This window comes from Streptomyces sp. NPDC058371 (assembly GCF_042723265.1).
Classification (GTDB): Bacteria; Actinomycetota; Actinomycetes; order Streptomycetales; family Streptomycetaceae; genus Streptomyces.
This window is the reverse complement of record NZ_JBHXJC010000009.1, coordinates 228,020-327,518: the sequence shown is the minus strand read 5'-3', so window position 1 is coordinate 327,518 and position 99,499 is coordinate 228,020. Positions and strand designations below refer to the sequence as shown.

The window sequence follows — 99,499 nt, the reverse complement described above, 5'->3', positions numbered from 1 at the left end:
GCCGTGGGCCCCTCTCAGGTCGCAGCTCCTCGCGCTCCCCCTCTCCCCCCCCCACCCGAGGGTCGTCCCCCCGCCTCCGGACCCCCACAACGACCGTTGCCGACCTGGACTTTGAGGAGAGGGCATGTCCCCGCGTACGAACGAGAGCGCGCCGGAGAGCGAACGCGGCGACGGCCCGACGGCCGAGCCCACGCCCCGCGCCGCGGAGGCCGTGCCCGAACAGGCCGGGACGACGGAAACGGCAGAAGTGTCGTCCGAGGACGACAAGAGGGACGACGAGAAGCACGACGAGAAGCACGACGAGGAGGCAGAGGCGGTCGCGGCGGCCGAGGCTCCGGCCCCGGAGGCCCTCGACGAACGCGTGGCGGCCGTGCGTCGCGTGGGCGCGGCGGGTCGGCGTCGGCGGGCGGCGCAGCTCGCGGGGTGTGCCGTAGCACTGGCCGTCGCCCTGACCGCCGGCGCCGTCGTGCTCGGCGCGCACGACGGCGGGCCCACCACCGTCGCGGCGGCGCCCGCCGGCCTCTCCCCCGAGGTGCTCGGCGGCGACATCGACGCGAGCATCAGGTCTCTGCAGTCCCATCTCCGCGCCCAGCCGAAGGACTTCGGGTCCTGGGCGACGCTGGGCCTGGCCTATGTCGAGCAGGCCCGCACGAAGGGCGACCCCTCGCGCTACCCGCAGGCCGAGCGCGCGCTGGACCGCTCGCTCGAGCTGCGTCCCGACAACGACCCGGCGCTGGCCGGCCGCGCCGCCCTCGCCGCGGCCCGGCATCAGTTCCCCGAGGCGCTGAAGTTCGCCGAGAGGGCGCTTGCCCAGAACCCGTACAGCGAACGCGCGTTGTGCTCGCGGATCGACGCCCTGGTCGAACTCGGCCGCTACGACGAGGCGTCGAAGGCCGCCGACCTGGCGGACTCCCGGCGCCCGGGCGTCCCGGTCTTCACCCGGTACGCGTACGTGCGCGAGCTGCGCGGCGATGTGAAGACGGCCCGCCGCGTCCTGGAACAGGCCCTGTCCACCGCGACCACGCGCGGCGACGTGGCCTACGTGGCGACGGCACTCGGTCAACTCGCCTGGAACCAGGGCGAGTACGGCAAGGCCCTGCCGTACTACGCCCGGGCCCTGGCGGCCGACGACGCCTACCTCCCCGCCCTGGAGGGACGGGCCCGGGCCGAGGCCGCGCGGGGCGACCGAGCCGCCGCGATCCGCGACATGGAGGCGCTCGTGGACCGCTACCCACTGCCCCAGCCACTCGTGGAACTGGGTGAGTTGTACGAGGCACGCGACAAGGAGGGTGACCGGCAGAAGGCCCGTGACCAGTACGCCCTCGTCAACGCCTGGACCTCACTGGCCCGCGCCAACGGCGTCAACGCCGACCTCGACACGGCGCTCGCCGCGGCCGACCACGGCGACCACAAGGCCGCGCTCACGGCTGCCCGCGCCGAATGGGACCGCCGCCGCACCGTGCACACCGCGGACGCCCTCGCCTGGGCCCTGCACGTCAACGGCCGCGACGACGAAGCCCTTCCGTACGCCCGCCGGGCCACCGCCACCGGCTACCACAACGCGGCCTTCCTCTATCACCGCGGGATGATCGAGCGCGCGACGGGCCACGCCGAGGACGCCCGCGACTCCCTGACCGCGGCCCTCGATCTCAACGCGGGCTTCTCCCCCCTGGGCGCCCGCGCGGCCCGTACGGCGCTCAAGGAGGCGAAGTGAGCCTCCGCACGACGCTCCGACGCGCCGTCTCCTCCGGCGCGGCCGTTCTCGTCGGGACCTGTGCGCTCGTGCTGCTCCCCTCCGGGACGGCGAGCGCTCACCCGCTCGGGAACTTCACCGTCAACCGGTACGACGGTCTCGTGGCCGCCGCGGACCGGCTGCGGGTCGACCATGTGGAGGACCTCGCGGAGATCCCCGCCACGCAGGCCGGACCCGACATCAAGCGGCTGGGGATGGAGCGTTGGGCCCGGCAGCGCTGTGCGACGGCGGCCCGGGACAGCAGGGTCACCGTCGCCGGACACGACGTCGCGCTCACGGTGGGCACGAGCCTCGCGCGGGTGCGACCGGGGCAGGCGGGCCTCGACACACTCCGGGTGGAGTGCCGGCTGACGGCACCGCTCTCCGACGGCGCGGAAGCCGTGCGCTTTCACGCCGCCGTCGACTCGGGCCCCGGCTGGCGCGAGATCACCGCGCGTGGCGACCGGATGACGCTCACCGCCTCGGACGTACCCAGGACCTCCGTGTCCCGGCGGCTGACCAGCTACCCGAAGGAGCTGCTGTCGTCGCCGTCCGACACGGCGGCGGCGTCCCTGCGGATCCGCCCGGGCGGAGCGGCCCTCGACGAGGAGGACCGCGACGCACCCGCCGCCTCCGTGCTCCCGCGCGGCGCCGACCGCTGGACCCGGGCACTCGACGATCTGGTGGCCCGCCATGACCTCACCCTCGGCTTCGCCGCGCTCGCCCTGGTCATCGCCGTCGGCCTGGGCGCGCTGCACGCGCTCGCGCCGGGCCACGGCAAGACGCTGATGGCCGCGACCGCCGCCGCGCGCGGACGGGCGACGCTCCGTGACGTCCTGCCGCTCGCCGCCTCGGTGACGGTCACCCACACACTCGGCGTGGTCGCGCTCGGCCTCCTCGTCACCGCCGGCTCGGCGGCCGCGCCCTCCGTGATCGCCTGGCTGGGTCTCGCGAGCGGCATCCTCGTCACGCTGGCGGGAGCCTCCCTCGTACGACGGGCCTGGCGACACCGCGCCCACCCGCACGGACACTCCCACGGGCCGGGTCACTCCCACTCCCACGGATCGGAGGACGCGCACAGTCACGCCGACGCGCACGACCACTCGCACGGGCATGACCACGATCACGCACCCGACCACGGTCACGCCCACGCGCACCACGAAGACCGCGCCCCCGAGCCCGCCGGAGCGCACTCGCACGGTGGCTTCACCCACACCCACCCCACCTCCCCCACCCTGCGCGGCACGCTCCTGCTCGGCTTCGCGGGCGGACTGGTGCCCAGCCCGTCCGCCGTCGTCGTCCTGGTGGGGGCCGCCGCCCTGGGACAGGCGTGGTTCGGTCTCCTGCTCGTCCTGGCGTACGGCGTCGGACTGGCCCTGACGCTCACGGCGGCGGGGTTCGCCGTCGTCCGGCTCGGCGGCGGCATGGCCCGGCTGCTGGCCGGGCGCCCGCGGTGGACGGGCGGCCCGATGGCGGCCCTGATGCGCAGGGCCGCGCCCCTGGGATCCGCGGTCGTGGTCGTAGCTCTTGGGGCTGGATTGGTGTTCAGGGGGGCCGCATCCGCACTCGGCTGAGCTACTTTTGTGGAGAAATCACGCGGATGCGAAATGGGGGACGCCCGTGTCCGAAGTACCGGGCAGTGAACGTGTGATCGCGGGCCGCTACCGGCTGCTGTCCCCCTTGGGTGAGGGGGGCATGGGCACCGTCTGGCGGGCCCGCGACGAAGTGCTGCACCGCGAGGTCGCGGTCAAGGAGGTGCGCGCCCCCGCGGGGATCCCGTCGAGCGATGTCGAGCGGATGTACGCCCGGCTGGAGCGGGAGGCCTGGGCCGCGGCCCGGGTCGCCAACCGCAATGTCGTGACCGTCTACGACGTGGCGACGGAGGACGGCCGGCCCTGGATCGTCATGGAGCTGATCCGCGGTCTCTCCCTCTCCGACCTGCTGGACGCCGAGGGTCCGCTCTCCCCGCAGCGCACCGCGCACATCGGGGCCGAGGTGCTCTCGGCCCTGCGCTCCGCCCACGCGGCCGGAGTCCTGCACCGTGACGTGAAACCGGCGAACGTGCTGCTGTCGAACGACGGCCGGGTCGTCCTCACCGACTTCGGCATCGCCATGGTCGAGGGCAGTTCCGCGCTGACCATGACCGGCGAGGTCATCGGCTCGCCGGAGTTCCTCGCCCCCGAGCGGGCGCTGGGCCGCACACCGGGGCCGGAGTCCGACCTGTGGTCCCTGGGCGTGCTGCTGTACGCGGCGGTGGAGGGCAACTCGCCCTTCCGGCACGACACTCCGCTGAGCACCCTGCGGGCCGTCGTCGACGAGGAGCTGCCGCCGCCGCACCGCGCGGGCCCGCTGGGCCCGGTCATCGAAGGGCTGCTGCGCAAGGACCCGGCGGACCGCACACCGGCCGAGCAGGCCGAGCACGACCTGCGCCTGGTCGGCGCCGGCGGCACCCCCCGTACGGGCTCGTCGCCGGTCGCCGCGCCGTACGCACCGACGGTCGCCGGACTGCCGCAGGAGCCGCCGACCCCACCCCGGCCGGGTCCCGCCGTCACACCCGCGCGCCCGTACTCGACGGCGACCACGACCAACACCGCCCCGCCCGAACGCAACCGCCGCGCCGGCCTCGTCGTGATCGCGGGCCTCCTCGCCCTCGCGCTCGCCCTGGCCGGACTGACGTACGCCCTGATGAACCGCGACGGCGGCGGGGACGACCCGGGGGCGGCCAACAGCGGAGGCCCCAACAGTGCCTCCGGCGGCGGAAGTTCGGAGAGTTCCGGCGCCGAGAGCGGCAGCAGCAACGGCGCGGTCGGCGGCAACTCCCCCAGCAGCGAGCCGAGTGACGACCCCACGACCACCCCGCCGAAGCAGTCCGTGAAGGTGACGGTCGCGGGTGCGCACACCGACTACTCCGGGAGCTGCCCGCCGGCCGAGGCGCAGGCGCCCACGTTCACGGCGACGTTCACGGTGGGTGTCGTGCCGGTGGAGGTCGACTACCGCTGGGTCACGAAGAAGGGCGAGGTGTCCGACCCGGGGTGGAAGACCCTGTCGTTCCCCGCGAGCGGCGGCAAGACCAAGCAGAAGACGGTCGTGGTGACGACGTACGACGCGGGCGGGATCTACGACAACGAGATCGCCGTGGAGGTCCGCAGTCCGCTGGACACGAAGTCCAACTGGGTGCCGTTCTCGGTGACATGCGAGACGGAGACCCCGACAGGCGGGGCCTCCTCCTCCGCTTCTCCCTGAGAGTGGTCAGACCCCGCTGGTGAAGGCCGGCAGATAGCCGCCGGACTGGCCCGACGCGGTCGGGTGGTACGACTCACCGATGTTCAGCCAGTTGACGCTGTTCAGCCACGATGCGGCGGAGCAGATCTCGTGCCCGGTGAAGGTGCCCCTGACATCGCCGAACGTGAAGCCGTGGTTGGCGGCACGCTTGGCGATCGCGCTGTCCAGGTAGTCGGCCGCGCCGTTGATCGCGGACCGCTCGGTCTCCGAGAGCCCCGCCACGCAGTTGCCGTTGAGCTGGTAGAAGCGGGGATAGCCCAGGACGACCACATGGGCCGACGAGGCCTTCGCGCTGATCGCCGAGTAGACGGTGTCGAGCTTGCCGGGGAGCGTGGAGTCGACGTACGCCTTGGCCGTGGCGATGCGGGCCAGGCAGTTGCTCTCCGACTGGAGCACACACGTCGTCATGACGTCGGAGAAGCCCGCGTCGTTGCCGCCGACGCTGAGGGAGACGAGGCCGGTGGAGGAACTGAGCGGACCCAGCTGGTTGGCCACAACATCACCCGTACGAGCGCCGGAACAAGCCGTGAAGCCGAACGACGAGGGTGAATGGGCGGCCGCCCAGAGGTAGGGGTACGCCTTCGTGCTGCGCTTGCAGTCGCCGCTGGAGCTGATGTAGCTGCCGGAGCCGACACCGGACGAGTAGGAGTCGCCGAGGGCCACATACCCAGTGGCCGCAGCGGTCTGGGACGCCTGCGCCGTCGCTGCCCCGGTGAGGGCGAAGCCGGCGGCGAGGAGAAGTGAGGTCACGTATGCCGTAATTCGGGAACGTCTCATGGAACCTCCCTTTAGCAGGATCTCTGCCATAACTTTCGTACCAGCTACGCGTGTTGACAGGAAGTGTCCATGCCAAGACTTTTCGGCACTTACGGGGTCCCGCTCTGTGTGTTCACCATGCGTTTGATTGCGTGCCCATGACAGGGTCGTGACAAGGGCCCAACTCCCTTGAGCACCCAGCGCAGATGACCGACTCTTTACTCGGTCCTGGGTGGAACGCGACGCTCCGGACCGTGCGCACGATCACCCGCGCACCCCCACACAGCGCGCGCCCCACCCCGGCGCGCGCCGCCTTGAGGAGGACCCCCTCGTAATGGCACAGCTCCGTAGCAAGAAGATCAGGATCGCCGCGATAACCACCGTCGCGACCGCCGCCCTCATGGGCGGGATCACCGCACTTCCCGCCCAGGCCGCGGCCCCGGCCGAGGGCAAGGTGCTCGCCGCCGGCTCCCCCACGGCCGTCAAGGGCAGCTACATCGTCACGCTCAAGAAGGCCGCCGGCTTCGAGGCCGCGTCGAGCCGGGGCAAGGGCCTGATCAACGAGTACGGCGGCTCGGTGAAGAAGACGTTCAGCACCGCGCTGAACGGCTACACGGCCAGCCTCTCGGCCACCGAGGCCAGGAGACTCGCCGCCGACCCGGCGGTGGCCTCCGTCGAGCAGAACCAGACGGTGCACCTGACCGACACCACGCAGTCCAGCGCCCCCTGGGGCCTGGACCGCATCGACCAGAGCGCGCTTCCGCTGTCCGGCACGTACACCTACCCGGACTCCGCGGGCAGCGGCGTGACGGCGTACGTCATCGACACCGGCGTCCGCATCACGCACACCCAGATCAGCGGCCGGGCCACGTACGGCTACGACGCCGTCGACGGCGACACCACCGCCGCGGACGGCAACGGCCACGGCACCCATGTGGCCACCACCATCGCGGGCTCGACCTACGGGGTCGCCAAGAAGGCGAAGATCGTGGCGGTCCGCGTGCTCGACAACAACGGCTCCGGCACCACCGCGGGCGTCATCGCGGGCATCGACTGGGTGACCAACAACCACTCGGGTCCGTCGGTCGCCAACCTGTCGCTCGGCGGCGGCGCCTCCACGACGCTGGACACGGCCGTCTCGAACTCCATCGCGAGCGGCGTGACCTATGCGATCGCGGCGGGCAACAGCAACGCCAACGCCTCCTCGTACTCACCCGCCCGAGTGGCCACGGCGATCACGGTCGGCGCCACCACCAACACGGACGCCCGGGCCAGCTACTCCAACTACGGCTCGGTCCTGGACATCTTCGCCCCCGGCTCCTCGATCCTCGCCGGGTACAACACCAGCGACACCGCCACGGCCACGCTCTCCGGTACGTCGATGGCCACTCCGCACGTCGCGGGCGCGGCCGCCGTCTATCTCGCGAGCCACACCTCCGCCACCCCGGCGCAGGTCTCCACGGCCCTGGTGAACGGCGCCACCTCCAACGTCGTCTCCGGCCCGGGCACCGGCTCGCCGAACAAGCTCCTGAAGATCGTCCCGTAACGCGACCGCGCCCCAGGCGCCCGCGTCTCGAACACGTTTGATCCGAAGGACAGTTCCCCGGAGGCAGCCGACGCCTCCGGGGAACACCTGTTTGAAGGAACAACCGAACTTGCGCGGCGGCCCTCCGCACCTTGACGGCCCCCCGCCCGCTGCGCGACATTGAAGCCCGGCATCCGGCGCTTCGGGGGGCAAAGTCGCCAATGCAGACCTTACGCATCAAGACACCTTCAACAGACGGTGCGGAACAACCGCGAACCCGTCCGGAGAGGGACCTGTTGCCGCTGCTCGCGGGCGCCGCGACAGCGATCGGGGGCGTCGGCGCGGTCCTCGCACTGGCCGACGTGGACTCACCCCTGCGCGGCCCGTTCACGCTGTTCTTCCTGCTCGCGGCGCCGTCGGTGGCCATCGCGGCCGCGCTGCGCGGGCTGGCACCGTTCGGCCGCGTGCTGGTCTCGGTGGCCGGGGCGATCACCGTCAACATGCTGGTGGCCCAGGGGATGCTGGCCGTGCACCGCTGGTCGATGCACGGCGGGATCGCGGCGGTGACCGCGCTCAGCTCCGTCGTTCTCCTGCTGGTGGCCGTACGGCGGCTGCGCCGTCGCGCGGCACGGGAACGGGCCTCCTGACGTGGACATCAGCGTGTACCGCCCCGGCGAGCTGAGCGCCGCCGACCGGACGGCCTGGACGGCCTTGCAGTCGAAGGCCCACCTGAACGGCGCGCCCGAACTGGCGAACCCGTTCCTGTCCCCCGAGTTCACGCTCGCGATGGGCCGGTGCAGACGCGGTGTGCGGATCGCGGTCGTCCGCGAGGGCGGCGAGCCCACCGCGTTCTTCCCGTTCCAGAGAACCCCCACGGGGGTCGGCCGGGCCGTCGGTCTGGGCCTCTCGGACTGCCAGGGGCTGGTGCACGGCCCCGGCTTCGACTGGGACGCCCAGGAGCTGCTGCGGGCCTGCGGGCTCGCCGTGTGGGAGTTCGACCACCTGGTGGAGGGCCAGACGCCGTTCGAGGCGGGAGCCTCCGGCACCTTCCCGTCCCCGGTCATGGACGTCGACCAGGGCTACGAGACCTATCTGAGCGGACTGCGCGACAGGTCCCCGAAGTTCACCCGGACCACGCTCGCCAAGGAGCGCAAGCTCGCCCGGGACTCGGACGAGGTGCGTTACGTGCACGACGAACGCGACCCCGCGGCCCTGCGCGCGCTGATGGAGTGGAAGTCCGCCCAGTACCGCAGGACCGGGCGCAGCGACCGCTTCGCGCGCGCCTGGATCAGCCGGCTGCTGCAGCAGCTCTTCCACACCCGCTCCGAGCCGTTCGCCGGGATCCTGTCCGTGCTGTACGCGGACGGCAGGCCGGTCGCCGCACACTTCGGGCTGCGCAGCGAGCGCGTCCTGGCGTGCTGGTTCCCGGCGTACGACCCCGCGTTCGCCAAATACTCCCCCGGACTGATCCTGCATCTGCGGATGGCCGAGGCGGCCGCCGCCGACGGCATCGCCTATCTGGATCTCGGCCGGGGACAGAAGGAATACAAGGACTCCCTGAAGACACGCGAACTCGCCGTGTCCGAAGGGTGGGTGACACGGCGTCATCCGATTGCCGTCGGACACCGGGCGCGTCGCGCCCCGGTCCGGGCACTGCGCAATGCGGTGCTGTCCCGGCCGGATTTCTTCGATCCGGCCGACAGAGTTCTCAAACGGATGGGGAAGATCCGCTCGAAGATTTAGGTAACGGCCAAAACAACAAAAACGTGAGGCCACGTTCCAGGTCTTGCCATACATACACAATCATCAATACCGTCGTACATCTCACCCGCATCGGTCCATCATCAAGCGGCTCCAGGGGAGGGCTCAGGGACCGCGATGGTTCCGGCGCGGGCGCGGTAGGGGGGTGCCGTGCTCGGTGTCCACACTTGTGCCGAGTCGTGCCGCGAGACCGTCCTCGATGTCGTACTCCGATGTCGGGACGGCCAGATTTGCCAACTCACCCGGGCATGCACGGAGATCAATTTCGGCATGCCTTAAGTGAGAACCCTCCTTTCGAACCGGACACATGCCGGACTGCCCGTGGGGCGGGCGGTCCACCGGACGAGAGGGACCAGACTCATGAGCTCAGTCCTGCGCCCAGCCTTTTCGGGCCAAGATCCGTCAACAACCAGCAAGTACCGGCCGATCTCCTCTCACCTGGCCATTGCGCCGCCGGTGAGTGTGGTGATTCCCGCCATGAATGAGGCGGAGAATCTTCCGTACGTCTTCAAGACACTTCCCGGATGGATTCACGAAGTGGTTCTCGTCGACGGCAATTCCACCGACAACACGGTCGAAGTGGCCCGCGAGCTGTGGCCCGACGTCAAGGTCGTCGAGCAGCGCGGGAAGGGCAAGGGCGACGCCCTGATCACCGGATTCGAGGCGTGCACCGGCGACATCATCGTGATGGTCGACGCGGACGGCTCGGCCGACGGCCACGAGATCGTCTCCTATGTCTCCGCACTCGTCTCCGGCGCGGACTTCGCCAAGGGCTCCCGGTTCGCCAACGGGGGCGGCACGGACGACATGACACCGATCCGCAAGTTCGGCAACTGGGCCCTGTGCACAGTGGTCAACAAGAAGTTCGGCGCCCGCTACACCGACCTGTGCTACGGATACAACGCGTTCTGGCGGCACTGCCTGGACCAGATCGACCTCGACTGCACCGGCTTCGAGGTCGAGACCCTGATGAACATCCGGGTGGTCAAGGCCGGCCTCAAGGTCCAGGAGATACCGAGCCACGAGTATCTGCGGATCCACGGCACCAGCAATCTGCGTGCCGTGCGGGACGGGTTCCGGGTCCTCAACGTGATCCTCAAGGAGCGCAACAACCGGCGCGCGCTGCGCAGATCGCACGCGGCGGCGCTCAACACCGCCCGGGGTGAGGTGTCTTGAGCACGCCGGGCATCTCCGTGGTGGTCTGCGTGTACACCGAGGACCGCTGGGAGGACATCCTCGCGGCGGTCGCCTCGGTGCGCGCGCAGTCGCGGCCTGCCCTGGAGACGCTCCTGGTCGTGGACCACAACACCACGCTCCTGGAGCGGCTGGCCGCGGAGTACAAGGAGACGGACGGGGTGCGGGTGCTCGCCAACGCGGGCCCCCGCGGCCTGTCCGCGGGCCGCAACACCGGCATCGCGGCCTCCCGGGGCGAGATCATCGCGTTCCTCGACGACGACGCCGTGGCCGAGCGGGACTGGCTGCGGCACTTCGCCGCGGGATACGCGGATCCGCGGGTCATGGCCGTCGGCGGCCGTACGATGCCGATCTGGGCGTCGGGCCGCCGGCCCGCCTGGTTTCCCGAGGAGTTCGACTGGGTGGTGGGCTGCACGTACAAGGGTCTGCCGCCCGGCCGGGTGCGGGTGCGCAACGTGCTGGGCGGGAACGCCTCGTTCCGGCGCACGGCGTTCGACGCGGCGGGCGGCTTCGCGACCGGCATCGGCCGCGACGGCGACAAACGCCCGCTGGGCTGCGAGGAGACGGAGCTGTGCATCCGGCTCTCGACCGCCCGGCCGGACGCGATCCTGCTGATCGACGACCGGGCGGTCATCCACCACCGGGTACCCGAAGCGCGCGAGCGGTTCGGGTACTTCCGCACCCGCGCGTACGCCGAGGGACTGTCCAAGGCACTCGTCGCGCGCAGTGTGGGCGCGGGCAAGGGGCTCGAGTCGGAGCGGCGCTACGCGACGCGGATCCTGCCCGCCGGAGTGGCCCGCGGGGTGCGCGACGCCCTGCTCGCCCGTCACGGCGGCGCGGGCCGCGCGGGCGCGATCGTCGCCGGGGTTCTCACCGCGGCGGGCGGGTACGTGCTCGGCAGCGTCCGGGCCCGCAGGGGTGGCGCGGTGTTCTCGGTGGTCTCCGTCGGGGAGAGCGAGGGGTATCCGGGCGACAAGGGGGCCCTGGGATGAACGACATCCGGCTGCCGGTCCGGGCCGGGGGCGGTGCCGTATGACGCCGCCCGTCCCGATCCTCATGTACCACTCCGTCGCGAGCGCGCCGAACGCGGCGACCCGGGGTCTTTCGGTGGCCCCCGAGGCGTTCGCGGATCAGATGGCGCTGATCGGGGACCTCGGCCTCACGCCGGTCAGCACGGCCCACCTGGCCGCGTCCTGGCGCACTCCGAGCCTCCCGCCGCTGCCGTCGCGCCCTGTCCTCATCACCTTCGACGACGGCTATGAGGGGGTGCACCGCCACGCGCTGCCCGTGCTCGCCAAGCACGGTTTCGCGTCGACGCTGTTCGTCTCCACAGGCTGGCTGCGCGGCCCCCACGACACCGGGGGCGGCCTCGACACCATGCTCGACTGGGACCAGGTGCGCCAACTCGCCGCCGAGCAGGTCGAGATCGGCGGACACAGCCATACGCACCCGCAGCTCGACCAGATCCCGGACGACGTGCTCCGCACCGAGCTGCTGCGCTGCACGGAGATCATCGCCGACGAACTGGGTGCGCGGCCGGCCTCGTTCGCCTACCCGTACGGTTACTCCAGCCGCCATGTGCGGCACGCGGTGCGCGAGGCGGGCTTCGCCCAGTCGCTCGCCGTCGGCAACGCGCTGGCCCGCCGCCGCCAGGGGCCGTACGCCCTGCAACGGGTCACCGTGCGCCGAACCACCGGAATCGAGGAGTTCGAGCGGCTGGTCGAGGGCCGCGCGATCGCCCGCACCTTCGCCGGGGAACGCGCCCTCACCAAGGGATACGCCCTGGTCCGCAGAGCACGACAGGTCCGCCGGAAGGCCATCAGTTCCCGTGTCTGACACGACCACAGCCAAGGCCGCGACGCCCACCGCCGAGGCACCCGAACAGCAGTCGAGGCGTCGTCTCCGGCTGCCCCTGCCCGGTCTGGGCAAGGGCGCGGGGGGCGGCGGCCAGCTCTTCCGCAATGCCTACGCCCTGATGCTCAACACCGGGATCTCCGCGGTGCTCGGCCTCGGGTACTGGCTGGTGGCGGCCCGCTACTACTCCGAGTCCGCCGTCGGCCAGGGTTCCGCCGCGATCGCCGCGATGAAGCTCCTCGCGGGGATCACCGCGGTGACGCTGACGGGCGCTCTGGCCCGCTTCATCCCCGTCGCGGGACGCGCCACCGGACGGCTGATCTTCCGCACCTACGCGGGCAGTTCGGCGGTCGTCGCGCTGGCCGCGGTCGTCTTCCTCCTCACCCTGAACGTGTGGGGGCCGTCGTACCGCTTCCTGCACGGGCCGCTCAACGGGCTCGGGTTCATCCTCGCGGTGATCGCCTGGTCGGTGCTGACGCTCCAGGACGGTGTACTGACCGGGCTGCGCAACGCCTTGTGGGTGCCGGTGGGCAACACCGTGTTCTCCGCGGTGAAGCTGGTGCTGCTCATCGGCCTCGCCGCCGCCATCCCCACGAGCGGCGTCTTCGTCTCGTGGGTCCTGGCGATCGCCATGTCCGTGGTCCCGCTGGGCTGGCTGGTCTTCCGGCGCCTGGCGCCCCGGCATGCGAAGGCGACGGCGGACCGTACGACTCCGCCGACGCTCAAGGAGATCGGGCGCTTCCTCGCGGGCGACTACACCGGCTCCCTGTTCTCGCTGGCCGTGGTCTATCTCGTGCCGGTGATCGTCGCCTCGCAGGTCAGCTCCACCGACAATGCGTACTTCTACATCACCACGACCATCGGCGGCACGGTCAACCTGCTCGCCATCAACATGGGCGCCTCGCTGACCGTCGAGGGTTCGCACGACCCGGCACGGCTCGCCGCGAACACCCGGGCCGCGCTGCGCCGGATGGCGCGGATCATGATTCCGGTGTGCGGGCTGCTCTTCCTCGGAGCGCCGTTCATCCTGCATGTCTTCGGCCAGGGCTACGCGGACGCGGCCACCCCGCTGTTGCGCTGGTTCGCCGTCGGCGCGGTGCTGCGGGTCGTCATGGAGACGTACTTCGCCGTCCTGCGCGCCCAGAGCCGCACCGCAGGACTCGCCTATCTCCAGGGCCTGCTGTGCGCCCTGGTGCTCGGGCTGACGGTGATCCTGCTGCCCCGTATGGGCCTGACCGGCGCGGGTGTCGCGGAGATCTGCAGCCTCACGTTGATCGTGGCGATCGCGGCACCCAAGCTGTACAAGATCGTGCGGGCCGCGCCGGCCACGGCTCCGCCCGAGGACGCGGCACCGGACGGCGACCTCGCCGACCTGGGCGCACGCGAGTCGTCCACGACGGCGTCCCGGCCGAGGCGCGGCCCCGCCTGGGCGCTGGACTCGGACACCCTCGCGCTCGGCGTCCACGTCGACATCGACCACCTGGAACGCAGGCCGGACGTACGGCCGGGTCCCGGCACACCGCCCACCGGAACGCCCCGGGTGCGCGCCGACCACCGGCCGACCTGGGCCGTCAAGTCCCCCGGGGCGGACGGGGTACTGCCCCGGGAGCAGGTGGGGCTGCCGGTGGAGGCCAGGGAGCCCGGTTCGGAGGCCTCGCTGGGGCCGGCGGAAGTGATCGAGGCGGACGCGGAGTCTCGCGAGCCGTCGGGGCCCCCGGAGCCTCCGGAGTCCCTGAAGCCTCAGGAGCACCAGGAGTTCGCTGAGCCCCAGGAGCCGGCTCCGCCACCTCACTTGTCGACCTCGCCGCCGTCGCCGCCGTCGCTGCGGGAGCGGCTGGCGCATCCCACCCGGCCCGGTCTCGCCCTCGGTGGTCTGCTGACCGTCGCGCTGCTGCTCTACTGGGTGCCGGTGCTGCGGCTCGGCGAGGCCGACCTCGACCGGATGGGCGGGCTCGGGCTCATCTCCGTACTGCCCCTGACCACCCTGGTCGGCGCCGCCCTGCTCATCGTGGTGTTCGCCTCGCTGCTGTGGCTGAAGGGCGAGCACAAGGCCCTGTTGCTGGTCGTACTGCTGGCGACCGTGGTGTCGCTGCACGCGCTGCCCGCCGTGATCGAGACCGAGCCGCGGTTCGCGACAGCCTGGCAGCACCTGGGCTTCCTGGACTACATCGACCGGACCGGCTCGGCCGTGCCCGACCTCGACGCGCGCTGGAGCTGGCCGGGCTTCTTCGCGGTGGCCGCGTTCATCGTGAAGGCCTGCGGTGTCACCGACCTCACCGAGGTGATCCGCTGGTGGCCGCTGGCCATTCAACTCCTTTATCTGGCACCGATGTTCCTGCTGGTGCGCTCGATGCGGGCGGGCTGGCGCGCCAAGTGGACCGGGATCTGGATCTTCGTACTCAGCGGCTGGGTCGGCCAGGACTACTTCTCACCGCAGGGCTTCACCTATCTGCTCTATCTGGCCTTCGTGGCCATCCTGTTGGTGTGGTTCCGGGCGCCCCGCGTGCTGTGGACGAAGGCGCGTCCCGGCGAGGCCGAGGTCGAGCCGACCGACCGCCGGCAGCGGGCCGTCCTGCTGATGGTCCTGATCGGGCTGTTCGCGGCGACCGTCCCGGCCCACCAGCTCACCCCGTTCGTGATGCTGGGCGTGCTCGCGGTCCTCGTCCTGGTCGGCCGCTCCGAACTGCGCGGTCTGCCCATCCTGTTCGCGGTCGTCGTCGCCGTCTGGATCGGCTTCATGGCGGAGCCGTACTGGTCCGGGCACTTCGACGACCTCTTCGGCGGGGTCGGCGGGGTCGGCAGCAATGTGTCGACCTCCGTCTCCGGACGTATCCAGGGCGGCAGTTCGACCCACAAACTCGTCCTCTACGCGCGTGTGCTGCTCGCGGGCGGCGTGATGGCCTTCGCCTGCTGGGGCTGGTGGCGCCGCCGGGACCACAAGTACCGCGAGCGGTCCCTGCTCGTCCTGACCTTCGTCCCCTTCCTGGGCTTCGGCATGCAGTCGTACGGCGGCGAAATGGCCCTGCGCGTCTTCATGTTCGCGCTGCCCGGCGCGGCCCTGCTCGCCGGACTCGCCCTCTTCCCGCGCACCGGCGTCAACGCGAAGGAGCGGGAGAAGGACCGGGTGAGCCTCGCGCCACTGGCCGCGCTCATGGCGGGGCTGGTCCTCATGGGCGGCTTCCTGGTGGCCCGTTGGGGCAACGAGCCCTTCGAGCGGATCAGGCCGGGCGAGGTCACGGCCATGGACTACGTGTACGCCCACGACGATCCGACCGTACGGCTGCTGTGGCTGAGCAACGACACCCTGGACAACGTCACGCCGGCGATGCCGTGGGGCGCGCGGGACATGGAAAAGGTGGAGTACGTGCCGACGCTCGCGCCCGCCGACCCGGTCCTGGTGTCCGGGCTCGTCAAGGCGCTCAAGGACGCCGGCCCGAACTCGTATCTGATGGTCAACCGCAGCCAGGTGGTCTATCTCCAGATGGACGTGGGCTACTCGGCGGCCTGGGACTCACGGCTGATCCACAACCTCGACGGCCGCCAGGAGCTGAAGAAGGTCCTCGTCAACGACGACGTCACCATGTACACACTGCGCAAGCAGCCCGCGGGCAAGGTCCCGAAGGCGGAGCCGGGAGCGATCGGACCGCAGGTGACGTGGACGCCGTGGTCGGTCGTCGGAGGGTTCGCGGCGATCGCGCTCGTCCTCATGCTGACAGCGCGGGAGATCGTACGGGTCGCGGTGCGGCCGGGCGTCCGGCAGCTGCAGTGGCTGCAGAGCAGCTTCTGGTTCTCGCTGCCCCTGCTCGCCGTGCTGCTCGCCTCGCTGGTCCAGCGGTTCATGACGATGAAGTAGCCGCCGCACGAGGGTACGGCGCCCGAGCAGGAAGCCGGTTCGGGAGCCGGACGGCCTGTGACTGGGTGAAGTGGCTTACCGGCTGAGCCACTTCACCTCGTAGGCGGCCATCTCGAAGCGCTTGCCGTCGATCTTCGCGCTGATGGACCGGTCCAGCGTGTTGACCACGAGAACGGTCTTGTCGTCGGCGAGAACCCGGACGTTGGGCCGGTCGTCCGCGGCGACGGAGACCGTCTCGTAGGGGGTGCCGGGCGGGAATTCCCGGCCGAAGCGGGAGATGAGGCCGAGCATGGGCAGTTCGCCGCCCCCGGCCGCCCGGTCGGTCGGGGTCCACAGACAGCCGGCGCAGCCTGAACCCTGCTCCTTCTCCGGATTCCAGTAGAAGCCGGAGGAGGCGCCACCGCGGGTCATCGCGATCATGCCGGAGGCCTGCACGGCGACGCGGTGGGTCTCGGACCAGCCCTGGCGTTCGTCGTTGCCGTCGGCCGGCTCGACGTAGTACTCCGCCCACCACAGCGGCAGGTCGTGGGTCTGCTCGCGCACCCACTTCCCGACGGCCGTGAGCTTCGCGGTGGCCCCGAACTCGTCGGGCAGCAGATCGTCGTCCTTGGTGTAGCTGGAGCCGTCGACGACGACGAAGTCGGCGCCCGCCTTGTGCTTGTTCCAGTAGGCGAAGGCGTCCAGGACCCGCTGGTCCATGGTGCCCCAGGCGCCCTTCACGGTCGGCGAGGCGTTGTCGGTCTGCCGCGGGTCGAGGCTGTCCATGACGAGATAGGGCCCGCCGACCATGATGTCCTTGTCGACCTTCTTGAGCGCCTTGTAGACCAGGTTGTAGAGCTCCGTGTAGCCCTCGTAGTCCCAGCGGGCCTCGGAGTCGTTCCAGAAACCCTTGAACTCGTTCCAGACGATGAAATGGCGCACATCCGGGTAGCGCTTGGCGACGGTCGCGGCGAGCGCGGCGAAGTCCTTGTAGTGGGCGCGGTCCGGGGCGGTCTCCAGCGCGGTCTGGCTCCAGTCGGTGTTGCCCGCGCCGGACTTGCCCCCCTTCATCCAGTCCGGGGAGCAGCACAGGGTGACGACGGGCGGTCCGCCGGACTTGCGGATGAAGTCGATCCGGCGGTCCATCTCCTCGAAGTCGTAGCGTCCCTTGACCGGCTCGGGGTTGCCCGCGCCCCAGCCCATGATGTGCTGGATCTGGGGCAGCGGCTGCTGGGCGAGCAAGCCCTGGACGCGCTCGGTGGCGGCGCCGGGGCCGTGGTCGGCGCTGTACTGGGTGTGCGTGAAACCCCAGCCCACCTCGGGAGCCGCCGCGCCGGACGGGACGGCGGGTGTGCCGTGCACCTTGTCCCCGTCCCGGGACGTGCCCGCGGTGTTGTCGCCGTCCGAGGGCAGCGTGTTGAGCAGCGTCACCAGCAGGGCCAGCGCGGCCACTCCCACGCCGAGCAGTGCGGTGAACCGCCACCGCCGTGCCCCCGAATTCCACTCATGACGTCCCATCATGGGCAACAGTAACGGCGCGGATCGAGCAGCGAACAGGACTCGTAAGACCACAGCCCTGTAACAGGGCGGAGGGGACGCACCGGATGCTCCGGACACGGACGACACTCGCGACGCACTGCGGAAACCGGGTGCACGGAGACCCTGCGTGACGGATCATGGCGGCATGTCTGCGAACCCACACGACGCTCTGCCGATCCGGCTCAACGTCGACGACAGCGACTCCCCGTCCGATGTCGTCGACGCGCTGTTCCTCGGCCGCTTCGCGACGGGCGAGCAACCTCACTCGCACGCGGCCAACATCGACCGCGTCCGGTCCGGGGCCACGCTGCTCCCGCCCGGCGCCCGTGTGCTGCGCTCCGCCCGCGACGACGACCGCAGCGCGACCCTCGCCGAGGGCGACGGCTGGACACTCCTCGTGTCCCGCTGGAACCGCGGCGCCGACGTCACGGTCACCGCCACCAGCGCCGAGCTGGCGGAGAAGGTCCTCGACCAGGCCACCCACGGTGCGGCCGACGAACCCGAGCCGCAGCCGGACAATGTGACGATGGGCTTCTGGTACGTCTCCCCGCGCCGCGGCCCGCACCGCACCACCCGCCAGATCTCGGCGGGTACGTGGGAGGAGGTCCGCCCCAACTACACGGCACCGGTGGCGGACGCGATGGACGGCCTGATGAAGACGACGCCGGAGGACATCGCCGGCCGGCTGCTCCTGCTGCACGGGCCGCCGGGCACGGGCAAGACGTCGGCCCTGCGGACGCTGGCCAGGTCCTGGCGCGACTGGTGCCAGGTGGACTGCGTCCTCGACCCGGAGCGGCTCTTCTCCGACGTCGGCTATCTGATGGACATCGCGATCGGCGAGGAGGACGGCACGGGGAAGGGCCGCTGGCGGCTGCTCCTCCTCGAGGACTGCGACGAGCTGATCCGCGGCGAGGCGAAGCACACCGCCGGACAGGCCCTGTCGCGGCTGCTCAATCTGACCGACGGTCTGCTCGGCCAGGGCCGCAACGTGCTGGTCGGCGTCACGACGAACGAGGACCTGGAGCGCCTCCACCCCGCCGTCGTCCGCCCCGGCCGCTGCCTGGCCCGTATCGAGATCGGCGCGCTGACCCGCCGGGAGGCGGTGAGCTGGCTGGGCACGGAGGAGGGCGTCGGCCGCGAGGGCGCCACCCTGGCCGAGCTGTACGCGCTGCGCCGGGGGACGTCGCCGACGTCGGTACCGGACCAGCGCGAGGGGGCGGACGCGGGGCTTTACCTGTAGGCCGGGGCACCCGTACCTGTTGTTCCCGGGGCGCCCGGTACCCGTAGCCCCCAGCACACCGTCCGGTGCTTTGATGGACATATGACCCTGTTCGTCGGCACATCGGGGTGGCAGTACAAGGACTGGCGTGACGTTCTCTATCCGGCGGGGGTGCCCGTGCGGCTCTGGCTGGAGGAGTACGCGGCGCGGTTCGCGACGGTCGAGATCAACAACGCCTTCTACCGGCTGCCGTCGCGGGAGACCTTCGAGGGCTGGCGGGAGCGCACGCCCCCTGACTTCGTCGTCGCCGTCAAAGCGAGCCGCTATCTCACCCACATCAAGCGGTTGCGCGAGCCCGAGGAGCCGGTGCACCGGCTGATGAACCACGCCGCCGGCCTCGGCGACCGGCTCGGGCCGGTGCTGCTCCAGCTCCCGCCCACGCTGCGCGCCGACCCCGGTCTGCTCGACGACTGCCTCGGCTGTTTTCCGGCCGGCACCCGGGTCGCCGTCGAACCGCGCCACGACTCCTGGTGGACGCCGGCGGTGCGCGAGGTGCTGGAGCGGCGGGGCGCCGCGCTCTGCTGGGCCGACGTCCTGGCCCGGCCGGTGGCCCCGCTGTGGCGGACCACCGACTGGGGCTACGTGCGTTTCCACTCCGGACGCGCGCGGCGCCGGCCGCACTACGGCCGGCAGTCCCTGCTGACCTGGACCCGGCGCATCGCGGACACCTGGGCCGACGATCACGAGGTGTACGCGTACTTCAACAACGACCCCGACGCCGCGGCGGTCCTGGACGCGGTGGTGTTCGCCCGCGTCGCGACAGCAGCGGGGCTGACCGTCACGCGCACGCCGCGGGGTCTGCCTCCTGTGCCGACGCGCACTGCGCGGGCACGGACGCCGTAGGACCATCCGGGGGGCGGGGCTGCCGGGTCAGCAGCCCCAGGGGCTGCGGGGCGCGTGACGCCCGGCGGTCGGAGGGCGACCGTCTGGTCAGCCCCGGTCGCCGTAGGCCGCGCGGAGGGCGTCCCGGGCGGCGGCGAGGGCGACGTCCTCAGCGAGGCCGAGCCGTCGGACCCGGTCGGCGTAGGCCTGCGCCGCCGTCGCCGCCTCGCGCTCGGCGGCCGAGCCGGCGGCGGCCACGAAGGTGCCGTTGCGGCCCCGCGTCTCGATCACCCCGTCCGCCTCCAGGGCCCGGTACGCCTTGGCGACCGTGTTGGCCGCGAGCCCGAGCGACTCGGCGAGGCCCCGCACGGTGGGCAGCTTGTAGCCGACGGGCAGCGCGCCCGACCTGGCCTGCTCGGAGATCTGGGCACGCACCTGCTCGTACGGCGCGGCTCCCGCATCGATATGGATCTTCAGGGTCACGGGGTGATTGTCCCGCACGGAACGGGGACCGGGCGCCCGACGCGGGGGGATGGCCCGCGTACACAGCCCGACTGTGCGGGCACCGCCGCGGGGTGACGGCTCACGCGCACGAACCGACCGTCCCGCGGCGGAAAATGGGAGGCATCCGCGCCCGCCTCCCACATAGCGTCCGATCCCATGACTGTGATCGTTCGTGACCTCCGTCCCGCTGACCGGAAAGATGCCGAGGGCTTCGCCCGGATCCGGAGCCTTGCCCTTCCCTACATGCTGTCCACCCCCGAGTCAGTCGCGTACGACATCACGCACGCCCACCCCGACGGGCGCAACCGCTCCCTGGTCGCCGAGCGGAACGGCGAACCGGTCGGCACGGCGCAGATCGGCGTCGCGTACGACAGCCCGGAGCCCGGCCAGGGCTTCCTCAACGTGTACGTGCGCCCGGACCGCACGGGGCGCGGCGCGGGCTCGGCGCTGGTGCGCGCCGCCGAGGAGTATCTGACGGCCCTGGGCGTGACGAAGCTGTTCGCCTGGGTCCTGGACGCGCCCGGGAACCGCGCCTTCGCCGAACGGCGCGGCTATCGCACGAGCCGCTCGGCGCACTTCCTGCGCCTGGACCTGGCCCACGGCACCCTGCCGCCGCTCCAGGAGCCCCCGCCCGGCGTCGAACTGCGTACGGCCGCGGACTTCGCCGCCGACCCGCGCCCGCTCTTCGACCTGGACGCGGAGACGATGGCCGACGAACCCGGCGACATCGCCCATGAGTTCACCGACTACGACAACTGGCTCGAGGAGACGTGGCGCCACCCGCTGCTCAGTCACGAGCTGACGTCCGTCGCGGTCGTCGACGGCCGCCCCGCCGCGTTCAGCGCGGCCCGCACCGACGGCGGCCGCCGCTACGGCACCGTGATGACCGGCACCGGCCGGGCCTTCCGCGGCCGCGGCCTCGCCAAGCTAGCCAAGAACGACTCCCTGCACCGCGCCCGCGCCGCCGGCCTCACCGAGGCGTTCACCGGCAACGACAGCGGCAACGGGCCGATGATGGCGATCAACAAGTGGTTCGGCTACGACATCTGCGCGACGGAGGTGCGGCATGTCCGCGAACTCGGCTGACGTGAACCCGTCTGACGCGAACTCGCCTGACCTGAACCCGGCTGGCGTGGGCCGGGCCGGCGCGAACTCCCCCGCGTCCGGGGGCCGGGTGGAGGTCGTCCTCGTCAAGGCCGGCCGGATCAAGATCCGTTACCCGGCCGAGCTGCTCCAGGACGACGGCACCCGTGTCACCGTGCGCGCACCGTGGGCGGGCGACGGCGTGCGCGACTTCGGCTTCGTACGGTTCGAACCGGGCGATGTGTTCACCGAGTACTACTGGCGGGACCGCTGGTACGCGGTGAAGGAGGTCCGGGACGCCGGTGGCGTACTGAAGGGCTGGTACTGCGACATCACCCGGCCGGCCGTCCTCTCCGCCGGCGAGCTGGTCGTCGAGGATCTCGACCTGGACCTGTGGCGCTCCGCCGACGGCACGGCCGTACTCCGCCTCGACGAGGACGAGTTCGCGGCGAGCGGCCTGGCCACCACGGATCCGCGGGCCGCGGCCGCCGCCGAGTCCGCCCTCGACGACCTGGAACGCCTGGCCCACGAGGGCGACTTCGCAACGCTCTTCGCGGAGACCTAGGACCTGCCGAACGGCCCGGTCACCGAGCAGTCGCGGCCCGACGGTCCGACGGGTCCGACGGGTCCGACGGGTCCGGGTCCCCGGGAACACAGCAGGCGCGCAGACGGGGGCGCGGGTCGACGGGCGGGAGCCGGACGGGCCCCTCAAGGCCGCGCCACGACCACGTACCGCTCGTCCTCGACCTCTCTCCCCCACAACCGGGCGTCGTCCGACAGCCGCTCCGTGCGTACGTCGTCCGCGAGGGGCGCGAGCAGTTCGGCCAGTCGGTCGGACGGTATGCCCACGGGGCTCACCGTCCCCCACACGCCCTCGACGAGCACCAGTCGTCCGCCGGGGCGCAGGAGCCCGCGCCAGTGGCGCAGGACGCGGCCGGGGTCGGGCAGGGTCCACAGGACGTGGCGGACCAGGACCACGTCGAACCGCTCCTCGCCGACCGGCGGAGCCGCCGCGTCACCGACCAGGAACACCGCGTCACGGCCGGCCAGCTTCGCGCGGGCGAGGCCGATCATGGCCGGGGAGAGGTCGACGCCGGTGACCCGGTGCCCCCGCTCGGACGCGAGGAGTGACAGGCTGCCGGTGCCGCAGCCCAGGTCGAGGGCATCGGAGGACCGCTCGGGCAACCAGGCGCGCATACGGGCCGCCCAGGCCTCGCGCACCACGGGATCCCGCAGCCCGTGGTCGGGCTCTTCGTCGAACGAGGCAGACTCCGCTTCCCAGTTGACGTCCGCCCACGCATCACGGTTTTCACTGGACATGTTTGCCGCCGCTGTCATTGGTCATGCTGCTGTCACTGGCCATGTCGCCAGGGTGACACCCGCCACTGACAGTCGAAGTGACCGCCGCCACTGACAGATCGCGACCGATGAGGAACGCTCCCGGAAAGGGTCTACCTCCGTGGCATCACGGAACTCGGTAGGCACAAGGAGGCAGCCATGCGCCGTGTGACCATGCAGAAGCCCCTGAAGAGGTCGGACGCCCGACGTGTGCGGGACGAGGCCGACGAACGTCCGGTGGAGCGTCCGGAGGTCCGAAAGGACATCCAACGCACCTGGTGGCCGGACGGCTGATCCGCGCCGCCGGACTTCCGGCGGCCCAGCTGCCCCACCGTTCCACCGCCCGATCACCCGACGAACCTCGACGACCGACGAGTAAGCCTCAGCGCAGCCGCTTCCGGTAGTGGATGCGGTCGTACGGACCCTCGACACGGCGCTCCACGACTTCGTATCCGTACTTCGGATAGATCTTCTGGTTCTCCCACATCATGGCGTTCGTATAAAGCCTGACCTCCCGCAGACCGAGCGCACGCGCGTGTGCCTCCACGAAGGTGAGCAGCCGGCTCCCGACGCCCTTCCCGTGGGCGTCGGGGTGCACGGCGATGCTGTCGAGGAACAGATGGTCCTCGTGCGGCTCGAGCACCACGAGCCCGACCACGGCCCCCGCCGGCTCCCCGGGCCCGGAGGACTCCGCCGGTTCCCCCGGCATCCCCGGCTCCTCCGTGACGAACACCCGCCCCGCCGCCACGTTCGCCGCGTGGTCCGCCTCCATCGGCTGCGGCACCACCCCGATGCGCTCGATGTAGTGGCGGTACGCCGCATCGGTCACCGCCTTCACGGCAGCGACGTCCGAGGCGACGGCCGGGCGGATCTCACGGCCCTCATGGGCCCCTGGGTCGATCGAGGCATCTGTCATGCCCGGCAGCCTATGCACGGCTCCCCCGGCCACCGCGGCCGAGGCCGAGTCCCCGGCAGGGCCCTCCTTCCTGAGCCCTCGGTTAGCGGTCCCTTAACCGCACCATAAGCCCGCAAGGGCCCTCGTTCGCCCATCGTTGCAGGTCAGCGGGCGCGCTTGCGTGTCACGCCGAGCGCAGGGAGCCAGCAAGGGAGCCACGGCAGGAAGTTACGGCGACTCGGGCACCTTCTGGGCGTCGTCTGTCGGCTCCCTCGGAAAGATCTCATCCATCGCTTCCGCCCCCTCAGAGATCACGGGACGAAGCTGCTTTCGGTAGACCCGCTCCGTGGTGTTGCTGCTGTGGCCAACCACCCGCGCGATGGCTTCAATCGGCAAACTGGGCTTGATCCGCTTTGACGGACATCCGAGATTAGGGGTTCGTCCCCGGGAGGATGTCCATCATGGAGAGCATGGGGAAGAAGAAGCCTCGGCCTCGCCGTTCGTTCACGCCGGAGTTCAAGGCCGAGATCGTCGAGCTCTGCCGACGTGGTGACCGCTCGGTCGGCCAGATCGCCAAGGACTTCGACCTGACCGAGACCGCGGTGCGGCTGTGGGTCAGCCAGGCCGAGACCGACGCGGGCGAACGCTACGGCCTGACCAGCAGCGAACGCGAGGAACTGGCCACGCTGCGACGGGAGAACCGCCGACTGCGGGAGGACGTGGAGGTCCTCAAGCGGGCCACGGCTTTCTTCGCGAAGGAGACCCGGTGACGGTGCACCCGTTCATCGAGGCGGAGAAGCAGAGCGGTCACAGCGTCAAGCGTGCATGTGAACTGCTGCAGGTCTCCCGAACCGCCTTCTACGCCCGCCGCAGTGGCGGGCCAGGGCCGCACGCGGTCCGTGATGCCGAGTTGACCGAGAAGATCACCGCAGTTCACGAGCGATCACGCGGAGCTTACGGAGTCCCGCGCGTCCATGCCGTCCTGCGACGCGAGGGCGTGGATTGCGGACGGCGCCGCATCGCCAGACTGATGCGGGCAGCGGGCCTGGAGGGCCGGTACCGCAGGCGACGGCAGCTGACGACGATCCCCGACCCGCGGGCCGTCGTCCGGCCTGACCTCGTCGTGCGCAACTTCGCTCCCGACCCGGACGGCCTGGACACCCGCTGGTGCGGTGACATCACCTACGTCGCGACCGACGAAGGCTGGCTCTACCTGGCCACCGTCATCGACATTGCCTTCCGTCGTGTGGTCGGCTGGTCCACCGCCGACCACCTGCGGACCGAACCGGTCGCGGACGCTCTCACATCCGCCTGCCGCGAGCGACGTCCCACCCGGCCGGTGATCTTCCACTCGGATCGGGGCTGTCAGTACACCAGTCAGCAATTCGCCTCCCTGGCAACGGAGTTCGATGTCCGCCTGTCCGTCGGCCGCACCGGACAGTGCTGGGACAACGCGCTCGCCGAGTCCTTCTTCGCCACCCTCAAGCGCGAGCTGCTCGGCACCACCGCATGGCCGAGCAGGGCCGCCGCCCGCACCGCGATCTTTGATTTCATCGAGGGCTGGTACAACTTGCACCGATTGCACAGCAGCCTCGGCTACCGCAGTCCCGCCGAATACGAGACCGCACTCGCAGCCTGACCACCACACCAATGGTGTCCGTCAAAGCGAAACAAGCTCACGACGTGCGCGACAGCACGAGGGCAGGCACCGTGTCTTGGTCTCTTGGCGACCCTCTCGGCTTCTGGCCCGTCTGCCCTGTCATGGCTTTCATGGGCTGGACCACAGTTCCGAGCTAGCCGCTGAGACACTCCGATCGTATGACCGCATAGCCAACTCGCATCGGTGATCGGCTTCCCCACGGGCAAGCCCTCTAGATCACGATCCCTCACCGAGCGGTCGAATAAGGAAAGTTCACAGGAGAGCAGTCGCCGAGGCGTACTAACGTTCGCGCCGTGAGAAGTCTTCTGCGTGTGTGGATCGCACTGACGCTGTTCGGCGCGGGGCTCGTCCTGCTGATCGACCGACTCGCTCCGTCCGCGCACGTTCTCACCGTGGTGCGCCGCTGGTGGCCGCTCGCCCTCGTGCTTCTCGGCGTGGGCGGAGCGATGCGGCTGCTCCTCGCCACGAAACACGTCCTGCGCGGCCCGCTGTTCATCGCCTTCACGGGCGGCCTGCTTCTACTGGTGACGCTCGACCCCTTTCCGGACTCGGTACGGCCGCTGCTGTGGCCGCTCGTCCTGCTCACCGCGGGTACAGCCATGCTCGTGGCCCTTGCAGGGCGCCCGCCGCGTACGCAGGGACCGCTCGTCACCCGGCTGGTGTCGGTGGCGGAGGGGCGCCGCGTGGTCTGGCCGCAGGGCGAGTTCTCGCTGGGCACGGTCACCGCGGTGGCCAGCGGGTGCGTGATCGACCTGACCGCGGCTCGTCTTCAAAAAGTGTTGGACGAGAGCACGCTCGAGGTGCGCGGATACGAGTCCAGGCTCGACGTCAACGCGATACTGAGCGGTGTCGAACTGCTGGTTCCGGCCGACTGGCGTTACGTCCACAGGCAGTATCCCGAGGACGAGAACGACGGCGAACGCATCTCGTCCACACCCACGTTGCGCATCAAGTCTTTCTCACTGCTGGGCGGGGTCAAGATCACGGAGGTGGAGCGGACCTCAGGGGGAACTGCCTGACGAGTAGTCCACACCGGGCGGAAACGGGTCGTTGTCGTCCCGCTCCCACAGGTCGGCGAGTGTCTGGTTCAACAGCCGCTCCTCGTCCGTGTTCTCGGGTGCCTTCACTGACATCTCCGTGAGCAGTTTCAGCCGGTACACGTCGATCGCCGCACTGAAGGCGTCGCCGTAGGTCGTGGCCGCGTGCACGGCCGATCGGTAGGCGAGCCACGACAGGACGCCGAACACCAGAGGGACCCCGAGCCACCAGGTGTGGAGCGCGAGCAGCGCTGCGGTAATCGGCGCGGCCAGGGCGAACGCGATACAGAACCTCGCCATCGTGTCGAGTTGGTTGCGGTACTCGGCCAGCTTCTGCAGAGTCTCCGGGGACAGCACGTAGTAAAGGCGCGGCCAGATGCGCAGCGCGTCGAGCCGGTACGGCCGTCCCGCCCGCTCCTCTGCGGCACGCAGCCTGTTGCCCAACATGGTGGGCAGCACCGGTCGCCGGTCAGGCATCCGGGTGAGGCCCTCTCGCGCCTGTTCCTTGAGCGGAGCTCCGTCCTGCAGCCGTCTGGCCTGCCACGCCAGCCTGGACTTGCGCCGCTGCTGCAGCCACATACCCATCCGGCCCAGCCGCGCCAGCGGTCCGCGCGCGCTCCAATAGCCTTCCAGGAACCGGATGGACGCCAGCTCCAGCGGTTGCAGAACCAGCCCGGCAACCAGCGAGGCGGCGGTACCGAGCGTCAGGCCCGTCCAACCCTGGTCCTGGGCGTTGCGGCTCAGCATCTGCGCCGTCGGCGCCTGCTGCGGGGCCCCGGCGAGCAGGAGGGCGATCACGGTCGCGATGACGACCGCGGACGGAAGGATGTTCACGAATTTCAGGCGCGGCGACAGATCGGTCTCGGCCACTCGGAGTGCGCTCAGCTGGCTCATCGGCGCTCCCGGTCCTCGTCACAGCGGACGGTGCACTGGTTGTGCTTTTCCGGGTCGTATCCGTCGAGCCGGAGCCGTTCCTCGCATCCGCGCCACCCGCAGAGCACCTCCAGCCTGGCACCTCTGCGCGCCGGCAGCACCGGACCAAGACCATGCACCTGACAGGTGTTGTCTTCGTGGAGATCGGACAGGAACCGCGCGGTCCAGCCGCACCCTGCACCGACACCGTGACACCGGTACAGCTTCCAGGGCTTTCCATTCTTCCCAGGAAGAACCTGATGAACTATCAGCGTCCTGGACAGCAACACCACCAGAGAGAACAGACCAAGTCTTCGCGCCGGCATGGTCCCCCGCCCCCACAAGCCGCAGAAAAGCTGAGTTCGAGGGTAGGTTCGCCGACGCCGCCACGTCGAGGGGATCAGCCGTTCAGGCTCTCTCAGATCCGTGGTCCGTGAAGGGGATGCACGCGCCTACGGATCAGATGCTTGTGGGCCATGCGTGGGCCAATGCGCAGCAAGGTCGGACCGTTTAAAGCAGAAGTGCAGGTCAGAGTGAGGTTCGACTGTGACATCACGACGCTCTTGAAAGCCGTTCCACCCAGTCGCTGGGCGGATGGCGCTACGGGGGTGTACCAGTCAATGACGTGAACCGGCTCTGGCTGGGACCATCGTCATCATGGACGCGACGGTGCTAGGTGCGTTGATCGGTCTCGTCGGTGTAGGGGCGGGCGCTGGCGCAGCTTTCGCCGGAATCGTCTACCAGCAGCGCCACGCCACCCGTGCAGCGGAGATCGCTCGGCGGCGGGGCGAGGCAGTCACCGCAGCGGAGAAACTCCTTGCCGAGCTACTAGCCATGCAACAGAACCTACGGCGGGGGACCTACGGCGCTACTGAGGATGAGATACGCGAGCACAACCGGGTTGGAAGGCGCCACCACGCAAACGTCCAGTTGTTCTCGCAGTGGTTGCCAGATGGGGAACTGAGAACGCGACTCAGCGTCAACGCCCTGTATACCCAGGTTGGGCCGGTCGATGATTCCCGAAACGACGTGCAGCGTCGTGGGGATGGGATGATCTTGTGCATGGACAGCATCGCATGTCTCGGCGCCTTCTTGCGCTTTGAGCCCATCCCGCAACGGGAGACTGCAACGCTTGAAGTGTTGGCTCGGTGGCCTCAAGGGCAGTCCATGCAGTGGTTCATAGACTCGGGCCCCTCCGACAGGGCAGATGAGTCGCGGGACCCGCCTACCGGGTAGTGCTGTTTCCCCCACATGTTCCCCAGCCAGGGCAAGGATAGAAGGAGTCGCAGGTCACGGATGGTGAAGGCGGCACGCTGTGAATCTACCCGCTTCGCGCTTTCCCAGTTGTGCCGCTGGCGAAGAGGCTCTGCAGCGACGAACGCTCAATTCAGAGGGCGACGTTCGAGAGGGCAGGGGTATACCCCTCTGGTCGCACCTCGCGCAGGCGCACAGGATTGGGCGAAGATCCGCCCTGTTGTGCCACCATGGTCCGCCGCGCTTGATAGTCACGAACCCTCGCTACCCGCAGCTCGTTCACGCTGCTGAGCTGGGCTCTTAGCGACACGGCTACGAGACGTCCTGGTAGGCGCAGTTGCGCTAGCTTCGGAGCGCCGCTCCTGTACCCCTTGGAGTGCCGCTACCAAGGTGTCTACTAATGCCGCAAGGTCGTACTCAGAGACTGCAGCCGCGTGTTGAGGCACCTCGACTGCTGTTTCGACCGTCCTTGAGCTTTCGAGCGAGGCTCCTGACTGGTCCGGCGCCTTCGCGGCGGCTGCTGACGGTCCATCCGGTGGACTATCGGGTAGATCTGGATCTGTGGGCGGGGCGGGCGTCATTATGGCGGCAGCTGGCTGGTCAGACGTTGGCACGGCGGCAGCTGGCCCGCCCGGGTTGGTTGGGTCGGTTAGGCTCTCGCCGTTGGGTCCCCCGCTGCCACCACCTTGGTTCTGAGCGAGTACTTGCGCCGTGTTGGACACGGCCTTGATGCCCAGATAGGCAGTTGTCATTGTGCCCACAACGGTGAAGGCGCCAGTGACTAGCGCAATCGCTTCCGGCGAGGTCACCCCGCCGAGCTTGCCAGCGCCCCAAATCACCACGGCGACAATGGCTGCGTCGCTGCCGAGTACTGCAAGCAGGCCTGCCAGGGCCCGGACTCGCTCTCGCGACGAGAAAAGCGCCTTAGGGTTTCCTTTGGGGAAACGCAGCAGTGCCAGGACAATGCCCGCAACCAGGACGACTAGCGCCACGGACAGGAAGATCTGAACGGTCAGGGGCATGGAATGCCTCCTACAGAGGGGCCCGGCTACCGAGCCCGTCCCCCGAGAAGTCCCCTCCCTCTAGCATGCGCTGGCCAGTAGCAGGCTGCACCTGCACCGGTGCGACTGCGCCCGCGGGCGGGTTCGAGATGGAGTGGACGTGGTCTCAATCGAGGTCTCACCCGTTGTCCATTCCAGGGCGGTCCACCTCTGTCCATGAAGTCCAGCAGGTTCTCTGACCAGGTATGCGAGTCGCGCGGTAGACGTCTAAGGACGCCCCGGACCAAGATCGGACAACTGTAAATTCGTAGGTATCGGGTTGCGAAGACGACTGTAAAAGAATCAAGCCGCTCATCCACGGTCTCGGGCCTCTGCTGCTGCAGTTCATATCCACTGCCTCCCCCGGGGCCGGCGGACACTGTCAGCGGCCTTCTCTGCGGTACCCCCCCCCCCGCCGCCGAGCGGGGTGATCAGCCGGCGAGGTTGCGTGTGTAGAAGGAGAACCTCGCCAATTTGGGGCACCACTGTTGGTAGATGGATACATCCATGATCACTGGAACCTCGGCGTTAATCCGCTCGATCAGTTCTGCCACACGATCTCCCACCGACGCTTCGGCGGGCATGCCTCGGAGGACATCTGTGATCTTGACGTTCGGGGCTGCTAGAAGCGCTCGGAAAACGTCGCTGGCTTGGTGCGGAGTGCCCACTATCAGGGTCAGGAGGATCTGAACCACTTGGTGCTCTCCTTGACCGTCGTTGGAGCCCTCAAATTTGAGAAGCTCGGTCAGCGGTAGAGTCCCTCGGCATCTCCCGTGTCCCGAGGCATGCCCTTCGGAACCATGGGAGTTTGCGGGCGCTCGCACCCGTCGGCCACGACTAGGGCGGCCGATCCGCCGTCTGGCTCCCGTGAGGGGAGCCAGACGGGGAGCCACACGAGGCGACTCGTACCGGACTCCCACGGACTGGGCCGAAGCTCACGTACTGGTCAAACGGGGACTCACGATGGCCCAGCCTCAGCCCCCGGTTAGCGGTCCCTTAACCGCACCATAAGGATCGCCATCACCCGTCCCCAGCAGGCGATTTCGCGGTTTCCAGGGGCTAGCTTGCTGATCACCCCCACGCAGTCGAGGACCGTTCCGAGGAGTTCCGCATGTCCGCTCGCCGCAAGGCCGCCACGATCGCCGCCGTCGGTGTCGCCCCACTCGCCCTGACCGCGCTCGCCGCCGCACCGGCCGCCGCGCACGGCACGATGGGTGACCCGGTGAGCCGGGTCTCCCAGTGCTACGCGGAGGGCCCCGAGAGCCCCGATTCGGCCGCCTGCAAGGCGGCTGTCGCGGCCGGCAGCACCCAGGCGCTCTACGACTGGAACGGCATCCGGATCGGCGACGCGAACGGCAAGCACCAGCAGTTGATCCCGGACGGCAAGCTGTGCAGCGCCAACAGCGACGAGTTCAAGGGCCTCGACCTGGCCCGCGCCGACTGGCCCGCGACCAGCGTGAGCAGTGGCTCGTACACCTTCAAGTACCGCGTCACCGCTCCCCACAAGGGCACCTTCAAGGTGTACATCACCAAGGCCGGTTACGACCCGTCCCAGCCGCTGGCCTGGGACGACCTGGACCTGGACCACCCGGTCGCCACGAAGACCGATCCGGCCGCGACGAACGGCTTCTACACGTTCTCCGGCACCCTGCCGCAGCGCTCCGGCAAGCAGCTGCTGTACGCGGTCTGGCAGCGCTCGGACAGCCCGGAGGCCTTCTACTCCTGCTCGGACGTCGCGTTCGGCGGAAGCGGTGGCGGAACCGCCGGTGGCAGCGGAAGTGGCACCGGCGGTGCGGGCGGCAGTTCCACCCCCACCCCGAGCGCCTCCGCGCCCTCCGAGGAGCAGATCGAGGACGGTGCCGACAAGTCGACCGTCGAACACCACGGCCACGGTGACTCCGACGCCAGTACGTCGGCGGAGCCCACCGCGGCGGCCGTCGCCGACGACAGCGAGCCCTCGGCCGACACCGCGAACGCGCCGGCGGCCGCCGGCGCTTCGGAGAACCTCGCCGAGACCGGCGGCGACCCGTCGACGTCGTACCTCGCGATCGGCGGCGCGGCCGCTCTGGCCGTCGGGGCCACCGCCCTGTTCGCCTCGGTCCGGCGCCGCGCCGCAAGCGGCGGACGCCACGGTCGCTAGAGCGTCGGCACGACCGGGGCCTGTCCGGCGGCTCAGGCCGGACAGACCCCGGTCGTGTGCTCAGTTGAACACGGACGCGCAGGTGGTGGCGGTGGCGTGCGCCGGGTCGAGGGCGTTCGCCACCTCGTGGTAGGCGATCCGGTCGAGCACCCCGATCGCCACGTGCTCGGAGTGGTCGACCGCGCACAGGTTCTGCAACAGGACGTTGCGGACGTCGGATCCGTTGAGGAACTGCGAGCTGTACGGCGTGACCACCTCGTCGTACTTGGTGGCGATGACCGTGTAGTGGACGCCGGGGACGGTGTCGCCGCCGGCGTTGAGCTTGGTCAGGAACGCGGAGCCGGCCACCTGGTCGGCGAGGCCGGGGGTCGCCGCGGACAGCAGGTCACCTGCGCCCGGGAAGTACGGCAGCAGGTTGGCGAGCCCGTTCAGGGTGGTGCCGTGGTTGTCGGGCGCGATCCCCACGAGGGCGTTCACCTTGGCGGCTCCGCCGAGGAACTTGAGGTAGTAGCGGGGCATCAGACCGCCCTGCGAGTGGCCGACGACGTCGGTCCTCGCGGCGCCGGTGGCCGCGAGCACTTTGTCCACGAAGACCCGGAGCTGCTCGGCCGATGTGTCGATGGGGCCGAGGCCGTTGAAGAACGGGACGCCGGGCAGCTGCCCGTAGTCGAGGGAGTAGACGCAGTAGCCGCGGTCCACCAGATAGGGCGCGAGGGCCAGCCAGTTGTCGACGGAGTTCCCGAAGGTGCCGTGGACGAGGACGACCGGGCGGGGATGGGCGGCGGAGGGCTTGCAGGAGTAGTTGTTCCAGCCCCGACTGGGGGCGGAGTCGGCCTGGGCGGTGACGGCGGGGCCCGCGGTGACGGCGGCGGCGAGTAGCAGGGCGGCCAGGGGTCTGAGTGCTCGCTTCCAGGGCAGCATCGTGTGATCTCCTTGCGGCTCAAGGGAGTTGCGACGGCGTACGCCCTGTGATCCGGATCACGAGGATGCTGTTCACTTGTCAAGTTACGAGCGAGTAGTGCAAGTGTGAAGTTACGCGTCAGTAAAAACTTCCAGTGGTAACCGGGGCACGTGATAGAGGGTCACCGAAGTGCACCCAAAAGGCCCGACCTCACCTCACCAGGCGGGCCTGATCGGTCCCTGGGGTGCGATCCGCGACAACTGCGCCCACAGCACGCCGACTTCACGCTCGCCGAGCAGGTCGACCCATGGCCGCACAGCCTCGGCCGCCGCCTCCTCCGCGGCCCGCGTGCAGGCCCGGCCGCGCTCGGTCAGCACGATCAGCCGGGCGCGGGCGTCATCGGGGTGCGGGCGGCGCTCGACGTACCCCTTGCGCACCATCTCGTCGACGAGCTGGCTCGCGGCCTGCTTGGTGACCCCGAGATGGGCCGCGAGGTCGGTGGCGGTCGCGCCGTCCGGGGCGAGCCGGGCGAAGGCGAACCCGTGCGCGGGCCGCAAGCCCTCGAATCCGCGGGCGACGACGCCGGCATGAATGCGTTGCGTCAGGTCGCCGGCGACGGCGAGCAGGGCGGCGGACAGGGCCATGGCCTCGGAGTTCTGCACGGAAGCATTGAAACACCCTTGACGTACTGGTCAAGCTGCTTGACTATATGGTCAAGTAGCTTGACCATCTTCCGGTACCCATGGAGGTCCGCCATGCCCGTAGTCCGTTCGTCCGAAGCCGTCGTCCACGAGATCCACGGCGCCCGCTTCGTCTCGTACGCCACTCCCCTGACCGGCAGCAAGGAGCTGTGCGCCTGGCGGGGTGAGATCCCGGCGGGCACCAAGGCCCCGCTGCACAGGGTGAACCGAGAGGAGATCTTCCATCTCCTCTCCGGCGAGCTGCTGATCACGCTCGACGGCCGCACCGAGCGGGTCGTCGCGGGTGACACCGTGATCATCAATCCCGGCGCGACCCTCGGTGTCGAGAACCCGACCGGGACGACCGCGACCTCCTGGGTCACCACCTCCATCGGCCTGGAGGCGGAGCTCGCCGACGGCACCCGCCTCGCGCCCCCGTGGGCCAACTGAGGCCCCCGGGGTGGGCGCCCGGACGCTGGTGGTGAGCCGTTCAGGCATCACGCGGCCAGCCTCCCCGGCACGATCACATGCGGTCCGAACTTCGCCCGCGCCCGGTCCGCCGCCGCCTCGATCCGGCGGACCTTCTCGTCCACCGGGTCGAAGGTGAGCTGGTAGGAGGCCTGTTCGGCGGGGGCCAGCCCCTCGGCGCGCAGGGCGATCGCGCGCACCCGGGCGCGTTGCAGACCGAGTGCCTCGTACATGCGGTACGCGACCGCGGTGAGCGCAGAGGAGTGGGCGGTCGGCTCCTTGAGCGTACGGCTGCGGGTGGTCGAGGACCGGTCGGCGTAACGCACGGTGAGGGTCAGCGTGCGGCACACCTGCCTCAGGGAGCGCAGCCGGGTGCCCAGTTCCTCGGTGGCGGAGAGCAGCGCCCGCCGGTGCAGTTCGGGATCCAACTCGTCGCGGGAGAAGGGCCGTTCGGTGGCCAGCGAGCGGGACACGGCGTTCGGTACGACACGGCCGCGGTCGATGCCGGACGCCTTCTCGTGCAGTTCCCGGCCCGCGCGGGCGCTGGTGAGCCGTTGCAGCGTGGACAGGGGCGCGGCGGCCACCTTGCCGATGACGTCGAGACCGTACTCGCACAGGGTGCGGGCGGTGGCGCTGCCGACGCCGGGCAGCGCGGCGACCGGCTGTTCCGCGAGGAACTCCCGTACGGCGTCGGGGCCTTCGGGCACCACCCGGGCCGCCCCGAGCCCGGCCTCCCGCAGGGCCATGCGCGCCAGCATCGGCCCGGGCCCGGCGCCGATCACGCAGTCGACCCCGTGGTGCGCGAGTGCCCGCACCCGGATCACCGAGGCCAGCTCCACGACACCCCGGCCGAAGTACCGCTCGGCGCCCCGCAGATCCACCAGCGCCCCGTCGGGCGGCAGCGCCTCGACGACCGGGGTGAACTCCTCCAGCATGCCGAGGAGTTGGGGCAGAGCGGCCTCGTACATCGGAGGCAGCTGGAAACGTACGCAAAGGATGGTCATCCCGCACTCCCCGGACTCTGGTGCCACAACTTCTTTCCACCCGCGGGCCCTTCGCCCGCGGGACGCAGGTCGGCCCAGGGGTGCATCTCGTACCCCGTGGACATTCGGATCCGCCGGCCCGCCGCCGGATCGCCGTCACCGGTCTTCTCCGGCACCGGCTCCGCCAGCCGGGCCGCCACCACGTCGAGACCGCCCTCCTGGCGCAGCTCGACCAGCTCGGCGAGGTTCCAGGCCGCCGCGCCCACCACGCTGAGGCTGCGCGGCCCGCGGCGCTGCACCACTCCGCGCACGAGCAGCAGCCAGGAGTGGAAGACGGTGTGCGCGCAGGCGTCGTGGGAGTCGTCGAAGAAGGCGAGGTCGACCAGGCCCGTGCCGTCGTCCAGGGTGGTGAAGATGACGCGTTTGCCGGAGCGGATCGGCGGGGTCTGGGTGGCCGCCTTGGCACCCGCGACCAGGACCGTCTCGCCGTGCCGCGCCTCGCGCAGCCGGCGCGCCGTGGCCACGCCCAACTCCCCCAGGAACTCCCGGTGGTCGTCCATCAGATGACGTGAGGCGTCCATCGACAGCACACCCAGTTCGGCGCTCAGCCGCTCCGCCGCGTCGAGGTCGGGCAGCCCGGCCGAGGCGGTCTTCCGCCCTCCGGACAGCGGGAGTTGGGCGCCCGCGCCCCGGCCGCCGCGCGCTCCGCGGTGCAGTTCCGTCAAGTGCAGTTGCAGATCACGGCGGTTGGCGCCGAACGCGTCGAGGGCACCGACCTGCGCGAGCCGTTGTGCGAGCGGCCGGCTCGGCCGGGCCCGTTCCCAGAAGTCGAGCAGGGAGGCGTACGGCTGCCCGTCCGCGATGCGCGCGGCCTCGGCCTCGTTGATGCCGTGCACGTCGGAGAGCGCCAGCCGCACGCCCCATGCGCCGGGCGACTCCCCTGATTCAGACACCAGTTCGATACGGTGGGCGACCGCCGACCGGTTCACGTCCAACGGCAGGATCGGCACCCCCTGCCGCCGCGCGTCCGCCAGCAGCAGCCGCTTCGGGTACATCCCGGGGTCGTGCGTGAGCAGACCCGCGTAGAACGCGGCCGGGTGATGGGCCTTCAGCCACGCCGACTGGTACGTCGGGACGGCGAAGGCGACGGCGTGCGCCTTGCAGAAGCCGTACGACCCGAAGGCCTCGACGATCTCCCAGGTGCGCGCGATCGTCTCCACGTCGTACCCGCGCGCGGCCGCGTGCTGCGCGAACCAGAAGCGGATCCGGCCCTGCGACTCGGAGTCGGAGAGCCCGCGCCGCGCCCGGTCCGCCTCGCCGCGCCCGCAGCCGGTCATGATGTCGATGATGTCGATGATCTGCTCATGGAAGACGACGACTCCGTACGTCCCCTTCAGCGGCTTCTCCAGGTCCGGGTGCGGATAGCGGACCGGCGCCCGGCCGTGCCGCGCCTCGATGAACGGCCGCACCATGTCGGCGGCGACCGGCCCCGGGCGGAAGAGCGAGATGTCGACGACTAGATCGTGGAAGGTCGCCGGCTGAAGGCGTCCGACCAGGTCCCGCTGTCCCGGCGACTCGATCTGGAAGCAGCCCAGCGTCTCGGTGGACTGGATGAGCCGGTACGTCGCCGGGTCACCCGGCGGCACCGAGTCCAGGTCCACGGAGTCCCCCGTCGCCCGCTCCACCTCGGCCACCGCGTACGCCATCGCGGACTGCATCCGCACGCCCAGGACATCGAGCTTGAGCAGTCCGAGATCCTCGACGTCCTCCTTGTCGAACTGCGACATGGGGAGGCCCTCGCCGCTGGTCGGCATGACCGGCGTACGCGCGAGAAGTGAGGCGTCGGAGAGGAGCACCCCGCACGGGTGCATGGCGACTCCGCGCGGGAGGGCGTCGAGCGCCTCGACCAGTTCCCAGAGGCGCCCGTACTTCGCCCCTTCCTGCTGGGACTCCTTTGCCAGTTCGCGCAGTTCGGGCAGCTCGTCCAGCGCCGTACGGGCGTCGCGGGCGCGGATGTGCGGGAAGGACTTGGCGATCCGGTCGATGTCGGCCGGATCCATCGAGAGGGCGGCGCCCACATCGCGGATGGCGTGCCGGACGCGGTAGGTCTCGGGCATCGCGACGGTCGCGACCCGCTCGGTGCCGAACCGGCCGATGATCGCGCGGTAGACCTCCAGACGGCGTGCCGACTCCACGTCGATGTCGATGTCGGGCAGGACCGAGCGGCGCTTGGACAGGAAGCGTTCCATCAGCAGCCCGTGCTCGACGGGGTCCGCGTGCGCGATGCCGAGGAGGTGGTTCACCAGCGAACCCGCGCCGGAACCGCGCGCGGCCACCCGGATTCCCATCTCCCTTACGTCATCCACGACTTGAGCCACCGTCAGGAAGTAGGAGGCGAAGTTGTGGTGGGCGATGATGTCCAGCTCCCGGTGCATCCGCTCCCAGTACGCGTGCCGGCCGGCATAGCCGCGCAGCACCATGCCCGCCGCCGCCCGGGAGGCCAGAGCGCGCTGGGCGGTGCGGCGGCCGGCGCCGACGAGGTGCGGCTCGGGGAAGTGAACGCTCCCGAGGCCGAGGTCGTCCTCGGGGTCGACGCGGCATTCGGCGGCGGTCGATCCGGTCTGTTCGAGCAGGCGGTACGCGGTGTCGCGGCGGAAGCCCGCGGCCTCCACGATCCGTTCGGCGACGCCCAGCATGGCGGTCTCGTCCTTGAGCCAGGCCTCACCGGAGTCCAGCTCGCGCCGGGGGTCGACGGGGACGAGCCGGCGGGCGGCGTCCAGGACGTCGGCGACCGGCCCCATGCCGGGGTCGGCGTACCGGGCCGCGTTGCTGAGCACCGGGCGCACGCGTTGTTCGGCCGCGAAGCCGACGGTGCGGGCGGCCAGCCGCAGCGAGCCGGGGCCGGTGCCCTCACGGCCGTGCCACACGGTTTCGAGGCGCAGGGCGTCGCCGTAGATCTCCCGCCAGGGCGCGAGCAGTCCCGCGGCCCGGTCGGGGCGGCCGGCGGCGAGTGCGCGGCCGACGTCGGAGTCGGGGCCGAGCAGGACGGTCAGACCCTCGCCGTGATTGGCCGGCCAGGGCAGCAGCGGTCGGTCCGGGCCGTCCGCGTGCGCTGCCGTAACGATTCTGCACAAATCGGCCCAGCCGGTCGCCCCCTCCCGGGCCAGGAAGGTCACGCGCGGTGTCGACTCATCGATGAAGGCACCGCCACGGACCGGGGCGCGCCTCCTCCCGCCGCGCCCGGCCTCCCCCGCGCCCCTGGCCTCCTTCCCCGAAGCCACCGCGAGCTCGGCGCCGAACAGCGGACGGATCCCCGCCCGCGCGCAGGCCTTGGCGAACCGGACCGCACCCGCGAGGGTGTCCCGGTCGGTGAGCGCGAGGGCGTCCATACCCCGCTCGGAGGCACGCTCGGCCAGCCGCTCCGGATGGGAGGCCCCGTACCGCAGGGAGAACCCGGAAACGGTGTGCAGATGCGTGAACCCCGGCACGCGCACCTCCCGCTCCCGCGGGCCCTATCCGGACCCTCGAACATTAGTTCCCAACTGCCTCACCTCCACCATAGACCAATTTTCGAACGTGTGTACGACATCCGTTCGGACCCACCCCACCTGCGCAAACGCGGTACGGCCCGGACCGTGGGGGCATGACGCAGACAGCCGACGCCGATGCCCCGCGCGCCTCTTTTCTCGCCGAAGTGAAGGACGCGGTCACCCCACGGGCCACGCTGCTCGTCATCGGCGTGATCGCTCTGCAGCTGCTCTTCATCGCTTCCTATGTGGGCGCGCTCCACGACCCGAAACCGAAGGATGTGCCCTTCGGGGTCGTCGCGCCGCAGGCGGCGGCCGAGCAGGCCGTGACCCGGCTGGGACAGATCCCGGGCAAGCCGCTGGACCCGCGTACGGTCGCCGACGCGGCCACGGCGCGCAGACAGATCATGAACCGGGACATCGACGGCGCCCTGGTGATCGACCCGTCCGGCACCACCGACACGCTGCTGGTCGCCTCCGGCAGCGGTACGGTCCTCGCCAACACGCTGAACGCGCTCAGCGCCGCGCTGGAGCAGAGCGAGGGGCGCACGCTCAGAACCATCGACGTCGCCCCGGCCTCCGCCCAGGACTTCGACGGGCTCTCGTCCTTCTATCTGGTCGTCGGCTGGTGCGTGGGCGGCTATCTCGCCGCGTCGATCCTGGCGATCAGCTCGGGCGCCCGGCCCGCCAACCCCCGCCGGGCGGTGATCCGGCTCGCGGTGATGGCCCTCATCGCGATCGTGGGCGGGCTCGGCGGCGCGGTCATCATCGGGCCGATCCTGGGCGCCCTGCCCGGCAGCGTCTGCGCCCTGTGGGGCCTGGGCGCGCTGATCACCTTCGCGGTCGGCGCGGCCACGCTCGCTCTCCAGGGCATCTTCGGGATCGTCGGCATCGGCCTGGCCATCCTGCTGATCGTCATCGCGGGCAACCCGAGCGCCGGCGGCGCCTTCCCGCTGCCGATGCTGCCGCCGTTCTGGAAGGCGATCGGTCCGGCGCTGCCGCCCGGCGCGGGCACCTGGGCGGCCCGCTCGATCGCGTACTTCAAGGGCAACGACATCACCGTCTCGCTGCTGGTGCTCTCGGCGTGGGCGGTGGTGGGCAGTGCGGTGACGCTCCTCGCGGCCTCCCTGCGCAGGAAGCGGCACGCTCCCCCGGCCGAGGCGGCTGCCCCTCAGGTCCCGTAACACGCCTTCCACATCACCTCTCGCACCGCCTTCCCTACGGCGAAGAGTCCCGCCCCCTGCGGACAGGGACGGGACTCTTCGCCGAACCGGTGAGCCGACAGCCGACACCCGGTGAGGCCCTGCGGTGCTCGATCAGCCGATCTGGGCGCCGAACGTGGACAGCGCCTCGGTGACCGGCTGGAAGAAGGTCTCGCCGCCGGAGGTGCAGTCGCCGCTGCCGCCGGAGGTCAGGCCGACCGCGCTGTCGCCCGAGAAGAGCGAGCCACCGCTGTCACCTGGCTCGGCGCAGACGTCGGTCTGGATGAGGCCGTTGACGATGTCGCCGTTGCCGTAGTTCACGGTGGCGTCCAGGCCGGTGACCGTGCCGTCGTGCACCTGGGTCGTCGAGCCGCTGCGGGTCACCTTCTGCCCGACGGTCGCGTCGGCCGCCTTGGTGATCGCCTGCGCGGAACCGTTGTAGAGGTCGACCTCGCTCGGGTGGGCGACGCTCGACGTGTACTTGACCAGGCCGAAGTCATTGCCCGGGAAGCTGGACTGCTCGTTCGTGCCGATCTGGTTGCCGCTGGAGTCGGTCCAGGTCGAGATCGCCTCGGTGCAGTGCCCGGCGGTGATGAAGTACGGCTGTCCGCCCTTGACCACGTTGAAGCCGAGCGAGCAGCGCCCGCCGGAGCCGGTGATCGCGTCGCCGCCCGCGATGAAGGGCTTGAACTCCCCCTTGGTGCGCTGGAGTTCGACGGTGGCGCCGAGTCCGTCGACGACCTTGGTCAGCTTGGCCAGTTCGGTCTTGGAGACCGTGCGGTCCGCGGTGACGACGACCTGGTTGGTCTGCGGGTCGGTCACCCACGAGGTACCGGGGATGGTCGCGTCCTGCTTGAGCGTCGTGCGGGCGCTCTTCAGCTCGGCGAGGGAGTTCTCCACGATTCTCGCCTTGGCGCCGGCCGCCTGGACGGTCTTCGCGGTCGCCTCGTCGAGGACGTTGACGACGAGCTGCTTGGTCTTCGCGTCGTAATACGTTCCCGCCGCGTCGGTGCCGAGGTCCTTGCCGAGGGTCGAGGCGAGCTTTCCGGCCGCCGTGATCGACAGCGGCTGCGGAGCGGGAGCCTTGGTGGTCTCGCTGGCGTTCGCAGTCTGGAAGGTGACTCCCGCGGCGACCAGTGCGGCGATACCCGCACCTGCCACGGCTGCACGCCGCTTGGTTATGCGTCGGTGCTTCAACTCACGTCCTCCTGTGGGGGGTCGGCCGGGGCGGTTGTGGGGACCCCTCCGGCCGGAAGGCGTACGGACAGGGACGCGGCGCACCACAAAAAGCCGCGTCCATGCCAACGGTGTGGCGCCCACTATTCCGAGACCCACAGGGGGCACACAAGGTCGACTTCAGGACGCGGGTACGGCAAGAGGTGTGCGCCCCCGGCGCCTTGACCCTGCGTGGTCGCGCCATGTGAGTTCCCAGTGCAAACACTGGGTGCGAGTGATCCGTGTGCAGCGGGTGAGGTCTAGTCCTGTCCGAATTTCGACCCTGTGGGGTCCGGTTCCACCGGAGGCTCCACGGGTGCGAGTTGCTCCTGCACCGGTTGCTGAGGGACTTCCGCCGGCTGCCGGGAGGGTTCCGCCGGCGGGGGCTGGGGAGCCGGCGGACCCTGCGGTGCGGGTCCCTGGGTGGTCTGGGCCCGCTCCAGGAAGCGCAGCAGCTCCACCGGGAAGGGCAGGACGAGGGTGGAGTTCTTCTCGGCGGCGACCGCGACCACGGTCTGCAGCAGCCGCAGTTGCAGTGCCGCGGGCTGCTCGGACATCACCCCGGCGGCCTCCGCGAGCTTCTTGGACGCCTGGAGCTCGGCATCGGCGTTGATGATCCGGGCCCGCCGCTCCCGGTCCGCCTCCGCCTGACGGGCCATCGACCGCTTCATCGTCTCGGGCAGCGACACGTCCTTGATCTCGACCCGGTCGATCTGCACACCCCACCCGATGGCCGGGCTGTCGATCATCAACTCCAGCCCCTGGTTGAGCTTCTCCCGGTTGGAGAGGAGGTCGTCGAGGTCGCTCTTGCCGATGATCGAGCGCAGCGACGTCTGGGCCATCTGGGAGACCGCGAAACGGTAGTCCTCCACCTGGATGACCGCGTCCGTCGCGTCGATCACCTTGAAGTAGATGACCGCGTCCACCCGGACCGTCACGTTGTCCCGGGTGATGCCGTCCTGCGCCGGCACCGGCATCGTCACGATCTGCATGTTGACCTTGCGCAGCTTGTCCACGAAGGGCACGACCATGGTGAACCCGGGGCCGCGCACCTCCGAGCGCAGTCTGCCGAGCCGCAGCACCACACCGCGCTCGTACTGTTTGACGACACGTGCCCCGGCGGTCAGATAGACCAGTCCCACGGACGCGACGGAGATTCCCGCAGCGAGCAGCTCCTCGACCATTACGGCCCCCAGGGTCCGAAGTGGGCGCATCAGGCGTGTACTTCGACGGTAACTCCGTCACCTGAACAAGGGCGAGCCCCCGCACACTGGTTGCGTGCGGGGGCTCGCCTGCTGCCTGTTGCCGGTCGGGCTGTGGGGGGTTGTGGGGGGTGTGAGGTGCCGCGTCCGTCAGTAGACGTGGACCCCGTAGGCGCTCAGCGCCTCGGTGACCGGCTGGAAGAACGTCGTACCGCCGGACGAGCAGTTGCCACTGCCGCCGGAGGTCAGGCCGTAGGCGGTGCTGCCGCCGTACAGCGGGCCGCCGGAGTCGCCGGGCTCGGCGCAGACCGTGGTCTGGATCAGGCCGTAGACGACGTCGCCGCCACCGTAGTTGACCGTGGCGTTGAGCGCGGTGACCCGGCCGCTGTGCGTACCGGTCGTGGAGCCGCGGCGGTAGACGGTGGTGTTGACGGCGGGCGTGGCGGCACTGGTGATGTCCTGGCTGCCCACGGCGCCCGACTTGGTGCCGGTGTAGCTGCTGGAGTACTTCACGATGCCGTAGTCGTTGCCCGGGAAGCTGGAGCCGGTCGTGGAACCGAGCGTGGTGGTGTGCCCGGAGTTCGACCACCAGGTGCCCGCGCCGTCGGTGCAGTGACCGGCGGTCAGGAAGTAGTAGGCCCCGGCGTTGTCCTGGACGTTGAAGCCCAGCGAGCAGCGCCAGCTACTCGCATAGATGGCGTCGCCGCCGGAGATCAGCTTGTTGAACTTGCCCGGGGTGTGCTTGATCGTGAGGGCGTCGGCGTTGCCGCCCGCGTCCTTCTTGATCTGCGCGATCTCCGCCTTGGAGACCGTGCTGTCGACGGTGACGACGACGCGGTTCGTCTTGCTGTCGACGGCCCAGGCGGTGCCCGGGATGTCGGAGGTGAGTACCGACTTGTTCACCGCGCTCAGCTGGGTGGAGCTGAAGGTGTGCACGTCGGATGCGCTCGCGTTGGGGACGGCGAACGAGGCGGCGGCCAGGAGACCGGCGGAAACGGCGATCAGCCGGGTCCGTCTCGCTATGCCGCTACGGGGGGTGGTGCGCTTGATCCTCACGTTTCGTTCCTCCGAGGGGAAGTCGGGGGCCCGCGTGGGGTCGGGGCCCGTGAGGCGCAGCCAGAGACCCCTGTCCGGATTCCGGACAAGCCGAGCCCCTGACAAGCGCTGTGGGGGAGTATTCGGCCGCACGACCGACCGGCGCAAGGGCGCCTTTCGGCCGTGCAGCGTTCAACTTGATTACTCCTCACAGCAGTTGATCTCAACCCCTCCGGAGAGCTTTCGGCGACAGCCGGCGCGTTCAGAGCAGCTTGCGCTCCCCCGCCTCGATCGCGGTGCCCAGCGTGTTCCCGGGCGGCGGGAAGGGGCAGAGGAAGTGATCGGCGAAGGCGCACGGCGGCAGCAGGGACCGGTTGAAGTCCACGGTGGTGTTCCCGTCGGCGTCCGGCGCGGGTGGCCGCAGGAACCGGAAGCGGTAGCTGCTGTCCCCGCTGGTGGCATCGGCGAACACCGCCCACAGCGAGCCGTCGCCCTCGACCGACACCTGGAGGGTCAGGTCCTCTCCGTCGAGCGTGAAGGCGAGCACGCCCCCGAGCCCGAGACCGCGCGCCCGCCCGTCCACGTTCTCGACCCGGACGGTGCGGCTCTCGCCGTACGGGGTGAAGTGCCCCGGCACCGACCAGCGCGGATCGTACGGAGTCGCGTCGATGCCCTGGAAGGCCCGCCGCGCGGGGGCCGCGGGGTCGAAGTCGCGTACCCCCCAGACCCCTTCGCGGACGAGGACGACCAGTCGGCGCCCGCCGTGGCCGACCCGGGCCCCGGTCACCGGCCCCGAGTCGGCCACCAGCCTGATCTCGCCACTGAAGGGCTGCCCGTCGAGGGTGAGACCCTCACTTTCCCCGGCGGTCAGCACAACCGCGTCGGTCTCGGCCGCCCATTGCCCCGGGATGTCCGGAAGTCGACCATCCGGATAGTCCTCGAGCCAGTGCGTGCCCTTGAGCGCGAGGGGCCCGTGCGGCGCGGAGACCGTCTCGGTGCGCTGCTCGTGCCAGTGCTTCCAGTCCTCGGATGCGTCCGTCGTCATGCGATCAACCCTTCCATACGGGCTCCGGCAACCCGAGATGTGAGCGCAGCGTCGTGCCCGTGTATTCCGTACGGAACGAACCGCGCTCCTGGAGCAGCGGCACCACCCGGTCCACGAACTCGTCGATCCCGCCCGGTGTCAGATGCGGCACGAGGATGAAACCGTCCGCGGCATCGGTCCGCACGAACTCGTCGAGATCGGCGGCGACCGCCTCCGGGGTGCCGATGAAGGACTGCCGGCCGGTCACCTCGATCACGGTCTGCCGGATGGACAGGCCCTTCTCGCGCGACAGCGCCCGCCACTTGCCGGCGATGACGAAGGGGTCGCCGCGCCGTGTCCGGCCCTGCGTGAGCCCGGAGTCCGGCACCGGGTCGATGTCGGGGAGGGGCCCGTCGGGGTCGTACGCGGAGAGGTCGACGCCCCAGATCTGCTCCAGCGCGAGGAGGGCGTTCTGCGGCGAGACCTGCCGGCGGCGGATCTCGGACGCCCTCTCCTGTGCCTCGGCGGCCGTGTCCCCCAGCACGAAGGTGACGCCGGGCATGATCTTCAGATCCCCGGGGGCGCGCCCGTACCGCGCGAGCCGCTCCTTCACATCGGCGTAGAACTCACGGCCCGCCTCCAGGGTCCCGTGCCGCGTGAAGACGACATCGGCCGAGGACGCGGCGAACTCGCGCCCTTCCTGGGAGTCCCCTGCCTGGATGACGACGGGGTGCCCCTGCGGCGAGCGCGGGACGGTGAACTCGCCCGCGATGTCGAAGTGCCGGCCCCGGTGCGCGAAGGGCCGGGACACACCGTCCGGTGTCCACGAGTCCCACAGCTCCCGTGCCGTCTGCACGAACTCGGCGGCACGCGTGTACCGGTCCGCCCGGTCGAGGAATCCGCCGCGCCGGAAGTTCTCCCCGGTGAACGCGTCGGAGGAGGTGACCACGTTCCAGGCGGCCCGGCCCTCGCTGAGGTGGTCCAACGTGGCGAGCCTGCGGGCGAGTTCGTACGGCTCGTTGAAGGTGGCGTTGACCGTGGCGGCCAGCCCCAGCCGCTCGGTGACGCCGGCGAGCGCGCTCAGCACGGTGAGGGACTCGGGCCGACCGACCACGTCCAGATCGTGGATACGCCCCTTGTGCTCGCGCAGCCGCAGCCCCTCCGCGAGGAAGAAGAAGTCGAACAGACCGCGTTCGGCGGTGCGCGCCAGATGCTCGAAGGAGGTGAAGTCGATCTGCGACCTCGACTGCGGGTCGGTCCACACGGTGGTGTTGTTGACGCCTGGGAAGTGTGCGGCCAGATGGATCTGTTTGTGAGCGCTCGGACGTAAGGTCATGGCGTTCCCCCCGCCGCTGCGTACTGGTTGGCGGGCCGCCCCAGACCCAGGTGTTCCCTGAGCGTGCTGCCCGGATAGAAGGTGCGGAACAGGCCGCGGTGCTGGAGCAGCGCGACCGTGCCGTTGACGAGCCGCTCCAGGTCACGGCGTGGCTCGACCGGTGTGAGGTGGAAGCCGTCGGCGGCGTCCGCCTCGTGCCAGGAGGCGATCAGCTCGGCGAGATCGACGGGACCGCCGCGGTAGAGCGGACCCTGCGCGGTCTGCCGGGGGCCGCCCCCGCCATGGCTCGGCTCGGCCGCGTGCTCGCCGTCACCGAGGTCCACGGTGAGCCCGGCGAGAACGCGCAGCGAGTCCGGGTTGCGGCCGAACTCGGCTGCCCCGTCCCGCAGTTCGATACGGAGTGCCCGGGCCTGCGCGGGGCCCGCGACCCGGATGACCGCCACGTCGGCGTAGCGGGCCGCGGTCCGCCGGGCGTGCCGGTCGGTGGCGTCGACGACGCGGACGGGGTGGCCCTGCGGGGATCTCGGCACGATCGAGGGGCCTCTCACGGAGAAGGCGCTCCCCTCGAAGTCGACGTAGTGCAGTTTGTCCCGGTCGATGAAGCGGCCGGTCGACTCGTCGCGTATCTCGGCGTCGTCCTCCCAGCTGTCCCACAGCCGGGCCGCCACGTCGGCGACTTCACCGGCCTCCTGCCACAGCGCGTCGGCGGCCGCGGCATGGCGCCGTCCGAAGAGCCGGGCCTCGCCCTCGGAGGTCGACACGTCGATCCCCCAGCCGGCGCGACCGCGGCTGACCCAGTCGAGGGTCGCCACGGCCGCCTGGACGTGGAAGGGCTCGGTGTGGGTGGTGGTCACGGTCGGCACCAGGCCGATCCGGCCGGTGGCGGGGGCGATCCGGGACAGGACCGCGAGCGCGTCGAGTCCGGGCCGCGCGAAGGTGTCGCCGAGCGTCACGAAGTCGAGGGCGCCGTACTCCGCGAGCCGGGCCAGCTCCACCGACGAGGCGGCGTCGTAGGCCGCCTGCTGATCGAGGGCGGCGGCCAGGTGCAGCAGCCCCCGGCCGTTCCGTGCGGTCATGCGTGAACCTCTCTGAGGGGGGTGGCTTCGCTCCGCCTCGGGGCGGAGCACCGGGACGCGCCGGGCCGGTGGCCCGCACCCGGCGCGTCCCGGACGGTCCGGACGGTCCGGACGGTCCGGACCTAGGTCTTGGGCAGGCCCTTCGGGTTGATCTCCGACTTCGTGACGGCCTCGCTCGACAGACCCCAGCGCTTCAGCACCCGCGCGTACGACCCGTCCTTGATGACGTGGTCGATCGCCGCCGCGTAGGCGTCCACCAGGCCGCTGTCCTTCTTCGTGGTGGCGGCGATCTTGCCCTGGATCTGGTCGCCGGCGCCGGAGAGCGTTCCGATGACCTGCGTCTGTCCGGCGGACGCGACGTGGTACGCGGCGGACGGACTGGGGCCGAGGTAGGCGTCGATGCGGCCGGACTGGAGCGCCAGGTAGTAGTCCGTTTCCTTCTGGAAGTACTTGATGTCGACCGGCTTCAGTCCGGCCTTCTCGTCCTGCTTGCTCCAGTCGACGAGGATCTTCTCCTGGTTGGTGCCGGAGGACACGGCGATGGTCCTGCCCGCCACGTCCTTGGGCTCCCTGACTCTCCAGGACGTGCCCTTCTGCGCCTCGAACGCGATGTTGTCGAGGCGGTAGGTCGCGAAGTCGTACTTCTCCTTGCGCTCCTCGGTGACGGTGACGTTGGAGAAGACGGCGTCGAACTTGCCGCTGTCGAGACCGACGAAGAGGTTCTCCCAGGAGACCTCGTCGTTGTCGAGCCTCAGACCGAGGGTGTCGGCGACGAGGGACGCGAGATCGATCTCGGAGCCGATACGGGTCTTGTCGTCGGTCGCGAAGAAGCCGAGCGGCGGCGAGGAGTCGGCGCTCTGCCCGAGCCTCAGCGTGCCGCGCTTGCGGATGGCGGCCGGCACCAGCGCGGCGATCTCGTCGACCTTCTTGCCGCGGATGCGGTTCTGGTCCGGGCCGATGTTGATGTTGCCGACCTTCTTGGTGCCGGAGCCGCCCGTCCCGGTCGCCGCGTCGCTGTCACCACCGCAGGCGCTGAGCAGAGGGGCGGCGGCGAGCGCGGCGAGAGAGGCGGCGAAGGTGCGTCGGGACAGCATGGGTGAACTCCTCAACGGAACGGCGGAACAACGGGCTTGGCGGAAGGGAGGGGCGAGAAGGGAGAGGGGAGAAGGGTCAGAGAACCTTGGAAAGGAACGCACGGGTGCGTTCGTTGCTCGGTTTGTCGAGTACGTCGCCCGGGGCGCCCTGCTCGACGATGCGGCCGTCGTCCATGAAGACGACCGTGTCGGCGACCTCACGAGCGAAGCCGATCTCGTGGGTGACGACGATCATGGTGGTGCCCTGGTGGGCCAAGTCCTTGATGACATCAAGGACTTCGCCGACCAGCTCGGGGTCGAGCGCGGAGGTCGGCTCGTCGAAGAGCAGCAGCTTCGGTTCGAGGGCGAGTGCGCGGGCGATGGCGACCCGCTGCTGCTGTCCGCCGGAGAGCTGCTTCGGGTAGGCCTCCGCCTTGTCGGCGAGCCCGACCCGGTCGAGCAGCCGCCGCGCGGTCGCGAAGGCGTCCTTGCGGGACCGCTTCAGCGCCGAGACCGGGGCCTCGACGATGTTGTCCAGCACGGTGAGGTGCGGAAAGAGGTTGAAGTTCTGGAAGACGAAGCCGATCCGGGTGCGCTGCTTGAGGATCTCGCGCTCGCGCAGTTCGTACAGCTTGTCGCCGGAGCGGCGGTAGCCGACGAGCGCGCCGTCGACGCTGATCCAGCCCTGGTCCACCTTCTCCAGGTGGTTGATGGTGCGCAGCAGGGTCGACTTGCCGGAGCCCGAGGGGCCGAGGATGACGGTGACCTCTCCGGTCCGCACCGAGAGGTCGACGCCCTTGAGCACCTCCAGCGTCCCGAAACTCTTGTGGACGGACTTGATGTCGACCATGGCGGGGGTCGTGGGCGCGCTCATCGGACGGCTCCCTTGGCGTAGTGACGTTCGACGTAGTACTGGACGACGGAGAGCGCGCTGGTCAGCAGGATGTACCAGGCGGTGGCGACCATCAGGAGGGGTACCACCCGGCCGTTGCGCCCGTAGATCACCTGGACCTGGTAGAAGAGCTCGCCGATCGCCATCACGGAGACGATCGAGGTCCCCTTGAAGAGCGAGATGACCTCGTTGGCCGCGTTGGGCAGGATCGAGCGCATCGCCTGCGGGAGGACGATCCGCCGGATCTGCCGGAGCCGGGGGATGCCGAGCGCGGCGGCGGCCTCCAACTGCCCGCCGTCCACGGCCAGTACGCCGCCGCGCACGATCTCGGCGGCATACGCGGCCTGGTGCAGCGCGAGGCCCAGCACGGCCGCGCTCATCGCTCCGACCAGACCCATGGTGTCGAAGGAGAAGAACCCGGGCCCGAAGGGGATCCCGAACTGCAGCTCCTTGTACAGATAGGCCAGGTTGAACCAGAACAGCAGCTGGACGATGAGCGGAATGGACCGGAACGCCCAGATGTACCCGAAGGCGACGGTCCGCAGGAACCGGCTCTGCGACAGCCGCATGAAGGCGAGGACGATCCCGAGGGCGAAGCCCAGCACCGTTCCGTAGAAGGTGAGTTGAAGGGTCGTCCAGACCGCTTTCAGGATGACTTCGGCGGTCAGGAACTCGGCGAAGACCCGCCATTCCCAGCCCGTGTTGGTGGCGAGTCCGTGCACGAACTGCGCGAGCACGACCGCGGTCGCGGCGATGGCGACCCAGCGCCAGGGGTGCCGGACGGGCACCACCTTGAGCGTGCTGAGATCCTCGGGCTCCGCGACGGTCTTGGCGAGCGGTGGATCACTGGTCAGGGACATGGGTTCCTCTGGGCGTGGGCGTGGGCGTGGGTGTGAGTGGCTGCGGTTGCGCCGGGGCGCGGCGGAGGAAGAACGCGTCAGGCGGCGACGCGACAGGAGATCGCGCGCAGGAACGCCAGCGCGGCGCGGGCCGTCGCGTCGTTCTGCCGGAAGGCGGGGCCGCCGGTACGCGGCCGGGTGAACGCGCCCGACCCCCGGGCGTCGGTGTGCGGACCGAGCGCGAAACGCCGGGGGTGCGGGGTGCCGGAGCGGTCCAGGACGCGGCTGTCGGCGGGATCCACGGCGAGCAGCCCCTCGGGGGTCGCGGCGGCCCCGTCTGCGTACAGCTCCGCCAGCAGCGTGTCCCGGGTCCGCTCGACGGTGGGGTGCGGCAGCCGCGCCTCGACGAGTGCGCGGGCCTCGATCGTGGCGCCGGGCACGGTGGCGCTGCCCGCCCGGAAGACCCCGTCCTCGGCGGTGACGGTCATACCGGCGCCGACGAACCTGAGGATCCCGGCCCGCGACAGGGCCTGCATCTGCCGCAGCCGGGGCCCGGGCGGCCCGGACGCCATGAAGCTGAAGAAGCCGTGCCACCAGGGGCCGATGTCGCCGAGCCGCACCAGTTGTCCGTAGACGGAGAGCAGGCCGAAGAAGACGGCCGAGTCCGGGCTGTGCGCGGGATTGTGACGCTGCGTCAGATCCCCTTCTATGTAGGCGCGCAGTCCGTCCTGGAGTTCCTCGTACGAGGTGTGCCGCACCCCGTCCAGCGGATGGTCGAGCGCGCCGAGGTCGAGCCGGTCGGCGGGATCGGGCACCGCGGACTCCACCAGCGCCTGGATCTCGGCGCCGTCACCGGCCGCGTACTTTTCCTCGAAGTCCGCCCAGGCGATCGACGTCCGTTCCGGATGGGCCGTGAACAGCCGGTGGTAGTGCGCGAACCCGAGCTCCTTGTCGACCAGCGGCCAGACGTCCCGCCGGAAGTCGAAGCCACCGGGGCGGGCGAGCAGCGCGTCGGTCTCGGCGGGCCCGAAGAACCGTGGCAGCGGCGGCCGTTCACCCGTCCAGTCGTAGCCGATCTTGGAGTGGTAGGGCACCCCGCGCCGCGAGCCGACGTACAGCACGGGCTCCCGCCCGGACGGCACGTACACGTCTCCCTCGTGTCGCCCGCCGCGGCCCTCCGTCAGCAGCACCATCAGGTCGACGAAGGCGAGCCCGAAGCCGCGGACGAGGACCGGCTCGCCGGGTGCGAGCGCGGACAGATCACTGTCGGCGGTGAAGTCCGGCGGCAGATGCACCAGGCCGTGCTCCCGCGCGTGGGCGCCCAACGCCTGCTGCTCGTCGTCGAGTTCGGCGTCCAGGTGGCCGAGGGTCAGCACGACGAGGTCGGCAAGCAGCGGCATGGACCGGCCCTCCAGCCAGACCTGCTGGCGGCCCTGACGGGAGCCGCTGACGCGCAGGGCACGGCGGGCGTGATGGCGGACGGTGATGCCCGGCGGCAGGGCGGCCACCGTCCGCTCGTACACCCAGCGCAGATACGTGCCCTGCCGCTGCCGGTCCGCGAAGGTGCGCCCGTCGAGGGCGGCCCACTCGTGCAGCGTGGGCCCTTCGAGGACCGGGCCGGCCATGTCCACCGACTCGTCGGTGAACATCGTGACGTCCTGGGCCTGCGAGTTCATCCACAGCAGCGGCGACTGCTCCTCGCGCCAGATGCGCCCGCCGCCCGGCGCGTGGGGATCGACGAGATGGATGTCGAGGCCCGAACCGGCGTACAGCTCGGGTGCGTTGGCGGCGATCCGCTCCAGGACACCGGTCCCCCGCGGCCCGGCCCCCACGATCACCAGCGCGGGGCGCCCCGTACTCATCGGCCGTGCTCCGCACCGCGCGCGTAGTACTTCTCGACGTAGTACTGGCCGACGCTGAGCACCGAGGTGACGACGACGTACCAGAGTGTGGCCACCATCAGCAGCGGGATGACCTGGTAGGTGCGGTGGTAGACGAGCTGCACCGAGTACAACAGGTCCTGTACGGCGATGACGCTAACGATCGAGGTGCCCTTGAGGGTGCCGATCAGCATGTTTCCGGCCGGCGGCACGATGGAGCGCATCGCCTGCGGCAGCACGATCTTCGACCAGCGGCGGCGCCGGCTCAGCCCCAGCGCCTGCGCGGCCTCGATCTGGCCGCGGTCGACGGAGAGGATGCCGCCGCGCACCACCTCGGCGGCGTACGCGGCCTCGTGCAGGGTCAGTCCGACGATGGCCACGGTGACCGGGCCGAGCAGATTCACCGTCTTCACGCCGAGGATCTGCGGGTACAGCGCCCCGATGTTGAACCAGAACAGCAGCTGCACCAGGATCGGCATCGACCGGAAGAGCCAGACGTATCCCCAACTCACCGCGCGCAGCACGGGGTTGGCGGAGAGCCTGAACGCGGCCAGCAGGGTGCCCAGCGCGAAGCCGAGGACCATCACGAGCGCGGTCAGCCAGAGGGTGAGCCACAGGCCGCGCAGGACCGAGGCCGAGGTGAAGTAGTCGCCGACGACGTCCCACTGGAACGCCTTGTTGCGGGCAACGGAGTTGACGGCGAGTCCGAGCAGGACCAGGACGACGAGGGCTGCCGCCCACTGGCCGAGCCGGCGCCGCGGGACGATGCGCAGAGGCTCCGCTTCGTGCGGTGCGCTCACCTTGGTGAGGGTGTCGGAAGACATGCGAAGGCTCCCTGACGCGTTGCGTCGCTGGGTGTCCCCTGCTCGGAACGGGCCGAGAGTCCGGGGAGGGTGATGCCTTCACACGGAGGCGTACGGACAACGGGGGCCGTACGCGTCACAACTGGGCGCCGGGAAGGCGCCGTACGGCCGAGCCCCTCAGCACGACCGTCCGTCGAGAGTACGGGGGCGTTTCCCCTCACTGTCAAGGCTGTCCACACTGTGAGCCGTTCGTCTCAGGTCGGTTGACGAAGAAACGGATGCCTGTTCCACTTGGCCCATGCATCCGCAGCAGTGGCTGGTCAAGCGCTCCCACATCGACTTCGGTCGAGTGTGGTCCTCTTCCTGTTGAGCTGACCTCCGGCGCCCCTTCCCGCGGGCGCCTTCTGCGTTTCTCCGGCGCCTGAGCGCCGCCACCCACGCCTTCACACGCGTAACGCGCCTCCCCTCCCCTCGCGCACCTCGGCTCACCCCGTCGGCTGCTTCCTGCCTTCTGCCTGCTTTCTGCCTGCTCAGGAGATCCGTACGCCATGAGTACGTCCTCGCGACCCCGTCGCCGTCTTTTCATCCCTTTTGCCCTGATCACCTCCACCGCGCTGCTGCTCACGGCGTGCGGTTCCGGTGATTCGGGGAGCACGACGCAGGCGGCGGGCCGCGGTGACGGGATCCCCACCACGGACGTGGTCTCCTCGGTCAAGAAGAACGCCGCGGCGGTCAAGCTGCTGCCGTCCGGCGTCCACGGCCTCACCGCCGCGATCAGCGTCTCCGGCCAGCCGCCGGGCACCTCCTATCTGGAGGACGGCAAGACCCTGGCGGGCCAGGACGTCGACTTCGCCGAGGCGGTCGCGAAGGCACTCGGCATCCGGCTGAAGCACGAGTCCGCGAGCTTCGAGGCGATCCTGCCGGCCCTCGACAGCGGCAAGTACGACTTCGGCGCCAGCAACTTCGGGGTGACCGACGAGCGCCGCAAGACCATCGACTTCGTGACCTACATCAACGACGGCCAGGGCTTCGCCACCCGCACGGACAGCAAGCTGAAGAAGGTCACCGACCTCGAGCAGCTGTGCGGGCTGAACGTCGCGACCACCGCCGGCACGACCTTCGAGGCGACGCTGGAGGCGAGCAAGAAGGTCTGCGCGGACGCGGGCAAGAAGGCGTACAAGGTGCAGACGTACAGCGAGCAGGGCGCGATCTGGTCCTCGCTGCAACAGGGGCGCAGCGATGTCGTGATGAGCACGATCAACGGACTGCGCTATGCGGTGGCCCACCAGGACGGCGTGCGGTTCCTCAACGAGTACCACCGCCTCGACGTCGGCTTCGCCTTCAAGAAGGGCACGAAGCTGGCGCCCGCCTTCCAGGCCGCGGTGAACGGGCTCATCGCCGACGGGACCTACCAGAAGATCCTCAAGAAGTGGGGGACCTCAGGCTCGGGGATCGACACGTCGCGCATCTCGCCCCCGGAGATCAAGGACTAGCCCCTGCCGGGCCCCCTGGTCAACAGTCGCAGCAGGAGCAGCAGTCACAGCAATCGCAGCCGTCACAGCAGTCGCAGCAATCGCAGTCGCAGTTGCTGCACCAGCCCTCGCGCCGCTGTCGCGACCACGCGCCCTCGTACTCGTCGGCGCAGCACACCTTGCAGGTGCAGCACAGCCCGATCGCGACCGCGCAGCCCGCCAGGAAGCCACGCTTGTCGGGGCGCGGGGGCTCACCGCCGTACGGATTCCGCGGATCATGCGGGGTCCCCGGGCTGTGGGGGCCTTGCGGCGCGTACGGCCCCGGCTGCTGCGGCGGCCCGAAGGCGCCCTGCGCGCCGTGCGCACCCTGGTGGGACCGGGCCTCCGTCCCGAAGGCCCGGTCCACCGACCGACCCAGCTCGTGCGCGAGCAGCACGTGCGCCAGCTCGGCGTCGGTGAACTCCGCGTCGCGCAGCGCCAGCCTGATCCCGTGCAGCGCGTCGTCGGCTAGCCGCCGTGCCTCCACGAGGGAGGTACCGGTGGCCGTCAGCGGGTTCCACGCACCCGACGCGGCGTCAGTTTCCCTGTCCTCCACGGCATCCAGCAGATGCGCGAGCCGGCCGAAGAGGCGGCCGGCCTCGGCGAGCGGCTCCGCGTTGCCGGGCCGCCCGGCGAGCACGGCGGTGTGCGCGAAGGCCGCGGCGGTCGCGGTCTCGGTCGGCTCCGTGACCGTCAGCAGCGATGTGCCGGGCCCCGCCAGCGCCTCGACACCGACCTGCCGGTCCACCGCGTCGACGAGGACGGCGGTGTCGAAGCCGACGTCCGAGCCGGTCCGCGCACCGGCCCTGCCCCAGCTCGCAGCGACCCGGCGAGCGGCGAGCGCCACCGGTCTGCGCGCCAAGAGCCCGTCCTTGTCGGCGACATGGTCACGCACCTTCGCCGAGGCCAGCACCAGCGAGACGGCCGCCGCGAGCCGCGCGCCCTCCCCCTGCGCGACGGACGCGGTGCGCATTCCGCGCAGTGGACAGGGCCCGGCGGTCCGCCGCCCGCCCGCGGTGCGCTCGGCCTGAGCCTCCGTCAGAACCGATATCAGCAGCCCGTCGTAGTTGGTGACGACCCTGGCGAACTGCCCGTGATCCCCGCGCAGCGCGAGGCAGAGCCCGCACAAATGCGCCATCCACTGCGTTTTCAGACCCTCCGTCAGGCGATGACGACAGGGCCGCACGATTCCGAACACGACATTCCCCCGTGACTCGTACGACGTTGAGCCGCACCCCGGCTCGACCGCGCCGGAGGCGAACCGGAGGACACAGTAGCGACCCCTCCGTTCACCCGTACGCCCCGCCCGTCACCCGGACGCCGTGAAGAATCATATTTCACTCCTAGTCAGCAGCGGTTTACAGCAGGACCCTTGGGAAACGCGGGCTCTCGACGGATTCGCTGTGCACCAGTACCGTCACGAAACCCCCGCGCGGCGTCTATCCACTTGGCGCGACATCCGCATCATGGACGACCATGGGGATGCGGACGTAAGAAAGACCGCTGTGAGAGGAGGCGTCCATGGGATCGGTGCGCAAGGCGAGTGCCTGGCTTGGCCTCGTCGACGACAACGATGACGAGCGTTACTACGACGACGACTACGCCGAGGGACAGGAGTCCGGCGAGGCCTGGGTCACCGACCCGCGTGTGAAGGTCGCTTCCGAGACGGCCGAGGAGAAGGGCCGCCGGATCGGCACGGTGACCCCGGACAGCTTCCGGGACGCACGCGGTATCGGTGAGCTCTTCCGGGACGGCGTCCCGGTCATCATGAACCTCACGTCCATGGAGCCCGCCGACGCCAAGCGCGTGGTGGACTTCGCGGCCGGCCTGACCTTCGGCCTGCGCGGCACGATCGAGCGGGTCGCCAACCGGGTCTTCCTGCTGACGCCCGCCAACACGGAGATCGTCAGCGGCGAGGCGCCCAGCCGGCACACGGACGGATTCTTCAACCAGAGCTGAGGCAGGGCCGCTCACCGGCGCCGCCTTCCGGAACGGCCGGACCGGCTACCGGAAGGCGTCGAGACCGGTGAGCGCCTTGCCCAGTACCAACTGATGCATTTCCACGGTGCCCTCGTAGGTGAGCACCGACTCGAGGTTCGTGGCGTGGCGCATCACGGGGTACTCGAGCGAGATCCCGTTGGCGCCCAGGATCGTCCGCGCCGTGCGGCAGATCTCGATCGCCTCCCGCACGTTGTTCAGCTTGCCGAAGCTGACCTGCTCGGGGCGCAGCCGTCCCGCGTCCATGCGCCGCCCCAGATGGTGGGCGAGCAGAATTCCCTTGTGCAGTTCGACGGCCATGTCGGCGAGCTTGGCCTGCGTGAGCTGGAAGCCGCCGATGGGGCGCCCGAACTGTTCGCGCGTCTTCGCGTACTCGACGGCGGTCTCGAAGCTGGCCCGCGCGGCACCCATCGAGCCCCAGACGATCCCGTAGCGTGCGTGCGAGAGGCAGCTGAGCGGCCCCTTCAGGCCGGTGACCTCCGGCAGCACCGCGTCGGCGGGCAGCCGTACGTCGTCCAGGACCAGTTCACTGGTGACGGACGCCCGCAGCGACCACTTGTGCTTGATCTCGGGCGCCGAGAACCCGGCCACGTCGGTGGGCACGACGAATCCGCGGATCCCGTCGTCGGTCTGTGCCCACACCACGGCGACCCCGGCGACGGACCCGTTGGTGATCCACATCTTCCGCCCGTTGAGCACCCAGTCCCCGCCGTCGCGCTTGGCGTAGGTCCGCATGGCGCCCGGGTCGGACCCGTGGTCGGGCTCGGTCAGCCCGAAGCACCCGATCACCTCTCCGGCGGCCATCGAGGGCAGCCAGCGCTGCTTCTGCTCCTCGGAGCCGAAGCGGTGGACGGCGTACATGGCGAGGGAGCCCTGTACGGAGACGAGCGAGCGGATCCCGGAGTCGGCGGCCTCCAGCTCCAGACAGGCGAGCCCGTACTGCACGGCACTCGCCCCGGCGCACCCGTACCCCTGGAGCGACATCCCGAGCGCCCCGATCCCGCCGAGCTCCCGCGCCAGCTCCCGGATCCCGGGCAGCTCGCCCTGCTCGTACCACTCGGCGACATACGGCAGCACTCGGTCCGCCGCCCAGCTCCGCACGGTGTCCCGGATCGCCAGGTCCTCCGCTTCCAGCAGATCGTCGAGCCCCAGCGGATCGGCGGGATCGAACGACGGCAACGTCGAGGACGCGGACATGGCAGAACCTCCGGCACGCGAAAACTAGCAGCGTTAGTTACGGCTTCGAGCCGACGTTACGAGCCAGTCTCCCGCAAGTCCAGAGCACCCACGGCCGGGGTCCCGCGGCGGCGGGCCGTGGCGGTGGCGGGGGGCCGGTGTGGTGACGGTGGCGGCCGTGGTGGCGGCGGTTGCGGTGGAGCGCCCCACGCAGCCGCCGACGGTGGCGCGCCCGTGCGGGAGAGCTGCCCTTGCCGACGAGGTAGCACGGGCGGTGCGTGAGCGGGAGAAGATCTGCCGGGCCGAAGGCCAAGGCAGCTTGGGCGGACACGCGGGACCGCCGGACCGAAGGCCCAGGCAGCCTAGGCGGACACGCGGGACTGACGGACCGAAGGCCCAGGCAGCCTAGGCGGACACGCGGGACTGACGGGCCCGGGACTCCGCGGCCTCCCGGGGCGCAGGCACGTCGGAAACGCCCGCCGCGGGCGCCTCGCACTCCATCACCCGCGGCAACCGCAGCGCCATCACCGCCCCCAGCAGCAACAGCCCCGCACTCACCAGCAGGGTCACATGCAGCCCGTGCACAAAGGAGTCCCGCGCCGCGTGGCGCAGCGCCGCGCCGGGCGCCCCACCGAGCCGCCCGGCCACCTCGTACGCCTCGCCCAGGGAATGCCCCGCGGCTGCGGAGTCGGCCGCCGGCACCCCGGGCACGGAGGACAGCCCGGGCGCGTACGCCGCGTTCATCACGCTGCCGAGCAGCGCGATGCCGATGCCGGCGCCCAGCTGATAGGAGGTCTCGCCGATCGCGGCGGCCCCGCCGGCCTGCGCGGGCGGCGCCTCGCTGAGCATGGACTCGTACGCACCGAAGAGCGTGGTCTCCAGGCCGAAGCCGAGCAGGACGAAGCCGAAGAGCAGCAGCCCGGTGTTGTCGTGACCGCCCATCGCGGTGAGGGTGATCACGGCGGCCGCGGTGACACAGAACCCGAAGCAGACCATCGTGCGCGGACCGAACCGCCGCAGCATGTTCGCCCCGGCGAGGCCCGCCGCCATCGCCGCCACGGTGAGCGGCAGCAGCCGCAGGCCCGTCTCCAGCGGCGAGAGACCCAGCACCAGCTGGAGATACTGCGCGGCGATCAGTTCGAGACCGACCAGCGCGAGCATCGCGAGCACGATGCACCCCACCGACGTACTGAACGCGGGCCGCGCGAACATCCGCAGCTCGACGAGCGGGTGCTCGCGGCGCCGCTGCCGCCGTACGAAGCCGGCCAGCAGCGCGCCGCCCACCACCAGCGGCACCAGCGTGACGGGGCCGAGCGGCGCCTCGCCGCCGCCGAGGCGCTTGACCGCGAACACCACTCCGAAGAGTCCCGCGGCGGCCATCAGCGCGCCCACGACGTCCCAGGGGCCGTTGCGGTCGCCGGTCGACTCGGGCAGCAGCCAGCGGCCGATCGGCAGACTGACCAGCATCAGCGGGATGTTGACGAGGAAGACGGAACCCCACCAGAAGTGCTCCAGCAGGAAGCCGCCGAGCAGCGGACCCACGGCCGCACCCACGGCGGCCACGGCGCTCCAGATACCGATCGCGAGGGCACGCTCGCGCCGGTCGGGGAAGACCTGGCGCAGGATCGACAGGGTCGCGGGCATGATCATCGCGCCGCCGACGCCGAGCAGGGCGCGCGCGGCGACCAGGACCTGCGCGGTGTCGGCGAGGGCAGCGATCCCCGAGGCGACGCCGAAGAGCGCGTAACCGAGGAGCAGGATCCGTCTGCGGCCCACGCGGTCGCCCAGCGTGCCGAAGAGGATGAGCAGCGAGGCGCAGACCAGCGGGTAGACGTCGACGATCCAGAGCAGCTCTATCGCGCCGGGCCTGAGGTCCTCGGTGACCGCGGGCACCGCGACGTGGAGCACGGTGGCATCGACGGCGACGAGGAGCAGGCTGACGCACAGCACCACAAGGACGACCCAGCGGTTGGCACCGGCCCCGGCCTCCCGACGGCAACGCGCAGCGGCCGTGGTCGTCCCGGACATGTACGTACCTCCCAGATGTTCCCTCGCGTTCGGCGGATCCGCTGGGTGGGGACTCCCTGCGGCTGCGGCCGGGGAGGAGCGGTCTCCCGGCGCACGCAACAAAGGCGAGTGAGCCGTCAGCGTACGCGAGTCCTCCGGCGCTTCACGTGGCGGACCTCTCACGTTTCCCCCAGGGGTGTGTGGCGTGCGCCACATGCTTCCATGATCGACTCCGCCGGGTCCGGTGAGCGCCCGGAGAATTCGGCCCCAGCATTCGGTGAACGAATTCATAAGGGGCAATAAACGACGACTCCAAATGATCAATGGAATTGAAGGCCGACGGCGTCCATGAATAGGCAAACCACAGAAATAAACCTGCCGCTGAGAGCAATCCCACATCACATCGTCATCACAAAGCCAGTGAATCGGGCGGGAACTGAGCTCACTCGCTGTAACGTCGATTGAGTGCGTACCGAACGAAACCTCACCCGTCTGGACCGGGTCTTCGCCCGGCTGGACCGTGAGCCGGAACGACCGGCCAACATCTTTGTGCCCAGGATGAGCCGGCACAGGGTGGTGCTCCTCGTGGCCACCCTGGCCTTCTACCTGGCCATCGTGTGGGCCGTGGCGATCACTTCGTGGCTCGTCCGGTTCGACTGGCAGGTCATGTTCTTCCGGCCCTACCAGCAGTGGCCGGAGATCCACGCGTTCCTGGACTACTACGTGGTGCTCGGCCAGCGCGGCCCCACCGCCGTGATGGTCTGCGCCTGGCTCGGCTGGCGCTCCTGGCGCCAGCACACGCTGCGTCCGCTGCTGACGCTGGGCGCCTCCCTGCTCCTGCTGAACATCACGGTCGGCGCCGCCAAGCTCGGCATGGGCCGCCTCGGCCCGCACTACGCCATCACCATCGGCTCGAACGAGATGGGGCTCGGCGGCGACATATTCCCTTCGGGTCACACCGCCAACGCCGTGGTGACCTGGGGAATCCTGGCCTATCTGGCCTCGACCCCGCGGGCCAGGCGCTGGCTGTCCGCCCTGTCCGCCGTCACGTCGCTCGGCGTCGGCCTCACCACCGTCTACCTCGGTACGCACTGGCTGAGCGATGTGCTCCTGGGCTGGGCCGCGGGTCTGCTGATCCTGCTGGCGCTGCCCTGGTTCGAGCCGCTGATCGCCCGCGCCGAGGCCTGGATCTTCCAGCTGCGCGACGCCGTGCGCAGTAGTCGCGGCCGTACCGTCCCCACTCCGGCCGCCTCGCCGGTCGGTGCGCCGGTCATGGCCACACAGCCCAACTCCCCGGACGGGGAGGCCCCGGCACGCGAGACGGTGGCCGCCGCCCGCTCGTCCCGGGCGCCCGCCTATCTGGCCCCGGGCCCGCACACGACCCGCTCGGAGCGCACCCCGGTCACCCCGGTCGGCAGCCGCCGGCCCCCGCACTCGGACCGCGCGCCACGCGCGGCGGGCACCTCGGCCCGCCCCCTGACCGGCAACTGACCCCCGAACCGCGGGGCCGGTACGCACGCCTCTCCCCGCACCGACGAAGGCCCCCGGATCCTGACGAGCCGGGGGCCTTCGCCGTACGTACGTCAGCCCTTCCAGCAGCGCGTCACCGTGCCGTCGGCCACCTCGAAGTTCAGCCGGCCCACGCGGTACTCCATGGTGATGATCGCGCCCGGCGGGAGCGAACGCACCGTGGACCAGCCGCGCTCCCGGGCGCGGCGCTCGGCGCTGGTGGCCTCCTGCCCGACATAGGTGTCCGGGCTGTCCTCGGGCTCTGCGGGTGGGGTGGGAATGGGTGCCATGCCGGCCACGTTAGGCGGCGGACCGCGGCCGGGGAAGCCCGGACCCGCCACCATGCGTCACGCGTCCCCCTCCGGTCACGCTTCTGTCACAGGATCACGACACGCGTTTCGGCCTAACTCCGTCACACGTACGAGCGGTTCCGCCCGTGTTCCGCACGACTTCGCGACTAATTCCCGGCTAGCTTGACCGCGCCTCGAATTGCCCGGTGGAAAGGGCGACCACCGCCGTACGGCAGCGCCTTTTCCGGCCGAATCCGGGGCTGCTCACGGAAGCTGACGCCGCATAGGAAATACACGGTTCCAGCACAGAACCCCCGCACGCCCTCTGTCGGAGCGCGGGGCGACGCGAGCATCATGGCGTGAGCTGCAGCAGGCCCGGGACGCGACGAGCGAGGGGGCGAGCGATGGGTACGGACACCGCGCAGGCGGCGGCCCGACCGGTACCGCAGAGGCGGCCCGGCCGGCTGATCGTGGACTGGCTGACCACCACCGACCACAAGAAGATCGGGCATCTCTACCTGATCACGTCGTTCGCCTTCTTCCTGATCGGCGGCCTCATGGCGCTGCTGATGCGCGCCGAGCTCGCCCGGCCGGGCCTGCAGCTCATGGACAACAACCAGTTCAACCAGCTGTTCACCATGCACGGCACGATCATGCTGCTGCTCTTCGCGACCCCGACCTTCGCGGGCTTCGCCAACGAGATCATGCCGCTCCAGATCGGCTCCCCGGACGTCGCCTTCCCCCGGCTCAACATGCTGTCGTACTGGCTGTTCCTCTTCGGCGCCCTGATCGTCCTCGGTTCGGTGCTGGTGCCCGAGGGCCCCGCCAACTTCGGCTGGTTCGCCTACGCCCCGCTCAACAGCCTGGAACGCTCACCGGGCATCGGTGCCGACCTGTGGATCATGGGGCTGGCGCTGGCCGGCTTCGGAACGATCCTGGGCGCGGTGAACTTCATTACGACGATCATCGGTATGCGGGCCCCCGGCATGACGATGTTCCGGCTGCCGATCTTCACCTGGAACGTCCTCTTCACGTCGATCCTGGTGCTCTTCGCCTTCCCGGTGCTCGCGGCGGCGCTGCTGTGCCTGGAGGCGGACCGGCGGTTCGGCTCGGTGGTGTTCGAGGCGGCCAACGGCGGGGCGCTGCTGTGGCAGCACCTCTTCTGGTTCTTCGGGCATCCCGAGGTCTACATCATCGCGCTGCCGTTCTTCGGGATCATCACGGAGATCATCCCGGTCTTCAGCCGGAAGCCGATCTTCGGCTATCTGACGCTCGTCGGCGCGACGATGGCGATCACCGGGCTCTCGGTGGTCGTGTGGGCGCACCACATGTTCGCGACCGGCGCGGTGCTGCTGCCGTTCTTCTCCTTCATGTCGTTCCTGATCGCGGTGCCCACGGGCGTGAAGTTCTTCAACTGGACCGGCACCATGCTCAAGGGGTCGCTGTCCTTCGAGACGCCGATGCTGTGGGCGACCGGATTCCTGGTGTCGTTCCTGTTCGGCGGGCTGACCGGCGTGATCCTGGCGTCTCCGCCGCTCGACTTCCATGTCACCGACACCTATTTCGTCGTCGCGCACTTCCACTACGTGGTGTTCGGCACCGTCGTCTTCGCGACCTTCGGCGGCTTCTACTTCTGGTGGCCGAAGTTCACCGGCAAGATGCTCGACGAACGGCTCGGGAAGATCCATTTCTGGACGCTCTTCGTGGGGTTCCACACGACGTTCCTGGTGCAGCACTGGCTGGGCGCCGAGGGCATGCCGCGCCGCTACGCGGACTATCTGGCCGCCGACGGCTTCACGGCGCTCAACACCGTCTCCACGATCGGTGCCTTCCTGCTCGGCATCTCGACGCTGCCGTTCCTCTACAACGTCTGGAAGACGGCCAAGTACGGCACGAAGGTCGACGTCGACGACCCCTGGGGCTTCGGACGGTCCCTCGAGTGGGCGACCTCGTGCCCGCCGCCGCGGCACAACTTCGTCACGCTGCCCCGGATCCGCTCCGAGGCCCCGGCCTTCGATCTGCACCATCCGGAGTTCGCGGCGATCACTCCGCCCCAGACCCGCTCCGGTCAGGAGAAGAGCCCGCAGATCCGCTTCGGTCAAGAGCGCTCGACAGACGATCCCGGGCCGTCCTGATCGCGTCGATGAGCCCGACCGGTTCGAGCACCTCGAACTCGAAGCCCATCAGCATCACGTGAATCACCATCACATCCAGGCTCGCCGCCCCCGTGCGCAGCAGACAGCTCCGCTCGCCCTCCGCCTCCAGCGTGCCGGCGGAGGGCGAGACGCGTTCCGCCGCCTCCTGGACCGGCACCTGCAGCCGGATCACCGCGTGCGTGGCGTACGCGCGCGTGGAGACCCCTTGGGAGACATAGGCGGCCAGATCCTCGGCGGGCGGTGTGCGGGGCGCGAAGCGGGGCCCGTGCGGCGGCCTCGGCGTGATGCGGTCCACCCGGAACGTACGCCAGTCGTCGCGGTCGACGTCCCAGGCGACCAGGTACCAGCGGCGCTCGGAGCACACCAGGCGGTGCGGCTCGGCGGTGCGCCGGGTCGACGAGCCGCCGTGGTCGCGGTACTCGAAGCGCAGCCGCTCGGAGTCCCGGCAGGCATGGGCGAGTTCGGTGAGCACCGAGGGGTCTACGGCGGAGGGCTGAGCGGCGCGCAGCATCGGCACGGTGAAGGCGTTCAGGGCGCTCACGCGACGGCGCAGCCGGTGGGGCAGGACCTGTTCGAGCTTGGCGAGGGCACGTACGGAGGTCTCGCCGATGCCCTCGATGCCCTGCCCGGCGGCCTGGCGCAGCCCGACCGCCACGGCCACCGCCTCGTCGTCGTCCAGGAGCAGCGGCGGCAGCTCGGCCCCCGCGCCGAGCTGATAGCCGCCGCCCGTGCCCCGGCTGGCGTTGACCGGATAGCCGAGCTCACGCAGCCGGTCCACGTCCCGGCGGACGGTCCTGGGGGTGACGCCGAGCCGGTCCGCCAGGTCGATGCCCGACCATTCGCGGTGGGCCTGCAGCAGTGACAGCAGACGCAGCAGCCGTGCCGATGTCTCCAACATGAGGCCGAGTCTGCCAGCACTCGTGCGGACAGAAACTGTCCGCAAAAGCGCTGGCGGAATGACTTCGCGGGGCTGGAGTGCCGGAACTGCCCGTCGGCGACATCAGGGAGCTCTTCAGGCCGTTGCGGTGGCCGGCTCCTCGGGTCTCTCGGCGACCGCGACGGACAGGTCGTTGTCCCGCGTGTAGTACGGCCAGGCCGCCACCGGGCCGTACTCCGTCTCCAGGTCGACCTTCGGGTAGGTGAAGATCGGCTTCTTGTCGGCGATGTCGTCGAGCAGCCGCGCGATCCGCACCCGCGGCCCGGACTCCCCCGCCGGCCGCAGCCAGACGTCCCAGATGCCAGGCGCCAGCGTCCCGTACCGGACCGTGAAGGCGAACTCGGCCTGTTCGGCGGTCACTTCGGTCCGCACCATGGGCCGGCCCGCGTGCCGGCCCCGCAGCTCGACGTGCGCGTCGGGGCCGAGTCCGGTGCCGTACACCCGGCCCCGCACTCCCAGCTCGGCCTCTTCTATACGCAGTTCACCGGCTTCGGCATGCGGGGCGCGCAGCCAGCTGCGGACGCTCAGATTGCCGTTCTTGGTCGCGTACGGGATGCGTACGGCGACATGGCCGCGGGAGCCGCTCGGCATCCGGTCGACGAGGGAGCGCAGGTCGTTGAGGCCGGGCACCAGGCGCTGCGGGTCGCCGCCGGCGACCTGGGCGTAGGCGTCCCAGCGGCCCTCGGGCAGGGCGACGCTGCTGGGCAGCGCGGCGCGCAGCCGTCCGTCCGCGGCCGGGGACAGCGGCAGGCTGACCTCCTCGTGGCCCTCGCGGCGGCGCAGCACCAGGAGCGCGTCCCCCGGCTCCCCCGTCTCCGTGATGTCGAAGGTGAGGCCGCCCGCGGAGTCGGCGATGCAGTCGGCACGCGGCGGCATGGCGGTGTCCTCGTCGGAGTGCTGGTGCGTGGTCTGCGGAGCCAGCGTCATCACGCGGTGCGCTCCTTCTTCTGTGCCGTACGACCGGCATCCCGAACGGCATACGCGCCGCCGAGCAGGGCTCCGCGGGTGCGGTGCAGCGACCCGCGCATCCGGCCGCCGAAGGTCGAGCTGCCGCGGGTGGCGAGACCGGAGAACATCGACTCGTAGCGCTCGGCGATCCTGGCCGGGTCGAAGCGGGCCGAGTCCCTGAGCGCGGCGTCGGCCATCTGCAGCCGCAGCGCGTCGTTGTTGATCAGCTCCAGCAGGCCCTGGGCGATGGCGTCGGCATTGCCGACCTCGACGAGCCGGCCGTCGACACCGTTGTCGATGATCTCGCCCGGGCCGTGCGGGCAGTCCGTGGACACCACGGGCAGGCCGCAGCGCATGGCCTCGACGATCGTCATGCCGAAGGACTCCAGGCTGGAGGTCACGGCGGCGATGGAGCCCTTGGCCCACTCCGGTTCGATGGGGTTGGCCGGGCCCATCAGATAGACGTGGTTGTAGAGGCCGAGCTCGTCGATGAGCGCCCGCAGCTTGTCCTTCTGCCTGCCACCGCCGTAGATCCGCAGGCGCCAGTCGGGCCGCTGGGCGCGCACCCGGTCGAAGGCCTTGATCAGCAGGTCGTAGCGCTTCACGGGGGCGAGCCGCCCGGCCGCGACGACCCACTTGCCGGAGCCGTCCGCGGGCTCGATGCCGGGCGCGGGCACGGGGTTGGGCACGGCCTGCACCCGGACGCCGGGCAGTCGCATCCTGTCGCGGTACGCGCGGGCGTCGGCCTCGGTGGTCGTGGTGAGCGCGTCGAGGCGTGGGTAGGCGCCGCGCAGCGCCCTGCGCAGGCCCGGGGAGTGGCTGTCGAGCGTGAGGTGCTCCTGGCCGACGCGGAGCGGGCCGCGCCGGGTCTGCCGGGCCAGATGGACGTTCAGCCCGGGCCGGGTGCCGACCACGACGTCGGCGTCGACCGCCGCGAGATGCTCGGCGATGCGCCGGTCGGTGAGGGCGTTGTACTGCCCGTAGCGGCCCTCGGCGCGCGGGAAGACCCGCGCCGGACGGCGGTAGTCGGGGTCCCCGCCCTCGTAGCCGGGCGTGTTGTCGCGGATGTCGACGAGATGGCGCAGCCGGACGCGCTGGTCGGGCGCGAAGACCGGCTCGTCGCGGTGCCGGAAGACCGACACGATCTCGACGTCGTGCTGCTGGGCCAGGGTGTTGGCGAGGTTGTACGTGGTCCGAATCGTCCCCCCGATTCCGTACGCGTTGTGTATCAAGAAAGAAATATGCATGCGTCCCCGAATCCCCTGTTTCCCCGTCTCGTCCGCCTAGCGCATGGTTAGACCGACGACTCCCGGCATGGGTTGGGCACCATCACCATCTTGTTCCCCAAAGGTTGCGCTATCGGTAGGCGACTTCGGGAACTTTTCGGGCGCCACCCGCATCAGAGGCTGTAGGACAGCTGCGGCACCTCGAAGCAGGTGCTGTTCATGTCGCCCTGGCCGACCCAGCCCGCACCGTCCTTCCAGCGGGCCACCGACACGCACGTCCTGCGGGTCCTCGGGGGCTGTTCCAGGTGCTCGTAGGTGACGGGAAGCAGCAGTCCGTCGGCCGTGTACGGGGTGCCCTTGTCCAGGAAACCGTCGACACACGCGCGCGTGACGCCCGTCGGCGCACAGGCCCGTGCCGCGTCCGCGAACCACATGGCGGCCGCCCAGCCCTCCAGCTGCCACTGGGAGTGCGTCTTGAGGCTCTTGGTGGCCTCGCGGAACGTGCGTACGGCCGGGTGGCCGGCGTCCTCGTAGTTGCGGCTGGAGCCGGTCGCCCACAGCGCGTTGCGGCAGCGCGGCGAGTCCTTGTAGTCCTCTGGGACGGTGGACGTCCAGTTCTGCACGTTGGTGACCTTGGCGGTGACCTCGGCGCCGACCTCGTCCATCGCCTTGCACAACTGGGCGTTGCCGTGGGTGTCGAGAGCGTCGAAGACCAGGTCCGCGCCCTGCTCCTTCAGGTCGGCCGCCGCGGCACGGAAGTTGGGCAGCGCGAAGTCGACCTGCTCGGTGACGACCCGGTAGCCCTCGGCCTTCAGGCCCTGGGCGACGAGTCGGGCGTAGGCGGCCGAAGCGGACTGGTTGTAGGAGACGACCGCGGCCGTACGGGCACCCTGTTCGCGCTTGAAGTAGCGGTAGACCTCGGTACCGCCGTACAGCTTCCCGTCCCAGCCCGGCTTGCCGGTCCGGGGCGCGAGGCTGCCGTAGATCCCGTAGAGGTGCGGATAAGTGTCGTACGCGGGTCCGATCGGCTGGCCGCCGATGTCGGGCACCCGCGCGTGGGACACGCGGGCGGCGCCGGCGTAGTCGAGGGCGGTGGTGGCGACGAGCGCGACGACCTTGTCCTCGTCGATGAGCCGGTGCACGCACTCGTTGTTGCCGACGCCACTGCCGCCGTCGTCGCAGGTGCGCACCTCGACCGTGCGCCCCGCGATGCCCCCGTCGGCGTTGAGCCGGTCGAAGTAGGCCTTCGCGCCGTCGCGCGGCCCGGTGAACGCGGAGCCCCCGACCGGACTGGTGACGCTGGTGATGATGCCCACCCGGACCGGGGCGGCCTGCCGGCCGGTGGGCGTCGGCCGGTTCTCGAAGTCGCTCTCCGGGAGGCGGCTGCCGCAGGCCGTGCCCACCAGGAGCAGCAGACCCGCGGCGAGGGCTCCCTTACGGTGCACGGCCGGTCAGCAGCCCGGCCCGGGGGACGCGTTGCCGCTCAGCTGGACCAACGCGCAGAGCGTCTTGACGGACACCTTCCAGGTGCCGTCCTGCTCGACGGAAGTCCCGGACGCCCCCGGCAGGGCCGTCGCGCCCTTGAGGGTCAGGGAGTACGTGACGTCGGCCCCGGTGGGCGACGTGAACTCGACCTTCTCGACCTTCGCCTTGACCTCCTCGCCCCGCTTGTCGCCGTTGAAGCTCTGCAGGACCTCGGTCATCTTGTCGCCGTTCTCCAGGACGGCCCGCTTGTCCTTCGCGGAGACGGCCGGGTCGAAGAACTTCTCCCAGTTCCGCGTGATCTCCTGCTCGGCCGCCGCGGGATCGGAGGGAGCCGTGGGGCTCGCCTCGGCACTGCTCGGCTTCTCCACCGGAGGTGTGGGCGGCGCCGAGCTCCCGCCACCGCTGTCGTCGCTGCATCCCGTGAGGGCCGGTCCGAGGACGAGCGCGGCGACGGCGGCGACCACCGCCACCCGCCGTGGCCTGCCGGTCCGCTCTCCGGGGCCGCGCCCCCGCCTGCTCTTGCCCTGCCTGAGGTCGCTCCCGAGAACCATCTGGCTCACCACCGGGTGTCGGACCGGGCCAGGTGCTCCCGGTGCTTTCAGGGTCAGCTTGCAGAAGGCATAGTGCAAGCCATTGGCCGACATGGACAGACACACGACGTGGGAGCCCCGGATGCGGACTGCTCGACTGCGGACTGTGCACCCCGTCATCTGGGCCGGGTGGGCCGCGCTCGCCACCGGAGCGGTGTTGTGCGTCATCGGCTGGTACGGCATCTCCGGCGAGCGGTACGCGGAACGGCAGTTGCCGTATCTGGCGTCCTGCACGGTGCCCGGAGCGGCGCTGATCATCGCGGCCGCTGTGCTGCTCACCCACGGCAGGAGCGCCCTTGCCGCGGCGCGCGTGGAGGAGCTGTTCGGCCTGCTGGTGGCGGCCGAACCCGCCGATCTGGACGAGTCCGGGCAGGCGACTCACGCGCCCGTCGCCGCGAGCGACGAGCTGCTGATGGTGCCGGGCGGGACGCTCTGGCACCGAGCGGACTGCCCCCTGGTCGCCGGGAAGGCCGAGGCGGTGCCGGCGGACGCGGCGGTCCTGGCACGCGGCGACCTCGGTCCGTGCCCGATCTGCGAACCGTCCCCGGCCGCCCGGGGAGACTGATGGCGTCCCTGACGTACGACCTCGCACTCGCCGGGCTCTCGGTCGGCAGTGCGGCCGCGCTCACCGGGATCGGGCTGATCGTCACGCACCGGGCGACCGGTGTGCTCAACTTCGCGCACGGTGCGATCGCGATGGTGTGCGCGTATCTGCTGCGCCAGTTCACGGTCGAGTGGCACTGGCCGCTCCCCCTTGCCGCGGCCGTCGTCCTGCTCGTCGTCGCCCCGGGCACCGGGCTGGTCCTGGAGCGCTTCGTGTTCCGCCCCCTTTCCGTGCTGGGCGGCGAACCGGCACAGACGCTCGTCGCGTCCATCGGCGTCTTCGTCCTGCTCGTCGGCGGGGCCGCTCTGGTCTGGGGCAACGGGGCGCGCGCGGACGCGCCGACGCTCGTGTCGGCGGATCCGTGGGGGCAGCTGGCGGTGGCTCTGCTGCTGGCGGCGGGCGTCGGGGCGGTCACGCGCTGGACCCGGTTCGGCAGGGAGCTGCGGGCCGTCGTCGACGACCGCTCGCTCGCGGTGCTCGGGGGCATCGACGCGGACCGGGTGGCCGCGTTCGGCTGGGCCTTCGGGTCGTTCACCGCGGGCCTGACGGGCGTGCTCCTCGCGCCGTACGTGCGCCTCGACCCGTACGGCATGCCGCTCCTCGTCATGGAGGTGATGGCGGTGGCGGTGGCCGCCCGGATGCGCAGTCTGCCGGTCGCCGTCCTGGTGGCCCTGGGCATCGGGGTGGCGCAGAGCCAGCTGACCCGGCTGCACCCGTCGGGCTGGGCCGAGCCGCTGCTCCAGGCCGTGGGCGCGAACCTCTTCGTGGTCGCGCTGCTCGTCGCCGCGCTCGTCCTCCCCGGCATCGGCACCCGCGACGCCCTCCCCCGTGCCGCCGCGCCCCGGGTGACGCTGCCCGCCGGCGCCCGGACCGTGGCGGTGGTCCTCTTCCTTCTCCCTCTCGGCTTCGCGGGCTCTGACCTGCATACGTCGGTCCAGGTCCCGGCGCTCGCGGTGGTGCTGCTGTCCCTGGTCGTCGTGACGGGCCGCGGCGGCCAGCTCTCGCTGGGGCAGGCGGCGTACGCCGGTCTGGGCGCCCTGTTCACGGCGCTGCTGGCGGCGGGCCGCTTCCCGGGCCTGCCGGAGCTGCCCGAACTCGCGGCCCTGGCGGTCGCCGTGCTCCTGGTGGCCCCGCTGGGTCTGCTGACCGGCTGGCCCGCGATCAGCCGGCACGGGCTCGCCCTCGCGCTGGCGACCTTCGCGGTGGGGGTCGGCGTGAGTCGCTTCGTCTTCGCCCAGCCGTACGCGACGTCGGGGCTGTCGCTCGGCCGCCCGGCCGGCTTCGAGGGCGACCGGGCGTACTACGTCCTCGAACTCGTCCTCCTGGCCGGGGCGTTGCTGACGGTGACCGCGCTGCGCCGGGGCCGCACCGGCCGGGCCCTGGCGGCCATGCGCGACCACGAGTCGGGGGCGTCGGCGGCGGGGGTGCCCGTCCCGGCGCTGAAACTGGCGGCCTTCGTGGCCGGTGCCGCGCTGGCGGCCCTGGGCGGCGGCCTGCTGGGCATGGGCCTGCGCGCCTTCGACCCCGGCGCCTTCGACCCGGTCCGCGGCCTCCTCTGGTTCGCCGCGGTCGTCGTCCTCGGCGCGGACAGCGTGCTGGGGGCGCTGCTCGCGGCGGCGCTGCTGGTGGGGCTCGACGCGGGGGCGCGGGGCGGGGTGGCGGCCGCGTTGATCGGGTTCCTCGCGGTCTTCGTCGGACGTTTCCCCGCCGGCCCGTACGAGGCACTGCGCACGGCGGCATCCCGCCTGCGCCGTGAGCCGGTCCTCACCCCGCTGGGGGTCCGGGTGCGCGAACGACTGCGGAACGCCGACGCGACGGCGCCCCGGGTCCGGCCCGCTCCGACGGGCGCGACGGCACTGGCGGGCGCGTGGACGGGCACGGCGGGTGCCTCGGGTGCTCCGGGGACTCCGGGGACTCCGGGCACGGCGGGCACGGCGGGGACCCCGGGGACTCCGGGCACGGCGGGGACCCCGGGAACTCCGCGTAATCCGGGCACGGCGGGTATGGCCGGCACAGCGGGGACTGCGGCCACGGCGGGTACTCCGGCTACGATCCGCGTCTCGCGCCAGGACGCCTTGCCGCGTTCGCCGGCGGAACGGCCCGCGCCGCCACGGGACGCGAACCCTTCGTCCCCGCCGCCCGGCACCCCTGACGCCACGCCCACAACTCCCCATCCGTACAGGCGAGTCACCGTGCCACCGAGCCCCGCCGCCCGGCCCGGGCGGTCGGCGTCCGAACGCGACATGCGCGTCCCTGTTGCACCGGGATCGGCCCAGGACGCCCTCGCCCCGCTCCTGCGCGCCCGGCACCTGCACGTGGCCTACGGCGGGTTCACGGCGCTCGACGGGGTCGACCTGGATGTGCGTGCCGGGCGGATCACGGCGGTCGTGGGCCCCAACGGAGCAGGCAAGAGCACCCTGTTCCACTGCCTCGCCGGAACGCTGCGCCCCACGCGCGGACGAATCCTCCTGGGCGAGCGCGACATCACGAGGCCGGCCGCCCACGCGCGGACCCGGCTCGGCATCGCGCGTACGTTTCAGCAGCTCGCCGTTTTCCCGTCGTTGACGGTGGCCGAGAACGTCCGGGTCGGCGCGGAGCAGGGCCGGATCGTCGATCCGGCCGCCGTGGAACGGGCGTTGCGGCTGCTCGGGCTCGACGGTCCGGTGCGGTCCCGGCCGGCGGCGGGGCTGCCGACCGGGACCCTGCGCCGCGTCGAGCTGGCCCGCGCGCTCGCGGGAAGTCCGCGCGTGCTGCTGCTGGACGAGCCGGCCGCCGGACTCGACAGCACCGAAGTGGCCGCCCTCAGCCGGGTGTTGCGGGCCCTCGCTGCCGACGGCATGGCCCTGCTCGTCGTCGAGCACGACCTCGACCTGGTCGCGGACCTGGCCCACACGGTGCACGTCATGGCGGCGGGACGCATCGTCACGTCGGGGCCCGCCGGCCGGGTACTGGACGCGGCGGGTGAGGCATGAGCATCGCCCTGCGCCACGCGCGCGTGCGCTACGGCCCCCTGGAGGCGCTGCACGGCGTGTCCCTCGTCGCGCCCGGCCCCGGCCTCACCGTGCTGCTCGGCCGCAACGGCTCCGGCCGTACGACCGCGCTGCGCGCCCTGGCCGGCTCCGTCCCCCTGTCCGGCGGCGCCGTCGTCTGGGACGGCACCGATGTGACCCGCCTGCCGGCGTACGAGCGGGCCCGTCGCGGCCTGTGCCTGGTTCCGGAACGGCAGGCCGTCTTCGGCTCCCTGACCGTGCGCGAGAACCTCGAACTGGCCGCAGCGGGGCGGACAACTGCCGGAGCCTTCGAGGCGGCGCTCGACGCCTACCCCGCCCTGGCACCCCTGCTGCCCCGTCGCGCCGGCACCCTCTCCGGCGGCGAGCAGCGCATGCTCGCGCTCTCCCGCGTCCTCCTGGCACGCGCGCGCGTGGTGCTCGTCGACGAACCCGCGCAGGGCATGTCACCGGCGGTCGCGGCACGGACGTACGAGCTGCTGAGCGGACTCGACGCGTGCGTGGTCGTCGCGGAACAGCGCCTGCCGCCCGGACTGCGCGCCACGGCGACGACGTACGTCCATGAACTGCGCCGCGGGACGGTCGTGTTCAGCGGAGAGGCGGCAGAGGTACGGACGACGGCCCGGGCGTCCGGGGTGCGCCGAAGCGGGCACGGTCCATCGCCGGGGCGCGGCCGGAATCCTTCGGGATGAGCAGCATCGTGCCAATGTTCAACCGGTCCGGACGGCTCCCGATCATCTGCCGGTTGGCCCGGTAGAGGGCCTGCCAGCCGCCCTTCACCGCGTACCTGCGGGCGATCGACGACAGCGTCTCGCCGGCCTTCACCACATGCACCCGGCCCGAGAGTGCGTACCGCTTGGAACAGTCGGGCCACGCCTCCCACCCCTGGGCGGCCAGGACGTTCTCGGCGACCTTGATCTGCTCCTCGCGCGTGGCCAGATCGGCACGCGGGGCGTACGCGAGCCCCCCGAACTCCTTCCAGGTGGGCTGCCAGAACTGCAGTCCCCCGTAGAAGCCGTTGCCTGTGTTCGCGTTCCAGCGGCCGCTGCTCTCGCACTCGGCGAGACAGCCCCAGGGCCACTGGTCCGTTGCACAGTCGTACGGCACCCGCACCGTCTGTGGGTCCGGAAGCGGCGGCGGTGGCACGGCCGTTGCCCGCGAGGGGACGAGGGCGGCGAGGGTGGCGGCAAGCACCGCCGCGTACCGGACACGCCGGAGCGGCAGGAGACACGACGCGAGGGACGGGACGGGGTACATCGGCCCACGCTAAGCAGCATGCGCTCCGCGGCCCGCGAGCCGCGCCCGGGGCGGACGGGGCCCCACCCGGTCGGACGACCGGGTGGGACCCCGTGCCGGAGCACGGTGAACGGCTCAGACGGCGAGCCGCAGTCCGGGCACGATCAGATCGGGATCGCCGCCGATGACGGCCTTGTTGGCGGCGTAGATGTTCCGCCAGGTGGTCCCGTGGCGCGCCGCGATACCGCTCAGGGTGTCGCCGTCGCGGACGGTGTAGTTTCCGCGTGCCGAACCGCGGTTCGTGTGGCCTGTCGGCCGTGCCGGCGCCTTCGACGGCTTCGCGGTCTTCGACGGGGCCGACTTGGGCGTCGACTTGGTGGTGGCCGTCCCTCCGGCCGACCCGGCGCCCGAGGATGCGGGCGCGCTTCCGGACGCTCCGGCGCGCGCCGAGCAGGTGGGCCATGCGCCCCACCCCTGCGCGCGCTGGACCTTGGCGGCGACGGCGATCTGCGCGGACCTGGACGCCTTGTCGGCGGTCGACGCATAGGCCGAACCGCCGTACGCGCGCCAGGTGCCGGCGGAGAACTGGAGCCCTCCGTAGTAGCCGTTGCCGGTGTTGATGTGCCAGTTTCCACCGCTCTCGCACTGGGCGATGCGGTCCCACACTCCGTTGTCGGCCGCGGCGGCGTTGCCGGTCGCGGCGAGCAGTCCGAGCGGGGCGAGCATGGCCGCCCCGGCGAGAACCACCGTCGTACGAGTCGTACGAGCCTTACGAGTGTTCTCGGCACATTCGGTCATTTAGTTCCCTCTCGAAGGACCCGGGATCCCCCAAGGCGGGGCACGGCTCCCGTCGCACAGAACGCGGGCGCCGCACTCCTCCCCGTCCGCCGGACGTGGTGCTGCAAGCTGGCTGTGGTGCGGTCGGCGGACGTACCCGAGCGGTGCTAGTTGCACACGGCGGAGGAATCTAGAGAGCGTGTCCACCCGGTATCAACCACATCCTTGTCATTCCAGGCCAGTTGCCTGTTACCGGGGGTATCGTCGAGATCAGGCCACCCACTTCATTGGGTGATTTCCGGATTTGTCGACCTGTCGGCCTGGTGATCTGTGACCCACCTCACCGCCTCAACTTCCTTGGAAATCCGAGTAGTTGGCGTGGAGTGACGGATTCCGGGTGCTGTCTCACCCTGTGCTTCGGATGGTTCGATTCCGTTCGCTCTCGGGCGTGACTCCGGCCACAGATCGTCCGTTGTCTTCTTCATGAGCCGGGGACCCCCCGCGTTCATGGGCCGGGAGCCACCCGGCATCGCCACGCACCGCATCCCGAGGAGCCACCCGTGCCGCGCATGCTCGACGTCAGCGACGACGTACGCGCCGAGATCGGCGACGAAGAAGCCGACCGGCTGCTCGCCGGAGACAACGCCCCCGGCAGTTACGACTGCACGTCCTGCCGCACCCCGGGCGACTCGGAACAGGAGCGCACCAGCACCGTCCTGTTCATCGGCGACGAGACCGCCGTCCTCGCCTTCGCCCACGCCGGCTGTCTGCCCTCCCAGGTCGTCCAGGTCACCGAGGAGCAGCTCCAGGGCGCCGTCCGCTCCATCACCGCCGACGGCCCCGCCCCGGCCGCGCCCGAGCAGGCCGTGCTCGGTGTCACCAGCGGACTCGTGCTGATCAACGGAGAGCTGCACCCGGCGCTCGTCGTCGAGCCGACCGGGCCTATCGTGCGGCCGGGCACGACCGGCGTCGGCGACGACTTCCTGCCGCTGCTCATCGAGCAGGGCTTCATGCCGGTGACCCAGCTGACCGAGCCGCCCTCCGTGCTGCACGGCTGGTCCGTGCTGCTGGCGATGGGCCAGCTGCACGCCGTGCTGCAGCCGGGCACCGGCGGCGGTTCACCGGTCGCCTGGTGGCAGGCGCACCAGCCGCTCCAGGTCACCGAGAGCTGGCGGGCGGCGGCCAACAAGCACCAGCAGGTCCTGCTCTTCGCGGCGCCGGCCGGCTCCATCGGCCGCCAGCCCCGCGAGGACCTGCTGCGCGACGCCCTCGACAAGGCGGCCGCCAACGGCAAGCTCGTCGCGAGCGCCATGCCGCTGGCCGGCACCTGACCCGGCCCCACCAGGCGCCCGGAGCAACGGCTCCGGGCGCCTGCCCACGTCGTGCCCGCCCCGTTCGCACCGTCGCGCTCCGGCTCCCTCATGCGCCGAGCACACTCCTGCTGACCTGCGAAATCCACGGCCCGGGCCGCATCCGTTGGGCGGCAGGGTCGTTGGCACATACGTGCACACCTACGACGCCCCCCGCCGCCAGCCCTTCCAGCCGATCCCGTCCGCGCGACCGGCCCAGGACCCCCCGGGCGGCTCCTCCGCCACGCCTATCTACGACGCGCTCTACGCCGAGTGGGTCAGATCCTTCAGGGCGCTGCCCGGCGACCGGCGCGGGGAGGACGAGGCGGACTTCGCGGCCTTCGGGAGCCTGCCGCACGGTTCCCGCGGGTACGGCTCGTCGTACGGCGGGTACAGCTCGTACAGCGCGGGGGCGTCCTCGGCGCGCAACGGCGGCATGCAGCACGGGCACACCGCCACGGCCACCGCCATCTGGCAGGCGGGGAGCCGGCAGCACAGCACCGGTATGCACCACATCCCGGCCGCGCTGCCTCCGGCGCCCCGGCGCGGGCTCTGAGACACGGGAAAGGGGCGGCTCCTCGCGGAGCCGCCCCTTTCCCGTGTCCCGTTACTTCTTCTTGTTGCCGCGCTTCTCGCGCACGCGCACAGAGATGTGGATCGGCGTCCCCTCGAAGCCGAACTGCTCGCGCAGCCGTCGCTCGATGAAGCGGCGGTAGCCGTGCTCGATGAAGCCGGAGGCGAAGAGCACGAACCGCGGGGGCTTGGTGCCCGCCTGCGTACCGAAGAGGATGCGGGGCTGCTTGCCGCCGCGGATCGGGTGCGGGTGGGCTGCGACCAGCTCACCGAGGAAGGCGTTCAGCCTGCCGGTCGGTACGCGGGTCTCCCAGCCGTCCAGAGCGGCCTCGATCGCCGGGACGAGCTTCTCCATGTGCCGGCCGGTGCGCGCCGACACGTTCACCCGGGGCGCCCAGGCCACCTGGAGGAGCTCGGTCTCGATCTCGCGCTCCAGGTAGTAGCGACGCTCCTCGTCGAGGGAGTCCCACTTGTTGAAGGCGAGGACGATCGCACGGCCGGCGTCGACGGCCATCGTGACGATGCGCTGGTCCTGGACCGAGATGCTCTCGGACGCGTCGATCAGGATGACGGCGACCTCGGCCTTCTCGACGGCGGCCGCGGTGCGCAGCGAGGCGTAGTAGTCGGCGCCCTGCTGGAGGTGGACACGCTTGCGGATGCCGGCCGTGTCGACGAACTTCCAGGTGATACCGCCGAGTTCGATGAGCTCGTCGACCGGGTCGCGGGTGGTGCCCGCGACCTCGTTGACGACCACGCGGTCCTCGTTGGCCACCTTGTTCAGCAGCGAGGACTTGCCGACGTTCGGGCGGCCGATGAGGGCGATGCGGCGGGGGCCGCCCACCGCGGTGCCGAAGGTCTGCGCCGGGGCCTCGGGCAGGGCCTCCAGGACGGCGTCCAGCATGTCGCCGGTGCCGCGGCCGTGCAGCGCGGAGACGGGGTGCGGCTCGCCGAGGCCAAGGGCCCAGAGATACGAGGCGTCGGCCTCGCCGCTCAGTCCGTCGACCTTGTTGGCGCACAGCACGACCGGCTTGCCGGCCTTGCGCAGCAGTCGTACGACGGCCTCGTCGGTGTCGGTCGCGCCCACCTTGGCGTCGACGACGAAGACGACCGCGTCGGCGGCCTCGATCGCGTACTCGGCCTGGGCGGCGACGGAGGCGTCGATGCCGAGGACGTCCTGCTCCCAGCCTCCGGTGTCGACGAGCTTGAAGCGGCGGCCCGCCCACTCGGCCTCGTAGGTGACGCGGTCGCGGGTGACGCCCGGCTTGTCCTCGACGACGGCCTCGCGGCGGCCGATGATGCGGTTCACCAGGGTCGACTTGCCGACATTGGGCCGGCCGACAACGGCGAGGACGGGCAGCGGACCATGGCCCGCCTCCCCGATCGCGCCCTCGACGTCCTCGACGTCGAAGCCTTCTTCCGCGGCGAGCTCCATGAACTCCGCGTACTCGGCATCGCCAAGTGCCCCGTGCTCGTGCTCAGCCGAGCCGTCGGGCTGGATGTGGTCGTTCATGAAGTCCGTACCTCGTCGTTCATCGTGGTGATCGGTGGGCCATCCGCATATCGGGTGATCCACTACTCAAGTGTCGCCCAGTGCTCGGCGGGGCGCCCGGCGTCTTCCCGGCGTCCGGTCAGACGCCTGGCGTTCTCCAGGTGCGCCGTGAGCTGCTTCTGGATGCGCACGGTCGCCTCGTCCAGCGCCTTGCGCGTACGTCGTCCACTGCCGTCGCCCGCCTCGAACGGGTCGCCGAAGACGACGTCGACCCGGCTGCGCAGCGGAGGCAGCCCCTTTATCAACCGACTGCTCTTCTCGGAGCTTCCCAGCACCGCCACCGGGACGATGGGGGCGTCACCGCGTACGGCGAAGTACGCGAGCCCGGCGCGCAGCGACGCGAAGTCGCCCTCGCCCCGGGTGCCCTCCGGGAAGATGCCGAGGGCCCCGCCGTTCTGCAGGACCCCGAGGGCCCGGGTGATGGCCGTGCGGTCGGTGGTGTCACGGTCCACCTTCAGCTGCCCGATGGCGAGCAGGAAGGGGTCGAGCGGACCGATGAACGCTTCCTTCTTGATCAGGAAGTGCGTCGGCCGGGGCGCCACGCCCATGACCATCGGGCCGTCGATGTTGTGCGAGTGGTTGACGGCGAAGATCACCGGACCGGTCGCGGGGACCTTCCAGGCGCCCAGGACGCGCGGCTTCCAGAAGCCGTACATCAGACCGACGCCGATGCGGCGGCCGACGTCGGCACCCCGGACGGACGGCGCCTGCACGGAGGGGGCTTCGCTCACTTCGCGGCCCGCTTCTCCTCGACGAGGGTGACGACGCACTCGATGACCTGCTGGAGCGTGAGGTCGGAGGTGTCCACCTCGACCGCGTCGTCCGCCTTGGCGAGCGGAGAGGTCTTGCGGCTGGAGTCCGCCGCGTCCCGCTTGATCAGGGCCTCGCGGGTGGCGTTGACGTCGGCGCCCTTCAGCTCACCGCTGCGGCGGGCGGCCCGCGCCTCCGGGGAGGCGGTGAGGAAGATCTTCAGGTCGGCGTCGGGCAGCACGGTCGTACCGATGTCACGGCCCTCCACCACGATGCCCCGCTCCGCCGACGCGGCGATCGAGCGCTGCAGGTCGGTGATCAGGGCCCGGACCTCGGGCACCGCGCTGACCGCGCTCACCTTGGAGGTGACCTCCTGGGTACGGATCGGGCCCGCGACATCGGTCCCGTCGACGGTGATCGCCGGCGCGGACGGCTCGGTGCCGGAGATGATCTCCGGCTTCCCGGCCACGGCCGCGATCGCCGAGGGGTCCGTGATGTCGATCCCGTTGCTCACCATCCACCAGGTGATCGCCCGGTACTGGGCACCGGTGTCCAGGTAGCTGAGCCCCAGCTGCGCGGCCACGGCCTTCGACGTGCTCGACTTGCCCGTGCCGGAGGGGCCGTCGATGGCGACAATCACTGCCGGGGCGGTCCGGGCGGCGCCGTTTTCCACGGTGAGGACACCTTCCTGGTGCGAGCTGGAGGTCTGTACGGGGCACGAGCGCGCCCCGCACAAGGTTACTGGGTACGTCGAGCCGCCCAGTACCGGCAAATGTCAGCGGGCAGTACCGACAGATCTCAGCAGCCCGGCCCCACCGGCGCTACAAGCCGCCTGAAGCCACCCACAGCCTCCGAACCAGCCCGTCCGGCGCCTCGATTCAGCCCCTCTGGCGCCTCGATTCAGCCCCTCCGACGTTTGAAGGAGCGGGGGTCCAGGGGGCAGAGCCCCCGGCGGGGGTCCCGGGCGGAGCCCCAGGAAGGGACGGGGCAGGAGCGGAGGGGGCGACCACACCCCTCAGCGGCACCACCGCGGGCCACCACGGGCCACCACGGGCCACCGCGGGCCACCGCAGGCGAACCCGGACCGCCACGGGCCCTCGCGGACTGCCACGGACCCCCACCAGGGTCCGGAGCATCGCGGACCCGCCCCCGGTGGGGCTACCTCCGTGGGGCTACTGCCGCAACGCCCAACCCCGCTCCCGCAGCGCAGCCCCAAGTACCGGCGCCGCCTTCGGCTCCACCATCAGCTGCACCAGACCGGCCTGCTGCCCGGTGGCGTGCTCGATGCGTACGTCCTCGATGTTCACCCCGGCCATCCCGGCGTCCGCGAAGATACGGGCGAGCTGGCCCGGCTGGTCGTCGATGAGGACGGCCACGACCTCGTAGGAACGCGGAGCGGAGCCGTGCTTGCCCGGCACGCGGACCTGGCCCGCGTTGCCCCGGCGCAGGACGTCCTCGACGCCGGTGGCGCCCTCACGCCGCTTGGACTCGTCCGAGGACTGCAGCGCACGCAGGGACTGAACGGTCTCGTCGAGGTCGGCGGAGACGTCCGCGAGGAGGTCGGCCACCGGGCCCGGGTTCGCGGACAGGATGTCGATCCACATCCGGGGGTCGGAGGCCGCGATCCGGGTCACATCGCGGATGCCCTGCCCGCAGAGCCGTACCGCCGCCTCCTCCGCGTTCTCCAGTCGCGCGGCGACCATGCTGGACACCAGATGCGGCATGTGAGACACGAGGGCGACGGCCCGGTCGTGGGCGTCCGCGTCCATGACGACCGGCACGGCACGGCAGTGGGACACCAGCTCCAGGGCGAGGTTCAGCACCTCGGTGTCCGTGTCCCGGTCGGGCGTCAGGACCCAGGGGCGTCCCTCGAAGAGATCGCCGCTGGCGGCCAGCGGGCCGGACTTCTCACGGCCCGACATGGGGTGCGAACCGATGTACGAGGAGAGGTCGAGCCCGAGCGCCTCCAGCTCGCGGCGCGGACCGCCCTTGACGCTGGCCACGTCCAGGTAGCCGCGCGCCACCCCGCGGCCCATCGCGTCGGCGAGCGTGGCCGCCACGTGCGCGGGCGGGGCGGCCACGATGGCGAGGTCGACGGGCCCCTCGGGTGCCTCGTCCGTGCCGGCGCCCAGCGCGGCCGCCGTACGGGCCTGCTCGGGGTCGTGGTCGGCGAGGTGGACGATGACGCCGCGTCCCCTCAGCGCCAGCGCCGCCGACGTGCCGATCAGCCCGGTCCCGATGACGAGTGCGCTTCTCACTGGGCGATGTCCTTGCGCAGTGCGCCGGCGGCGCCCAGGTAGACATGCGCGACGTCGGCCCGGGGCTTGTCGGACTCGATGTGCGCGAGGATCCGGACGACCCGGGGCATCGCGCCCTCGATGTCCAGCTCCTGCGCGCAGATCAGCGGTACGTCGACGATGCCGAGCTTGCGGGCCGCCGCCGCCGGGAAGTCGCTGTGCAGATCGGGCGTCGCGGTGAACCAGATGCTGATCAGGTCGTCCGTGGTGAGACCGTTGCGCTCAAGGACGGCCGTCAGCAGCTCGCTGACCTGTTCGTCCATGTGCCCGGCCTCGTCCCGTTCCAGTTGGACGGCGCCCCGGACCGCTCGTACCGCCACGGTGATGCTCCTCGCTGATCTGCGTACACGTCTTGTCACACCAGCGTAGTCAGCCCGCAATGGGCCGGTGGGGGGGGGGCACCCCACGAAAAAAAACACACCCCCCCACCCACCCCCCCAACCCCCCCGAACAAACGCAGGAAAAGGGGGGCGAACGCCAGGTGGCGTCCACCGCCGTTGCCGTCATCTACTGCCGTCAGCCGCAAAACGGCCCCTGTAGGTGTCACCTACAGGGGCCGCCTCTTTACGCTTGGATGCGCAGCGAATCGGAGGCCTTAAATCGGCTCGCCCGCTACTCCACTAAATCCGACGAGGCCGTTCCTCTTCGCCATGTCAAGGATCTCAGGGAGATAATCTAGTTGACGGACGGAAAGGGTCAGGAGGACGTACTTGCCCGCGTCATCCGGTTCCTCTTCCAGGTCGAACCGAGACGGCTCAAGAACGTCTTCCACATCTGGCCATCTAGTCAGCAACTCCTCGCGGAACCGCAATACATCAGGGCTCACAACAAGGTCGCTGGTGTCACCCTCAGCAAGGTTATCGAAGATTTCCTCAGGATCCCCAACACTGCGCTTCCAGAAGCCGAAGTCGCTACTCACTGGCCATCCTCTCAGGTTAGGGGTTGCAGATTGGGCACACTGTACCGCGCCGGACGACCGAGGTTTCAAACCCATACGTCTTCGCTAGCCATTCGTCCTTCCTGCGCTGCCCCCTGGTGTAATTCGATTTATTCACCTTCACTTCATAAAGGTGAAGGTTTCCGTTCGGGTTCCTGACTGCGATATCCACTTGACGCCTGCCGTAAGGAGTCCACAAATCAAGTCCATTCCCGTAGCTCTCGCTATAGATATCAGACTTGTTGTAGAACTTCTCAAACGTCTCTGTCATTTCATCGACACCGGCAGCGCCACGGGCTTTGTCATGCGGGCGAATTCCGCAGTTGCTGTTATGAACGAGCACCGGCGTCTCGCCCGCCAGCACATAGTACGCGTGCAGGCCTTCAACGGTCAGGTTATACGTGCTGGCTCGCTTCGTATACGCATGACTGCCCGTGACTATGACAGTGCCGCCGGAGTCGGTCAGCAAGGTCATGCCCGATTCAAGATCTCCCGCAGCTATCCAGGCCTGCTCAGAGGGCGACCAGAAGGGGTGTTCGTGGGTGGCCGTTAGTTTTTCGATGCCCCTACTTGTAGCGATGGACAGCTCGTTAAATTTCTTATCGTCATTGTTGACGATAAGACGAATTACTTTTCTGGGACTGGATTCACCGGTTTCAGGGTTTGCGGCTTGGACAGTGTCACCGAGCTTGATGTCCTCTATGTCCTTGGTGGTTCCGTCTGACATGAGGACGTCGGTGCCCGCAAGGAAACACTTGCATGCACCGGATTTACCGAACTTCAAAAAACCTTCGGGGCCACCTCCAGGCCCTTCCCCGTCCCCTATGCCGAACAGGAAACCCATGGACTGGCCCATGGATGCACCGACCGTCTCCAAACAGCTACTTTCATGCCCAAGGCTCATGCATGCAAGGAATTTCAGGTGATTGAGCTGCTTGCGGTCCAGAGAGGCTTCCTCGGAGTCCTGGGCATCGCCCAGACAACCGATGTCTTCATGGCAGTAGTTGTTGATTTGCTGGTTAAGCAGTTGCGTGAACTGGTCCAGGTATGGCCAATCGACTGGCGCTGTGACGCCGGGGTAGACCTCCACTGTGTTCTTGGGTAGCACAGGCGGGGCCGTCCCTACCTGCTGCGCCGCCTTAGCGTTCTGGCTCTTCTTTGGCTTTCCCGGGACATGGCCGGGGGTGGTGTTCTCATGGTCAGGCGTGGAACGCGTCGAGCAGTCGATCTCCGCGCACAACCCGGTCGGGTCGCTGTCGTTGACGGGATTGTTGTTGCTGTAGCTGTAGGCGGAGAGATTCTGAGGGTGGTATGGAGCGCTGAGTGGATCGGGGCTCAGGAAGCGGCCGAGGCCGGGGTCGTAGGCCCGGGCTCCGAGGAGAGATAGGCCTGTACTGGTGTCCTCGGTCTGGCCCAGGAAGCCGGCGTCGGTTCCGGCGGGCAGGCTGCCGCTGCGTTCGTCGCCGAAGGGGGTGTAGCGGCGGCGGGTTGAGGCGCCGGTTGTTGCGTCGACAGCGAGCTGAGTGGAGGCCTGGGTGTCGGCCATGAGGTAGGTGAGCTTGCCGTCGCCTGCGGTGGTGCCCTTCGTGCTCCGCATCGCCACGGTCGAGCCACCGGAGGTGTAATAGCGAGTTGCGGAGACGGCGGTGCCGTTGGTGGTGCGCAATTCCATGCCGCCGATGGAGGCGACCGTCTCTTGTGGCGTTGTGCGGACCAGGAGGCTGCCGTCGGCGGTGTAGGCGTAACGGGTGAGTTCGCTGCCGCTGTCCTTGGTGGTCTTGACCGTGTTCAGCTGGCCTTGCTTGGTCCAGCTGTAGTCGGTGGTCGTACCGCCTTCGATGCGCCGCTGCATGGTGCCGTCGGGGTAGTACGTGTAGGTGCCCGCCAGGGTGGTACTGCCCCCGGCGGTTTTGTTGATCTTTCGGACGCCGTGTGGCCAGTCTGCGTTCGCGGTGGTCCAGGTGCCGGCGTCGTCGTAGCCGGGGTAGAGGTAGTCGCGAAGGGTGGCGGTGCCGGAAGCATTGGTATCCGTGACCGACTGGAGGTTGCCCATACGGTCGTAGCTGTAAGCGGTCTGGTAGAAGGAGGTGCCCTTGAAGTCCGAAGTGGTCTTCGTCTTGTCGGCGCAGATTCCCGTTCCGGTGTGGGTGAAGGCAAGTGTCAGACGGGATTGATCGTCGTACCGGAAGCACTGGGACTGTGCGGTCTGGCCGTTGGCTTGTTCGCGTAGTTCTGTGATCTTGCCGGCGAGATCGTAGTCGTAGCTGTCCTTCTGGGCTTCGCTGATGAGGTTGTTGATGGTGGTGGTCGTTGCGATGGTCTTCAGCCAACGGGTGCCGTTGCTGTCGTCGTAGCTGTAGGCGCGTTGGGCTTGCACGCCGTTGCCGCCGATCTTGGCGCCGTAGTTACGTCCCACGAGGCGCCCGTAGGCGTCGTATGAGGTGGCGTCGATGTAAACGGAGCTGCCGAGCGAGCTGGTCAAACGGTTCGGGCGGCCGTAGCCGTCGTACCCGGTAGTGACCGTCTCCGCGTCGAGGCCGCCCGCCTTGGGGTAGGTCACGGAAGTGACGTGGTCGGCGGCGTCATAGGTGACGGAGTTCGTGTAACTGCCTGCAAGGCCGGTGACAGCGGCGGGGATGGTGATGGTGGTGTTCAACGCTCGGCCGCGGGCGTCGAATGCTCCGACCTTGGTGGTATAGGTGTTGCCGGCCGTGTCGCGGCTGGTGGTCGATGTCATACGGCCCTTGCCGCCTGGGACGTTCGCGCCGTCCCAGGTCCAGGCAGAGAGCTCATCAGATCCGCTGTAGATGGATGTCTGGCGGCCGAGGTAGTCGTAGGCGTAGTTCAGGACGTTCTGGCCGTTGTTGCTGGTGGTCTTGATGATTTGGCCGTTGGCGTCGTACTCGGTCGAGGAGACCCCGGCGTCCGGGTCGTCGGTTGTGGTGCCTTGTCCCGCCCAGTCGTAGGTGTAGAAGGTGTTGTTGCCACGGGGGTCGGTGATCTGCTTCAGCTCACCCTTGCCGGTGTAGCCGTATGCGGTGGTGAAGGTGGAGGCGCCGTCGTGCTCAAGCACCTTGGACACCTGTCCGTAGACGTCGGTGTAGGTCTCAGTTGGAGTGCCCAGGGCGGGCTGGACGCTGGTGTAATCGCCGTCGTAGGTGTTGGTGATGCGTCCGACGGCCTGCGGGGCTCCCTTGACTTCTAGTTCGGAGATCACTGTGCGGCCGGCCCAGTCCAAGACAAGGTCGTTGTAGGAGGGAAGGTCTTTGGGCTCGGGGCTGGAGGGGCCGCCCGAGCCGGCGGTGCCTTGGTTGCGGAAGACTGCCGAGGTGCCGGTGACCTGTCCTGCTGAGTCGTAGCGGGTCACCGCCACCTGCCGGTAGGGGACTGTCTGGGTCGTCCCGGGTGCGAGGTCGGACGGCAGTGGGCTCTGCGTCTCCCGGGCGCGTCCGAGCGCGTCGGTGTACTGGTATGCGGAGAGATAGGTCGTGCCGGACTGCAAGATGTGCGTGGCGATGTGCGGATAGCCGTCCACCGAGTCGGGAACTCCGGCGCTGTTGGTGGACTTGGGGATGGTGTAGGTGAACTTGATCGACGGCGAGTTGCCGGTCTCGGTTGGTTCCCACACCTCCACCGGGCGTCCGGTGGAATCCAGCGTCGCTTTGGTGACGTTGCTGTTGGCGTCCCTCGTCGTGGTCGGAAGTGCCCAGTAGCGGGACATCCACACGGTGGTGGTGAGCGGACCTCTGGCTGAGGCTGCGCCGTCGGGGTCAGGTGTGGAGGTGGTGATGCCGTCCAGAGGCCAGGTGTTTGATGGGCTGTAGGTGGTGGTGGTGCGGTTGTGCTTGCCGTCCTCGGTCCAGATGGCTCGTCCGGCGTCGTCGTATCCGGACCACGTGGAGTGGTAGGTCCCGGCCTTGGTGTACACGCGGGCCTCGGTCACGTTGCCGTCGACGGGGTGGTTGTTCGCCACGGCGTCAGAACCGTCGTAGAGGGTGGTGGCGTAACTGTCCTGGTTGCTGTCCGCGGCACTGGCGCAGCCCACCGAGTAGTGCTTGACCTGGTCGGGCAGAACCGTCCAGCGCTGGGCTCCGGTGGAGTCATAGCTGTCGGTGTTGTAGGCGCGCCCGAAGGTGGTGCAACGGTTGTCGGAGACGTCGCTCTCGCCCCGGTCCTCGGTCCGCATCGGAAGACCGAAGGTAGTGGAGGCCCCCTCACTGTCGTCGTACTGGCTATCGACGATGTGCTCGCGCCAGGTGCCGGCCTTGGTCAGTGTCCTTGTAGTGGTCTTGGATTCGCGGACGAATCGGGCGTCGGGCAAGCCGTCGTACTGGGCAGTGTTGTGGTCCCAGTACGAGTGGTAAGTCCGCTCGTGTGAGGTGTTTTTGTCGTCCCGCAGGGACGTCGACAGAGTCTGTCCGGATAGCCAGTCATGGTCGGTGTAGTTGTTGCCGTCGCCATCGTCGACCGTGACAGTTCTGGTCGCCGACTGATCCGTTTTGGAGGTCCGGTCCCCCGAGAGGCCGCGGTACAGCCAGTACTTCATGGTCTTCTGACCGGTATCGGCGCCAGTGGTGACCTGGACTTCCTGGTATCCGCGCCAGTCAGACCAGGTCTCGTCCTCGTCCTTGGCGAGTGGATCGTTGGTGAAGCGCCAGCCTGCCCCGTCATCGTAGGTGTACGACGTGGTCATCACCGGCGCGCCGTCCTGGTTGTCGGTGACGGTCGGGTCGTCCTTCACCTGGGTGACCAGGAATTTCTTGAACCACCCTGTTTTGGAGTCGGTGACGCCTTCTGGAGTCCACTGCTGCCAGTAGCAGTCTTGGGTGTTTGACGCTTGGGAAGGCAGGTGGTCGATGTCGCAGGCGTTGGCAAAGCCGTAGGAGACTGTGGTCGTGGCGCCGAGATCCCCGTGAATTTCCTTAATACGGGGGAAGTTCAGTTCAGTGGAGCCGACCTTGTTGTCCAAGTCGACCCGGTTAAAGTTGATGACTGGAAGGACGATGTCATCAGCGTCGCCGGCGCTGCCGTACGTCTTGCGCTGTACATAGTCCAGCCACAGCGTCTTGCCGATCGTGCCGTCCGGGTTCGGCATCCCGTACTTGTTCTGGTACTGCTCCACCAGGTCCCAGCCCGTGCCGTCCTGGTCGCTGACGTACGTCTTGATGTCCCACAGCATGTCGGTGGAGAAAAACGTGGGGTAATACGTCTTGCCCGCGCAGTTGTAGTCCGCCGATGTGCCATCACACATCAAGTCGACCGGTACATCCGGATACGAGGTCGGCTTGTCGTCAAAGGTGGGGCAGGCTGCCGGTGCATCGCGTAGCGGGTCGTTCTCCTGCACGCGCTCGATACACCGGTTGACGTGGCTGAGCTCGACCTTCGCCGGAACCTTGCCGTCCGGAATCTGGGAGGACCAGCCGTACTGGATCTCCTTCACATAGCCCGAGGAGACGTACTCGCGCGCCTTGTCGGAGTTGGCCACGGAGCGGTAGTGGTTGTACTCCTTGTCGTAGAAGTACATGGTCTCGACCTCGTTGGCGTCCACCGCCCGGTCGAGGCCCCACCGCCAGGCCTGCGTGCACGGCTCGGGGAACTGGTCGTGGCACGGCTCCCCCGCGTCGTTGCCGACGACAGGCTCGGTGAATACGGAAGCGGTGGCGGTGCCGGTGCGTTCGGAACGGCCCCAGCCGAAGTAGTAGCGGTGTCCGTCCTGAGTGGAGATCACCCAGTACTCGCCATCGCGGCCCGCACCATGGCCGTTGAACAGGCGCTGGACGTGCCAGCCCGGGTCGTCCTTCAAGTGGTAGGCGCCGGTGCCGTTGTTGTCCTGGATCAGCTCAGAGGTGACGCCGTTGAGGCTGATGACATAGACCGCGCCGGACGGCTCCTTCGCCGAGTTCGGTGAGTCCCAGCACATGTCGCCGATCGTGGGCAGACCGTCATCGGAGCAGTTGCGATACCGGCGCTCGATGAACCCGACGTTCAGATCCCAGCCCATGCCGGACCACGAGGCCTGGTTGTTGCTGGCCGAGGTACGGCCGTCCACCGACTGCGAGTTGTACGACATCGCCAAGGAGGGCGCCACACCCATCGGCGGCGCGGGGACCTGGATCGGCAGGTTGTAGGTGAACGCCCCGGAGCCGGTGGCCACGTCCCACGACCCGGTCGGCGACAGTGTGGAGGCCCGGTAGTCACCCTTGTCCGACGACGAGCTCGAGGTCACCGCATACACGCTCGCGCCGTTTGTTCCCGCCTCGCGCATCAACTGCGGCGAGGCACCCACGGGTTCCGTATCCGGGGCCGCGGTCACCGTGGCGGTGAGCATGCCTGTGGTGGTGTCGTTCTCGACCGGCACGAATTCCCTGTCGGTGCAGCCCTCAGTCTCGGGAGTGTTCAGCGCGCACGCAGGCAGCTTCACCAGCCGCAACCGGGAGGCGAAGTCGGCTCCGTAGGCGTACTTGAAGCCCGAGTAGTCGATGCCGACCTGCACCTGGCCTGGCTCGTTGACGCCGTCGGTACGCGTGACCTGCAGCCCGAGCCCGACACCGCCGGCAGGCTCGACAGCCTTGCGGTCCAGCACGCGAACATCGACCTGGTCCGGCGGCACCGTGTCGTCGGTCGACTCCATAGATGCCGGGTTCGAGGACTGCGGCGATGCACTCCCACTCGTCTCGGGGCTCCGGGAAGCGGTCGCACCGGGATCGTCCGTGGCGCTGGGGCTCGGCGAGGGCGTCTCTCCGTCGGCGAGCCGCGCCGAGGCCAATTGCGTCGTGGCGCCTTCCGCCTCCGGGGCCGGGGCCACCTGGACCACGTCGCCGACCTGACTGGCGTCCCCAGTGGCGGGGGCAGATGGGGCGGGTGTGACCTTGCCCGGGTCGCCTGGTGCCGACTTGGAGAGGTCCACCGTCGCCTCAGCGGCGCTCGGCCAGTCTGGTGCAGGCAGTGCCTTGCCGACTTCTTCCGCCTGCTGCGCTGGGACGGAGCCCAGCGATTGCGACGGGACGATGGGAGTTGGGTCGTCGGCGGCCGCGACTGCTTGTTGCGGCGAGACGATCGACATCGTCGACAGCAGACCGGCCAGTACCGCACCCGCGACACCGACCGAAACGAAACGCGCACGCCGAGCAGCCACTCGAACTCCCACCCCATGCCACCCGCACGAACGCGGACCGCAGCCCAACAGACCAGTTGTCAGCATCCGGGCAGGGCACGACCGTGCTCCCCAGCACGGTGACACGTGAACTCACCCGGAATTTGATCAGTGAACCGGGACAGTAACCGGCGTGAAGGTCCTGTGAACAGCGAGATTTAGGAAGGGTTCCATTTCGCCACGGTGACCTCCCTCACACTCACCTTGCCTCTGCCGTATCACTCCAAGAGGTGCCGCACGGCGTGCGGCGGCAACAGCGCGATGCCATATCGACACAGCAGTGGAGCAAAGGGGCCGATCTCCTGCCGAGCCGGATGCGGCCATCCTGTTGCTGGCGCTTGCCGCGTTTATAGTTCCGCTGACCTGCACGCATGCGGGCCAACTGGAGGGGTGGGGCATGGTGTCCGATGGGCTGAGAGAGAAAGCGATCGAACGGTCGCGGAAGCTGCTGGAGCCGGGCGAAGCAGTGCGACGCGTCTATTTCGCGCAAGGTGGCATTCCCCCGCAGACCCGCGTCATCGTCGTGGTGACCGGAATGGTCCTTGCCCGGTTCGCGCTCGGCGACCAACTCGGTCTGGCCGGTGGCGCCATCGGAGGAATCGTCGGGGCTCTCGCCGTCACCGCACTGACGAGCCGCCGACTTGTGCTGCGTACCGACCGATCCCTGGTGGTACTCGCCTACAACCGCTTCGCCGGAATGCGGCCGTCAGTGCTCAGCGCACGACTACCCAAAGACACACCCCTCTCACTCTCCGGGACCTGGGCACCCGTCGTACTGGACGGCGAGAAGCTGTGGATCCACAAGCGCTGGCAGGACCCCCACCACGTCGCAGCCACGCTGCCAGGCATGTAGCTGAAACAGCCCCAGCTGCGGGCCGCTCCTGCCCCGTGGCAAGCGCGGCCCGCCGTGGGTCTCTGACGCGGCGTCAGCTCCCTTGAGGACTCCCGCACTTTCAGACCCACTCGACCTCCGCCTCCGCGTGCATACGCACGGAAGCTCCACGCGGAGCCAGAGGTGTTCGCGACGCCACGCCACGCCGTGGCCGACGGCCGTTCCGAGGCCATGGAAAGGCACGCGGCGAAGCCGGGCCGCAGTGCACGGCCCCAGCCTCCGAAACGCAGGCCAACCTCAGGACGGCAGCTACATCACGCTCGCTCGCCTCGGCCGGCGTGTCACCGACAGGCCCTACGCCCCGCTCACCTCAGTGACTGTGCCCAGCCCCCGCCGGCTTGTTGACCGCCAGCGGCAGCAACTTCCTGCCCGTCGGGCCGATTTGGATGGACGTGTCCATCTGCGGGCACACCCCGCAGTCGAAGCAAGGCGTCCACCGGCAGTCCTCGACCTCCGTCTCGTCGAGCGAGTCCTGCCAGTCCTCCCAGAGCCAGTCCTTGTCGAGGCCCGAGTCGAGGTGGTCCCAGGGGAGGACTTCCTCGTAGGTGCGCTCGCGCGTGGTGTACCAGTCGACGTCCACGCCGAAGGCGGGCAGCGTCTTCTCGGCGCAGGCCATCCAGCGGTCGTACGAGAAGTGCTCGCGCCAGCCGTCGAAGCGGCCGCCGTCCTCGTAGACGGCGCGGATGACCGAGCCGATGCGGCGGTCGCCGCGGGAGAGCAGGCCCTCGACGATGCCGGGCTTGCCGTCGTGGTAGCGGAAGCCGATGGAGCGGCCGTACTTCTTGTCGCCGCGGATCTTGTCGCGGAGCTTCGTGAGGCGGGCGTCCGTCTCCTCGGCGGAGAGCTGCGGAGCCCACTGGAACGGGGTGTGCGGCTTGGGGACGAAGCCGCCGATCGACACCGTGCAGCGGATGTCGTTCTGGCCGGAGGCCTTGCGGCCCTCGGCGATGACGTTCATCGCCATGTCGGCGATCTGCAGGACGTCGTCGTCCGTCTCCGTCGGCAGGCCGCACATGAAGTACAGCTTCACCTGGCGCCAGCCGTTGCCGTAGGCGGTGGAGACCGTGCGGATCAGGTCCTCTTCCGAGACCATCTTGTTGATGACCTTGCGCATGCGCTCGGAGCCGCCCTCGGGGGCGAAGGTCAGGCCCGAGCGGCGGCCGTTGCGCGTGAGCTCGTTCGCCAGGTCGACGTTGAAGGCGTCCACGCGGGTGGAGGGGAGGGAGAGACCGACCTTGTCCTCCTCGTAACGGTCCGCCAGGCCCTTGGCGATGTCGCCGATCTCCGAGTGGTCCGCGGAGGAGAGCGAGAGGAGGCCGACCTCCTCGAAGCCCGTCGCCTTGAGGCCCTTCTCGACCATGTCACCGATGCCGGTGATGGAGCGCTCGCGCACCGGGCGGGTGATCATGCCCGCCTGGCAGAAGCGGCAGCCGCGCGTGCAGCCGCGGAAGATCTCCACCGACATGCGCTCGTGGACGGTCTCGGCGAGCGGGACGAGGGGCTGCTTGGGGTAGGGCCACTCGTCGAGGTCCATGACCGTGTGCTTGGAGACGCGCCACGGGACGCCCGACCTGTTCGGTACGACACGGGCGATCCGGCCGTCGGCCAGGTACTCGACGTCGTAGAACGCCGGGATGTAGACGTTGCCCGTCCGCGCCAGGCGGAAGAGGACTTCCTCCCGGCCCCCGGGGCAGCCCTCGGCCTTCCAGGCGCGGATGATGTCCGTCATGTCGAGCACGGCCTGCTCGCCGTCGCCGATGATCGCCGCGTCGATGAAGGCGGCGATCGGCTCGGGGTTGAAGGCCGCGTGGCCGCCGGCGAGGACGATCGGGTCGTCGAGCGTGCGGTCCTTGGACTCCAGCGGGATGCCCGCCAGGTCCAGCGCCGTCAGCATGTTCGTGTAGCCCAGCTCCGTGGAGAAGGACAGGCCGAACACGTCGAAGGCCTTCACCGGGCGGTGGCTGTCCACGGTGAACTGGGGGACCTTGTGCTCCCGCATCAGCTCCTCGAGGTCCGGCCACACGCTGTACGTGCGCTCGGCGAGGACGCCCTCACGTTCGTTCAGTACCTCGTAGAGGATCATGACGCCCTGGTTGGGCAGTCCGACCTCGTACGCGTCCGGGTACATGAGCGCCCAGCGGACGTCGCAGGCGTCCCAGGGCTTGACGGTGGAGTTGAGCTCGCCTCCGACGTACTGGATCGGCTTCTGCACATGCGGGAGCAGAGCTTCGAGCTGCGGGAACACCGACACAGCGGCTTCGGCAGGCATGTCGCGACCTTCGATGAGCTGACAGGGTGACCATTCAGCGTAACGCGGCCGGAGGGCCGCCTCGCACGCTCCAGTGCCTGTCCGGCGGATCATGCGGTGAGCCGCGCCCCGTTTCCGGGCACCAGGCACCAGGCACCAGGCACCGCGGGGACGGAACCGCAGGATCCGTCGGACCGACCTAGAACGCGGCCTTGCGTTCGGCCTTCTTCCACGCCTTGGCCAGCGCGCTCTCGTCGGCCGCCGCCTGCCGCTCCTCACGGCCGTACAGCAGCCCGTAGGTGAACGAGCTCTCGCCCGCCGCCTGGGCCTTGTCCGCGAGGTCCCGCAGGGCGTCACGGGCCATCACGCTGTCCTGGTGGTCGCCGAGGAGTTTCTGCAGGGTCTTCGTCGACTTGGCCACGGATTTGGCGGGCTTGCCCAGGGCGGGGACGGCTGCCTCGGCGGCGTACCGCGTGCGCTTGGCCTTCTTCCGGGCCTCGTGCGTGGCGAGGTCCCGCTCCTCCCCCGGCGGCAGGCCGCGGGCCTCGGCGACCAGGTCCTTCAGCTTCTCGAAGTCCTTGCGCACCGCCTTGCCCATCACCTTCGCGGCCTTCTTTCCGGCCGCCTTGCGCAGGGGCGGGTCGGAGACCAGTGCGTCGAGGGTGGCCAGCAGATAGAGGTAGCGCCGGCCGTCGAGCACCTCGATCAGACTGCGCCGGGAGCCGGAGTGGCGCGCCTGTGACCAGGTGCGCAGCCGGTTGCGTACGGGGCCGGAGCGCAGGGCCTTGGGAAGGTCGTCCAGGCTCGCCGTCAGCCGTCGGGTGATGACCTCCTGGTCGCGTTCCCCGGCGAGCTCTCCCGCCAGCCACTTCAGTTCGTCACGGACCGGGTCGGTGACGGTGCGGTCGAGGACGTCGTCGTAGGAGCGCAGGACGTTGCGCAGCCGGCGGGTGGCGACCCGCATCCGGTGCACGGCGTCGGGCAGATCGCGGCGGACGGCGGGGTCCAGTTCGACGAGGGCGTCGCGCTGGGCGCGTACGTAGGCCAGGACGTGGTCCCCCGCGGTGGCCGGGGCCTTGCCGGGTGCCGGGGTCCGGGCGGGCGGCGCCGCTCCGGTCTCCGCCAGGGCCCGGGCGAGTTTGGAGGGTGAGGCGGACCGGTGCAGGCCGGCCTTGAGGAGTTTCTTCTCGACCTTGTCGAGGAAGGCGGGGTCCCCGTCGTCGGCGAGTTCGACCTCGATCTCGGTCCACTGGGTGCTGCCCTTGCCGTCGCCGAGCCGTTCGGCGCGTACCCGGTCGACGCTGGCCTCGGCGAGCAGGGCGCCGGAGTCGTCCACGAGGTGGCGGACGTCGCGGGAGGACCGCAGCCGGACGACGGGGAGCAGCTCGGCGTCGCGCAGGCGGGAGCGCACGAGGGAGGTGAGGGCGTGCGGCACGGTGTCGGAGAGCGGGGCGCGGATCTCGTCGCGTACGCCGTCCGAGACGGGCAGCTTCAGATGCCAGCCCGCGTCCGCGCCGCCGGTGCGGCGGCGCAGGGTGATGGAGGCGGCGGCCAGGAGCTGGTCGGCCGTGTCGTAGTAGGTGGCGTCGAGTTCACTGACGCCCTTGCCGATGACGCCGGTGACTCCGGAGACGCTCGTCAGGTCCGGCAGGCCCGTGCCGCCTCCGGTCGTCGGGCCCTCGTACTTCCGCTCGATCTCGCGCTTGGTGTCCGCCATGAATTGAATCTAGACGCGAATCGGGGCCAGGGGCAGTGCGCTCCCGGCCCCGATCGCACCTCAGGCGGACATCGGTCGCTGCACCCGGATCGACTGGAGCAGTCCGACGGCGACCCAGACGGCGAACATCGACGAACCGCCGTACGAGACGAAGGGCAGGGGTAGACCCGCGACCGGCATGATGCCGAGGGTCATGCCGACGTTCTCGAACGACTGGAAGGCGAACCAGGCGATGATGCCGGCGGCGACGATCGTGCCGTACAGCTCGGTCGTCTCGCGGGCGATACGGCAGGCGCGCCACAGGATGACGCCGAGCAGGACCAGGATCAGTCCGGCGCCCACGAAGCCGAGTTCCTCGCCCGCGACGGTGAAGACGAAGTCCGTCTGCTGTTCGGGCACGAACTGGCCGGTGGTCTGCGAGCCCTGTCCGAGGCCGGTGCCGAAGAGGCCGCCGGATCCGATCGCGATGCGCGCCTGGTTGGTGTTGTAGCCGACGCCTGCCGGGTCGAGCTCCGGGTTGGCGAAGGCGGCGAAGCGGTTGATCTGGTACTCGTCGAGGATGTGCAGCTGCCAGACCGCGATCGCGCCGAGCGCACCCGCTCCGATCAGCCCGAACACCCAGCGGTTGGAGGCACCGGAGGCGAGCAGCACCCCGAGCACGATGATGACCATGACCATGACCGAGCCGAGGTCGGGCATGAGCAGGACGATCATTATCGGTACGGCGGCCAGGCCGAGGGCCTGCAGGACCGTGCGGTGGTCGGGGTAGGGCTTGTCGCCGGCGTCGACGCGCGCGGCGAGCAGCATCGCCATCCCCAGGATGATCGTGATCTTCACGAACTCCGAGGGCTGGAGCGAGAAGCCGCCGCCGATCACGATCCAGGCGTGGGCGCCGTTGACCGTGGCGCCCAGCGGGGTGAGCACCAGCAGGATCAGGAAGACCGAGATGCCGTAGAGGATCGGCACGGCGGTGCGCAGGGTGCGGTGGCCGAGCCAGACCGTGCCGATCATCAGGGCGAATCCGATGCCGGTGTTCATCAGGTGCCGGATCAGGAAGTAGTACGGGTCGCCCTGGTTGATCTCGGTGCGGTTGCGGGTCGCCGAGTAGACGAGGGCCGTGCCGATCAGCGAGAGCGCGATCGCCGAGAGCAGTATCGGCCAGTCGAGGCGGCGGGCCAGCGAGTCGCGGGCGAGCAGGCGTGTCCAGCCGGCGCGCTCGGGCCCGTAGCCGGAGACGGAGAAGTTGTTCGCGCCGGTCATGTGAGCAACCTCCGGCGCTTCTTCGGGCGGGCGGTTCGCCTGCGGGTGTCGCGGTTGGTGGGGTCGGGCGGGGCGGTGGTGCCAGCCGGCTGGCCCTGGTCGGCGGTGCCCTGCTCGTCCTTCTGACTGGCCTGCAGGTCCTTGGCCGGGTCCTTGGAGATCTCCGGGGCGTCGATCGAGCCGTCCGACTGGATCTTCGGCAGGCTCTTCTCCGGGGTGGGCAGAAGGGCCTTCTTGTTGTCGATCGAGCCGTCGTCCTGGACGCCGTACAGCGCGCTGTAGATGTTGCGCACGGCCTCACCGGAGGCGCCGGATCCCGTACCGGCCTGGGAGATGGTCATGATGACCGTGTAGTCCTTGCTGTACGTGGCGAGCCAGGACGTCGTCTGCTTGCCGTAGACCTCGGCGGTACCCGTCTTGGCGTGCAGTTCGATCTTGTCCTGCGGCCAGCCCTGGAACTTCCAGGCGGCGGTGCCGCTGGTGACGACGCCCGCGAGGGCCTTGTCCATGCCCTTGATCGTCGCCTGGTTGACCGGCAGCTTGCCGCTGGTCTGCGGCTTGATCTCCTTCACCGACTTGCCGTCGGCGCTGACGATCGCCTTGCCGATGGTCGGGGTGTGCATGGTGCCGCCGTTGGCGAGCGCTCCGTAGATCACGGCCTGCTGGATCGGGGTGACGAGGGTGTCGCCCTGGCCGATGGAGTAGTTGATCGAGTCGCCCTCGCGCATCTTGTTGCCTTCGAGGCAGTTCTCGTACGCGATCTTCTCGACGTAACTACCGTTCTTCTTGCCGGTCTTGCACCAGGCGTCCTTGTTGGCCTTCCAGTAGTCGAGCTTCCACTGGCGGTCGGGGACGCGTCCGGTGACCTCGTTGGGGAGGTCGAGGCCGGTCTGCTTGCCGAGGCCGAACTGGTGGGCGGCCTTGTAGAAGTAGTCCTTGGGCTGACCCTTCTTCGGGTTGATGCCGCCGTCCTTCTTCCACTCCCGGTCGGCGAGGCCGTAGAAGACGGTGTCGCAGGAGACTTCCAGGGCGCGGCCGAGGGAGATGGGGCCGAAGCTCTCCCCCTCGAAGTTCTTGAAGACCTGGCCGCCGACCGAGTAGGAGCTGGTGCAGGGGTAGCCGCCGTCCCACTCGTAGCCGGCCTCGACCGCGGCGGCCGTGGAGACGACCTTGAAGGTCGAACCGGGCGCGGACTGACCCTGTATGGCCCGGTTCAGCAGCGGGTAGTTGGACTTCTTGCCGGTGAGCTGGGCGTAGTCCTTGCCGGAGATGCCGCCGACCCAGGCGTTCGGGTCGTACGTCGGGCTGGAGGCCATGGCGACGATGCGGCCGGTCTTGGCCTCCATGACGACTGCGGCTCCGGAGTCCGCCTTGTAGTTCTCGCCGGTGATCTTGTCGAACTGTTCGCGGGCCTTCTGCATCGCTTCGTTCAGCTCGTACTCGGTGACGCGCTGGACGCGGGAGTCGATGCTGGTGACGAGGTTGTCGCCGGACTCGGCCTTGTCGCTCTTGGCCTTGCCGATGACGCGGCCGAGGTTGTCGACCTCGTAGCGGGTGACGCCCGCCTTGCCGCGCAGCTGCTTGTCGTACTGGCGCTCCAGACCGCTGCGGCCGACCTGGTCGGAGCGGAGGTACGGCGAGTCGGTGTCCTTGGCCTTGGTGATCTCGTCGTCCGTGACGGGCGAGAGATAGCCGAGCACCTGGGCGGTGTTGGCCTGGCCGGGGGCGGCGTAGCGGCGCACGGCCTCGGGCTCGGCGGTGATGCCGGGGAAGTCCTCGGAGCGCTCGCGGATCTGCAGGGCCTGCCGGGGCGTGGCCTCGTCAGTGATGGGGATCGGCTGGTAGGGCGAGCCGTTCCAGCACGGCTGGGGCGTCTTGGCGTCGCACAGCCGGACCTTCTCGACCACGTCCTGCGGCTTCATGTCGAGGACGCCGGCGAGCTTGGTGAGGACGCCCTTGCCGTCGTCCTTCATCTTCAGCAGGTCGGTGCGGGAGGCGGAGACGACGAGCCGGGTCTCGTTGTCGGCGATGGGCACTCCGCGCGCGTCCAGGATCGAGCCGCGTACGGCGGGCTGCACGACCTGCTGCACATGGTTGCCTGAGGCTTCCTTGGCGTACTCGTCGCCGTTGCGGATCTGGAGGTACCAGAGCCGGCCGCCGAGGGTCCCGAGGAGGGAGAGCACCAGAATCTGGATGACGACGAGGCGGATCTGGACCCGTGGGGTCCGGCCGGTCTCGGGAATGTTCGTCATGGGCGGAGCCCATCCGTTGGAAGGGTGGTGGTGGGCGACGGGTGGGCAATGGTCACTGCGGCTGCCTCCCCCTCTCAGTGTGTGTACGGGTAGTACGAGTACACGGCCAACCTGTGCGCGTGGGCCGCGGCGCCGGCCAACTGCCTCGACCTGACCGGCTCTTGCTCACGCTGTTGCGCGGTGTTCACAGTCGCTTGACCCCCTTGATGCGTCCCGCGCGGGCGACGCGCGCCTTGGCGGCCTTGACTCTGAGGCCGCCGCGCTGGCTGCCGATGCGCAGACCGGTGCCGGACGAGAGCCAGCCCGCGGAGACGTCCGCGGCATTGGGGTTGGTCTCGGCCAGCGGGTCGTTCTCGGCGCGGCGGGCCAGGGCCATCAGGCCCGGGACCACGAAGGGCGCCAGCAGCAGGTCGTAGAGGGCGGCCGTGAACAGCAGGCTGCCGAGGCCCACGTGGCGGGCGGCGGTGTCGCCGACGAGGGCGCCCACTCCGGCGTAGAGCAGGGTGGAGCCGATGGCGGCGGCGACGACCACGGCCATCGGGCCGGTCGCGGACTTGAGCTGGCCATTGTCCGGCTTCACCAGTCCGGCGAGGTAGCCGATGACGCACAGCACGAGGGCGTAGCGTCCGGCGGCGTGGTCGGCGGGTGGTGCGAGGTCGGCGAGCAGGCCCGCGCCGAAGCCGATGAGGGCGCCACTGACATGGCCGTAGACCATCGCGAGGGCGAGCACGGTGAGGAGCATCAGGTCGGGGACGGCGCCCGGCAGGTGCAGCCGGGCGAGGACGCTCACCTGGAGGACCAGGGCGACGACCACCAGGGTGGTGGAGAGCAGCATCCGGTTGAAACGCATGGGACTCGGCTCCTACTGCTGCTGGCCGTCGACGGGCGTGTTCGCCGAGGGGGTGACCGTGACGGTCACCGTCGGCGTGGGGGTGGGCTTGGGTTTCGGGGGCAGCACCTCGTCGCGCGGGTCCTTGCGCGGGGCCTCGACGACGACGCCGACGATGTCGAGCTTCGTGAACGAGACGAACGGCCTGACGTAGACCGTGCGGGTCAGGTCACCGCCGGACGGGTCGATGCGGGAGATCACCCCGACCGGGACGCCGGGCACGAACGGCCGGTCGGCCTGCGAGCCGAAGGTGACCATGCGGTCGCCCTTGGCCACCTTGGCCTTGCCGTTGAGGAGCTGGACGCGCAGCGGGCGGTCGCCCTGTCCGGAGGCGAAGCCGAGTTCGTCGGAGGACTCCATGCGCGTACCGACCGTGAAGTCGGGGTCGTTGGCGAGGAGCACCGTGGCGGCGTTGGGCCCGACGGTGGTGACGCGTCCGACGAGACCGTCGCCGTTCAGGACGGTCATGTCGCGCTTGATGCCGTCGTTCGCGCCGACGTCGATGGTGACGGTCCAGGAAAAGCCCTGAGCGGCCCCTATGGCGATGACCTGGGCGCCCTTGATTCCGTACTGTCCGTCGCCCGCCGTCTTCAGCATCTTGTCGAGCTGCTTGGTGCGGCTGTTGTTGCGGGCGTCGCTGCCGAGCTTCGCCTTCAGCGCCGCGTTGTCGTGCTCCAGTTGGGCGATGCGGTCGTGCCGGTCACCGGAGTCACGGACGGCCGCGATCGCGTTGCCGACGGGATCGACCGCGGTCGACACCCCGTTCTCGATCGGGCCGAAGACCGTGGCGGCTCCCTGCCGGGCGCCGTCGACCGGTGAGTCCTCCCCGCCGCGGATGTCCACCGTGATCAGTGCGAACGCGATGGCGATCAGCAGCACCAGGAGCAGCCGGCTCTCTCGTGTGTCCCTCACGTGCGGCGGCCGTGCCTTCCTCGTCGGAATTCGTGTATGACTCACCCGGGAAAGCCCCGAAGGACGAAAACCACGGGTGCGTTATGGGGGGAGCTTATGCCTGGATATCAACGATCCGCCGTACGAGAAGGGATCATCTCGTACGGCGGAATCGAAGAGTTACCTCATCTGCGCGGCTGGGCGTCCAGAACCTGCTGGAGCGCCTCGAACTCCTCGACGCATTTGCCGGCGCCGAGCGCCACACTGTCCAGCGGGTCCTCGGCGATATGGATCGGCATACCGGTCTCGCGGCGCAGCCGCTCGTCGAGGCCTCGCAACAGGGCGCCGCCGCCGGTCAGAACGATTCCGCGGTCCATCACGTCACCGGACAGCTCGGGCGGGCACTTGTCGAGGGTCGTCTTCACGGCATCGATGATCGCGTTGACCGGCTCTTCGATGGCTTTGCGCACTTCGGCCGCGGAGATGACAACAGTCTTGGGCAGCCCGGACACGAGATCCCGGCCGCGGATTTCGGTGTGTTCGTCATTGTCGAGGTCGTACGCCGAACCGATCGTGATCTTGATCTGCTCGGCAGTCCGCTCACCGAGGAGGAGGGAGTACTCCTTCTTGATGTGCTGGATGATCGCGTTGTCCAGTTCGTCACCCGCGACGCGGATGGACTGGGCGGTGACGATGCCGCCGAGCGAGATGACCGCGACCTCCGTGGTGCCGCCGCCGATGTCCACCACCATGTTGCCCGTGGCCTCGTGGACCGGCAGGCCGGAGCCGATGGCCGCGGCCATGGGCTCCTCGATGATGTGCACCTGGCGGGCGCCGGCCTGGGACGAGGCCTCGATGACGGCGCGGCGCTCGACGCCCGTGATGCCCGAGGGCACACAGACGACGACTCGAGGACGGGCGAGGTAGCGCCGCTTGTGGATCTTCAGAATGAAGTAGCGGAGCATGCGCTCGGTGATCTCGAAGTCGGCGATGACGCCGTCCCTCAGCGGACGCACGGCGACGATGTTGCCAGGGGTCCGCCCGATCATCTTCTTCGCTTCCGCGCCGACCGCGAGGATGCCACCGGTGTTGGTGTTGATCGCGACGACGGACGGCTCGTTGAGTACGATCCCGCGACCCCTGACGTACACCAGCGTGTTGGCGGTCCCGAGGTCGACAGCCATGTCACGGCCGATGAACGACATTGAGTTCCCCATCAGGATTCGTCTGGCCTTCCCAAGTGGAGCTTGACGGCTTATTAGGAGAGGCGAGGTGGGTGCTGTGACGTGAAGGCTTCCATCGTAGACGCGCCTGCACGAACACTGCGCGAGGGTCTTCGCCATTGTCAGCAGATGGTGCGCCGCCTCGCTCCTGGAGACGGGCCATCGGGGGCATGCGTTCCCCCGATCGCCACGCATATGCCGACGGACGGCAGAAATCCTCCGGCCGCCCCTGGTCAGCACGGCCCTTCGGCTGACGTCATGTCAGAAAACTGTCACACGACAGACGCACTCGCGCCGAGCAAAGGACTCAAAACCGGCCCGCCCGGCGCCGCACCGGCTCCGGACCTGGCTCCCGTACCGGCTCCGGGGTCTGGGCCGGACCCGTGTCGGGCCCCCCCCCCCACCCGTGTTGTACCCCGCCCAAGAAAGAGAGTCTTCACTCTCTCCTCCTCTGACCCCCCCGAGTAGAGGAGGTGAGCCAGGTTT

The 99,499-nt window shown here is 69.9% G+C and carries 79 protein-coding genes; 32 read left to right on the top strand and 47 right to left on the bottom strand.

The features are described from left to right. The first annotated feature begins 124 nt into the window (after positions 1 to 124). Genes ACFWM2_RS26120 through ACFWM2_RS26110 form a run of 3 tightly spaced genes read left to right on the top strand, consistent with a single transcriptional unit; the run spans position 125 to position 4,975 of the window. Positions 125 to 1,714, top strand: a complete 1,590-nt coding sequence (locus ACFWM2_RS26120; protein WP_383284523.1) for a tetratricopeptide repeat protein — start codon at positions 125 to 127, stop codon at positions 1,712 to 1,714. Beyond that, positions 1,711 to 3,306 carry a nickel transporter gene (locus ACFWM2_RS26115; RefSeq protein WP_383284520.1) on the top strand — a complete coding sequence of 532 codons (1,596 nt, stop codon included), beginning with the start codon at positions 1,711 to 1,713 and terminating at the stop codon, positions 3,304 to 3,306. The genes ACFWM2_RS26120 and ACFWM2_RS26115 overlap by 4 nt, the downstream gene beginning before the upstream one ends. 46 nt (positions 3,307 to 3,352) lie before the next feature. Next, positions 3,353 to 4,975: a serine/threonine-protein kinase gene (locus ACFWM2_RS26110; RefSeq protein WP_383284517.1), complete on the top strand. Its 1,623-nt coding sequence runs from the start codon at positions 3,353 to 3,355 to the stop codon at positions 4,973 to 4,975. Positions 4,976 to 4,981: 6 nt separating this feature from the next. Here the strand turns inward: ACFWM2_RS26110 and ACFWM2_RS26105 are convergent, their stop codons facing one another. After that, positions 4,982 to 5,791: an SGNH/GDSL hydrolase family protein gene (locus ACFWM2_RS26105; protein ID WP_383284513.1), complete on the bottom strand. Its 810-nt coding sequence runs from the start codon at positions 5,789 to 5,791 to the stop codon at positions 4,982 to 4,984. A gap of 313 nt (positions 5,792 to 6,104) precedes the next feature. Between ACFWM2_RS26105 and ACFWM2_RS26100 the strand changes: the two genes are divergently transcribed. The 7 genes from ACFWM2_RS26100 to ACFWM2_RS26070 all read left to right on the top strand — a co-directional run bounded on the left by ACFWM2_RS26100 (position 6,105) and on the right by ACFWM2_RS26070 (position 15,957). Beyond that, positions 6,105 to 7,316 carry a S8 family peptidase gene (locus tag ACFWM2_RS26100; RefSeq protein ID WP_383284510.1) on the top strand — a complete coding sequence of 404 codons (1,212 nt, stop codon included), beginning with the start codon at positions 6,105 to 6,107 and terminating at the stop codon, positions 7,314 to 7,316. A 275-nt stretch (positions 7,317 to 7,591) separates the two neighbouring features. Beyond that, positions 7,592 to 7,942: a hypothetical protein gene (locus ACFWM2_RS26095; RefSeq protein WP_383284507.1), complete on the top strand. Its 351-nt coding sequence runs from the start codon at positions 7,592 to 7,594 to the stop codon at positions 7,940 to 7,942. Between the two features lies 1 nt (position 7,943). Further along, the gene (locus tag ACFWM2_RS26090; protein ID WP_383284505.1) at positions 7,944 to 9,038 is read left to right on the top strand and encodes a GNAT family N-acetyltransferase; all 1,095 of its coding nucleotides are present in this window, start codon (positions 7,944 to 7,946) and stop codon (positions 9,036 to 9,038) included. A gap of 378 nt (positions 9,039 to 9,416) precedes the next feature. Continuing rightward, on the top strand, positions 9,417 to 10,232 hold the full coding sequence (locus ACFWM2_RS26085) for a glycosyltransferase family 2 protein (protein ID WP_383284502.1): 816 nt from the start codon (positions 9,417 to 9,419) through the stop codon (positions 10,230 to 10,232). Beyond that, complete coding sequence (locus tag ACFWM2_RS26080; RefSeq protein WP_383284499.1) at positions 10,229 to 11,242, top strand: glycosyltransferase family 2 protein; 1,014 nt, start codon at positions 10,229 to 10,231, stop codon at positions 11,240 to 11,242. Before ACFWM2_RS26085 ends, ACFWM2_RS26080 begins: the two co-directional genes overlap by 4 nt. A gap of 40 nt (positions 11,243 to 11,282) precedes the next feature. Continuing rightward, the gene (locus ACFWM2_RS26075) at positions 11,283 to 12,086 is read left to right on the top strand and encodes a polysaccharide deacetylase family protein (protein WP_383284496.1); all 804 of its coding nucleotides are present in this window, start codon (positions 11,283 to 11,285) and stop codon (positions 12,084 to 12,086) included. Further along, complete coding sequence (locus tag ACFWM2_RS26070; RefSeq protein WP_383284493.1) at positions 12,079 to 15,957, top strand: lipopolysaccharide biosynthesis protein; 3,879 nt, start codon at positions 12,079 to 12,081, stop codon at positions 15,955 to 15,957. Before ACFWM2_RS26075 ends, ACFWM2_RS26070 begins: the two co-directional genes overlap by 8 nt. Positions 15,958 to 16,032: 75 nt before the next feature. Here the strand turns inward: ACFWM2_RS26070 and ACFWM2_RS26065 are convergent, their stop codons facing one another. Beyond that, the gene (locus tag ACFWM2_RS26065) at positions 16,033 to 17,454 is read right to left on the bottom strand and encodes a xylan 1,4-beta-xylosidase (RefSeq protein WP_383284610.1); all 1,422 of its coding nucleotides are present in this window, start codon (positions 17,452 to 17,454) and stop codon (positions 16,033 to 16,035) included. Between the two features lie 166 nt (positions 17,455 to 17,620). Between ACFWM2_RS26065 and ACFWM2_RS26060 the strand changes: the two genes are divergently transcribed. Both ACFWM2_RS26060 and ACFWM2_RS26055 read left to right on the top strand, forming a co-directional pair. After that, the gene (locus tag ACFWM2_RS26060) at positions 17,621 to 18,715 is read left to right on the top strand and encodes a DUF5925 domain-containing protein (protein ID WP_383284491.1); all 1,095 of its coding nucleotides are present in this window, start codon (positions 17,621 to 17,623) and stop codon (positions 18,713 to 18,715) included. Positions 18,716 to 18,796: 81 nt separating this feature from the next. Further along, entirely contained in the window at positions 18,797 to 19,597 is an 801-nt protein-coding gene (locus ACFWM2_RS26055; protein ID WP_383284488.1) for a DUF72 domain-containing protein, read from the top strand. Positions 19,598 to 19,684: 87 nt separating this feature from the next. On the opposite strand, the gene ACFWM2_RS26050 is transcribed toward ACFWM2_RS26055, so the two are convergent. Beyond that, positions 19,685 to 20,059, bottom strand: coding sequence for a GntR family transcriptional regulator (locus tag ACFWM2_RS26050; RefSeq protein ID WP_383284485.1), 375 nt, complete (start codon positions 20,057 to 20,059; stop codon positions 19,685 to 19,687). A gap of 177 nt (positions 20,060 to 20,236) precedes the next feature. Here ACFWM2_RS26050 and ACFWM2_RS26045 point away from each other — a divergent pair, with 177 nt between their 5' ends. After that, complete coding sequence (locus ACFWM2_RS26045) at positions 20,237 to 21,166, top strand: GNAT family N-acetyltransferase (RefSeq protein ID WP_383284482.1); 930 nt, start codon at positions 20,237 to 20,239, stop codon at positions 21,164 to 21,166. Then, positions 21,147 to 21,728 carry a DUF402 domain-containing protein gene (locus ACFWM2_RS26040; protein WP_383284479.1) on the top strand — a complete coding sequence of 194 codons (582 nt, stop codon included), beginning with the start codon at positions 21,147 to 21,149 and terminating at the stop codon, positions 21,726 to 21,728. Before ACFWM2_RS26045 ends, ACFWM2_RS26040 begins: the two co-directional genes overlap by 20 nt. Before the next feature lie 143 nt (positions 21,729 to 21,871). Here the strand turns inward: ACFWM2_RS26040 and ACFWM2_RS26035 are convergent, their stop codons facing one another. After that, entirely contained in the window at positions 21,872 to 22,483 is a 612-nt protein-coding gene (locus ACFWM2_RS26035; protein ID WP_383284477.1) for a class I SAM-dependent methyltransferase, read from the bottom strand. Positions 22,484 to 22,660: 177 nt separating this feature from the next. On the opposite strand from ACFWM2_RS26035, the gene ACFWM2_RS26030 reads away from it, so the two are divergent. After that, a complete protein-coding gene (locus tag ACFWM2_RS26030) occupies positions 22,661 to 22,795 on the top strand; it encodes a hypothetical protein (RefSeq protein ID WP_383284474.1) in 135 nt (44 codons plus the stop codon). Positions 22,796 to 22,883: 88 nt separating this feature from the next. Here ACFWM2_RS26030 and ACFWM2_RS26025 read toward each other — a convergent pair whose 3' ends face one another. Further along, complete coding sequence (locus ACFWM2_RS26025) at positions 22,884 to 23,417, bottom strand: GNAT family N-acetyltransferase (RefSeq protein ID WP_383284471.1); 534 nt, start codon at positions 23,415 to 23,417, stop codon at positions 22,884 to 22,886. Between the two features lie 440 nt (positions 23,418 to 23,857). Here ACFWM2_RS26025 and ACFWM2_RS26020 point away from each other — a divergent pair, with 440 nt between their 5' ends. From ACFWM2_RS26020 to ACFWM2_RS26010, 3 genes are all read left to right on the top strand, one after another. Next, complete coding sequence (locus tag ACFWM2_RS26020) at positions 23,858 to 24,166, top strand: transposase (RefSeq protein ID WP_383284468.1); 309 nt, start codon at positions 23,858 to 23,860, stop codon at positions 24,164 to 24,166. Next, complete coding sequence (locus ACFWM2_RS26015) at positions 24,163 to 25,035, top strand: IS3 family transposase (protein WP_383284465.1); 873 nt, start codon at positions 24,163 to 24,165, stop codon at positions 25,033 to 25,035. The genes ACFWM2_RS26020 and ACFWM2_RS26015 overlap by 4 nt, the downstream gene beginning before the upstream one ends. A 314-nt stretch (positions 25,036 to 25,349) precedes the next feature. Further along, positions 25,350 to 26,075 (top strand): hypothetical protein, encoded by a 726-nt coding sequence (locus tag ACFWM2_RS26010; RefSeq protein ID WP_383284462.1) that lies wholly within the window; start codon positions 25,350 to 25,352, stop codon positions 26,073 to 26,075. Here ACFWM2_RS26010 and ACFWM2_RS26005 read toward each other — a convergent pair. Further along, the gene (locus ACFWM2_RS26005; protein WP_383284460.1) at positions 26,058 to 26,987 is read right to left on the bottom strand and encodes a hypothetical protein; all 930 of its coding nucleotides are present in this window, start codon (positions 26,985 to 26,987) and stop codon (positions 26,058 to 26,060) included. The genes ACFWM2_RS26010 and ACFWM2_RS26005 overlap by 18 nt on opposite strands. A 675-nt stretch (positions 26,988 to 27,662) precedes the next feature. Here ACFWM2_RS26005 and ACFWM2_RS26000 point away from each other — a divergent pair. Then, a complete protein-coding gene (locus tag ACFWM2_RS26000) occupies positions 27,663 to 28,241 on the top strand; it encodes a hypothetical protein (RefSeq protein WP_383284458.1) in 579 nt (192 codons plus the stop codon). A 1,489-nt stretch (positions 28,242 to 29,730) separates the two neighbouring features. Here the strand turns inward: ACFWM2_RS26000 and ACFWM2_RS25995 are convergent. After that, positions 29,731 to 29,994 (bottom strand): hypothetical protein, encoded by a 264-nt coding sequence (locus ACFWM2_RS25995; RefSeq protein WP_383284455.1) that lies wholly within the window; start codon positions 29,992 to 29,994, stop codon positions 29,731 to 29,733. 416 nt (positions 29,995 to 30,410) lie between these two features. Between ACFWM2_RS25995 and ACFWM2_RS25990 the strand changes: the two genes are divergently transcribed. Continuing rightward, entirely contained in the window at positions 30,411 to 31,439 is a 1,029-nt protein-coding gene (locus ACFWM2_RS25990) for a lytic polysaccharide monooxygenase (RefSeq protein WP_383284454.1), read from the top strand. A 60-nt stretch (positions 31,440 to 31,499) separates the two neighbouring features. Here ACFWM2_RS25990 and ACFWM2_RS25985 read toward each other — a convergent pair whose 3' ends face one another. Both ACFWM2_RS25985 and ACFWM2_RS25980 read right to left on the bottom strand, forming a co-directional pair. Further along, positions 31,500 to 32,360 carry a lipase family alpha/beta hydrolase gene (locus ACFWM2_RS25985; RefSeq protein WP_383284451.1) on the bottom strand — a complete coding sequence of 287 codons (861 nt, stop codon included), beginning with the start codon at positions 32,358 to 32,360 and terminating at the stop codon, positions 31,500 to 31,502. Positions 32,361 to 32,555: 195 nt separating this feature from the next. Next, the gene (locus ACFWM2_RS25980; protein WP_383284448.1) at positions 32,556 to 33,002 is read right to left on the bottom strand and encodes a MarR family winged helix-turn-helix transcriptional regulator; all 447 of its coding nucleotides are present in this window, start codon (positions 33,000 to 33,002) and stop codon (positions 32,556 to 32,558) included. A gap of 93 nt (positions 33,003 to 33,095) precedes the next feature. Between ACFWM2_RS25980 and ACFWM2_RS25975 the strand changes: the two genes are divergently transcribed. After that, positions 33,096 to 33,470, top strand: coding sequence for a cupin domain-containing protein (locus tag ACFWM2_RS25975; RefSeq protein ID WP_383284445.1), 375 nt, complete (start codon positions 33,096 to 33,098; stop codon positions 33,468 to 33,470). A gap of 47 nt (positions 33,471 to 33,517) precedes the next feature. On the opposite strand, the gene ACFWM2_RS25970 is transcribed toward ACFWM2_RS25975, so the two are convergent. Then, on the bottom strand, positions 33,518 to 34,492 hold the full coding sequence (locus tag ACFWM2_RS25970) for a hypothetical protein (protein WP_383284442.1): 975 nt from the start codon (positions 34,490 to 34,492) through the stop codon (positions 33,518 to 33,520). Further along, positions 34,489 to 37,959 carry a DNA polymerase III subunit alpha gene (locus ACFWM2_RS25965; RefSeq protein WP_383284439.1) on the bottom strand — a complete coding sequence of 1,157 codons (3,471 nt, stop codon included), beginning with the start codon at positions 37,957 to 37,959 and terminating at the stop codon, positions 34,489 to 34,491. Before ACFWM2_RS25965 ends, ACFWM2_RS25970 begins: the two co-directional genes overlap by 4 nt. A 155-nt stretch (positions 37,960 to 38,114) precedes the next feature. Between ACFWM2_RS25965 and ACFWM2_RS25960 the strand changes: the two genes are divergently transcribed. Further along, positions 38,115 to 39,182, top strand: coding sequence for a DUF3533 domain-containing protein (locus ACFWM2_RS25960; RefSeq protein WP_383284436.1), 1,068 nt, complete (start codon positions 38,115 to 38,117; stop codon positions 39,180 to 39,182). Between the two features lie 132 nt (positions 39,183 to 39,314). Here the strand turns inward: ACFWM2_RS25960 and ACFWM2_RS25955 are convergent, their stop codons facing one another. From ACFWM2_RS25955 to ACFWM2_RS25905, 11 genes are all read right to left on the bottom strand, one after another. Continuing rightward, entirely contained in the window at positions 39,315 to 40,397 is a 1,083-nt protein-coding gene (locus ACFWM2_RS25955; RefSeq protein WP_383284433.1) for a S1 family peptidase, read from the bottom strand. 278 nt (positions 40,398 to 40,675) lie between these two features. Beyond that, entirely contained in the window at positions 40,676 to 41,599 is a 924-nt protein-coding gene (locus ACFWM2_RS25950) for a slipin family protein (protein ID WP_383284607.1), read from the bottom strand. Positions 41,600 to 41,767: 168 nt separating this feature from the next. After that, complete coding sequence (locus tag ACFWM2_RS25945) at positions 41,768 to 42,673, bottom strand: S1 family peptidase (protein ID WP_383284430.1); 906 nt, start codon at positions 42,671 to 42,673, stop codon at positions 41,768 to 41,770. A 241-nt stretch (positions 42,674 to 42,914) separates the two neighbouring features. Beyond that, the gene (locus tag ACFWM2_RS25940) at positions 42,915 to 43,697 is read right to left on the bottom strand and encodes a DUF1684 domain-containing protein (protein ID WP_383284427.1); all 783 of its coding nucleotides are present in this window, start codon (positions 43,695 to 43,697) and stop codon (positions 42,915 to 42,917) included. A 4-nt stretch (positions 43,698 to 43,701) separates the two neighbouring features. Then, entirely contained in the window at positions 43,702 to 45,012 is a 1,311-nt protein-coding gene (locus tag ACFWM2_RS25935; protein WP_383284424.1) for an NtaA/DmoA family FMN-dependent monooxygenase, read from the bottom strand. Then, on the bottom strand, positions 45,009 to 46,088 hold the full coding sequence (locus tag ACFWM2_RS25930) for an LLM class flavin-dependent oxidoreductase (protein WP_383284421.1): 1,080 nt from the start codon (positions 46,086 to 46,088) through the stop codon (positions 45,009 to 45,011). The genes ACFWM2_RS25935 and ACFWM2_RS25930 overlap by 4 nt, the downstream gene beginning before the upstream one ends. A gap of 122 nt (positions 46,089 to 46,210) precedes the next feature. Beyond that, positions 46,211 to 47,182: an ABC transporter substrate-binding protein gene (locus ACFWM2_RS25925; RefSeq protein WP_383284418.1), complete on the bottom strand. Its 972-nt coding sequence runs from the start codon at positions 47,180 to 47,182 to the stop codon at positions 46,211 to 46,213. Between the two features lie 76 nt (positions 47,183 to 47,258). Next, positions 47,259 to 48,011 (bottom strand): amino acid ABC transporter ATP-binding protein, encoded by a 753-nt coding sequence (locus tag ACFWM2_RS25920; protein WP_383284605.1) that lies wholly within the window; start codon positions 48,009 to 48,011, stop codon positions 47,259 to 47,261. A gap of 20 nt (positions 48,012 to 48,031) precedes the next feature. Then, on the bottom strand, positions 48,032 to 48,913 hold the full coding sequence (locus ACFWM2_RS25915) for an amino acid ABC transporter permease (RefSeq protein ID WP_383284415.1): 882 nt from the start codon (positions 48,911 to 48,913) through the stop codon (positions 48,032 to 48,034). Positions 48,914 to 48,990: 77 nt separating this feature from the next. After that, positions 48,991 to 50,754 (bottom strand): FAD/NAD(P)-binding protein, encoded by a 1,764-nt coding sequence (locus ACFWM2_RS25910; RefSeq protein ID WP_383284412.1) that lies wholly within the window; start codon positions 50,752 to 50,754, stop codon positions 48,991 to 48,993. Further along, positions 50,751 to 51,596: an amino acid ABC transporter permease gene (locus ACFWM2_RS25905; protein ID WP_383284409.1), complete on the bottom strand. Its 846-nt coding sequence runs from the start codon at positions 51,594 to 51,596 to the stop codon at positions 50,751 to 50,753. Before ACFWM2_RS25905 ends, ACFWM2_RS25910 begins: the two co-directional genes overlap by 4 nt. 527 nt (positions 51,597 to 52,123) lie before the next feature. Here ACFWM2_RS25905 and ACFWM2_RS25900 point away from each other — a divergent pair. Continuing rightward, complete coding sequence (locus ACFWM2_RS25900) at positions 52,124 to 53,068, top strand: ABC transporter substrate-binding protein (protein WP_383284407.1); 945 nt, start codon at positions 52,124 to 52,126, stop codon at positions 53,066 to 53,068. Between the two features lie 19 nt (positions 53,069 to 53,087). On the opposite strand, the gene ACFWM2_RS25895 is transcribed toward ACFWM2_RS25900, so the two are convergent. Beyond that, positions 53,088 to 54,284 carry a DUF5685 family protein gene (locus ACFWM2_RS25895; protein ID WP_383284404.1) on the bottom strand — a complete coding sequence of 399 codons (1,197 nt, stop codon included), beginning with the start codon at positions 54,282 to 54,284 and terminating at the stop codon, positions 53,088 to 53,090. Between the two features lie 323 nt (positions 54,285 to 54,607). Between ACFWM2_RS25895 and ACFWM2_RS25890 the strand changes: the two genes are divergently transcribed. Continuing rightward, complete coding sequence (locus ACFWM2_RS25890) at positions 54,608 to 55,045, top strand: cell division protein SepF (protein WP_383284401.1); 438 nt, start codon at positions 54,608 to 54,610, stop codon at positions 55,043 to 55,045. A 45-nt stretch (positions 55,046 to 55,090) separates the two neighbouring features. Here the strand turns inward: ACFWM2_RS25890 and ACFWM2_RS25885 are convergent, their stop codons facing one another. Then, positions 55,091 to 56,281: an acyl-CoA dehydrogenase family protein gene (locus tag ACFWM2_RS25885; protein WP_383284398.1), complete on the bottom strand. Its 1,191-nt coding sequence runs from the start codon at positions 56,279 to 56,281 to the stop codon at positions 55,091 to 55,093. Between the two features lie 384 nt (positions 56,282 to 56,665). Next, complete coding sequence (locus ACFWM2_RS25880) at positions 56,666 to 58,288, bottom strand: MFS transporter (RefSeq protein WP_383284395.1); 1,623 nt, start codon at positions 58,286 to 58,288, stop codon at positions 56,666 to 56,668. A 444-nt stretch (positions 58,289 to 58,732) separates the two neighbouring features. Between ACFWM2_RS25880 and ACFWM2_RS25875 the strand changes: the two genes are divergently transcribed. Then, positions 58,733 to 59,758, top strand: a complete 1,026-nt coding sequence (locus ACFWM2_RS25875; RefSeq protein WP_383284392.1) for a phosphatase PAP2 family protein — start codon at positions 58,733 to 58,735, stop codon at positions 59,756 to 59,758. Positions 59,759 to 59,850: 92 nt separating this feature from the next. On the opposite strand, the gene ACFWM2_RS25870 is transcribed toward ACFWM2_RS25875, so the two are convergent. Continuing rightward, positions 59,851 to 60,066 (bottom strand): I78 family peptidase inhibitor, encoded by a 216-nt coding sequence (locus tag ACFWM2_RS25870; protein WP_383284389.1) that lies wholly within the window; start codon positions 60,064 to 60,066, stop codon positions 59,851 to 59,853. Positions 60,067 to 60,470: 404 nt separating this feature from the next. Here ACFWM2_RS25870 and ctaD point away from each other — a divergent pair, with 404 nt between their 5' ends. Continuing rightward, positions 60,471 to 62,201, top strand: a complete 1,731-nt coding sequence (ctaD, locus tag ACFWM2_RS25865) for a cytochrome c oxidase subunit I (RefSeq protein ID WP_383284387.1) — start codon at positions 60,471 to 60,473, stop codon at positions 62,199 to 62,201. Here the strand turns inward: ctaD and ACFWM2_RS25860 are convergent. The 5 genes from ACFWM2_RS25860 to ACFWM2_RS25840 form a co-directional block, all read right to left on the bottom strand. After that, a complete protein-coding gene (locus ACFWM2_RS25860) occupies positions 62,110 to 63,120 on the bottom strand; it encodes a helix-turn-helix transcriptional regulator (RefSeq protein ID WP_383284385.1) in 1,011 nt (336 codons plus the stop codon). The two genes, ctaD and ACFWM2_RS25860, sit on opposite strands and share 92 nt — an antisense overlap. Positions 63,121 to 63,234: 114 nt before the next feature. After that, positions 63,235 to 64,086 (bottom strand): hypothetical protein, encoded by an 852-nt coding sequence (locus tag ACFWM2_RS25855; protein ID WP_383284602.1) that lies wholly within the window; start codon positions 64,084 to 64,086, stop codon positions 63,235 to 63,237. Continuing rightward, complete coding sequence (locus ACFWM2_RS25850) at positions 64,086 to 65,354, bottom strand: glycosyltransferase family 4 protein (protein ID WP_383284382.1); 1,269 nt, start codon at positions 65,352 to 65,354, stop codon at positions 64,086 to 64,088. Before ACFWM2_RS25850 ends, ACFWM2_RS25855 begins: the two co-directional genes overlap by 1 nt. A gap of 152 nt (positions 65,355 to 65,506) precedes the next feature. Then, positions 65,507 to 66,778: an ABC transporter substrate-binding protein gene (locus ACFWM2_RS25845; protein WP_383284379.1), complete on the bottom strand. Its 1,272-nt coding sequence runs from the start codon at positions 66,776 to 66,778 to the stop codon at positions 65,507 to 65,509. A gap of 6 nt (positions 66,779 to 66,784) precedes the next feature. Continuing rightward, positions 66,785 to 67,369, bottom strand: coding sequence for a hypothetical protein (locus tag ACFWM2_RS25840; protein WP_383284377.1), 585 nt, complete (start codon positions 67,367 to 67,369; stop codon positions 66,785 to 66,787). Positions 67,370 to 67,490: 121 nt separating this feature from the next. Between ACFWM2_RS25840 and ACFWM2_RS25835 the strand changes: the two genes are divergently transcribed. The 3 genes from ACFWM2_RS25835 to ACFWM2_RS25825 are packed head-to-tail and all read left to right on the top strand — an operon-like array spanning position 67,491 to position 71,712. Then, positions 67,491 to 67,973 (top strand): hypothetical protein, encoded by a 483-nt coding sequence (locus ACFWM2_RS25835; RefSeq protein ID WP_383284374.1) that lies wholly within the window; start codon positions 67,491 to 67,493, stop codon positions 67,971 to 67,973. After that, positions 67,973 to 70,984, top strand: a complete 3,012-nt coding sequence (locus ACFWM2_RS25830) for an ATP-binding cassette domain-containing protein (protein ID WP_383284371.1) — start codon at positions 67,973 to 67,975, stop codon at positions 70,982 to 70,984. The genes ACFWM2_RS25835 and ACFWM2_RS25830 overlap by 1 nt, the downstream gene beginning before the upstream one ends. Continuing rightward, the gene (locus ACFWM2_RS25825) at positions 70,981 to 71,712 is read left to right on the top strand and encodes an ABC transporter ATP-binding protein (RefSeq protein WP_383284368.1); all 732 of its coding nucleotides are present in this window, start codon (positions 70,981 to 70,983) and stop codon (positions 71,710 to 71,712) included. The genes ACFWM2_RS25830 and ACFWM2_RS25825 overlap by 4 nt, the downstream gene beginning before the upstream one ends. On the opposite strand, the gene ACFWM2_RS25820 is transcribed toward ACFWM2_RS25825, so the two are convergent. Beyond that, positions 71,609 to 72,277 (bottom strand): transglycosylase family protein, encoded by a 669-nt coding sequence (locus ACFWM2_RS25820; RefSeq protein ID WP_383284365.1) that lies wholly within the window; start codon positions 72,275 to 72,277, stop codon positions 71,609 to 71,611. The genes ACFWM2_RS25825 and ACFWM2_RS25820 overlap by 104 nt on opposite strands. Positions 72,278 to 72,391: 114 nt before the next feature. Beyond that, a complete protein-coding gene (locus tag ACFWM2_RS25815; RefSeq protein ID WP_383284363.1) occupies positions 72,392 to 73,054 on the bottom strand; it encodes a transglycosylase family protein in 663 nt (220 codons plus the stop codon). A 539-nt stretch (positions 73,055 to 73,593) separates the two neighbouring features. On the opposite strand from ACFWM2_RS25815, the gene ACFWM2_RS25810 reads away from it, so the two are divergent. Further along, positions 73,594 to 74,364: a hypothetical protein gene (locus ACFWM2_RS25810; protein WP_383284360.1), complete on the top strand. Its 771-nt coding sequence runs from the start codon at positions 73,594 to 73,596 to the stop codon at positions 74,362 to 74,364. 172 nt (positions 74,365 to 74,536) lie between these two features. After that, entirely contained in the window at positions 74,537 to 74,938 is a 402-nt protein-coding gene (locus ACFWM2_RS25805; RefSeq protein ID WP_383284358.1) for a hypothetical protein, read from the top strand. Between the two features lie 51 nt (positions 74,939 to 74,989). On the opposite strand, the gene der is transcribed toward ACFWM2_RS25805, so the two are convergent. The 7 genes from der to ACFWM2_RS25770 form a co-directional block, all read right to left on the bottom strand. Continuing rightward, entirely contained in the window at positions 74,990 to 76,465 is a 1,476-nt protein-coding gene (der, locus tag ACFWM2_RS25800) for a ribosome biogenesis GTPase Der (protein WP_383284356.1), read from the bottom strand. Positions 76,466 to 76,527: 62 nt separating this feature from the next. Next, complete coding sequence (locus ACFWM2_RS25795; RefSeq protein ID WP_383284353.1) at positions 76,528 to 77,274, bottom strand: lysophospholipid acyltransferase family protein; 747 nt, start codon at positions 77,272 to 77,274, stop codon at positions 76,528 to 76,530. Beyond that, positions 77,232 to 77,927 (bottom strand): (d)CMP kinase, encoded by a 696-nt coding sequence (cmk, locus tag ACFWM2_RS25790; RefSeq protein WP_383284350.1) that lies wholly within the window; start codon positions 77,925 to 77,927, stop codon positions 77,232 to 77,234. The genes ACFWM2_RS25795 and cmk overlap by 43 nt, the downstream gene beginning before the upstream one ends. 499 nt (positions 77,928 to 78,426) lie before the next feature. Then, a complete protein-coding gene (locus tag ACFWM2_RS25785) occupies positions 78,427 to 79,512 on the bottom strand; it encodes a prephenate dehydrogenase (RefSeq protein WP_383284347.1) in 1,086 nt (361 codons plus the stop codon). Further along, positions 79,509 to 79,871, bottom strand: coding sequence for a chorismate mutase (gene aroH / locus ACFWM2_RS25780; RefSeq protein WP_383284345.1), 363 nt, complete (start codon positions 79,869 to 79,871; stop codon positions 79,509 to 79,511). The genes ACFWM2_RS25785 and aroH overlap by 4 nt, the downstream gene beginning before the upstream one ends. A gap of 275 nt (positions 79,872 to 80,146) precedes the next feature. Continuing rightward, positions 80,147 to 80,470: a hypothetical protein gene (locus ACFWM2_RS25775; RefSeq protein WP_383284342.1), complete on the bottom strand. Its 324-nt coding sequence runs from the start codon at positions 80,468 to 80,470 to the stop codon at positions 80,147 to 80,149. A gap of 16 nt (positions 80,471 to 80,486) precedes the next feature. Further along, positions 80,487 to 87,623 (bottom strand): RHS repeat-associated core domain-containing protein, encoded by a 7,137-nt coding sequence (locus ACFWM2_RS25770; protein ID WP_383284339.1) that lies wholly within the window; start codon positions 87,621 to 87,623, stop codon positions 80,487 to 80,489. A 298-nt stretch (positions 87,624 to 87,921) separates the two neighbouring features. On the opposite strand from ACFWM2_RS25770, the gene ACFWM2_RS25765 reads away from it, so the two are divergent. Next, positions 87,922 to 88,494, top strand: coding sequence for a hypothetical protein (locus ACFWM2_RS25765; RefSeq protein ID WP_383284336.1), 573 nt, complete (start codon positions 87,922 to 87,924; stop codon positions 88,492 to 88,494). A gap of 349 nt (positions 88,495 to 88,843) precedes the next feature. Here ACFWM2_RS25765 and ACFWM2_RS25760 read toward each other — a convergent pair whose 3' ends face one another. The 7 genes from ACFWM2_RS25760 to ACFWM2_RS25730 form a co-directional block, all read right to left on the bottom strand. Next, positions 88,844 to 90,802, bottom strand: a complete 1,959-nt coding sequence (locus tag ACFWM2_RS25760; RefSeq protein ID WP_383284333.1) for a TIGR03960 family B12-binding radical SAM protein — start codon at positions 90,800 to 90,802, stop codon at positions 88,844 to 88,846. Positions 90,803 to 90,980: 178 nt separating this feature from the next. Beyond that, positions 90,981 to 92,498, bottom strand: a complete 1,518-nt coding sequence (locus ACFWM2_RS25755; protein WP_383284331.1) for a CHAD domain-containing protein — start codon at positions 92,496 to 92,498, stop codon at positions 90,981 to 90,983. Positions 92,499 to 92,558: 60 nt separating this feature from the next. Then, positions 92,559 to 93,758, bottom strand: a complete 1,200-nt coding sequence (gene rodA, locus ACFWM2_RS25750) for a rod shape-determining protein RodA (RefSeq protein WP_383284328.1) — start codon at positions 93,756 to 93,758, stop codon at positions 92,559 to 92,561. Then, positions 93,755 to 96,010 (bottom strand): penicillin-binding protein 2, encoded by a 2,256-nt coding sequence (gene mrdA, locus ACFWM2_RS25745; RefSeq protein ID WP_383284325.1) that lies wholly within the window; start codon positions 96,008 to 96,010, stop codon positions 93,755 to 93,757. The genes rodA and mrdA overlap by 4 nt, the downstream gene beginning before the upstream one ends. 184 nt (positions 96,011 to 96,194) lie before the next feature. Next, positions 96,195 to 96,860: a rod shape-determining protein MreD gene (mreD, locus tag ACFWM2_RS25740; protein WP_383284322.1), complete on the bottom strand. Its 666-nt coding sequence runs from the start codon at positions 96,858 to 96,860 to the stop codon at positions 96,195 to 96,197. Positions 96,861 to 96,872: 12 nt separating this feature from the next. Continuing rightward, a complete protein-coding gene (mreC, locus tag ACFWM2_RS25735) occupies positions 96,873 to 97,811 on the bottom strand; it encodes a rod shape-determining protein MreC (protein ID WP_383284319.1) in 939 nt (312 codons plus the stop codon). A 164-nt stretch (positions 97,812 to 97,975) separates the two neighbouring features. After that, complete coding sequence (locus ACFWM2_RS25730; protein WP_164369335.1) at positions 97,976 to 98,995, bottom strand: rod shape-determining protein; 1,020 nt, start codon at positions 98,993 to 98,995, stop codon at positions 97,976 to 97,978. Positions 98,996 to 99,499 lie beyond the last annotated feature (504 nt).

Excerpts from the sequence above, each read along its gene's own strand:
- ACFWM2_RS25935 (WP_383284424.1), bottom strand. The coding sequence starts at position 45,012 with ATGACCTTACGTCCGAGCGCTCACAAACAGATCCATCTGGCCGCACAC.
- ACFWM2_RS26020 (WP_383284468.1), top strand. The coding sequence starts at position 23,858 with ATGGAGAGCATGGGGAAGAAGAAGCCTCGGCCTCGCCGTTCGTTCACG.
- ACFWM2_RS25925 (WP_383284418.1), bottom strand. The coding sequence starts at position 47,182 with ATGCTGTCCCGACGCACCTTCGCCGCCTCTCTCGCCGCGCTCGCCGCC.
- ACFWM2_RS25755 (WP_383284331.1), bottom strand. The coding sequence starts at position 92,498 with ATGGCGGACACCAAGCGCGAGATCGAGCGGAAGTACGAGGGCCCGACG.
- ACFWM2_RS26075 (WP_383284496.1), top strand. The coding sequence starts at position 11,283 with ATGACGCCGCCCGTCCCGATCCTCATGTACCACTCCGTCGCGAGCGCG.
- ACFWM2_RS25975 (WP_383284445.1), top strand. The coding sequence starts at position 33,096 with ATGCCCGTAGTCCGTTCGTCCGAAGCCGTCGTCCACGAGATCCACGGC.
- ACFWM2_RS26045 (WP_383284482.1), top strand. The coding sequence starts at position 20,237 with ATGACTGTGATCGTTCGTGACCTCCGTCCCGCTGACCGGAAAGATGCC.
- ACFWM2_RS25905 (WP_383284409.1), bottom strand. The coding sequence starts at position 51,596 with ATGTCTTCCGACACCCTCACCAAGGTGAGCGCACCGCACGAAGCGGAG.
- ACFWM2_RS26035 (WP_383284477.1), bottom strand. The coding sequence starts at position 22,483 with ATGTCCAGTGAAAACCGTGATGCGTGGGCGGACGTCAACTGGGAAGCG.
- ACFWM2_RS25950 (WP_383284607.1), bottom strand. The coding sequence starts at position 41,599 with ATGGTCGAGGAGCTGCTCGCTGCGGGAATCTCCGTCGCGTCCGTGGGA.
- ACFWM2_RS26000 (WP_383284458.1), top strand. The coding sequence starts at position 27,663 with ATGGACGCGACGGTGCTAGGTGCGTTGATCGGTCTCGTCGGTGTAGGG.
- ctaD (WP_383284387.1), top strand. The coding sequence starts at position 60,471 with ATGGGTACGGACACCGCGCAGGCGGCGGCCCGACCGGTACCGCAGAGG.
- ACFWM2_RS25815 (WP_383284363.1), bottom strand. The coding sequence starts at position 73,054 with ATGACCGAATGTGCCGAGAACACTCGTAAGGCTCGTACGACTCGTACG.
- der (WP_383284356.1), bottom strand. The coding sequence starts at position 76,465 with ATGAACGACCACATCCAGCCCGACGGCTCGGCTGAGCACGAGCACGGG.
- ACFWM2_RS25990 (WP_383284454.1), top strand. The coding sequence starts at position 30,411 with ATGTCCGCTCGCCGCAAGGCCGCCACGATCGCCGCCGTCGGTGTCGCC.
- ACFWM2_RS25880 (WP_383284395.1), bottom strand. The coding sequence starts at position 58,288 with ATGTCCGGGACGACCACGGCCGCTGCGCGTTGCCGTCGGGAGGCCGGG.
- ACFWM2_RS26005 (WP_383284460.1), bottom strand. The coding sequence starts at position 26,987 with ATGAGCCAGCTGAGCGCACTCCGAGTGGCCGAGACCGATCTGTCGCCG.
- ACFWM2_RS25825 (WP_383284368.1), top strand. The coding sequence starts at position 70,981 with ATGAGCATCGCCCTGCGCCACGCGCGCGTGCGCTACGGCCCCCTGGAG.
- ACFWM2_RS25835 (WP_383284374.1), top strand. The coding sequence starts at position 67,491 with ATGCGGACTGCTCGACTGCGGACTGTGCACCCCGTCATCTGGGCCGGG.
- ACFWM2_RS25860 (WP_383284385.1), bottom strand. The coding sequence starts at position 63,120 with ATGTTGGAGACATCGGCACGGCTGCTGCGTCTGCTGTCACTGCTGCAG.
- ACFWM2_RS26065 (WP_383284610.1), bottom strand. The coding sequence starts at position 17,454 with ATGGGACGTCATGAGTGGAATTCGGGGGCACGGCGGTGGCGGTTCACC.
- mreD (WP_383284322.1), bottom strand. The coding sequence starts at position 96,860 with ATGCGTTTCAACCGGATGCTGCTCTCCACCACCCTGGTGGTCGTCGCC.
- ACFWM2_RS26105 (WP_383284513.1), bottom strand. The coding sequence starts at position 5,791 with ATGAGACGTTCCCGAATTACGGCATACGTGACCTCACTTCTCCTCGCC.
- ACFWM2_RS25900 (WP_383284407.1), top strand. The coding sequence starts at position 52,124 with ATGAGTACGTCCTCGCGACCCCGTCGCCGTCTTTTCATCCCTTTTGCC.
- ACFWM2_RS25985 (WP_383284451.1), bottom strand. The coding sequence starts at position 32,360 with ATGCTGCCCTGGAAGCGAGCACTCAGACCCCTGGCCGCCCTGCTACTC.
- ACFWM2_RS25855 (WP_383284602.1), bottom strand. The coding sequence starts at position 64,086 with ATGACGCTGGCTCCGCAGACCACGCACCAGCACTCCGACGAGGACACC.
- ACFWM2_RS26040 (WP_383284479.1), top strand. The coding sequence starts at position 21,147 with ATGTCCGCGAACTCGGCTGACGTGAACCCGTCTGACGCGAACTCGCCT.
- ACFWM2_RS26120 (WP_383284523.1), top strand. The coding sequence starts at position 125 with ATGTCCCCGCGTACGAACGAGAGCGCGCCGGAGAGCGAACGCGGCGAC.
- ACFWM2_RS25930 (WP_383284421.1), bottom strand. The coding sequence starts at position 46,088 with ATGACCGCACGGAACGGCCGGGGGCTGCTGCACCTGGCCGCCGCCCTC.
- ACFWM2_RS25910 (WP_383284412.1), bottom strand. The coding sequence starts at position 50,754 with ATGAGTACGGGGCGCCCCGCGCTGGTGATCGTGGGGGCCGGGCCGCGG.
- ACFWM2_RS25970 (WP_383284442.1), bottom strand. The coding sequence starts at position 34,492 with ATGACCATCCTTTGCGTACGTTTCCAGCTGCCTCCGATGTACGAGGCC.
- ACFWM2_RS25730 (WP_164369335.1), bottom strand. The coding sequence starts at position 98,995 with ATGTCGTTCATCGGCCGTGACATGGCTGTCGACCTCGGGACCGCCAAC.
- ACFWM2_RS26085 (WP_383284502.1), top strand. The coding sequence starts at position 9,417 with ATGAGCTCAGTCCTGCGCCCAGCCTTTTCGGGCCAAGATCCGTCAACA.
- ACFWM2_RS26025 (WP_383284471.1), bottom strand. The coding sequence starts at position 23,417 with ATGACAGATGCCTCGATCGACCCAGGGGCCCATGAGGGCCGTGAGATC.
- ACFWM2_RS25920 (WP_383284605.1), bottom strand. The coding sequence starts at position 48,011 with ATGGTCGACATCAAGTCCGTCCACAAGAGTTTCGGGACGCTGGAGGTG.
- ACFWM2_RS26055 (WP_383284488.1), top strand. The coding sequence starts at position 18,797 with ATGACCCTGTTCGTCGGCACATCGGGGTGGCAGTACAAGGACTGGCGT.
- ACFWM2_RS25885 (WP_383284398.1), bottom strand. The coding sequence starts at position 56,281 with ATGTCCGCGTCCTCGACGTTGCCGTCGTTCGATCCCGCCGATCCGCTG.
- ACFWM2_RS25820 (WP_383284365.1), bottom strand. The coding sequence starts at position 72,277 with ATGTACCCCGTCCCGTCCCTCGCGTCGTGTCTCCTGCCGCTCCGGCGT.
- ACFWM2_RS26100 (WP_383284510.1), top strand. The coding sequence starts at position 6,105 with ATGGCACAGCTCCGTAGCAAGAAGATCAGGATCGCCGCGATAACCACC.
- ACFWM2_RS25840 (WP_383284377.1), bottom strand. The coding sequence starts at position 67,369 with ATGGTTCTCGGGAGCGACCTCAGGCAGGGCAAGAGCAGGCGGGGGCGC.
- ACFWM2_RS25940 (WP_383284427.1), bottom strand. The coding sequence starts at position 43,697 with ATGACGACGGACGCATCCGAGGACTGGAAGCACTGGCACGAGCAGCGC.
- ACFWM2_RS25870 (WP_383284389.1), bottom strand. The coding sequence starts at position 60,066 with ATGGCACCCATTCCCACCCCACCCGCAGAGCCCGAGGACAGCCCGGAC.
- mrdA (WP_383284325.1), bottom strand. The coding sequence starts at position 96,010 with ATGACGAACATTCCCGAGACCGGCCGGACCCCACGGGTCCAGATCCGC.
- ACFWM2_RS26030 (WP_383284474.1), top strand. The coding sequence starts at position 22,661 with ATGCGCCGTGTGACCATGCAGAAGCCCCTGAAGAGGTCGGACGCCCGA.
- ACFWM2_RS25915 (WP_383284415.1), bottom strand. The coding sequence starts at position 48,913 with ATGTCCCTGACCAGTGATCCACCGCTCGCCAAGACCGTCGCGGAGCCC.
- ACFWM2_RS25760 (WP_383284333.1), bottom strand. The coding sequence starts at position 90,802 with ATGCCTGCCGAAGCCGCTGTGTCGGTGTTCCCGCAGCTCGAAGCTCTG.
- ACFWM2_RS25850 (WP_383284382.1), bottom strand. The coding sequence starts at position 65,354 with ATGCATATTTCTTTCTTGATACACAACGCGTACGGAATCGGGGGGACG.
- ACFWM2_RS25890 (WP_383284401.1), top strand. The coding sequence starts at position 54,608 with ATGGGATCGGTGCGCAAGGCGAGTGCCTGGCTTGGCCTCGTCGACGAC.
- ACFWM2_RS25830 (WP_383284371.1), top strand. The coding sequence starts at position 67,973 with ATGGCGTCCCTGACGTACGACCTCGCACTCGCCGGGCTCTCGGTCGGC.
- ACFWM2_RS26060 (WP_383284491.1), top strand. The coding sequence starts at position 17,621 with ATGTCTGCGAACCCACACGACGCTCTGCCGATCCGGCTCAACGTCGAC.
- ACFWM2_RS25960 (WP_383284436.1), top strand. The coding sequence starts at position 38,115 with ATGACGCAGACAGCCGACGCCGATGCCCCGCGCGCCTCTTTTCTCGCC.
- rodA (WP_383284328.1), bottom strand. The coding sequence starts at position 93,758 with ATGACCGGCGCGAACAACTTCTCCGTCTCCGGCTACGGGCCCGAGCGC.